At 62.3% G+C, this 112,081-nt stretch carries 113 protein-coding genes and 2 pseudogenes (1 of these 115 only partly in view); 50 read left to right on the top strand and 65 right to left on the bottom strand.

Going from position 1 to position 112,081, the window contains the following annotated elements:
• Positions 1–480: hypothetical protein (locus METAC_RS26800; protein WP_051335492.1), on the bottom strand; the 480-nt coding region annotated here is incomplete at its 3' end.
• 334 nt (positions 481–814) lie between these two features.
• On the opposite strand from METAC_RS26800, the gene METAC_RS0109540 reads away from it, so the two are divergent.
• Both METAC_RS0109540 and METAC_RS0109545 read left to right on the top strand, forming a co-directional pair.
• Entirely contained in the window at positions 815–1,450 is a 636-nt protein-coding gene (locus METAC_RS0109540) for a thiamine phosphate synthase (protein WP_342446946.1), read from the top strand.
• On the top strand, positions 1,447–2,436 hold the full coding sequence (locus METAC_RS0109545) for a tetratricopeptide repeat protein (RefSeq protein ID WP_051335493.1): 990 nt from the start codon (positions 1,447–1,449) through the stop codon (positions 2,434–2,436). Before METAC_RS0109540 ends, METAC_RS0109545 begins: the two co-directional genes overlap by 4 nt.
• On the opposite strand, the gene METAC_RS0109550 is transcribed toward METAC_RS0109545, so the two are convergent.
• From METAC_RS0109550 to leuC, 5 genes are all read right to left on the bottom strand, one after another.
• A complete protein-coding gene (locus METAC_RS0109550) occupies positions 2,433–3,167 on the bottom strand; it encodes an RluA family pseudouridine synthase (RefSeq protein ID WP_425338907.1) in 735 nt (244 codons plus the stop codon). The genes METAC_RS0109545 and METAC_RS0109550 overlap by 4 nt on opposite strands.
• Positions 3,164–4,153: a magnesium transporter CorA family protein gene (locus METAC_RS0109555; protein ID WP_026606845.1), complete on the bottom strand. Its 990-nt coding sequence runs from the start codon at positions 4,151–4,153 to the stop codon at positions 3,164–3,166. The genes METAC_RS0109550 and METAC_RS0109555 overlap by 4 nt, the downstream gene beginning before the upstream one ends.
• Positions 4,154–4,267: 114 nt before the next feature.
• Positions 4,268–4,897 (bottom strand): class I SAM-dependent methyltransferase, encoded by a 630-nt coding sequence (locus METAC_RS0109565; RefSeq protein ID WP_026606846.1) that lies wholly within the window; start codon positions 4,895–4,897, stop codon positions 4,268–4,270.
• Positions 4,898–4,938: 41 nt separating this feature from the next.
• Positions 4,939–6,516: an OpgD/OpgG family glucan biosynthesis protein gene (locus METAC_RS0109570; protein WP_026606847.1), complete on the bottom strand. Its 1,578-nt coding sequence runs from the start codon at positions 6,514–6,516 to the stop codon at positions 4,939–4,941.
• A 139-nt stretch (positions 6,517–6,655) separates the two neighbouring features.
• Complete coding sequence (leuC, locus tag METAC_RS0109580) at positions 6,656–8,062, bottom strand: 3-isopropylmalate dehydratase large subunit (RefSeq protein WP_026606848.1); 1,407 nt, start codon at positions 8,060–8,062, stop codon at positions 6,656–6,658.
• Positions 8,063–8,408: 346 nt separating this feature from the next.
• On the opposite strand from leuC, the gene METAC_RS0109585 reads away from it, so the two are divergent.
• The 3 genes from METAC_RS0109585 (at position 8,409) to METAC_RS0109600 (ending at position 10,587) form a co-directional block, all read left to right on the top strand.
• Positions 8,409–8,810 (top strand): VOC family protein, encoded by a 402-nt coding sequence (locus METAC_RS0109585; RefSeq protein WP_026606849.1) that lies wholly within the window; start codon positions 8,409–8,411, stop codon positions 8,808–8,810.
• A gap of 276 nt (positions 8,811–9,086) precedes the next feature.
• Complete coding sequence (locus METAC_RS0109595; protein ID WP_026606851.1) at positions 9,087–10,067, top strand: SGNH/GDSL hydrolase family protein; 981 nt, start codon at positions 9,087–9,089, stop codon at positions 10,065–10,067.
• 193 nt (positions 10,068–10,260) lie between these two features.
• Positions 10,261–10,587, top strand: a complete 327-nt coding sequence (locus METAC_RS0109600; protein WP_026606852.1) for an HdeA/HdeB family chaperone — start codon at positions 10,261–10,263, stop codon at positions 10,585–10,587.
• A 208-nt stretch (positions 10,588–10,795) separates the two neighbouring features.
• Here METAC_RS0109600 and METAC_RS0109610 read toward each other — a convergent pair whose 3' ends face one another.
• From METAC_RS0109610 to METAC_RS0109620, 3 genes are all read right to left on the bottom strand, one after another.
• On the bottom strand, positions 10,796–11,146 hold the full coding sequence (locus tag METAC_RS0109610) for a hypothetical protein (protein ID WP_026606853.1): 351 nt from the start codon (positions 11,144–11,146) through the stop codon (positions 10,796–10,798).
• A 41-nt stretch (positions 11,147–11,187) separates the two neighbouring features.
• Positions 11,188–11,637, bottom strand: coding sequence for a 50S ribosomal protein L19 (gene rplS, locus METAC_RS0109615; RefSeq protein ID WP_026606854.1), 450 nt, complete (start codon positions 11,635–11,637; stop codon positions 11,188–11,190).
• A gap of 190 nt (positions 11,638–11,827) precedes the next feature.
• Entirely contained in the window at positions 11,828–12,241 is a 414-nt protein-coding gene (locus tag METAC_RS0109620; RefSeq protein WP_026606855.1) for a hypothetical protein, read from the bottom strand.
• 392 nt (positions 12,242–12,633) lie between these two features.
• On the opposite strand from METAC_RS0109620, the gene METAC_RS0109630 reads away from it, so the two are divergent.
• Positions 12,634–13,848: a glycosyltransferase gene (locus tag METAC_RS0109630; RefSeq protein WP_026606857.1), complete on the top strand. Its 1,215-nt coding sequence runs from the start codon at positions 12,634–12,636 to the stop codon at positions 13,846–13,848.
• Between the two features lie 448 nt (positions 13,849–14,296).
• Positions 14,297–14,824, top strand: a complete 528-nt coding sequence (infC, locus tag METAC_RS0109645; RefSeq protein ID WP_026606859.1) for a translation initiation factor IF-3 — start codon at positions 14,297–14,299, stop codon at positions 14,822–14,824.
• A 36-nt stretch (positions 14,825–14,860) separates the two neighbouring features.
• Here infC and METAC_RS23115 read toward each other — a convergent pair.
• A pseudogene (locus tag METAC_RS23115) lies at positions 14,861–15,432 on the bottom strand (beta-class carbonic anhydrase).
• 174 nt (positions 15,433–15,606) lie between these two features.
• Here METAC_RS23115 and METAC_RS0109655 point away from each other — a divergent pair.
• From METAC_RS0109655 to METAC_RS23125, 3 genes are all read left to right on the top strand, one after another.
• Positions 15,607–16,470, top strand: a complete 864-nt coding sequence (locus METAC_RS0109655; protein ID WP_026606860.1) for a LysR family transcriptional regulator — start codon at positions 15,607–15,609, stop codon at positions 16,468–16,470.
• Positions 16,471–16,782: 312 nt separating this feature from the next.
• On the top strand, positions 16,783–17,595 hold the full coding sequence (locus METAC_RS23120; RefSeq protein ID WP_051335494.1) for an outer membrane beta-barrel protein: 813 nt from the start codon (positions 16,783–16,785) through the stop codon (positions 17,593–17,595).
• A 333-nt stretch (positions 17,596–17,928) separates the two neighbouring features.
• Positions 17,929–18,441, top strand: a complete 513-nt coding sequence (locus tag METAC_RS23125) for a molybdopterin-dependent oxidoreductase (RefSeq protein WP_156898163.1) — start codon at positions 17,929–17,931, stop codon at positions 18,439–18,441.
• Between the two features lie 150 nt (positions 18,442–18,591).
• Here the strand turns inward: METAC_RS23125 and METAC_RS0109680 are convergent, their stop codons facing one another.
• From METAC_RS0109680 to METAC_RS0109715, 6 genes are all read right to left on the bottom strand, one after another.
• Complete coding sequence (locus tag METAC_RS0109680; protein WP_026606862.1) at positions 18,592–19,116, bottom strand: RNA pyrophosphohydrolase; 525 nt, start codon at positions 19,114–19,116, stop codon at positions 18,592–18,594.
• A gap of 440 nt (positions 19,117–19,556) precedes the next feature.
• Complete coding sequence (locus METAC_RS0109695) at positions 19,557–20,900, bottom strand: S41 family peptidase (protein ID WP_051335495.1); 1,344 nt, start codon at positions 20,898–20,900, stop codon at positions 19,557–19,559.
• Positions 20,900–22,291 carry a murein hydrolase activator EnvC family protein gene (locus METAC_RS23130; RefSeq protein WP_245257457.1) on the bottom strand — a complete coding sequence of 464 codons (1,392 nt, stop codon included), beginning with the start codon at positions 22,289–22,291 and terminating at the stop codon, positions 20,900–20,902. Before METAC_RS23130 ends, METAC_RS0109695 begins: the two co-directional genes overlap by 1 nt.
• A gap of 167 nt (positions 22,292–22,458) precedes the next feature.
• Positions 22,459–22,941 carry a 23S rRNA (pseudouridine(1915)-N(3))-methyltransferase RlmH gene (gene rlmH, locus METAC_RS0109705; protein WP_026606864.1) on the bottom strand — a complete coding sequence of 161 codons (483 nt, stop codon included), beginning with the start codon at positions 22,939–22,941 and terminating at the stop codon, positions 22,459–22,461.
• 29 nt (positions 22,942–22,970) lie between these two features.
• Positions 22,971–23,300 (bottom strand): ribosome silencing factor, encoded by a 330-nt coding sequence (rsfS, locus tag METAC_RS0109710; RefSeq protein WP_245257458.1) that lies wholly within the window; start codon positions 23,298–23,300, stop codon positions 22,971–22,973.
• Between the two features lie 246 nt (positions 23,301–23,546).
• On the bottom strand, positions 23,547–24,374 hold the full coding sequence (locus METAC_RS0109715; protein ID WP_026606866.1) for a helix-turn-helix transcriptional regulator: 828 nt from the start codon (positions 24,372–24,374) through the stop codon (positions 23,547–23,549).
• Between the two features lie 92 nt (positions 24,375–24,466).
• Between METAC_RS0109715 and METAC_RS0109720 the strand changes: the two genes are divergently transcribed.
• A complete protein-coding gene (locus METAC_RS0109720; protein ID WP_026606867.1) occupies positions 24,467–25,351 on the top strand; it encodes an SDR family oxidoreductase in 885 nt (294 codons plus the stop codon).
• Between the two features lie 31 nt (positions 25,352–25,382).
• Here the strand turns inward: METAC_RS0109720 and METAC_RS0109725 are convergent, their stop codons facing one another.
• From METAC_RS0109725 to METAC_RS0109750, 6 genes are all read right to left on the bottom strand, one after another.
• Complete coding sequence (locus METAC_RS0109725) at positions 25,383–26,609, bottom strand: MFS transporter (protein ID WP_026606868.1); 1,227 nt, start codon at positions 26,607–26,609, stop codon at positions 25,383–25,385.
• On the bottom strand, positions 26,606–26,935 hold the full coding sequence (locus METAC_RS0109730) for a hypothetical protein (RefSeq protein ID WP_026606869.1): 330 nt from the start codon (positions 26,933–26,935) through the stop codon (positions 26,606–26,608). The genes METAC_RS0109725 and METAC_RS0109730 overlap by 4 nt, the downstream gene beginning before the upstream one ends.
• Before the next feature lies 1 nt (position 26,936).
• The gene (locus METAC_RS0109735) at positions 26,937–27,500 is read right to left on the bottom strand and encodes an isochorismatase family protein (RefSeq protein ID WP_026606870.1); all 564 of its coding nucleotides are present in this window, start codon (positions 27,498–27,500) and stop codon (positions 26,937–26,939) included.
• A 52-nt stretch (positions 27,501–27,552) separates the two neighbouring features.
• Positions 27,553–28,005: a MarR family winged helix-turn-helix transcriptional regulator gene (locus METAC_RS0109740; RefSeq protein WP_036255440.1), complete on the bottom strand. Its 453-nt coding sequence runs from the start codon at positions 28,003–28,005 to the stop codon at positions 27,553–27,555.
• 335 nt (positions 28,006–28,340) lie between these two features.
• Entirely contained in the window at positions 28,341–29,018 is a 678-nt protein-coding gene (locus METAC_RS0109745; protein ID WP_036256273.1) for a DUF1345 domain-containing protein, read from the bottom strand.
• A gap of 33 nt (positions 29,019–29,051) precedes the next feature.
• Entirely contained in the window at positions 29,052–29,984 is a 933-nt protein-coding gene (locus METAC_RS0109750; RefSeq protein ID WP_026606873.1) for a polyprenyl synthetase family protein, read from the bottom strand.
• Between the two features lie 157 nt (positions 29,985–30,141).
• Here METAC_RS0109750 and mtgA point away from each other — a divergent pair, with 157 nt between their 5' ends.
• Positions 30,142–30,837, top strand: coding sequence for a monofunctional biosynthetic peptidoglycan transglycosylase (gene mtgA, locus METAC_RS0109755; RefSeq protein ID WP_051335496.1), 696 nt, complete (start codon positions 30,142–30,144; stop codon positions 30,835–30,837).
• A 321-nt stretch (positions 30,838–31,158) separates the two neighbouring features.
• Positions 31,159–31,347: a 50S ribosomal protein L32 gene (gene rpmF, locus METAC_RS0109765; protein ID WP_026606875.1), complete on the top strand. Its 189-nt coding sequence runs from the start codon at positions 31,159–31,161 to the stop codon at positions 31,345–31,347.
• Positions 31,348–31,454: 107 nt separating this feature from the next.
• Here the strand turns inward: rpmF and METAC_RS0109770 are convergent, their stop codons facing one another.
• From METAC_RS0109770 to METAC_RS0109805, 8 genes are all read right to left on the bottom strand, one after another.
• Entirely contained in the window at positions 31,455–31,841 is a 387-nt protein-coding gene (locus tag METAC_RS0109770) for an MAPEG family protein (protein WP_026606876.1), read from the bottom strand.
• 72 nt (positions 31,842–31,913) lie between these two features.
• A complete protein-coding gene (gene tal / locus METAC_RS0109775) occupies positions 31,914–32,870 on the bottom strand; it encodes a transaldolase (protein ID WP_026606877.1) in 957 nt (318 codons plus the stop codon).
• A gap of 206 nt (positions 32,871–33,076) precedes the next feature.
• Positions 33,077–33,511 (bottom strand): lanmodulin LanM, encoded by a 435-nt coding sequence (gene lanM / locus METAC_RS0109780; RefSeq protein WP_084143555.1) that lies wholly within the window; start codon positions 33,509–33,511, stop codon positions 33,077–33,079.
• A gap of 132 nt (positions 33,512–33,643) precedes the next feature.
• A complete protein-coding gene (locus METAC_RS25180) occupies positions 33,644–34,405 on the bottom strand; it encodes a TonB family protein (RefSeq protein WP_051335497.1) in 762 nt (253 codons plus the stop codon).
• Positions 34,402–34,902 (bottom strand): TonB system transport protein ExbD, encoded by a 501-nt coding sequence (gene exbD, locus METAC_RS0109790; protein WP_026606879.1) that lies wholly within the window; start codon positions 34,900–34,902, stop codon positions 34,402–34,404. The genes METAC_RS25180 and exbD overlap by 4 nt, the downstream gene beginning before the upstream one ends.
• A 6-nt stretch (positions 34,903–34,908) precedes the next feature.
• Positions 34,909–35,928 (bottom strand): tonB-system energizer ExbB, encoded by a 1,020-nt coding sequence (exbB, locus tag METAC_RS0109795; protein ID WP_425338930.1) that lies wholly within the window; start codon positions 35,926–35,928, stop codon positions 34,909–34,911.
• A 308-nt stretch (positions 35,929–36,236) separates the two neighbouring features.
• On the bottom strand, positions 36,237–36,917 hold the full coding sequence (locus METAC_RS0109800; RefSeq protein WP_026606881.1) for a Fe2+-dependent dioxygenase: 681 nt from the start codon (positions 36,915–36,917) through the stop codon (positions 36,237–36,239).
• On the bottom strand, positions 36,914–38,149 hold the full coding sequence (locus tag METAC_RS0109805) for a PepSY-associated TM helix domain-containing protein (RefSeq protein WP_026606882.1): 1,236 nt from the start codon (positions 38,147–38,149) through the stop codon (positions 36,914–36,916). Before METAC_RS0109805 ends, METAC_RS0109800 begins: the two co-directional genes overlap by 4 nt.
• A 221-nt stretch (positions 38,150–38,370) precedes the next feature.
• Between METAC_RS0109805 and METAC_RS0109810 the strand changes: the two genes are divergently transcribed.
• On the top strand, positions 38,371–40,725 hold the full coding sequence (locus METAC_RS0109810; protein ID WP_026606883.1) for a TonB-dependent receptor: 2,355 nt from the start codon (positions 38,371–38,373) through the stop codon (positions 40,723–40,725).
• 41 nt (positions 40,726–40,766) lie between these two features.
• Here METAC_RS0109810 and METAC_RS0109815 read toward each other — a convergent pair whose 3' ends face one another.
• A complete protein-coding gene (locus tag METAC_RS0109815) occupies positions 40,767–41,600 on the bottom strand; it encodes a universal stress protein (RefSeq protein WP_026606884.1) in 834 nt (277 codons plus the stop codon).
• 144 nt (positions 41,601–41,744) lie between these two features.
• Here METAC_RS0109815 and METAC_RS25185 point away from each other — a divergent pair, with 144 nt between their 5' ends.
• Both METAC_RS25185 and METAC_RS23140 read left to right on the top strand, forming a co-directional pair.
• Positions 41,745–42,281: a PRC-barrel domain-containing protein gene (locus METAC_RS25185; protein WP_051335498.1), complete on the top strand. Its 537-nt coding sequence runs from the start codon at positions 41,745–41,747 to the stop codon at positions 42,279–42,281.
• A gap of 281 nt (positions 42,282–42,562) precedes the next feature.
• Positions 42,563–46,819, top strand: coding sequence for a DUF4011 domain-containing protein (locus tag METAC_RS23140; protein ID WP_051335499.1), 4,257 nt, complete (start codon positions 42,563–42,565; stop codon positions 46,817–46,819).
• Between the two features lie 83 nt (positions 46,820–46,902).
• On the opposite strand, the gene METAC_RS0109830 is transcribed toward METAC_RS23140, so the two are convergent.
• Positions 46,903–47,178 (bottom strand): hypothetical protein, encoded by a 276-nt coding sequence (locus METAC_RS0109830; protein WP_026606886.1) that lies wholly within the window; start codon positions 47,176–47,178, stop codon positions 46,903–46,905.
• Between the two features lie 168 nt (positions 47,179–47,346).
• Positions 47,347–47,640: a hypothetical protein gene (locus METAC_RS0109835; protein WP_026606887.1), complete on the bottom strand. Its 294-nt coding sequence runs from the start codon at positions 47,638–47,640 to the stop codon at positions 47,347–47,349.
• Positions 47,641–48,102: 462 nt separating this feature from the next.
• Here METAC_RS0109835 and METAC_RS0109845 point away from each other — a divergent pair, with 462 nt between their 5' ends.
• Entirely contained in the window at positions 48,103–48,318 is a 216-nt protein-coding gene (locus METAC_RS0109845; protein ID WP_026606888.1) for a hypothetical protein, read from the top strand.
• A 62-nt stretch (positions 48,319–48,380) separates the two neighbouring features.
• Here METAC_RS0109845 and METAC_RS0109850 read toward each other — a convergent pair whose 3' ends face one another.
• From METAC_RS0109850 to METAC_RS0109860, 3 genes are read right to left on the bottom strand one after another with little or no spacing between them, the layout of a single operon-like run.
• The gene (locus tag METAC_RS0109850; protein ID WP_036255443.1) at positions 48,381–49,361 is read right to left on the bottom strand and encodes an Hsp33 family molecular chaperone; all 981 of its coding nucleotides are present in this window, start codon (positions 49,359–49,361) and stop codon (positions 48,381–48,383) included.
• Entirely contained in the window at positions 49,358–50,314 is a 957-nt protein-coding gene (gene argF / locus METAC_RS0109855) for an ornithine carbamoyltransferase (RefSeq protein ID WP_026606890.1), read from the bottom strand. Before argF ends, METAC_RS0109850 begins: the two co-directional genes overlap by 4 nt.
• The gene (locus METAC_RS0109860) at positions 50,311–51,519 is read right to left on the bottom strand and encodes an aspartate aminotransferase family protein (protein WP_026606891.1); all 1,209 of its coding nucleotides are present in this window, start codon (positions 51,517–51,519) and stop codon (positions 50,311–50,313) included. Before METAC_RS0109860 ends, argF begins: the two co-directional genes overlap by 4 nt.
• Positions 51,520–51,906: 387 nt before the next feature.
• Between METAC_RS0109860 and METAC_RS0109870 the strand changes: the two genes are divergently transcribed.
• Complete coding sequence (locus METAC_RS0109870) at positions 51,907–52,128, top strand: hypothetical protein (protein WP_026606893.1); 222 nt, start codon at positions 51,907–51,909, stop codon at positions 52,126–52,128.
• Positions 52,129–52,143: 15 nt separating this feature from the next.
• Here METAC_RS0109870 and METAC_RS0109875 read toward each other — a convergent pair whose 3' ends face one another.
• A complete protein-coding gene (locus METAC_RS0109875; RefSeq protein WP_036255446.1) occupies positions 52,144–53,025 on the bottom strand; it encodes an SDR family NAD(P)-dependent oxidoreductase in 882 nt (293 codons plus the stop codon).
• Positions 53,026–53,209: 184 nt separating this feature from the next.
• Here METAC_RS0109875 and METAC_RS0109880 point away from each other — a divergent pair, with 184 nt between their 5' ends.
• The gene (locus tag METAC_RS0109880; protein WP_026606895.1) at positions 53,210–53,539 is read left to right on the top strand and encodes a c-type cytochrome; all 330 of its coding nucleotides are present in this window, start codon (positions 53,210–53,212) and stop codon (positions 53,537–53,539) included.
• A 16-nt stretch (positions 53,540–53,555) separates the two neighbouring features.
• Here the strand turns inward: METAC_RS0109880 and METAC_RS0109885 are convergent, their stop codons facing one another.
• Positions 53,556–54,599 (bottom strand): asparaginase, encoded by a 1,044-nt coding sequence (locus tag METAC_RS0109885; protein WP_084143556.1) that lies wholly within the window; start codon positions 54,597–54,599, stop codon positions 53,556–53,558.
• A gap of 91 nt (positions 54,600–54,690) precedes the next feature.
• Here METAC_RS0109885 and METAC_RS0109890 point away from each other — a divergent pair, with 91 nt between their 5' ends.
• The gene (locus METAC_RS0109890) at positions 54,691–57,243 is read left to right on the top strand and encodes a multicopper oxidase domain-containing protein (RefSeq protein ID WP_156898164.1); all 2,553 of its coding nucleotides are present in this window, start codon (positions 54,691–54,693) and stop codon (positions 57,241–57,243) included.
• Positions 57,244–57,331: 88 nt separating this feature from the next.
• Here the strand turns inward: METAC_RS0109890 and METAC_RS0109895 are convergent, their stop codons facing one another.
• Positions 57,332–58,231 carry an ROK family protein gene (locus tag METAC_RS0109895; protein ID WP_026606898.1) on the bottom strand — a complete coding sequence of 300 codons (900 nt, stop codon included), beginning with the start codon at positions 58,229–58,231 and terminating at the stop codon, positions 57,332–57,334.
• 188 nt (positions 58,232–58,419) lie between these two features.
• On the opposite strand from METAC_RS0109895, the gene minC reads away from it, so the two are divergent.
• The 4 genes and pseudogenes from minC to METAC_RS0109920 all read left to right on the top strand — a co-directional run bounded on the left by minC (position 58,420) and on the right by METAC_RS0109920 (position 61,376).
• Positions 58,420–59,133 (top strand): septum site-determining protein MinC, encoded by a 714-nt coding sequence (gene minC, locus METAC_RS0109900; protein WP_026606899.1) that lies wholly within the window; start codon positions 58,420–58,422, stop codon positions 59,131–59,133.
• 22 nt (positions 59,134–59,155) lie between these two features.
• The gene (minD, locus tag METAC_RS0109905) at positions 59,156–59,971 is read left to right on the top strand and encodes a septum site-determining protein MinD (protein ID WP_026606900.1); all 816 of its coding nucleotides are present in this window, start codon (positions 59,156–59,158) and stop codon (positions 59,969–59,971) included.
• Positions 59,968–60,258, top strand: a pseudogene (gene minE / locus METAC_RS27095) (cell division topological specificity factor MinE); the annotation flags it as partial. The gene minD and the pseudogene minE, both read left to right, overlap by 4 nt.
• A 524-nt stretch (positions 60,259–60,782) precedes the next feature.
• Positions 60,783–61,376: a hypothetical protein gene (locus METAC_RS0109920; protein ID WP_026606901.1), complete on the top strand. Its 594-nt coding sequence runs from the start codon at positions 60,783–60,785 to the stop codon at positions 61,374–61,376.
• A 48-nt stretch (positions 61,377–61,424) separates the two neighbouring features.
• On the opposite strand, the gene METAC_RS0109925 is transcribed toward METAC_RS0109920, so the two are convergent.
• Together METAC_RS0109925 and METAC_RS0109930 are read right to left on the bottom strand one after the other, a co-directional pair.
• Entirely contained in the window at positions 61,425–61,739 is a 315-nt protein-coding gene (locus METAC_RS0109925; protein WP_245257459.1) for a hypothetical protein, read from the bottom strand.
• Positions 61,740–61,813: 74 nt separating this feature from the next.
• Positions 61,814–62,677, bottom strand: coding sequence for a phytanoyl-CoA dioxygenase family protein (locus METAC_RS0109930; protein WP_026606903.1), 864 nt, complete (start codon positions 62,675–62,677; stop codon positions 61,814–61,816).
• A gap of 495 nt (positions 62,678–63,172) precedes the next feature.
• On the opposite strand from METAC_RS0109930, the gene METAC_RS26805 reads away from it, so the two are divergent.
• The 4 genes from METAC_RS26805 (at position 63,173) to METAC_RS0109955 (ending at position 66,102) form a co-directional block, all read left to right on the top strand.
• Entirely contained in the window at positions 63,173–63,490 is a 318-nt protein-coding gene (locus METAC_RS26805; protein ID WP_198017288.1) for a hypothetical protein, read from the top strand.
• Positions 63,491–63,511: 21 nt separating this feature from the next.
• Positions 63,512–64,300, top strand: a complete 789-nt coding sequence (locus tag METAC_RS0109945; RefSeq protein ID WP_245257460.1) for a YkgJ family cysteine cluster protein — start codon at positions 63,512–63,514, stop codon at positions 64,298–64,300.
• Positions 64,301–64,547: 247 nt separating this feature from the next.
• The gene (locus METAC_RS0109950; RefSeq protein WP_026606906.1) at positions 64,548–65,375 is read left to right on the top strand and encodes a universal stress protein; all 828 of its coding nucleotides are present in this window, start codon (positions 64,548–64,550) and stop codon (positions 65,373–65,375) included.
• 25 nt (positions 65,376–65,400) lie between these two features.
• Positions 65,401–66,102, top strand: a complete 702-nt coding sequence (locus tag METAC_RS0109955) for an SDR family NAD(P)-dependent oxidoreductase (RefSeq protein WP_026606907.1) — start codon at positions 65,401–65,403, stop codon at positions 66,100–66,102.
• A 127-nt stretch (positions 66,103–66,229) separates the two neighbouring features.
• Here METAC_RS0109955 and METAC_RS0109960 read toward each other — a convergent pair whose 3' ends face one another.
• From METAC_RS0109960 to METAC_RS0109970, 3 genes are read right to left on the bottom strand one after another with little or no spacing between them, the layout of a single operon-like run.
• Positions 66,230–67,354, bottom strand: coding sequence for an ABC-type transport auxiliary lipoprotein family protein (locus METAC_RS0109960; protein ID WP_026606908.1), 1,125 nt, complete (start codon positions 67,352–67,354; stop codon positions 66,230–66,232).
• A 7-nt stretch (positions 67,355–67,361) separates the two neighbouring features.
• Positions 67,362–68,150, bottom strand: a complete 789-nt coding sequence (locus METAC_RS0109965; RefSeq protein ID WP_026606909.1) for an ABC transporter ATP-binding protein — start codon at positions 68,148–68,150, stop codon at positions 67,362–67,364.
• A gap of 3 nt (positions 68,151–68,153) precedes the next feature.
• Positions 68,154–69,287: an ABC transporter permease gene (locus METAC_RS0109970; protein ID WP_051335501.1), complete on the bottom strand. Its 1,134-nt coding sequence runs from the start codon at positions 69,285–69,287 to the stop codon at positions 68,154–68,156.
• A gap of 265 nt (positions 69,288–69,552) precedes the next feature.
• Between METAC_RS0109970 and METAC_RS0109975 the strand changes: the two genes are divergently transcribed.
• From METAC_RS0109975 to METAC_RS0109995, 5 genes are all read left to right on the top strand, one after another.
• The gene (locus METAC_RS0109975) at positions 69,553–70,116 is read left to right on the top strand and encodes an invasion associated locus B family protein (RefSeq protein ID WP_026606911.1); all 564 of its coding nucleotides are present in this window, start codon (positions 69,553–69,555) and stop codon (positions 70,114–70,116) included.
• Between the two features lie 185 nt (positions 70,117–70,301).
• Positions 70,302–71,384, top strand: a complete 1,083-nt coding sequence (locus tag METAC_RS0109980) for an FIST signal transduction protein (protein ID WP_026606912.1) — start codon at positions 70,302–70,304, stop codon at positions 71,382–71,384.
• Between the two features lie 15 nt (positions 71,385–71,399).
• Complete coding sequence (locus METAC_RS0109985) at positions 71,400–72,524, top strand: alanine racemase (protein ID WP_026606913.1); 1,125 nt, start codon at positions 71,400–71,402, stop codon at positions 72,522–72,524.
• Positions 72,525–72,668: 144 nt separating this feature from the next.
• Complete coding sequence (locus METAC_RS0109990; RefSeq protein WP_026606914.1) at positions 72,669–73,142, top strand: RDD family protein; 474 nt, start codon at positions 72,669–72,671, stop codon at positions 73,140–73,142.
• A gap of 89 nt (positions 73,143–73,231) precedes the next feature.
• Positions 73,232–73,972 (top strand): arginyltransferase, encoded by a 741-nt coding sequence (locus METAC_RS0109995; protein WP_026606915.1) that lies wholly within the window; start codon positions 73,232–73,234, stop codon positions 73,970–73,972.
• 93 nt (positions 73,973–74,065) lie between these two features.
• Here the strand turns inward: METAC_RS0109995 and parC are convergent, their stop codons facing one another.
• Entirely contained in the window at positions 74,066–76,318 is a 2,253-nt protein-coding gene (gene parC / locus METAC_RS0110000) for a DNA topoisomerase IV subunit A (protein WP_026606916.1), read from the bottom strand.
• Positions 76,319–76,618: 300 nt separating this feature from the next.
• Here parC and METAC_RS0110005 point away from each other — a divergent pair, with 300 nt between their 5' ends.
• The gene (locus METAC_RS0110005) at positions 76,619–76,831 is read left to right on the top strand and encodes a hypothetical protein (RefSeq protein ID WP_026606917.1); all 213 of its coding nucleotides are present in this window, start codon (positions 76,619–76,621) and stop codon (positions 76,829–76,831) included.
• Positions 76,832–76,837: 6 nt separating this feature from the next.
• Here the strand turns inward: METAC_RS0110005 and METAC_RS0110010 are convergent, their stop codons facing one another.
• Positions 76,838–78,121, bottom strand: coding sequence for an adenosylmethionine--8-amino-7-oxononanoate transaminase (locus tag METAC_RS0110010; RefSeq protein WP_026606918.1), 1,284 nt, complete (start codon positions 78,119–78,121; stop codon positions 76,838–76,840).
• Positions 78,122–78,630: 509 nt separating this feature from the next.
• Here METAC_RS0110010 and bioF point away from each other — a divergent pair.
• From bioF to METAC_RS0110035, 3 genes are all read left to right on the top strand, one after another.
• Positions 78,631–79,824: an 8-amino-7-oxononanoate synthase gene (gene bioF / locus METAC_RS23155; RefSeq protein ID WP_051335503.1), complete on the top strand. Its 1,194-nt coding sequence runs from the start codon at positions 78,631–78,633 to the stop codon at positions 79,822–79,824.
• A 1-nt stretch (position 79,825) separates the two neighbouring features.
• The gene (gene bioD / locus METAC_RS0110025) at positions 79,826–80,500 is read left to right on the top strand and encodes a dethiobiotin synthase (RefSeq protein WP_026606920.1); all 675 of its coding nucleotides are present in this window, start codon (positions 79,826–79,828) and stop codon (positions 80,498–80,500) included.
• Between the two features lie 181 nt (positions 80,501–80,681).
• Positions 80,682–81,143 carry an SRPBCC family protein gene (locus METAC_RS0110035; protein ID WP_026606922.1) on the top strand — a complete coding sequence of 154 codons (462 nt, stop codon included), beginning with the start codon at positions 80,682–80,684 and terminating at the stop codon, positions 81,141–81,143.
• Between the two features lie 187 nt (positions 81,144–81,330).
• Here the strand turns inward: METAC_RS0110035 and METAC_RS0110040 are convergent, their stop codons facing one another.
• Both METAC_RS0110040 and METAC_RS0110045 read right to left on the bottom strand, forming a co-directional pair.
• Positions 81,331–82,506 (bottom strand): phosphoribosylamine--glycine ligase, encoded by a 1,176-nt coding sequence (locus METAC_RS0110040; protein ID WP_026606923.1) that lies wholly within the window; start codon positions 82,504–82,506, stop codon positions 81,331–81,333.
• Positions 82,507–82,769: 263 nt separating this feature from the next.
• On the bottom strand, positions 82,770–83,171 hold the full coding sequence (locus METAC_RS0110045) for a hypothetical protein (protein ID WP_026606924.1): 402 nt from the start codon (positions 83,169–83,171) through the stop codon (positions 82,770–82,772).
• Between the two features lie 222 nt (positions 83,172–83,393).
• On the opposite strand from METAC_RS0110045, the gene METAC_RS0110050 reads away from it, so the two are divergent.
• The gene (locus METAC_RS0110050; protein ID WP_084143962.1) at positions 83,394–85,367 is read left to right on the top strand and encodes a PHA/PHB synthase family protein; all 1,974 of its coding nucleotides are present in this window, start codon (positions 83,394–83,396) and stop codon (positions 85,365–85,367) included.
• A 203-nt stretch (positions 85,368–85,570) separates the two neighbouring features.
• Here the strand turns inward: METAC_RS0110050 and METAC_RS0110055 are convergent, their stop codons facing one another.
• The 4 genes from METAC_RS0110055 to rplM form a co-directional block, all read right to left on the bottom strand.
• The gene (locus METAC_RS0110055) at positions 85,571–85,870 is read right to left on the bottom strand and encodes a hypothetical protein (RefSeq protein ID WP_026606926.1); all 300 of its coding nucleotides are present in this window, start codon (positions 85,868–85,870) and stop codon (positions 85,571–85,573) included.
• 302 nt (positions 85,871–86,172) lie between these two features.
• Entirely contained in the window at positions 86,173–87,102 is a 930-nt protein-coding gene (gene argC / locus METAC_RS0110060; protein ID WP_026606927.1) for an N-acetyl-gamma-glutamyl-phosphate reductase, read from the bottom strand.
• 179 nt (positions 87,103–87,281) lie between these two features.
• Positions 87,282–87,758, bottom strand: a complete 477-nt coding sequence (gene rpsI, locus METAC_RS0110070) for a 30S ribosomal protein S9 (protein ID WP_036255451.1) — start codon at positions 87,756–87,758, stop codon at positions 87,282–87,284.
• A gap of 2 nt (positions 87,759–87,760) precedes the next feature.
• Complete coding sequence (rplM, locus tag METAC_RS0110075) at positions 87,761–88,231, bottom strand: 50S ribosomal protein L13 (protein ID WP_026606929.1); 471 nt, start codon at positions 88,229–88,231, stop codon at positions 87,761–87,763.
• Positions 88,232–88,505: 274 nt separating this feature from the next.
• Here rplM and METAC_RS0110080 point away from each other — a divergent pair, with 274 nt between their 5' ends.
• The 12 genes from METAC_RS0110080 to METAC_RS23165 all read left to right on the top strand — a co-directional run bounded on the left by METAC_RS0110080 (position 88,506) and on the right by METAC_RS23165 (position 102,449).
• Positions 88,506–88,958 carry a CoA-binding protein gene (locus tag METAC_RS0110080; protein ID WP_026606930.1) on the top strand — a complete coding sequence of 151 codons (453 nt, stop codon included), beginning with the start codon at positions 88,506–88,508 and terminating at the stop codon, positions 88,956–88,958.
• A gap of 96 nt (positions 88,959–89,054) precedes the next feature.
• On the top strand, positions 89,055–90,332 hold the full coding sequence (locus METAC_RS0110085) for a PLP-dependent transferase (protein ID WP_026606931.1): 1,278 nt from the start codon (positions 89,055–89,057) through the stop codon (positions 90,330–90,332).
• A 414-nt stretch (positions 90,333–90,746) separates the two neighbouring features.
• Complete coding sequence (locus METAC_RS0110090) at positions 90,747–91,562, top strand: outer membrane protein (RefSeq protein ID WP_026606932.1); 816 nt, start codon at positions 90,747–90,749, stop codon at positions 91,560–91,562.
• Positions 91,563–91,904: 342 nt separating this feature from the next.
• Positions 91,905–92,972, top strand: a complete 1,068-nt coding sequence (recA, locus tag METAC_RS0110095) for a recombinase RecA (RefSeq protein ID WP_036256298.1) — start codon at positions 91,905–91,907, stop codon at positions 92,970–92,972.
• A gap of 238 nt (positions 92,973–93,210) precedes the next feature.
• Entirely contained in the window at positions 93,211–95,895 is a 2,685-nt protein-coding gene (gene alaS / locus METAC_RS0110100) for an alanine--tRNA ligase (protein WP_026606934.1), read from the top strand.
• 137 nt (positions 95,896–96,032) lie between these two features.
• The gene (gene phaP / locus METAC_RS0110105; RefSeq protein ID WP_026606935.1) at positions 96,033–96,464 is read left to right on the top strand and encodes a phasin family protein; all 432 of its coding nucleotides are present in this window, start codon (positions 96,033–96,035) and stop codon (positions 96,462–96,464) included.
• A gap of 396 nt (positions 96,465–96,860) precedes the next feature.
• Positions 96,861–97,376, top strand: coding sequence for a SixA phosphatase family protein (locus METAC_RS0110120; RefSeq protein WP_026606936.1), 516 nt, complete (start codon positions 96,861–96,863; stop codon positions 97,374–97,376).
• Positions 97,377–97,472: 96 nt separating this feature from the next.
• Positions 97,473–98,639, top strand: coding sequence for a hypothetical protein (locus tag METAC_RS23160; RefSeq protein ID WP_156898165.1), 1,167 nt, complete (start codon positions 97,473–97,475; stop codon positions 98,637–98,639).
• 314 nt (positions 98,640–98,953) lie between these two features.
• Positions 98,954–100,456 (top strand): YcjX family GTP-binding protein, encoded by a 1,503-nt coding sequence (locus METAC_RS0110135; protein WP_026606938.1) that lies wholly within the window; start codon positions 98,954–98,956, stop codon positions 100,454–100,456.
• Between the two features lie 115 nt (positions 100,457–100,571).
• A complete protein-coding gene (locus tag METAC_RS0110140; RefSeq protein WP_026606939.1) occupies positions 100,572–101,639 on the top strand; it encodes a YcjF family protein in 1,068 nt (355 codons plus the stop codon).
• Between the two features lie 128 nt (positions 101,640–101,767).
• Positions 101,768–101,965, top strand: coding sequence for a hypothetical protein (locus METAC_RS0110145; protein ID WP_026606940.1), 198 nt, complete (start codon positions 101,768–101,770; stop codon positions 101,963–101,965).
• Positions 101,966–102,185: 220 nt separating this feature from the next.
• Positions 102,186–102,449, top strand: a complete 264-nt coding sequence (locus METAC_RS23165; RefSeq protein ID WP_036255454.1) for a hypothetical protein — start codon at positions 102,186–102,188, stop codon at positions 102,447–102,449.
• A 131-nt stretch (positions 102,450–102,580) separates the two neighbouring features.
• Here the strand turns inward: METAC_RS23165 and purN are convergent, their stop codons facing one another.
• The 13 genes from purN to METAC_RS0110220 all read right to left on the bottom strand — a co-directional run.
• Positions 102,581–103,246, bottom strand: a complete 666-nt coding sequence (gene purN / locus METAC_RS0110160; RefSeq protein WP_026606941.1) for a phosphoribosylglycinamide formyltransferase — start codon at positions 103,244–103,246, stop codon at positions 102,581–102,583.
• A gap of 2 nt (positions 103,247–103,248) precedes the next feature.
• Complete coding sequence (gene purM / locus METAC_RS0110165; RefSeq protein WP_026606942.1) at positions 103,249–104,313, bottom strand: phosphoribosylformylglycinamidine cyclo-ligase; 1,065 nt, start codon at positions 104,311–104,313, stop codon at positions 103,249–103,251.
• A gap of 76 nt (positions 104,314–104,389) precedes the next feature.
• Positions 104,390–104,683: a hypothetical protein gene (locus tag METAC_RS0110170; RefSeq protein ID WP_156898166.1), complete on the bottom strand. Its 294-nt coding sequence runs from the start codon at positions 104,681–104,683 to the stop codon at positions 104,390–104,392.
• Positions 104,684–104,949: 266 nt separating this feature from the next.
• On the bottom strand, positions 104,950–105,174 hold the full coding sequence (locus METAC_RS0110180) for a hypothetical protein (RefSeq protein WP_026606945.1): 225 nt from the start codon (positions 105,172–105,174) through the stop codon (positions 104,950–104,952).
• Between the two features lie 4 nt (positions 105,175–105,178).
• On the bottom strand, positions 105,179–105,496 hold the full coding sequence (locus tag METAC_RS0110185) for a hypothetical protein (RefSeq protein ID WP_026606946.1): 318 nt from the start codon (positions 105,494–105,496) through the stop codon (positions 105,179–105,181).
• On the bottom strand, positions 105,493–105,909 hold the full coding sequence (locus tag METAC_RS0110190; protein ID WP_026606947.1) for a hypothetical protein: 417 nt from the start codon (positions 105,907–105,909) through the stop codon (positions 105,493–105,495). The genes METAC_RS0110185 and METAC_RS0110190 overlap by 4 nt, the downstream gene beginning before the upstream one ends.
• A gap of 3 nt (positions 105,910–105,912) precedes the next feature.
• Entirely contained in the window at positions 105,913–106,317 is a 405-nt protein-coding gene (locus METAC_RS0110195; RefSeq protein WP_026606948.1) for a hypothetical protein, read from the bottom strand.
• A gap of 9 nt (positions 106,318–106,326) precedes the next feature.
• Positions 106,327–107,253, bottom strand: a complete 927-nt coding sequence (locus METAC_RS0110200; protein ID WP_026606949.1) for a phage tail tip lysozyme — start codon at positions 107,251–107,253, stop codon at positions 106,327–106,329.
• Between the two features lie 340 nt (positions 107,254–107,593).
• The gene (locus tag METAC_RS0110205) at positions 107,594–109,099 is read right to left on the bottom strand and encodes an SGNH/GDSL hydrolase family protein (protein ID WP_156898168.1); all 1,506 of its coding nucleotides are present in this window, start codon (positions 109,097–109,099) and stop codon (positions 107,594–107,596) included.
• Between the two features lie 16 nt (positions 109,100–109,115).
• Positions 109,116–110,042 carry a hypothetical protein gene (locus METAC_RS26425; RefSeq protein WP_210162540.1) on the bottom strand — a complete coding sequence of 309 codons (927 nt, stop codon included), beginning with the start codon at positions 110,040–110,042 and terminating at the stop codon, positions 109,116–109,118.
• Positions 110,043–110,102: 60 nt separating this feature from the next.
• Complete coding sequence (locus METAC_RS0110215; protein ID WP_026606952.1) at positions 110,103–110,447, bottom strand: hypothetical protein; 345 nt, start codon at positions 110,445–110,447, stop codon at positions 110,103–110,105.
• A 331-nt stretch (positions 110,448–110,778) separates the two neighbouring features.
• On the bottom strand, positions 110,779–111,330 hold the full coding sequence (locus METAC_RS26430; protein ID WP_156898170.1) for a hyaluronate lyase N-terminal domain-containing protein: 552 nt from the start codon (positions 111,328–111,330) through the stop codon (positions 110,779–110,781).
• Positions 111,327–112,081 carry the final stretch of a phage tail protein gene (locus METAC_RS0110220; RefSeq protein ID WP_036256302.1) on the bottom strand. The gene runs 1,402 nt beyond the window's last position, so 755 of the gene's 2,157 nt are visible here — the last part of the coding sequence; its start codon lies off the right edge, out of view; the stop codon is at positions 111,327–111,329. The genes METAC_RS26430 and METAC_RS0110220 overlap by 4 nt, the downstream gene beginning before the upstream one ends.

The following is a 112,081-nucleotide window of genomic DNA, read 5'->3' on the forward strand; positions in this document are numbered from 1 at the left end:
AACCGTCCCGCCGCCATAGACTGCGCCGCCTCCGCCATAGGCTCCAACCGCGGCGCCCCCGTAATAGGAGCCGGCCGTCGCGGCTGCGGCAGCCGCGGCTATCCCGTCGCCATGCCAGTCGCCGCCCGCAGCTCCGGCGACTCCGCCTCCTGCGCCGGCCCCGCCGACCGCGCCGCCATGCCAAGCGCCGCCCTCGGCTCCGGCCCCGCCGGCCACACCGCCATGCCATGCGCCGCCCTCAGCCCCGGCCCCGCCAACCGCACCGCCATGCCATGCGCCGCCTTCGGCTCCGGCCCCGCCGGCCGCGCCGCCCCCGCGCCCGAAATCCCCTCCTCCGCCGTGCTCGAATCCGCCCTCGCCTCCGCCGCCTCCCTCATGGCCGAAGCCGCCGCGGCCGCGAAACGCGTCTGCGGTCGACGACGCGCCGATCGCTAGCGCCAAGGCCAGGACGGCGGCGCCTGTGAGCAGTTTGCTTTTCATGGGGAATCCCTCGATCCTAAGCGATATGAAGCTAGGCTTGGATCTTTGCCCCAAGGGCCTGAAAGAGCGGCAAAATCTCAGCGTAAAATTCGACGCTTTGGATCGATTGGCGGCATGGACGAAGCGTCGCGGGCGTAATGTCGCCGGCTTTTCGCGCCAGTCTCGCTTCGTTTCGCGCTAAAATGCGCGCGCTCGGGATGATATCGGATCGCATCGATCTAAATCATCGGGACGGCGGCCGATTCGGAAAAAGTCCGAGCGCGCGCCGCTTTAGCGCGCCCCGGCGTGAGAAACTTATGCCTCAGGGGGCGAAAAGCTGGTTTATGCTATGTCGATGGAATTGCCCCGCCTCTACCTGATCACGCCGCCGATCGCCGATGGCGCGGACTTCGCGCCGGCGCTCGCCGCAACTCTGGCGGCCGGCGACGCCGCCTGCCTTCTTCTGCGAACGGCGGCGCGCGACGAGATCGACCGCAAAAAAATCATCCGCGCCTTGGCCCCGCTGACGCAAAAGCACGGCGTCGCGTGCCTTATCGCCGATGATCCCCAGCTGGCGCTCAAGACCGACGCCGACGGCGTTCACATCGAGTCGGACGGAGAGCCGCTCAAAGCGGCCTTGAAGAGCCTGAAGCCGAACCGGATCGTCGGCGCCGGCGGATTGATGACGCGCGACTCCGCCATGACGGCGGGCGAGGCGGGCGTCGATTATCTCATGTTCGGTGGTCCCGACGGCCCCGACGGCTCCTTGTCGCACGCCAATATCGTCGAGCGGGTCGCTTGGTGGGCCGAGATCTTCAATGTCCCCTGCATTGGCTATGCTCATGGCCTCGATTGCGTCGGTGATCTTGTTCGCGCGGGCGCCGATTTCATCGCACTGGGCGACGCCGTCTTCGCCGATCCGCGCGGCGCCCCGGCCGCCATGCGGGAGTTTGGCGAGATCCTCGCGCGCGTGAGCGAACCGGCCCAGTGAGCGACGCGAGCTTGTTCCTCCGACTTCGCCCGGTGGGACTCGCCGGCATGGCCCGCGCCTTGGCGAGCTGCTTGGCGGGTTGCGCCCCTCTTCCCGGCGCGGCGATGGCTGCGGCCGCAGAATCGCCGGCCGCGCTCGTGCGCTCTGGCGCCGTCCCGGACCTCGCCTTCGCCGCCTATCAACGCGGCCATTACGCCACCGCGATGCGCGAGGCGATCAAGCGCATTGATGCGGATCCGTCCGACGGCGCGGCCATGACCCTGATCGGCGAGCTCTATTCGCAAGGTCTCAGCGTGCCGCGGAACGCCACGGAGGCCGTGCGCTGGTACAGCTTGGGAAGCGATCGCGGCGATCGACAGGCGACCTTCGCGCTCGCGATCGCAAAGCTTAAGGGCGAAGGCGTCAAGCAGGACCGCGCGGCCGCCGCGGCCCTATTCGAAAAGGCGGCGGCCCAAGGCCATGCCAGCGCCTATTACAATCTCGGCGTTCTGGCGATGGAGAATAATGGCGTCGTTCCCGATTTCGCCAAGGCCGCGCAACTGTTCCAAAAGGGGGCCGAGCTCGGCGATTCCGACGCCGCCTACGCCTTGGGCCAGCTCTACAGAAGCGGCAGCGGCGTCGAAAAAAGCGACCAGCGCGCCGCGCAATGGATCGGCCTCGCCGCCAAAGAGGACAATGTCCCCGCCGAGGTCGAATATGCAATCATGATCTTCAACGGGATCGGCGTCGCGAAGGACGAGACGGCCGCCGCGAAGCTTTTTCTCAAGGCGGCGGCCCACGACAATCCGGTCGCGCAAAATCGCAGCGCGCGGATTCTCGCGGCGGGCCGCGGCCTAGCGCAGGATAAGGTCGAGGCGATGAAATGGCATCTCCTGGCTCGCGGCGCCGGCGTCAGCGACGCCTGGCTCGACGGCGAGCTCGCCAAGCTGTCGCCGCAGGAAAAATCCTCCGTGCAAGCCGCCGTGCGCCAATATGTCGGTCATTAGATCGGCGCGGCCGCCGCGCTGACCTCGCTCGCATCCTCAAGCCCGCATTCGGCGAGCGCCCGGCTCATCGCTTTCGGCGTCGGCGCTTCGACGAGGATCGGCGGCTTGTTCTTGTAGAGAGGAATTTTGATCGCACGGGCGTGAAGTTGCAGCCCACCGCCGCGTCCATAGATCGGGTCGCCGAGGATCGGCCAGCCGAGAGCGGCGCAATGCACGCGCAATTGATGCGTTCTGCCGGTCAAAGGCTCGAGCGCTAGAAATGCATGATTCTCCGAGCGCGCCAAAACCAGCCAGCGGGTTTGCGCCGGCTGGCCGCGCGGATCGACCTTCATCCACCAGCCGCGGCTCTCGTCGAGACGGCCGAGCGGGAGGTCGATCAGGCCCTCCTCTTCCACAGGCCCGCCCTCGACGATGGCCCAATAGGTCTTTTCGATCTTGCCCTGCTTGAACAGAAGGCCGAGCTTCTCCAGCGCCTTGTGGTGACGGCCGAGGACTAGGCAGCCGGAGGTGTCGCGATCGAGCCTATGGGCGAGCGCCGGCGCGCGCGGAAGGCCGAAGCGCAGCATGGGGAAATAGGACTCGAAATTCTCTCCGCCGTTTGGACCTCTGTGAACGGCAATCCCTGCGGGCTTGTCGACGACGAGCATCAGCGCGTCGCGGTAGAGGAGCCGCGCGAGAAGCTCCGCCTCCGACAGGAAAGACGTCGGCTCAGGAACTAATTCGAGGTTCACCACCAGCCGCGCCATTTGAACCAGATGATAGGAACAAGCGCGCTGAGCGCGATCAAAGCCAGCCCATAGGCGTAGCCATAAGTCCATTCCAGCTCGGGCATGTTCTTGAAGTTCATCCCATACATGCTTGCGACGAGAGTCGGCGGAATGCCGACCACGGAGACGACGGTCAGCACCCGGAAGATATTGTTCTGCTCGACATTGGTCAGGCCGAGGGTCGCGTCGAGAAGGAACTGGATCTTGTCGGTGAGGCGCGTCTCGTAATCATTAAGAGAATCGACGTCGCGGTGGAGGCTCTTCAGCTTCCCGCGCGAGTCGGAGCCGAGATAGTCCTCCCCGCTTGCCGCGACATAGGGGATCATGCGCGCCATGCCGAGCAGCACGTCGTTGATCTTGCCGGTAAGATCGGCGTGTCGCCCGAGCTTGCGCAAGACGCCGCGCATATGAGGCCCCTCCTCGATCGGCCGGACGGGCTGATCCGACAATTTCTCCGTGCCGAAAATGTCCTGTGACACGCGGTCGAGCTCGCCGCTAACGCACTCCAGTTCGTCGGCGGTATGATCAATGATCATCCCCAGAAGATTGACGAAGGCTCCAATCCCGCCCACCGCGCCGCGATGCTGCGAAAGGGCGTGGCCCTCGATGAGGTCGAAGCCTTTGAGGCGCTTGAACCGCACCGTCAAAAGAATGTCCTTGGATAGGACGAAGCCGAGCGGCGTCGTATGCGGCGCCCCGCCGTCGATCCGGTAAAATGCGGGAGAGCTCAGATAGAGATGATCCTTGTCCCGATAGAGCCGACTCGAGGTCTCGATTTCGGACAGCTGCGCCAGAGTCGGCACCTCAATGCCTAGGTTTCGCTCCAAAAAGTCGATTTCCCAAGGCTCGGGCCGAAAGGCGTCGATCCAGTTCACTTCGGCCGGAATCGCCGCCGCGTCGCGCTCGACTTTGATGAAGGGCTTGCCGGCAGTCGAATGGAAACAAAGCATGGCGCCTCGCGAAGCAGAATTACGGACCGGATTTTCGCGTCCAGCGGATATGAACCTGCGTTATGGGCGCAAAGCGACCGCCATGCGACAATGCGCCGAGCTTGTGCATGGCCGCTAGTGCTGCGCGCGGCCGATGACCGCCCACAAAGGATCATAGCCCCGCGCCGGCGGGATGAGCCTCTGCGCTTCGATCGAGGCGAACCCGGCCCTGGCGAGATAGAGCTCGACGAGCTTTGCATGCGCCTCGTCGTCGAGCGCCTGCCATATGGCGACGGCCTTGGTCGGAAAGCATCGGTTCGAAAAGCTGATCGCGACCGGCCCGCCGGGCTTCAAGATACGCGCCAGCTCGCGCAGCACGGCGATCGGATTTTGCAAATATTGAATGGAGACGCAAATCGCCGCCGCGTCCACGCTCGCATCAGCGAGCGGCAGCACCGGGTCGACGTTGAGATCCTGAACGAAAGAACGGGAAAGCTGCCGATTGGCCGCGAGCTCCGCCGCGTTCATGCCATGACCGATCACTTCGGCATAGACGACATCCCGCGGCAAATGGCTGATCCAGCTCGACATGAGGTCCAGAATGACGCCCCCGGTCGGAAAAAGGCCGCGATAGAGCGCGCTCACGGCGGCGATGGCGGCGCCGTCAATATGGGTGACGAAGCGCGGCGCCGCATAGAAAATCTCGTCGGGAGAGCTGTCCGCTTTGAGGAACGCGTCGGGTGGCAGCTCAGGGACGTCTTCCATGGTTCCTACCCTTCCCGCAACGGCCCTGCGTTCATCGCCTCTCAAAATGGGTGATATTGGAAGAGCCAGGTCTCGCTCAAGATTTTTTCGCCCGAGCGCAGGAAGAGCCGCATTTCAACCGGATCGTCGCCTGTCGTCGTGAAGTCGAACTGGGCGCGCCAATGGCCCGGAACGTCGTCGGGCACGGCCTCGGTGAACACATAAGAGAAGCTCCCGCGCGAGGCCCAGAGCACTGGCTCCGGCTTGACCCCGAAGGGCAGCGCCTCGAGCGGCGGGCCTTGAAACTCGACCATGAATTTCCGCACGCCCTTGGGACGCGGCTGACCCGGCACGCCGCCATTGCCCAATCGCGTCGCGACGCAGCGGGCGAGATCGGTCGGAAAAGGCTCGTCGGCGCGCCAATGGAGGCGATAGGCGAGCTTGACCTCGGAGCCCGCCGCAGCGGGCTTCTCCGAAACCCACATGGCGACGATATTGTCGTGGATCTCGTCGTCGGTCGGGATCTCGACCAGTTGCACCGAGCCTTTGCCCCATGAGCCCAAGGGCTCGACCCACAGGCTAGGACGACGGTCATAAAAGACGCCGTCCTCGTAATGATCGAAATTTCGATCGCGCTGCAAAAGCCCGAATCCGCGCGGGTTCTCGTCGAGAAAGGAGGAGGCCATGATGCGCGGGGGATTATTGAGCGGGCGCCAGAGTCTCTCGCCGCTCCCGGTCCAGATGGCGAGCCCGTCGGAATCGTGAACTTCGGGACGCCAGTCCACCCCCGTCGCCTTCTTGGTCTCGGAGAACCAATACATGGAGGTCAAAGGCGCAAGGCCGAAACGCTGGACGGCGCCGCGCAGAAAAAAGGTCTGCTCGATGTCCATCGTCACGCCCTCGCCGCGCGTCAATAGAAAGCGGCAAGCGCCGACGATGGAGGGCCCCTCCAACAAGGCGTAGACTATCAGGGAATGCTCGGGGCCGGCGCGCTCGATGTAGAATTTCGTGAAGTCTGGGAATTCCTCGCTGAAGCCGGCGACCGCGCAATCGAGCGCGACGGCGCGGGCCGAAAGGCCATATTGATGCAATTCGCCGATGGAGCGGAAATAGGCCGCCCCGAGAAAAGCGACCCAATCGTTTCTGCGCCAGTCGAGCGCGCCGCCGACCGGCTCCTGGATGCGAAGGCCGGCGAAGCCCGCCCCTTGCGGAAGCTGTCGCGCGATCGAATCCGCCGGCATGTGGAAATAGCTCGGATCATAGACGATCTCGCGCGCGCTTCCCGAGTCGACGACATTCATCTCGACGGATTTCGGAAAAAACATGCCGAGATGAAAGAAGCTTATCGGGAAGCGGCCGGGCTCCTGCGCGAAAAGGGCGTGATCCATGTCGAAGGCGATCTTGCCCCAGGCCTCGTAATCGATTTTGGCGACAATGTCGGGCGCCGGCCGCGCCGGCCCGACATAAGGCCCAGCGGCCATGCGCCTCGCCGTCCATTTCAGGATTTCATAGGAGAAGGGCCGGGTCGGGCCGAGCTTCAGCAAATCCGCCTCGGCATGGGTCGTCGCGGCGTCGACGCCGATCAGTCCGAGCGCGGCGGCGGCCTTCAAGATCCATCTGCGATCAACGCTGTCGCCCATTCTGTTCCTTATCCCATCTCGCGGCCGCGGTTTACCGGGCGCCCGGAAACGCCGTCGCCGCGCGGAGCCATGCGCAAAACGCATGCGAGGCAAAGCTGAATTGGGGCGGGCCGCCGCTCGCCCCGCCGCCTGTCGCTGATCAGCGCCATTCCCTAATGTCGACAAAACGGCCGGCGATCGCCGCAGCCGCGGCCATGGCCGGCGACACCAGATGGGTGCGCCCCTTATAACCCTGGCGGCCTTCGAAATTGCGGTTAGAAGTGGAGGCGCAGCGCTCCCCCGGCGCCAGCCGATCCGGGTTCATCGCGAGACACATCGAGCAGCCGGGCTCGCGCCATTCGAAACCGGCCGCCTTGAAGATGAGGTCGAGCCCCTCGGCCTCGGCCTGGCGCTTCACGAGGCCGGAGCCCGGCACCACCATCGCGCTGACGCTCGACGCGACATGCTTCCCGGCGGCGATCTTCGCCGCCGCGCGAAGATCCTCGATCCGGCCATTGGTGCAGGAGCCGATGAAGACACGGTCGATCGCAATGTCGGTGATCTTCTCGCCGCCGCGCAAGCCCATGTAGTCGAGCGCGCGGGCGATCGACGCCCGCTTGGCCTCGCTCGCCGCGGCGTCAGGATGCGGCACAACGCCGGTGATCGTCGCGACGTCTTCCGGGCTCGTGCCCCAGGTGACGATCGGCGGCAGGGCCGAGACGTCGAGCCGAACTTCCTTGTCGAACTCGGCGCCGGCGTCCGAATGGAGCCCCTCCCAATAGCGCATCGCCGCGTCCCAGGCCGCGCCCTTCGGCGCCTTCGGCCGGCCTTCGAGATAGGCGAAGGTCTTGGCGTCGGGCGCGATCATGCCGGCGCGAGCGCCGCCCTCAATGGTCATGTTGCAGACGGTCATGCGGCCCTCCATCGAGAGCGCGCGGATCGCTTCGCCGGCGAATTCGATGACATGGCCGGTGCCGCCCGCCGTGCCGATCTCGCCGATGATCGCCAGCACGATGTCCTTGGCGCTCACGCCCTCCGACAGGACGCCGTCGACGGTGACGCGCATATTCTTCGCCCTGGACTGGATCAGGGTCTGGGTCGCCAGCACATGCTCGACCTCGGAGGTGCCGACCCCATGCGCGAGCGCGCCGAAAGCCCCGTGGGTCGAGGTATGGCTGTCGCCGCAAACGATCGTGGTCCCGGGCAAGGTGAAGCCCTGCTCCGGCCCGATGATGTGAACGACGCCCTGGCGCTCGTCGAGCGCGTCGAAATATTCGATGCCGAACTCGCGCGCGTTCGTCGCGAGCTGCTCGACCTGGATGCGGCTTTCCGGATCGTCGATGCCTTTGGAGCGATCCGTGGTCGGCACATTGTGATCGACCACCGCAAGGGTCTTTTGCGGGGCGCGAACCTTGCGGCCCGCCATTCTGAGCCCTTCGAATGCCTGCGGGCTCGTGACCTCATGGACAAGATGGCGGTCGACATAGATGAGGCTCGCGCCGTCGGGGCCGCCCTCGACGAGATGGTCGTCCCAAATCTTGTCGTAAAGCGTGCGAGGCTTGACCATTTTGAAATCCTACCGGGTTTATGGACACGGCTGCAGTCTGCGTCATCCGAGCCGCGCGTGTTTCGTGTGAACCTGTTCCCCGCGCGACGCCGCCCGTGCTCGCTGGGGAATTGCTTTCGGGCAGTCACGATCACGATGGTTTTGGATCGAGACGGTCCAAAACCACGAATGCGATCGATTTTCATGAACGGGCGCGGGATGAGGGCGAAAAACCGCCTTTCGCCTGTCCCCGTCCCGCTCACACTCAAAGAAACGCATCCAAGGGCGCAGTTCTTACTCGCAAGATCCGCCGCGGGGAAGTACCTTCGGCGCGGATCCTTGATCATATCGAGTCGCGGAGGAGTTTATGCGCCCGCCGGTTGCGCCCTATCTGACCGTCTCCCCCGCCCTGGCGGCGATCGCCTATTACACCACGGTTTTCGGCGCGCAGCAGAAGGCGATCATGCCGGCCTTCGACGGCCTGCGGATTATGCATTGCGAGCTCACCATAAACGGCGGCTCGATCATGCTCGCCGACGCCTTTCCCGAATTTGGCAGCACGCGAATTCCCCTTCCTGGCGAGCTTTCGACGGTCTCGGTCAGCCTTGAATTCAAGACCGCCAAGGACGTCGACTCGATCTTCACCAAGGCGACAGGACTCGGCGCCAAGGGCGAGACCAATCCGATGAACTCCTTTTGGGGCACGCGGGTGGCGACCTTCCGCGATCCGTTCGGCCACCGCTGGATCTTGAACGCGCCCATCGTCTGATCCGTCGTAAAAGTCTCAGATCCAAGAGCCATAGTCGATGCGGCCAATGCGGCCGCGCGATCCATGCGCTATCCGCTTGCTTACGCTGAGAAATGGCGCGGTTGGTCACTTGTGTCATAAGTAAATATCCGAGCGAATATCATGAAACTACAATCGAGCGTCAACCAGCTCGTGAACCTCATGCTGAGCCTTATTACTATTCTAATCTTTATAATCGGACTTGAGATCGCTTTAAGATATTTCTCGCCCAACCCTAGTCGCTTGGATAGCCTGGCCATGGAAAAGCGGCTCCTCTTCTATTCAGAGGGCCGCGTCGTTCAAAACAAGGAATGGGGCGGATTTGTCTACGCGCCGGCGTCCAAGATGCAGGCTCAGGCCTATTACATCGTCGACCCCGACGCCCCATTTCCCGACAAGGAATATGAATATAGCGTCGCCACCAACGCCTCTGGCCTGATTCAACAGACAGACGTGGATCCCGCCCGTCCGGCCGTTCTGTTCCTCGGGGACAGCTTCACCGAGGGCGAAGGCGCGTCGCCCTGGTTTTATAAACTCGAAAGGGCATGGCCCCAAGAGGCCGCCGAGCAAATCATCGATGGCGGCGTCATGGGCACCGGAGTCGAGGCATGGGGGCGGCTTTACGACGACACCTCATCGCAGGTGAAAATCACAAAGGCCGTCGTCATCTTCATCTCGGACGATTGGCGCCGACCAGTCTGGCAGTTTAGGGACCAGGATCTCGCCTGCCTGAAGGATTCCCGCGCTTGCGATCCAGGGCGGCAATCCGTTTTCGGCCTCCCCTCGGACCCAGTCGAAGCCAGGCGGAGAATCGCCGCGATCGCCCAGGGTCGGATCGAACACCTATTTTCTCCGACAAACCTAAAAGGCCTGATCCGCGCCTCCGCGATCTACCAACAATTGCTCCAGCCGGCCTATCACGCTGTGGTGGATCAGGAACGGCCGCAATTCGAAAAAAGCGCCGAGACCATCGCCGCCCTCGTCGCAAAACTCGGGCGCGACAATGTTCTCCTCGTCCAATTGCCGCAAAGGGAAGAATTGGAGGGAGGTCCCGAGGCTTTGGGTAAAAGAGCCGTGGAATTCATTACGCGAAACGGGTTCCAATTCGTCAATGGCTTCGAGGCCTGCGGACTTGATCCTTCAGACTACCATATCGAAGGCCATCCGAACGCGAACGGCTATGGCAAAATCGCCAAATGCGTCGATCGCGCCGTCAAAGAAGCTTTTCATCTTTCGTGAATTTCGCTCGTTGGCCATGATGAAAACGACGGCGTTTAGTGTAGTCGCTTCCTTGCGCCCGCAACGCCGATTTTTGATCTGGAACCAGCCAAGGCTTTGGTTGTTTCCAATAGCCTGCATCGGAGGCGGCGCATCGAACCATGCTGCATCCGGCGGGCGAATTTTTTAGGCAAAATTTTCAGGGAGGATCAATATGATAGGAAAAACGTCCGCGGCTTTATCCCTCGCCGGCGCCTGCGCCTTCGCGGCTCTGTCGGCAAGTGCGCCGGCGCTCGCCAAAACGCCTCAGGATTGGACCTGCAGCGATTTCCTGAAAGTCCCCGCAAACTCCAAGGCGAATGTCGTCTATTGGCTCGACGGCTTCAACCGAAGCGCCAAATCGAACACGGCCGACGTCACCGCCGAAAGCTTCAAGCATCCGATCGGCAAGCTCGTCGTGGAGTGCCGCAAGAACCAGACGCAAAATCTCTGGGACGCGATCGTCAAGCATTTCTACACCGCGGCCGACCAAATCCCGTAAGCTCGGCGCGCCGGGACATCTTCCCGATAGAGCCAAAATACATGATGGAGCATGATCGCCCGCAGCGGTCTTGCTCCATTCTTTTCAAAGCTCGGCCAGAGCGCGCTTTTGTTAATTGGACGAGTCTGTCCGATAAAAACACGCTTCAGATCAATAAGTTGGAGAATGTTCCAATCGAAAAAGCCGATCGACTTTTTCGCAGCGCGTTCTAATGCAAGATCGGCGCGGTGATCGTCCAGAGACTCGTATAATCAGGGTCGCGGACGAGTTCGTTTGTGCCTTTAAGTCGATATTTGCCGGGGCCGGCTTTGACGAAAGCGCGCGTGTCCGGCGGAAGGGTCATCGTCTCGCCGGCGCGCTTGCCGCGCAGCGACAGGACGAAGCCTGATGGAGCGGCTGCCTCGACGATGACGCCATGGACCTGCACCCGCTCACGCACCGTCGCGCCATCCGGCTCAAGATAAATGAATCCGGCGATCACATATTTGCCGACGAGCTTTCGCGCCAGCGCAGGGTCCCAGCCGGGGCCTTCGGAGGGTTCGTCCTCATCGTCATTCATCGATGGGCGGACCTTCGCGAAACGACGCGCGCCGCAGGCGACTATTCGGCGGCCGGGGCTGCGGCCTTTTTCGCTTTGGCCGTCGCCTTGGCCTCTTTCTTCGCCGCTTCGCGGGCGGCCTTGGCGGCAGGCGATTCCGCCTTTTCGGCGATGCGCGCCGCCTTGCCGCGCCGATCGCGCAGATAATAGAGCTTCGCCCGACGGACCTTGCCGCGCCGCACGACCTTGATCGAATCGATATTCGGCGAGAACAGCGGGAAGACGCGCTCCACGCCCTCGCCATAGGAGATCTTGCGCACGGTGAAGCTCTCATTGAGGCCGCCGCCGTTGCGGGCGATGCAGACGCCTTCATAGGCTTGCACGCGGGTGCGCTCGCCTTCCTTCACCTTGACGTTCACGATCACCGTGTCACCCGGCTGGAACGCCGGGATCGTCTTTCCGGCAGAAAGTTTCGCGGCCTGCTCGGCCTCGAGTTCGGCGATGATGTTCATAGATAAAAATCCTGCCGTTTCGCTGGACTGATCCGGCGAGCGTTTCGGTACGCTTGTTTTCAGTTGAGAACCCTGCCTCTACACGACGCGGGACCTCTTGTCGAGAGCCGACGAAGCGCCGACGCACGTTCGAGACCCCGGGCCGCGCGGCCCGGAGCCCCGGCGCCAAACGGCTTGGGTCAGCGAAGCGTTAGGGCGCCCGCTCGAAGGTCGTCACGCCTTCCGAATAGACATCGATGAGGTCGAAGCGGTTGGGACTCTGCGCCTTCAGATCGGTCTTGAAGCCCTTGCCGTTCTCGAGCTTCAACGTCACACGGCCAGTCGCATCCGATTGGAAGGAGCCTGCGACGAGCTGGCTCGGCTCGGCCGACGTGTCGAAGGCCATGTCCAGGCTGCGGTCCTGACGAAAGACGATGCGCCAGGGCTTGTCCGTCGAAATCCATTCGCCGACGATCGGAACGTTCACCTTCGGGGCGGCATGGATCGTTTGCTTGGCGGCGAGGCCGTAGATCGCGATCACGGCGATGACGCCGAGAACGACGAAGATGATTTCGCGGCGCGTCGCGCCGAGGTTTTTTTTCGGTTGATTGGGTTGCGCGTTCATCGCTGCCTCATAGCATCTAATGGGCGATGGAGAACGCTTTCTTTTTCAGCTCAGAAGCTTGAAAGCGCTCCGACTTCCGACAAACTGCAGTGGCGCGCGCGCCGGCTGGCCGAGCCAACTCTCCCCTCCGCGCCGCGGACGCCGGAACGTTCGCCCCGCTCGAATTGCGCGGCAAATTAGCACGGTTCCAAGATCACCGACAAGACGAACGGCGAAACCCGCGCGCGCCGCCGGATAATCCCATTTGGAAAATCTGACGGGCGCGCAAGACGATCCCAATTTGCCCATCCGGACGTTTCGCTCTAAGCTTGTACATTCATTTACGAATCAGGCTTTAAGTTGCATTTTTCGGGCGGACTTGCAGCCTCGTGGATGGAGCGCGGGCCTCTGCCATGTCGATAGCTTCCGTCCTTCCTTTTAAAGACGGCGACGCGCAGGGTCTCGCCGGCGCGACGATCCTTCAAGTCGTTCCGGATTTGCAAGGAGGCCCTTTGGCGCGCGCGACGATCGACGTCGCCGCCGCCTTGAGCCGCGTCGGCGCAAACGCCCTGGTCGCGAGCCGCGGCGGCCGCCTCGTCAGCGAATTGCAGGCTAAAGGGGGCGTCTTCGTCCCTTTTCCAGCGGACGCGAAAAACCCGCTCTCCATGCTTTTGAACATTGGCCGCCTCGCGCGACTCATAAAATCTGAAGGCGCAGATCTCGTCCATGTCCGCTCGCGCGCCGCGGCCTGGGTCGCCTTCGGCGCGACGAGGCTGACGAAAACGCCGCTCGTGACGAGCTTTCCCGGCCGTTACGCCGGAGGCAATGCGCTCGAAGTCCGCTATAATTCCATCCTTGCGCGCGGCGACGTCGTCCTCGCCGATTCCGCCGAGGCGGCCAAGCTGATCGCCGAGCTCTATCCAGCGGCAGCGAATAAGATCGCAGTGGCGCGCCGCGGCGTCGATTGCAAGGTTTTCTCGCCGGCCGCCGTTTCCCCCGCCCGCGTTCAGGCGGTCCGACGGGAGTGGAAAGTGGAAGCCCATGAGCCGGTGGTGCTCATGGCCGCGACGATCTCGGCCGCCTGCGGGCAAAAGGCGTTAATCGAGGCCGCGCGCATTCTGCGCGCGCAGGGATTGGCCGGCCCCAAGTTCATCCTCGCCGGCGGCGAGGCCCGCCGAGGCCTCGGCGTTGAGATCGATCGCGCGATCGCCCAGGCCGAGTTGCAGGACGTCATGCGCCGAACCGGGCGCTGCGCCGATCTGCCGGCGGCCCTTCTCGCCGCTTCCGTGCTGGCGGCGCCGGTGAACCAGCCTGGCGGCGAAGCCGTCGCCATTGAGGCTCAGGCGATGGGCGCTCCCGCGATCGTCGGCAATTTCGGCGCGGTGGCGGAGACCATCCTCGCGCCACCCGAGGTCGAGGAGACGCAACGCACCGGCTGGGTCGTTTCGCCCGGCGATCCGGCGGCGCTCGCCGCCGCGTTGAAAGCCGCGTTGAGCCTCGGGGCGACGGCCAGAGATCGGCTCGCGCTACGCGCTCGTGAAAATGTGGAGCGCCGCTTTTCCCTAGAGCAGGTTTGCGCGGACACGCTCGCGGCCTATCGGAGCCTTCGCCTGAATGGCGAGCTCTGAACCGCGACCCACGCGCTTTTTCGCTTTTTGATCGCTTCATCCAAAAGCATCTTGCCCCGTACGCGCGCCGACAGCTTTGCGCACGGTTCTTGCTCGCCATACCAAGCGAGAAATTTGCGCGTCGCTTTTGCGCCGAATTTAACGCGCCCGGAGTTTTGCTGCTTGTCCAGCCAATGCCTGAAAGTCGATCGCCCTATTCGCATTCCGCGCTCTTGCCTCTGGACCGGACAAGCGTCGCGCGGCGACGCCTGCGACCGATCTGCAATGATGCGCAAGGCGTCTCAGAATAGACGCGCCAATCGGAACGTTTCGAGCCAAGTGTTTATTGACTTCGCAAGACAATGACACGATCTTCCCCATGGGTCCGACCGTCGCGATCGAATTGAGCGATTCGCGACAATGGTGGGTCCGATTCATTATCTAAGGAGAAAAAGCCATTCGCCGTCCGATGAAAGCCCCTCCGGTCCCCCAAAGGGACGGGCCACGCATCAATCGTGAGATCCGCGCTCGCGAAATCCAGTTGATCGACGCCGAAAGCCGCAACCAAGGGGTTGTCGATACTTTAGTCGCGCTGCAAAAGGCCGAGGAGGCCGGGCTTGATCTGGTGGAGATCGTCCCAACCGCCGAGCCGCCGGTTTGCAAGATCCTGGATTATGGGAAGTTTCGCTTCCTCGAGCAGAAGAAATCGGCGGAAGCCCGGAAAAAGCAGAAGATCGTCGAGATCAAGGAGATCAAGCTGCGGCCGGGCATCGACGATCATGATTACGATACGAAGATGAAGGCGGTTCGGCGCTTTTTCGAGGAAGGCGACAAGGTCAAGGTCACCTTGCGGTTTCGCGGGCGCGAAATGGCGCATCAGGACATCGGCTTTCGCCTGCTCGAGCGCGTCAAGTCCGAGACCGGAACCATCGCGAAGGTCGAGGCCGAGCCCTCCATGGAAGGTCGGCAAATGGTGATGGTGCTCGCGCCGAGATAGGCGCGAGCTTCGCTGGCGCTGTCGCGCCGGACAAGATTAGGCGGTCGGGCGGCCGATCGCCGTCGCCTCGGGGACCTCGACCAGGCGGCCGTTCTTCACGTCATAATAGAAGCCGTAAATCGGGATATTGCCCGGCACGAGCGGATGCGCTTGACGTCCTCGACGACGCTCGCCTCTAGATCCTTGAACGTGTGCCATTTGATGAAATGGCCATGGATGCTGCCGGGGCCATGGCCGTGGTCATGCCAACCCTTTTCATCGATCGTCGCGGTCTCGAGGCTCTTTTCGAGCAGATTGGACATGATCTCGTCGTCGAAAAGCTGCATCCCGCAGTCCGAGTGATGAATGACGAACCATTCCTTTGTCCCGAGCAGCTTATAGGAAATCACGAGGGACCGGATGGCGTCGTCGCTCGCCCGACCGCCCGCATTGCGGATCACATGGGCGTCGCCTTCCGCGAGACCGGCATATTTGGCCGGATCGAGACGCGCATCCATGCAAGTCAGGATCGCGAAGCGCCGCGCCGGCGGCAGGGCGAGCTTGCCCTTCTCGCCGAAACTTGCGGCGTAAGACTCGTTGGCCTTCAGAACCTCGGGCAACACGGACATGAACGATGACTCCCTGAATATTGTGACTTTTGCCCAAAGTCATCCAGCGAGCCCTCGTCGCAACAAAAAGCGCGACCAAGTCATAGGATGACGTCAGGCGACTTAACCGATAGCTCGCCTAAACTTGAAAACAAAATTCTTTGTTCCGATCGCCCGAATAGATATTGGTTATGGATGGAGCTCCATCAAATCAGGCACTTTGTCGCCATCGTCGAAACGGGCAGTTTCACGAAAGGCGCGCAACGCGCCTCGGTCTCTCAACCGGCTATCTCCGCGAGCATAGCGAAGCTCGAAGCTGAACTCGACGTCAATCTCTTCGATCGCCGACGTCCGCCGGTGGTCCTGACGCCCGCTGGCGAGCGACTGCTCGAAGCAGGCCTCACCATTCTTCATGAATGCAATTTGGTGAAGGCCGAGATCAAGACGCTCGGCGCGCCGAAACATCTGCGAATTGGAATTCTTCAATCGCTGTCGAGCCGCCATGTTTCCGAAATGCTGAGTTCCTTCCGCAGCGCCAATCCTCAGGTGGCGATCGAGGTGACGGACGGGGTCGCCGACCACCTCGTGCAATGTCTCGCCGAGCAGAAGCTCGATGCGACATTCACCATTCTCGAGGGCGCCGACGCGAGATTCGCGAGCCGCATTCTCTTCAAGGAGCCTTATGTCCTGGCCGTGTCGGAGGACCATCGCTTCGCGCAACGCGAAAGCGTGACGCTAGCGGAGCTTTCCGACGAGCCCTTCATCGTCCGCACCGGGCGCGATCGATTCCAGGACGCGAGCAACGCGCTGGTCTCCCGAGGCGTGAAAATCAAGATCGTCTATAAGACCGACCAGATCGACAGAGCGCTGGCGCTCGTCGCCTCGGGCATCGGCGTGGCCTTTATTCCGGCTCGATTCGAGATGCCCTCCGTGAGGCAGGTGCCGGTCTTGGATTTGGAGGCTTTCCGGACCTTCGGCCTCATGTGGACGCCGGAGCGAGAAGGCGAAAGCGTCACGAAATTCATCGAATTCGCCGCGAGCCACGGCTGGTCTCCCTAGGTCGAGGCGAGAAAAGCGGAAGCCTACCTTTCTCTCCTAAGCTCGGCCCAGCCCCCTCCCGCGCTGCTGCACGATCCGCGCTCGGATCCTTTTGTTGCACCTCTACATCAGTCGGCGAAAACCCGAAGCTCCACACGCTTTAATCGCAGCGAAGGCGTTGGGCGGCGAAATACGTCATGTTATTTCTTTATCTATCGATCGGGACAGGATCCTCCTCTTGACCCAAGTCCCGCGCCTCAGTTCCGCCTTTCGCTCCCGCCGAGCGCCAAGAATTTTCCGAAAGGGACAAGCCAATGTTGCGCAGAATTATCCTTGCGTCGGCCTACGCCGCCGCTCTGCTCGGCCCCGCCGCCGCGGCCGATCTGCCGTCTCGCGCCGCCGACCCCGATCTTCACCTGGACCGGCGTCTATCTCGGCGGTCAGGTCGGCTACGCCTGGACAAACGGCCATAGCGCGATCGACTCGGTCGCCTATGATAATCTCGGCAACGCCTATTATAATTCCTTTTACCCACAGTCCAACGCGGGCGGCGTGATCGGCGGCGCGCATGTCGGGTATAATTTGCAGATCAATCAATGGGTGCTCGGCCTCGAAGGCGACGTCGACGGGTCAAGCCTCAACAAGACAGCGAGCAGCCAGCCGTACAGTTCCTACTATCTGGATTTTGTTCCCACCACGGTCCACTCGAGCCTCAGCGTTCAGGGCTCGATCCGCGGCCGCGTCGGCTACGCCTTCGACCGCCTGCTGCTCTATTGGACTGGCGGCGTCGCCTTCGGAGGCTTCGATCAATCGATCCGAACCGATTATCCGGGCTGCTCTTCTAGAACGTGCCTGTTCGGCGTCAGATTCTCCGGCCAGGATAGCTTTTCCGAGACGCGCGTCGGCTGGACCGCCGGGGGCGGAGTCGAATACGCGATCGATGCGCATTGGTCGATCCGAGCCGAATATCGTTTCACCCAATATAGCGGACTCGGCGGCGCCTTGGTCAACGCCTATCCAGCCGCCTACGCCGGAGAGCAGGTCAACGCGCATTGGAATCGGACTCTGAACGAGAACCGCGCGCAAGTCGGATTTAGCTACAAATTCGATCCGATTCAGCCGGCGCCGGTCGTCGCGAAATACTGAAAAAGGGGAGCGCTCCGGCCGGGCGAACAAGATCGGCCGGACAGCCGCATTTGAAAATAGTCAATATCAAATACCCGACATTACGTCATATACGCACAATACGAGACGTATTGATCCAGGCGCAAGCTTGGTTTAAGCTTCTGCCGTCCAATGTGGCCGCCAATCCTTTGCTTTCGATCCGCTCCGGCGCGATGTCAGGTTTTTAATCCGAGGCCCCACGAAATTCCGTCGAGGCGCCGTTCCAGGACGGCGGCGTCACGCCGCCGTTATTGCGGGACGAGAGCAAGGTTTGACGCCGCAGCGACGTCTCAACCAAAACAACCGAGGTCTTAAATGAAGATACGTGCCTTTGGCGCGGCGCTTATGCTGCTCGCGGCGCTCAGCCTGTCCACGATCGTCCAAGCGGCTACGCTCCCCTCTACGACCTTCCAAATCATCGGAAACGTGACGACCCCGACCACTTTTGACATCAGGAAGCTTCAGACCTTCGCGCCGGTCAACCAGAACGTGACCTATTTCACAGGCGGCGGCGTCGTTAGCCAAACTTTCACGGGATCTCTGCTTTGGGACCTGCTGCAATATGTCGGCATTAAGCTGGATTCGACCATCAAGAACGACATTCTGCACCAGATCGTCATCGTCACCGGCAGCGATGGCTATGTTTCCGTTTTCGGCGGCGGCGAGATCGCGCCGAATTTTGGCGGCGATCAGATCATCGTGGCCTATGGCGTGAACGGGCAAACGCTGGGAAGCGATGGCTTTGCCCGCATCGTCGCGCCAGGAGACAAGCAAGGCGGCCGTTTCGTCTCGAATATCGTCAAGATCGAAGTCAGAAACATTCCGTAGACGGCAAGCGTCGCAACGCGCGATCCTGCTTTCTCAAAGCAGCGACGGCGACGCCCAATCGCCTGCTTAAAGGCCTCGGACGACTCGATCGCCGGGGCTTTCATCATCAATCGCCGCGCGTCCTAGTGAAAGGCGCAGGCTCGGCCAGCTTCAGCGCTTCTGTTCTTCCAAAGATTGCGAGCCGAACAAATGGCCGAACGTCTCGACCACTTTTTCATAGACTGGCCTCTTAAAGGGAATGATAAGCTCCACGAGGCGGCTCGCTTGCTCCCATCGCCAAGCGTCGAATTCCGGCTTCTGCCCTCCGGCAGGCGTTTCGATGTCGATCTCGCTTTCCTCCCCCTCGAAGCGTAGGGCGAACCATTTTTGGCGCTGTCCCTGAAACCGGCCTTTCCAGGACTTCCGCAAATATTCCTGCGGGAGATCGTAAGTGTACCATTCGGGCGACTCGGCGAGCAGCGTCGCGGAAAGAACATTCGTTTCTTCCCGTAGTTCGCGCAAAGCCGCATGATACGGTTCCTCGCCAAAGTCGATCCCACCTTGCGGCATCTGCCATTCATGGCCCTGGCGCAGATGATGCGGCGTCCGCTTGCTGCGCCGCCGGCCGACGAAGACCAAGCCGTCGCGATTGAGCAGCATGATACCGACGCAGGGACGATAATTCTCGAATTGCATCGTCAGATGACCTCGCGCCTCGTCCTCAAAGTGAACCGGCCCTCCATTGACATAGAGATGATTCAGGCGTGGAGCCCGCAATCACCGTGCGACAAATCGCGCCGCGCCGGAACAACCCTTCAGCGCAGCATCTTCGCATATGACGCGCTCGCGTCGATCTCGCCAGTCCACCAACTAAGACGGCGCTGCAACTGCAGGACGAAAAGCGCCTCCAAAATCTACTCTCATGACGATCATTGATCCGAATCGCCGATTCCCGCAAGGCTTTGGATCGATTTCGCGTCTGCTGGCGGAAAGGAGAAATGGCCGCCCACGAAACCCAGCCGCAGACAGCAAAGGCGCGACGAACCGAAGCGGAAAAAATTAAAAGGACGTCGGATCAACGATCCGACGTCCAAAGCAGCAAGCGCGTCCGCAGAGCGCGCGAAAGAGCTCGAGCCTCAGTTCTGAGCCTTCACAGGCTCATTGACAGGGGCAGCGGTGACTTTATTCGACGCCTTGGGGCCGTTGCGCAAAATGTCGAGCGCGGCGGCCAATTGCTTATCGTCTTTGGCGTTCGGCGGCACATAGGCTTGCGATCCGCCCTTCTCATCTTCGCCGTTCTTCAGATGGCCCTTGAGCGACGCTTCGCCCTTTGTGTCATCCTTGCCCTTGAACTCGTCCGGCACGTCCTGCAGGACGATCACGTCCGGATCGATGCCCTTGGCCTGGATCGAACGGCCCGAAGGCGTGTAATAGCGCGCCGTCGTCAACCGCACCGCGCCATTGTTCTGGCCAAGCGGGATGATCGTCTGCACAGACCCCTTGCCGAAGGAACGCGTGCCGAGAACGGTCGCACGCTTATGGTCCTGCAAAGCGCCGGCGACGATCTCCGAGGCCGAGGCCGAACCGCCATTGATCAGGATCACCAGAGGCTTGCCTTTGGAGAGATCGCCCGGACGGGCGTTATAGCGCATCGATTCCTCGGCGTTGCGCCCGCGCGTCGAGACGATCTCGCCGCGGTCGAGGAAGCAATTGGCCACGGCGATCGACTGATCGAGCAAGCCGCCCGGATTGTTGCGCAGATCGAGTATATAGCCCTTGAACTTGTCGGCCGGGATTTCCGACTGGAACTTCAGCATGGCGTTGCGGACGCCTTCGAAGGTCTGCTCATTAAACTGGGTGATGCGGATATAGCCGACGTCGTCGCCTTCCTGATGCTCGCGAACAGATTTGATCTGGATCACGGCGCGCGTGAGCTTGACGTCCTGCGGGTCCTTGTTCGCGCCGCGAAGTATCTTCAAGGTCACGGCGGTGTTCGGCGCGCCGCGCATCTTGTCGACGGCCTGGTTCAGGCTCAGGCCCTGCACGTTTTCCTCGTCGATGGCGGTGATGATGTCGCCAGACTGGATTCCGGCGCGCGAGGCCGGCGTGTCGTCGATCGGCGTCACGACCTTGATCAAGCCGTCTTCCTGCGTCACCTCGATGCCGAGCCCGCCGAACTCGCCGCGGGTCTGCACTTGCATGTCGCGGAAGCTCTTGGCGTCCATATAGCTCGAATGCGGATCGAGCGAGCCCAGCATGCCGTTGATCGCCGCCTCGACAAGCTTCTGCTCATCGGGCTTCTCGACATAATCCGAGCGGATTTTCTCGAACACGTCGCCGAAGAGATTGAGATTGCGATAAGTGTCGGAGGCGGCCGCCTTGGCCGATCCCTCCGGAAAGAGCCAGGCCGTCTTTGTCTCGAACGCAACGAGGGACGCGCCCAATGCCGCGCCGAGAACTACGAGAGAGACTTTCCGCATTATCCGCGAACCTTCTGTAATTCCGGCTTCGCCCACCATGGGCCCGGATCAATCGCCGCCCCGTCTTTACGAAATTCGATATAGAGGATGGGTTGGGCGGCTCCAAGAGCGACGGCCGCCGCTGTTCTGGCCGATCCATCGCCCATGACCGCAACGGGCTCGCCGGCGAGGATGAACTGCCCTACGTTTACGTTGATCCGGTCCATCCCCGCAAGAACTATATAGTAGCCCTGCCCCGCGTTGACGATCAAAAGTTGGCCATAAGTTCGATAGGGCCCGGCGAAAGCAACCCATCCGTCGCAAGGCGAGGCGACAATGGCCTCGGCCCTCGTCGCGACGAGCATCCCCTTCTCGGCCGCGCCGAACCCGTCTGGGGCGCCGAAACCCCGCTGCAGCGTTCCCGAGACCGGCATCGGCAGCAGGCCTTTCGTTTCGACGAAAGATGTCGCCGGCGCAAGCCTCGCGGGGTCCTTGAAGGGCGCCAGCGCCAATTTCCGCCGCGCCTCGGGCGATTTCGCGCTCTCGGCGGCTAGCCGCGCTTCATCAGCGCGCCGGGCCGCCTCCGCGCCCCGCGCCGCGGCCGCGACCTCGCTCTCCATCCGCGCGATGAGATCCTTCAGCGTGGCCGCCTGCTTGGCGAGTTCCATGGCGCGGTCGCGCTCGGCGCCGAGGGCCTTCTCGGCGGCCGTGAGCGCGGACTGACGCGCCCCGATCAGCGCCGCGAGGCGTTGACGATCGGCGCGAAGCTTCTCCGCATCGACGGCGAGCCCATCCTTCTCGATTGCAATGGATTGCCGCAGCTGCAGCAGGTCCGATAGATCGGCGGAAAGCGCCTCGGTTTCGGCGCGCATCTCAGGCAAGACAGCGCCGAGCAGCATAGAGGTCCGCACCGCCTGCAGCATATCGTCCGGAGCCACGAGAAGCGCCGGCGGCGGCTTGCGGCCCATGCGCTGCAAAGCCGCCAGAACCTCGGCGATCACCGATCGGCGGCTCGCGAGAGAGCGTTTGATCGCCTCTTCGCCGCCCACGAGCGCATCGAGCCGCGCCTCGGCCTCGCCGATCTTGGCCTCGGTCCCCGCGACGCTTCGGGTGGTCTCGACCAGCGCCGCCTCGAGCTTTCCACGATCGGTGCGGATCGCCGCGATCTCGGCCTCGATCTCGCGCCGCTGCGCCTCAGAGGCTTCGAGCGAATCCTGCATGCCGCGAAGCTCGACCTTATGGCTGCTGAGCTCAGAGGCTTTGTCGACGGCGTTTTGCGGCGCCGGCGGCGCGGCGAATGAGGCGGCCGCGAGCGGCGCCAGAGCCCAAGGCGCCCAGGAGGCCGCGCGAGCGAGCCGTCGGCTCGGCGCTGTCGTCGCTCGGCTGGAGTCGACCTCAAATCCTGTCGGCACGTGACTCGTTTCGGTTCGCCATCGAATCGACAATGAATCCGGAAAATGGCCGCAACGGGGCGCCGCGGCCGATTCCTCCAATTTGGCGGCGTGCAGCTATGCCCTAATTGATCCTGTTTAATGTGCGGAAGGTTAGGCAGCGCTGCATTCGGGCGCACAGCGCCCGATCAATCGCGATGATAGGGGTGATTGGAAAGGATGGTCGCCGCGCGATAGATCTGCTCGGCGGCGAGAATGCGGGCGATCTGATGCGGAAAGCTCATCCGTCCGAAAGAGAGAACCAGCGCGGCCGAGGCGCGAAAGCTCTCCGCCAGCCCATCCGGCCCGCCGATGACGAACCCCAGGCCGGCGACGCCCTCGTCGCGCCGCCTGCCGAGATCGGCGGCGAAATCGCGGCTCGAGGCGAGCTTGCCGCCCTCGTCGAAGGCGATCACCGCGGCGCAAGGCGCGAGCAAGGCGCGCAAGGCCTTGGCCTCTTCCTCCTTGCGATCGTCGGCGCGGCGGGCGCGACTTTCCTCGATCTCGCGGACTTCGAGCGCGGTGAAGCCGATCGCGCGACCCGCCGCCGCCGCCCGCTCCACATAACGCAGGGCGAGCTCACGCTCAGGGCCCGCCTTGGCCCGGCCGACGCAGGCCAGCATGAGACGCATCGGCCAAACCACTTATCAAATGTGGAAGCTCACCCGGCGCGGCGCTCGCCCGGCCGGTCCATGCCCCACATTTTTTCGAGATTGTAGAATTGCCGGACCTCGGGCTTGAAGATATGGACGATGACGTCGCCGCCATCGACCAAAACCCAGTCGCAATTCTGCAGGCCTTCGACGCGGGGCGCAGTCGCGCTGTTTTCCTTGAACGCCTTGATGACGCGGTCGGCGATCGCCCCGACATGAATGTTGGAGCGGCCGGTCGCGACGATCATCGTGTCGGCCAAGCTTGTCTTGCCGTGCAGGTCGATGGAGACGATGTCTTCGGCTTTGGAATCGTCGAGACAGGTCAAGATGGTCCGCACGAGTGAGTCGGCCTCGAGCTCCGCCTGAGCTTGGACCGCGCGGCGCGGCTTGGGCGCCGCCCCTCTAAGAATCGTGGGTATCAGCGTTTCGATCCTCTATGGGCGCCGATCGCAGGACCGGACGCCCGCTCAACATGACGCAGAATCGCGGAGATTTCAATTGGCGCGAAGGCAGGCGGCTTCTTAGCACAATCTTTAGCGGCATTGGCGGCAGTCCCACACGTCCGGCTCGGCTGCAATGGCGGTTTAGGCAAGCAATGACTTGATCCGCTCAGCGTCCTCCGGCGTCGCCGGATTATAGACCACCATGCTGAGATCCGTCCGGCCGTCGACCGCAAAGGCCGAGTATTCAAAGGCGAGCGGGCCGAGAACCGGGTGGCGTATGTGCTTGACGGCTCCGCCATGGGCGCCGCGGACGTCGTTGTCGCGCCACATCGCCCTGAACTCGGGACTGAGCTGGCGGAGTTCATCAACGAGAGGCTCAATCTCCGCCGAGGCGCCTGCACGAGCCGCCTCCGCCCGGAACGCGCCCACCACATGGCGCGCCACGCTCTCCCAGTCGTGTTGCATAGCTCGGGCGCGCGGGTCGAGGAAGATGATGCGCAGGACATTGCGCTGATGCGGCGGCAACGAGCCATAGTCGCCCAGCATAACGGCAGCCGCCCGATTCCAGGCGACCACGTTCCAGATCGCCGTCCGAATGAGCGCGGGGCTCGGGTCCAACGCGTCGAGGACGCGCTGCAGTCGCGGCGTGACGCCTTCGTTCTCCCGGTAGCGGGCCTCGGGCGGGCGCCCGAGGCCGAGCAGGAAGAGGTGTTCGCGCTCGACCTCTGTCAGCATCAGCGCGCGGGCGATGCGGTCGAGCACGTCGGCCGAGGGCGCGCCGCCGCGGCCTTGTTCGAGCCATGTGTACCAGGTTGGGCTGATGTTGGCGCGCTGCGCCACTTCCTCGCGGCGCAGGCCGAGGGTGCGGCGACGCTCCGACGGAAAGCCGAGAGCGGCCGGATCGAGCTTGGCGCGGCGGTCCCGCAAATAGGTCCCGAACAGGTTCTCGGTAGCCTGATTCTCGCTCATCCTGTTAGCCATTTTACTATGATAAGCTCACTACTTTACCAGAATACGACGCGAGCCGATATTTGCCTCGAACGAACCCTGGAGATCTGCTCATGCGTGTTTTCGTCACCGGCGCAACCGGATTCATAGGCATTCCCACCGTCAAGGAACTGATCGCCGCCGGACATATGGTTCTCGGCATGGCCCGTTCGGAGGAAGGGGAAAAATCCCTGGCGGCTCTCGGCGCGGATGTTCTTCGCGGTTCGCTTGAAGACCTTGACAGCTTGCGTCAGGGGGCAAGCGCTTCTGATGCCGTCATTCATCTGGCCTTCATCCACGACTGGTCGAAATTCGCGGAGAATTGCGAGATCGACCACCGCACCATTGAAGCCTTGGGTTCCGTTCTGGCAGGTTCCGACAGGCCCCTCATTGTTACAGGGGGGTTGGCGGGATTAGCTGGGCCCGGTCAGGTTGCGACCGAAGATGACGTGATATCGCCGGATTTCCCATTCCCCCGTGTTTCGGAACAGACGGCCCTATCGCTGAAGGGCGTCCGCGCCTCGGTCATGCGCCTTCCCCAAGTCCACGACCCGGTCAAGCAGGGTCTCATCATCCCTGCGATCGAGATGTACCGCGAAAAGGGCGTGTGCGCCTATATCGGCGATGGACGCAATCGCTGGCCGGCGGCGCATGTTCTCGACGTCGCGCGTCTCTACAGGCTGGCGATCGAAAAGGCTGAGCCGAACGCAAAATACCACGCCGTCGCGGAAGAGGGCGTCTCGATGCGCGATATTGCGGAAGCCATTGGTCGGCGCCTGAAGCTGCCGGTCAAATCTATCCCTGCGGAAGAGGCCAAGGCCTTTTTTGGCTGGCTCAGCATGTTTACCGCATTCGATATGCCCGCCTCCAGCGCGCAGACGCGGACACAGCTCGGATGGGAACCGACTGGACCTGGGCTGATCGCAGATCTTGAACAACTGCGCGTATCCGATAGTTGACGTTCGCAAGGAGGATCCGAGGCAAGGGCAATCAGACCGAAGGTCGTGGTCCCGGGCGAGCCAAGGCGTAAATGGCCACGATCGCCGCAGCGAAACCTGAAGCCGCGCCGACGCCGAGGGCCCAGCGGGGGCCAAAATCGTCGGCGACCCAACCAACGAGCGGCGCGCCGATTGGCGTGCCCCCGAGCGCAATGCCGACGCGCAGCGCCATCACCCTTCCGCGCATGACGGGCTCGGTCGAGAGCTGCATCAGGCTGTTCGTGGTGTTCGTGAAGGTCAAGGCGGACGCGCCAATGATGGCGAGCGCGCCGGCGAAGAACCAATAGCCGGATGCAAGAGCGGCCAGTGTGCAGCCGAGCCCGAAGACCCCGGCGCCGATCAGCAATAGGCCGAACCGCGGTCTATCGCGGCCGGCGCCCAACAACGCGCCCGCCACCGTGCCGATAGCCATGATCGACGACAAAAGGCCGTATCCTCGTGCGTCGGCGTGGAACACGCTGACCGCCATCGTCGAGACGAAGATCGGAAAGTTCAGGCCGAAGGTCCCGATCAGGAATAGCATGACCAGGATCGCCTTGAGGTCTGGGCGCCCCCACACATAGCGGAACCCTTCGGTGAAGCTTCCCTTGGCGCGGGGCGCCCTTGCGTTCGGATGAAGCTCGGCCACGCGCAGGAACGCGAGGGAGATCAGCACGGCGGCGAAGGAGACGCCATTGATGAGGAAGGCCCAGCCGGTCCCGATCCCGGCGATGACCACCCCAGCGACGGCCGGCCCGATCATCTGCGCGGCGTTGAACGAGGTCGAGTTGAGCGCCACCGCATTGTGCAAGTCCTCGTCCCCAACTAACTCCGCGACGAAAGTTTGGCGCACGGGCGCATCGAAGGCCGCGGCGCTGCCGAACAAGAAAGCGAAGATATACACGTGCCAGAGTTGGACGACGTTGGCGATGGTAAGCGCCCCCAGCGCCAGGGCGAGACCGCCCATCGCCGCCTGTGTTGCGACCAGAAGCTTACGCTGGTTGAAATGGTCGGCGGCGAAGCCCGTCCAAGGCAGGAGAAGAAGCTGCGGCCCGAACTGCAGCGCCATGACCAAGCCGACGGCCGAAGCGTCGTGATGCGTGAGCTGGGTGAACACTAGCCAGTTCTGGGCCGTCCGCTGCATCCAGGTGCCGACGTTGGAGATAAAGGCGCCGGCCGCCCAGATTCGAAAGTTGAAACCTCGGAGGGACCGCAAGACGCCCGAAAATGGGGCCTTCATAGACGCTCCGGCAGGTTGCCGCCGTAGAAGCGGCCAAAGTGTCGGGCGGAAAAAAGCGCGATCAGGAGGGCGCCAGCGCCGCAGGCAAGGACGTCGCCTGTGTTCTTCAATCCAAAATCGCCGACGCGACAGACGAGCAGATAGCCGATGACAATATTGAAAAAGCCCCAAAGAACGTTGACGGTCGACGAGGAGAGCCCCTGTCCCGGCGGCTTGGCGAACGGACTCTGGAACGACCTTCCCATCATGCCGCTGACGAAATGCGGGACCGCGTTCGCAAAGAACGCGCCGCCAAAGAAATAGGACAGGAGAGAAAGCCACGGCATCTTATGCGCTCCTTGTGGGTAGGAGGTCGATGATCTTCTGCGTCACGCCGGTTTCACCGAGTCGCGGAAAGACGTTCCTGATGCTGTAGACGTGAGCCTCGGGACGCATGTCGGTCATGGCGTCGACGGCGAGGGTGACATTGAAACCCGCCTCATAGGCTTGGCGCGCCGTCGACTCGACGCCGGTCCCCGTCGCAACGCCCGCGATCACCACTTGGGTGACGTCCCGCGCTTTCAACAATGCTTCGAGATCCGTGCTGGCGAAGGCGCCCCACGTCCGCTTGGTCACCGCGATGTCCTGGGGTTGTTGATTTAGCTCCGGAATGAGGTCGGTCCACCCATCCGGACGGGGACCCGTTTGACGCGGCTGCTCCGTTCGCCCCGGCGCACCGCCGGCGACGTTAACGAGCACCACCGGCAGGTCGCGCTCGCGGAAAGCGTCGGCCAACGCCCGAGCCCGCTCGATGATGTCGCCAATCAGGGGAATAGCCGAAAGACCGACGACGCCCTTCTGCAGGTCAACGATGATCAGGGCGGTGTTCGAATCAAGCGTGGTCAGCGCCATTGGGATTTTCCATTAAAATTTCGATGCCCTGGTCGGCCGACAAGCCGAATCGTCAGTCATCGACGAGCCGCTTGAGCAGCTCGACGGCCTTTGCGAGTTCAGCTTGTTCCTGCAGGGAAAGGCGGGCCTGGATGGTGCGGGACAGCCAATCCTGCCGCGCCGCTCGCCCGTCCCGAACCCATTTGCGGCAGGCGTCCGTAAGCGAGAGAAGGCTTTGCCGGCCGTCGTTCGGGTCGGGCGCCCCGCTGACCAGTCCAGCGCCTTCCAGCGCAGCGATGACTGCAGCCATGGACTGCGGTCGCATGCCCTCCGCTCGGGCAAGGCCCGATGCTGTCGCCGAGCCTTCCTTTTCCAGGCGCAAGAGCACGGACACCTGGGACGGCGTCAGATCTCCTACGTGCGCCTGCTCGCGCAGCCGGCGCTTCAGCTTGCCGAGCAAGGCGCGGAGGTCCTGCGCCAAGGCTGAGGCGCTTATGATCTGTTGAGTGTTCGGTGCGACGTCCATGTCGGACCGTTTAATATTTAGACAGGTAACCTGTCAAGTTAATCTAATCAGGTTTCCTGAATATTTGGAGTTGGCGGGGACATGACGACCGGCTGATCGCGCAATGTGTCGACGGAACGGGGGGAGCGAGTCGGCAGATGCGTTCAATGGCCCGCTATCTCTAGGCGTGCGATCGAAAGCTGCCGGATTGCATACGGCCAACGGGCTATGCGCCGAATGTCTGCTGTCGCCTTGCCTGCTCCCGGGGAAGCAGAACGTCTAGGAACCGCTCTTCAGAGACATGCAGGTCAGCAAGGGTCAGTATCCGCTTCGTTTCACAAGCGGATCTCACCCTCTCAAATCAGCCCCGCCGCGATATTGATCGTCAGGGCCAGGATCGCGCTGTTGAAGAAAAACGCCAGAATGGAATGCACCAGCGAAACTCTACGCATTTCCTTGGCGGTAATTTCCACGTCGGCGGTCTGCGAGGCGACCCCGATAATGTAGGAAAAATAGAGAAAGTCGAAATAATCCGGCGTGGGCGTCCCAGGAAACTTCAAGCCGCCGGCATATCTGGACGCTTCGGCCGAATCGGGCTTTGGCTCATCAAAATATTCATGCGCATAGTGAAAGGCGTAGGTCAGATGGATAAAGGTCCAGGCGCTGACGATCGTCGTTCCCGCAAGCGCGATATGGAGGCCCTTCAGGAGCCCGGACATCTCCTTGACCGAGGCGAGCTGGGCGACGATGGCGCCGATGGAAGCGAATCCGGCGAGGCTGGTCAGCACCAGAATGAAGAACCGTCCCTCATCGCTCGCCTTCGCGCGGCGGCGCATCGTCGCCTCGTTGGCGTGAGCCATAAGCCAAAAGGACGTGATGAAATAGAGCCAGGAGCCGACATTCCAGGCGATCAAAAGACGCGTGCTGAGGTGAACGGCGTGGGGCAGGACGAACCCGGTGACGGCGGCGGCCGCGACGCCCAGAAAAAGGCGCGGATGGCCTCGCACGATGCGCAAGTGGCGGAGGAAACGCATGCGCAGCTCCTTTGGCGTCACAGAGACACGACCTCAGTTTTTGCGGGCGGCGACGAAACGCGCCGTCTCCTTCAAAATGGATGCGCCGGCCCCCTGCGGAAAACCGTCAAGGGCGGCGATCGCGGCCGCCGCGAGCCTGTCGCGCCTCTCCCGCGCGGCCTCAAGGCCTAAGGCCGCGACCAGGGTCGCCTTATTGCGCTCGGCGTCCTTGCCGGCCCGCTTGCCGAGCGCCGCCTCATCGGCCTCGACGTCGAGAATGTCGTCGGCGACCTGGAAAGCGGCGCCGAGCGCAAGGCCATATTCAGAAAGCGCAGCCTTGGCCTCGGCGCTTGCCCCGGCGATGATCGCGCCGGCCATGACGGCGTAATGCAACAAGGCCCCGGTCTTCATGGCTTGAAGCTCGATCACCGCCTCCGGCCGATGTGGCTCCCGCGCGTGTTCCGCCTCGAGATCGAGCACCTGGCCGCCGATCATGCCACCGAGGCCGGCCGCCCGCGCCAGCGACAGCACAAGATCCGCGCGGATCGTGGGATCGGCATGCGTGGCGGGGTCCGCCGTCACGTCAAAGGCGTAAGTCAAGAGGCCGTCGCCGACAAGAATGGCGGTCGCTTCGTCGAAGGCCTTATGCGTAGTCGGCCGGCCGCGGCGCAGATCGTCATTGTCGAGCGCCGGCAGATCGTCATGCACGAGCGAATAGCAATGGATCATCTCGAGCGCCGCGGCGGCGCGCAACACCCCCTCGCCTTCCACGCCAAAGAGCCGCGCGGTCTCGACCAGCAGGAAGGGCCGGAGCCTCTTGCCTCCGCCGAGGCTCGAATAACGCATGGCCTCGAGGAAGCGCGCCGGCCGCGTGGTCTCGCCCGGAAGCGGCGATGCGCCGAGGAGCCGATCGAGCAGGCTTTCGATCGCGGCGGCGACTGCGTTCAATCGCGCCTCGAATTCGGCCGTCGCTCCGCCATGCGTCATTTTTTGCGATCCTTCCGATTAATCCCGCGACTGGCGTGGCGTCGACGCGGAAGCGCCCAGATCGGCCTGACGCCGCCCGCCAATAAAGTCGCGGCTGGGCTTGCCCGATCGGACGAGATCGGTCAAGGCTCGCCCATGTCCTCGATTAGGCTCGCCTATGTCCTCGAGATCCGGCCGAACCGGCGTCGTCGGAACGCTCGCCAAAATCGTCTTGAGCCTCATAGTGGCGCTCGGCCTCTGCGTCATAGCCCTGATCGCCGCATATCGTTTCGTACCCCCGATCTCCACGCTGATGCTCGGGCGCTGGGCCGAGGGCGAGCCGGCGGAGCGCATCTATGTTCCCCTCGAGCGGATCTCGCCCGCCCTGCGCACCGCCGTCATCGTCTCGGAGGACGCCCAGTTTTGCCGCAACGACGGCGTTGATTGGGGAGCGCTTCGGGAAGTCGTCGATGCGGCCGACGAAGAGGGGCCTTCGCGCGGCGCCTCGACCATCACCATGCAGACCGCCAAGAATCTTTTCCTGTGGCCGTCCCGATCCTTTATCCGCAAGGGAATCGAAATTCCGACGGCGCTGCTTCTGAACATGGCTTGGCCCAAGAGACGCGTGCTCGAAGTCTATTTGAACATCGCCGAATGGGGCGACGGCGTTTTCGGCGCCGAAGCCGCTGCGCGGCGCTATTTCCACAAGAGCGCGGACAGGCTCGACGCCGCCGAAGCGGCCCTGCTCGCAACCGCATTGCCGAACCCGCGCCGACGCGATCCGGCGAAGCCGACGCGCCGGCACGCGGGGCTCGCCGCCCGGATCATGGCGCGGGCGAAAACGGCCGAAACGCTCGTCGAATGCGTGCGATGAAACGCTTTTCGAGATAGCCAGCGCCCGCGTTTCGTTGTAAGAGGCCCGACTGAACTCGATTTTTCGAGAGTGGGCTCGAGCGCCTTTCAACCGCCCGGCGTCGATCAGTCGGAGAGAAAAAGCTCAAGCTTCAAATGCTTGAACCTTTTCCCCATCGATGCGATCGAGACGGCTTCTTCGGGAAAGGTGTTGGGGTCCGCGCAAGCAAAACCCGATCGCCCAGGCGCTTAGGGTATTTGTCTGTTTGTTTTATTGGATGAGACGCGCGCGAGGCCGACGGCCTTTTTCCGAATTCATCCACGAGGGATCAAAGAGAGCAAAATGGCTGTTCCGAAACGCAAAACGTCTCCTATGAAGCGGGGCTTCCGCCGTTCCGCGGATGCGCTCGCGGCGCCGACCTATGTCGAGGACAAGGATTCCGGCGAGCTTCGCCGTCCGCATCACATTGATCTCAAGACCGGCATGTATCGCGGCCGTCAGGTGATCACGCAAAAGACGAAAGAGGCCTGAAGCGCCTTGGTCCTTCGGCCGCGCCGAAGGACGATCTCGCTAAACTTAAAAAAAAGCCGGCCAGAAGCGATCTGGTCGGCTTTTTTCTGTTGGCCGCCTGCCCCTCGTCAAACAATCTGGCCGAAAATCAAGATCAAGCCGACGATCGATATGGTCCAGACCAGAGTGCGCAGATAAGGCACGCCCGCCGTAAAGACCAAGGCATAGGCCAGTCGCGCGAAAAAGAAGATCTCCGCGCCTAGCGCCGTCGTGTCATTGGTGCGGCCAGCGATTTGCGCGACAAGGATCAAAGGCGCGAACAGCGCGAGGTTCTCAAGCGCGTTCAGATGAGCCTTTCGCGCCCTTTCCGCCCATCCGGTCAGCTTCGGCATGAATTCACGGTTGCCGACGAGCTCGTCCAGGCCGACTTCCTTCGTCGCGCCCGCGACGGCTAACAGCATCTGCGCGAATGTGAGCGCCACCGTCCAAGCCAGAAGCTTAAGTTCAATCGTCATCTGCTTCCCCTCCGCAAAAATACGAAAATCCTATCTCGGCGAGGCTGACGATCGCCCGCCGGGCTCGCCGCCTCACGCCGCGGCAAGCAGCCTTTTCGACACCAATTCTCGCAGCCCCTGGAGGTCGCGGGCGAAAATCCGGATGCCCTCGGACAGCTTCTCGGTCGCCATCGCGTCCTCGTTGAGGATAAAGCGGAAGGTCTTTTCGTCGAGCGACAGACGCGCCGGCGGATGCGCGGCTGCAGTCTGCGGATCAAGCCGGCGCGGCAGATCGCCGGTGCTTTTAGCGAGTTCGTCGAGCAATTGCGGCGAGATGGTCAAGCGATCGCAGCCCGCGAGCGCCTCGATTTCGCCAATGTTGCGGAAGGACGCGCCCATGACCACGGTCTGCATGCCATAGGCTTTGTAATAATTGTAGATTTGCCGCACCGAGAGCACGCCCGGATCGGTTTCCGCCGTATAGGTCTTGCCTTCATTCTTGACGTGCCAATCGAGAATTCGTCCGACAAAGGGCGAGACCAGATAGGCCCCGGCGTCCGCGCAGGCCACGGCTTGGACCAGCGAGAAGATCAAGGTCATATTGCAGTCGATTCCCTCGGCCTGCAGGATCTTCGCGGCCTTGGCGCCCTCCCAAGTGGCCGCGATCTTGATGAGGATGCGGTCACGCCAGACGCCGCGCTTTTCATAGGCCGCGATAATGGCGCGGGCCTTAGCGATCGTGCCCTCAACGTCGAAGGAGAGATCGGCGTCGACCTCGGTCGAGACCCGTCCGGGCACGATCCTGGTCAATTCCTCGCCGAAATTGATCACCAGCCGGTCGGCGATCTCGCTCGCCATGCGGTTATGGCTCTGCCCCCAGAGGATCGCCTCTTCCACCAGGCTCGCATAGGCCGGCAATTGGGCGGCCTTGAGGATCAGGCTGGGGTTTGTGGTCGCATCGACCGGCGAGAAAGCGCGAATCGATTCGATGTCGCCGGTATCGGCGACGATCGTCGTCATGGTTTTCAATTGGTCAAGCTTGGAGAGCATGGCGGGATCCGCTTGAAATAAAGACGGGCTCTGGGAGGACGAAGATCTCTCCGCACCCCCACCATAGAAAGCAAACGCCTAGAGCCACGTTCGATTTGGCTTTGCAATTCAACGCATAGGCCGGGACATTGTTTCCGCGATCGAGAGTCGGCGGCCAATCGCCCCGTCAGGAGCGAGGCAATCGGCCTTCTCGGGCAAACCGCGCGCTACCGGATCAAGCGAAGCAGAGCCAGCCCGGCTTTGGTGCGCAGCTCCTTTGCGTCAAGCGTGCCGTCATTGTCGACATCTGCCGATTTGAAGAGCTTTTCGACGATCGCGAGATATTCATCCTTGGACAAGGTTCCATCATTGTCCGGATCGCCCGCCTTGAAGGCGCCTTTGCTCAACCGCCCGCCGACTTCCTTCGGATCGAGCGTATCGTCGCTGTCCTTGTTCAGCTTGTCGAAATAATCGGCCGCTGCAACCTTGACCTCAGCAAGATCGAGCGTGCCGTCATGATCCTTGTCCAACGCGGCGATCGCGCTCGAGGCCAAGGCAGCGCTTGCGCCGGACGAGAAAGCTACTGTCGCGGCCAGGACTCCGCAGAAACCGATTTTGCTGACTAAGAAACGGCGATCGATCACGATATTTTGCTCCCGCATCACGGGCAAAGCCCTGCCGGCTCGCGCATCATGTGCAACGAGCAGACGACATGCTCGCGCATTTAGCCCCAAAAGTCACGTCTTCCACACTGGCCGCTGCGCATTCCGATGCTTCCGAGCAGCGGCCATGTTCTAGGGGTGGAAATTAATCGCGATGGTCACGCCGTTTGGACCCTGCGGCGGCGGAGGCGGAAAAGAGCCGGCGCTTCGAACCATGCCCAGAGCCGCCTGATCGAGCGACGCCGAGCCGGAACTCCTGGAGATCCGCGCCCCGTAAGGTGCGCCCGACGGGCTAACTGAAAACGACAGTCCGACGACCCCGCTTACGCCCATTCCGCCCGGCTTGTGCCGAACCAATATGGCGCGAACTTGGCTGCCCCATTGCGAGCTCGACATGCTCGAGCCGGCGTTGCCTTGCCGCGCCGCGGACGCCGCCTGCGTGGCGCCGGAACGAACCGGCGCAGTCGTGCGGGGCGCGGGCGGCTCATGCGTCTGCTTCACGACAGGCTTTGGCGTGACGGTCTCGACTTTTTTAGGCTTCGGCTTCGGCTTGGGTTTCGGAGCCGCCACCAGAACGGCCTCAGGCTTAGGCGCGGGAGCGAGATCGGGAACCGTGATCGTCTCGGGCGGCTCGACCTCTTCCGGCGTCGCTTCGGTCATTTGCGGACCCGGAGCGACGTCCATGGTGGTCTCAGCCGGCGCGGTCGCCTCCAGCGGAGCGAGCTCGATCATCACGGCCGGAGCCGTCGACGCGGAATCGTCGGCGGCCGGCCGACGCGTCAGCCAAAAGACGAAACTCGCGTGCAGGACGAGGATGAGAAAAGCCGCGCCGATCCACGCCAGCACGGAGCGGTCTTCGCCATGATGAAGAACCGCGGCTGCGTGGCCCCTCAAGGCTTTGCTTCCGGCGTTGGAGCGCTCTGGGTCTGCGGCTGCCCAGATCCCTGACTTGGCGAGCCCGACGGCGCGGTCCCTCCGGCCCCCTCCAGACCGACCAGGCCGATCTTCAAATAGCCGGCGGCGCGCAAGAGATTCATCGTGTCCATGATGTCCCCGTAGGAGACGACCTTGTCGGCGCGAACGAAAACGCGCTGCTCCCGGTCGAACCCGGTCGCGGCGTCGAGCGCGGCGGCGAGACCGTCGCGCGCGACCGGGTCTTCGCCGAGGGCGAGGGCAAGGTCTGATTTCACGGTGAGGAAAAGGGGCTTGTCCGGCCGCGGCGCCGGCTGCGCCGTGGAAGCCGGAAGATCGACATTGACGTCGACGGTCGACAAAGGCGCGGCGACCATGAAAATGATGAGCAGGACGAGGATGACGTCGATAAAGGGCGTGACATTGATCTCGTGAGTCTCCTCGAGATCATCGTCACCTGAGACGAGGCGAACGGCCATGCGCTGTCACTCCGCGGGTTGGCGTATCGGAACCACCGGCGAATCCTCCTTGCGCCGGGGCTGAGACTCACGGTCAATGTCGCGCGACAGATGGCGAAGGACTTCCGCCGACGCGTCGGCGAGCTGGGCCCGATAGCCGGTGATCGCACGGGCGAAGACATTGTAGATCACGACCGCCGGGATCGCGGCGAACAATCCCATCGCCGTGGCCAAGAGCGCCTCGGCGATGCCCGGCGCGACGACGGCGAGATTGGTCGTGTTCGTCTTCGAGATGCCGATGAAGCTGTCCATAATGCCCCAGACCGTGCCGAAGAGGCCGACGAAGGGAGCGGTCGCGCCGATCGTCGCGAGCACGCCTGTCCCGCGCGTGATGCTTCGGCCGGCGCGCGCCTCGATGCGCGAGAGCAGCGCGACCGCGCGCTCCTTGACGCCATCCGGCGGAAGTCCCTTGGAGCGGTCAAGCTCGCCCACGGCGGCGGAAACCAAGCGCGCGACAGGGCCGCGCGTCTCGGCGAATTCCTTTTCGGCTTCCTTGAGGGTCGCCGCATGCGCCAATGTCTCAAGGCCGCTACGCGCCTTTCGCTTCGCGGCCCAGAGCTCGATGGTTTTAGCGAGCCACACCGTCCATGTCGCCAGCGACGCAAGGGCGAGACCGATCATGACGGCTTTCACGGCCGGAACCGCGCCGCGGAACATGCCCCAGGGCGTCAAATCGCGCGGGAGCGAAGACGGCAGCGACGCCTCCGCCTTGAGCGCGGGCTTGACCGCCCCCGACGCCGCCTCGGGCGCAGCCGCTTCGGGCGCAGCCGCTCGAGTCGGAGCCGCTTCTGCATCGGGATGCGGCTCGGAGACGGCCGCAGGCTCGGCGCTAGTCGAGGCCGGAGATTGCGCCTGAGCCGAGGCGCTGAAGACCGTGAGGGTCACACATAAAAGGGCGAGCGCCGCGGCGACGCTCTGCGCCCCCGAAATCCAAGCCGCGCAAGGACTGCTCCGCCGAGTTTCCTTGTCCATGAACACGCTCTCCAACCGACTCATACGGGAATCCTCTCTACGCGCAATTCGAACAATGCTCCCGGCGCAAATGCGGCGGTCCTTCCTCGGCCAAAGCAATGCCGAGGATGAAATCATAAAAACAGACCCGAACCAAGCGCGAGGATATGCGCCCAAGACGCCATCCAGCTCGTTCATCGCCCAAGTCTTCTCCGGCCGCGTTTTCGTTTGGTTCCCTGGCCGGCGCCCGAGCTTTTCGATTGCGACATTCGCCAACTCTTCGCGTCTCCACGACGCTTTTGCGCGGCTTCCATGCGATTGCCGGACGCCGGCGGCTACGAAATTTAGGCTTCGACCCATTGCCTCAGAAGATTGTGATAGATGGACGTTAGCGAAACCAACGTCGGATGGCCGGGACCATCGCGGGTCAGCCGAATGATCGCCGCGTCGAGGTCGAAGAGCAGCGCGCGGCGCGCGCGATCGCGGACGAGGCTCTGCACCCAGAAGAAAGAGGCGAGCCGCGCGCCGCGCGTGACCGGCGCCACATAATGCAGGCTATCGGACGGATAAACCACGAGATCCCCCGCCGGAAGCTTGACGCTATGGCTGCCGTAAGTGTCCTCGACCGTCAGTTCGCCGCCGTCATACTCCTCGGGACCGCTCAAGAAAAGCGTAGCCGACACGTCGGTGCGAATGCGGATCGAGCCGTCCATGGTTTGACGCACCGCGTTGTCGACATGCGCGCCGAACGCCATCCCTTCATCATATCGATTGAACAAAGGCGGAAAAATCGTATGCGGCAGAACCGCGGAGATGAACAACGGGCTGCGTTGCAGCGCCCGGATCACCATGTTCCCGAGGTCGCGATGCTCGGCGCCGCCCTCGGGCAATTGCAAATTGTTTTTGACCTGCGCCGACTGATGGCCCGCCGTGGCGCGCCCGTCGACCCACGCGGCCGCCTGCATGGCGGCCCGGCATAGCGCGAGCTGATCTTGGTCGAGAACTTCTGGAATATGCACCATCATTGGGATTTCAACGTATGAGCGCGTGACCGCACGACATCGGAAACGCAAAAAAAGGAAAATTCTGCTCGCTTCCGGCGCGACGCCGGCGCGGCCGGGAATGGACGTCCGCTCGCGCGGAGCCTGCCCGCCGACCTTCTCGCAGAGCGGCGGCGCAGCCACATCATGACGCCGGTGACGAGAAAAATCGCTGGAGCCAACCCGCAAAGGACCCCTATTGCGCGCCAGATCGGCCCATGATGGCTCGCCTCATGGATCTGGCGCAGCCAGACGGCGACTCCGTCTCCTCGCGTCGGCGGCGGCTCGACCTTCACGGCCGAAGTCGCGTCGTCGACCGTCACGACGCGCAACGCATCCTCCGCGTCGCTCAGTTGAACCCGCCAAAGCCCATCCTGCTCCGTAGGCGAAACCAAAGCCGTCGGGCGCAAGCTGGACCCTGTTTGCAACGCCAAGGCGACGACCCGGTCCGGGTCCAAAATCGGTCGCCGCAGCAACGCAGCCGCCGGGCCTTGGCGCATCGGACGCGGAGATAGTTCAGAGAAAGCCGCGATCAAAGCCCGCCCCTGCTGCGGAAATCCGAGATAAGCGCCGGTCAAGGCCATCAAGCCCAAGGGTAAAGCGATCCAACCGCCCAGCACATAATGGAGATTGACGCTCACTTTTGCGCCGCGCCGCCACCATAGCGCCTGGAGGAATCGCCGGCTTGCCGGCCACCACAGCTTGAGACCCGTCACAGCCAGCGTCAGAAGCCCAACGCCGATGAAGCCTACGATCTGCCGACCCGAAAGATTTGGCAGCATCAGATCCCCATGGAGCGAATGCGCGCGGCCGATGAAAGAGGCGCGCGCGTCGACGACGCCGAGCGCGCGCCCGGTCGGCGGATCGAGATAAGCCATGCGCAAGGACGCCCCCGACGCGGTCCGCTTTTCGCCCTCGCCGCTCCGCAGGAAAACAATGATTGGCGCCCCGCTCGTCGCCGGCCAGCGCAGCGTGGCGGCGCGCCCGCCGGGCGCCGCCAATTCCGCATTGGCGAGATAGACGTCGATCCCCTGCCCGATGGCCGGCCCGCTCACCGCGTAGCGCGCCGGGTCGAGCAGGCGATCAATATCCTCGCCGAACACGAGCAACACGCCTGAAAAACAAATCGGAACGATCAACGCGCCGGCGCCAAGCCCAATCCAGAGATGAATTCGGCGCCAGAGCGACCGGCGGTTGGGGGATGCGAGAGGGTCCATATCTGCCCAATACACGACTGCCAAAAAATCAACGACTACATGCGCCGTCGACGTTCCATATATACGGAGCACAAAAAAAGCAATATAATTTAGTTTAGAACTATTACAATTTTAATAGATACACAGTATATTGTGACTAGTACGAGATATATGCTACAGCATATTACGATATTATACTTTAGAATGCGTCTAAAGTATAAATTATTACGGGGGATTACGTTATGTCGCAGGACTTGACCCGAGACATATTTGGATACCATCGCGATAATTCGAACAATTCGAGTTCGAATTTCATTCGCGCAACGGCGCGGACTCCGCTGACGCGGGCTGCAATCGGCCTCGCTTCCGTCATGCTCGGCGGCGCCGCATTGGCGCAGGAAAGCGGCGAGGTCGCGCTCGAGCAAATCGACGTCGCCGGTTCCGACGGGGGCCAGCAAGGCAGCGATTTCAATCCGCGCAAGCTCGGACTCACGCGATTGCCGACGCCTATTCTCGACACGCCGCAAAGCATCACTGTCGTCCCGCAGAAGCTGATCCAGGACCAGAACGATTCAACGGTCGTCGAAGCGCTTCACAACGTGCCAGGCATCACATTTTTCGGCGGTGAAGGAGGCACCCAGGGCGACAATATCGCCATCCATGGCTATTCGGCCCGCAATGACTTTTATCGCGACGGCGTGCGCGATCCCGGCTGGTACACGCGAGACACGTTCAGCGTGCAGCAGATCGAAGTGCTCAAGGGCCCGTCGTCCTTCCTGTTCGGACGGGGCTCGACCGGCGGCGTCGTCAACATGACCAGCAAATTGCCGGTCTTCGCCGATTTCACCACGTTGGAAATGTCCGGCTACACGGCCCCCGGGGGCCGCGTTGTCGCCGACGTCAATCGAACCTTCGGAGACACCGCGGCCCGCATCATTCTTCTCGGCAACGACACCAATGTCGCCGACCGCGACAACATCGTCACCAAGCGCGTCGGCGTCGCGCCGTCGATCTCGATACACATGACGCCCGATACGCGGGGCACGCTCAGCTATATTTTTCAAAAGGACGACAATATCCCCGACTATGGCATCCCTCTCCTGCCCGGGTCCTATTTCGGCACGTCCTACGGCCAGCCGGCGCCGGTTTCGAAAAATACCTATTACGGACGGCTTACGAGTGGCTTCTCGGACACCGAGCAGGTCAACGCGCATATCGTCACCGCGCGAATCGAGCATGATTTCAACGCGCAATGGCAAGCCACGAATGTGACGCGCTATTCCAATATCGATCGCTTCGTCAGAATTCGCGGCGTTCAGATCGGCAACCAGTCGGTCGGCTCCACGCCGAACATCTATAACGCCCCGGTCGGCGGCGCCTTGCTCAATCCGGTTCCATATCAATATCCAGTCGCCGACTTATGGGTCGCCAATAAGAATGATTTCCAAAATCACACGCAGAATTCTCTTCTGACCAACCAATCTGATCTAGTTGGTCATTTCGACACTGGACTGCTGCAGCATACGCTCCTCGCAGGTCTCGAGCTGTCGCAAGAGACCCGCGACCAATACAGGACGACTTTGGTCCCTGGCGACCGCGTCAACGTAGGCGATCCCGATCCCTATCCCGCCAACCCAGGCTCGCTGCCGGCGTTGAGCACCGACCAATATGATCTCGGGCGCACCATCGGCGTCTACGCAAGCGACCAGGTCAAGATCACCAAATATTTCGAGGTTCTCGGCGGTCTGCGCTATGACCTTTTCAAGATCTGGCAAAACTACGGCAACGTGTACACCGGAACAAAAATTTACGCGTCCCAGATCAATTCCTCGACGCCCTATAACATGAGCTCCAACACCGAATTCCTGAGCTGGCGCTCCGGCGGCGTGTTTCACCCGATCGAAAACGCCAGCATCTATTTCGTGTATGGCACATCGTTCGATCCTTCGAGCGAGTTCCTGACGCTCGCCGGAGGCCAGCAGAATTTCGAGCCGACGACGAACCAGAATTACGAATTCGGCGCCAAGATCGACCTGCTCGACAGCAAGCTGAGCTTGACCGGCGCGCTGTTCGAAGTCATCCAGAACAATGCGATCGAGACAATCAATTCGGCGGCGGGCCTCTATGCGCAGATCGGCAAGACGCGCGTCGAGGGCGGCGAAATCGGCATCGCCGGCAAGGTGACGGACGCTTGGAGCATTTTCGGCGGCTACACCTATATGGACGGCCGCGTGCTCGCGAGCGCCGTGAACAATTCAACCGGCGCCTTCATCAGCCAGCCGGGCAACCAGCTCGCGAACGTCCCCCACAACACTTTCGCGCTGACCAACACCTATGCGATCACGCCGGCCTTGACCGTCGGGGCCAGCGCATATTATGTCGGCGCGCGCTACACCACCGCCGCCGACATAGGCCGCGTTCCTGGTTATTGGCGCTTCGATCTCCTTGGAACCTATAAGATCGACGCCAATTTCTCCCTGCAAGCGAATATCTATAATATCGCCGACACGAAGAATTTCGAGACGATCTCTGGCTACGGCTCCGCGACCCCAGGGCCTGGTCGATCCGCTGTCTTGACCGCGAAAATGAGCTTTTGACCGAGGTTGAGCACAGGAGCGCCGCCCTAAGCGGCGCTCCTTCAGTGAGCCATGAAGACCGGCACGTCCGCATGCGCGAGAATCTCGCTGGTCACATTGCCGAAGATGAATTGGCGCAGCCGGCTTCTGGTATAGCCTCCCTTGACGAGGAGATCCGCCCCAAGCATGGCCGCGGTCTCCAAAAGGGCTGCGCCCGCCGATTTTGCGGCCTCCCCGATCATCACAACCCGCGCCGGAACATCGTGGCGGCGCAAGCTCTTCGCGAGTTGCTCTTCCGTCGGCCCCGGCATGCGCGGTCCGGGAACGTTCAAGACGACAACATCCTTCGCGAGGGCCAGAAGCGGCATAGCAAAAGCGATCGTGCGGGCCGTGTCGGTGCTGCCGTTCCAAACGATGACGATCGTTTCTCCGAGCGTCTCCAGCGACCGCGGCGGAGCGATGAGAACAGGCCTGCCGCTTTCGAACAAGGCCGCCTCGAAAGTGGATTTGCGCGGCTGGCGCGGTCCCGGCCCCGGCCGTCCGACGACGATCAGGTCGAAGATCCTTCCATATTCGCCGACGCCATTGTCGGACAGCAAGCCATCGCCGATCCAGCCGAAGGTCGGAGCTGCGGCGACAGCGCTTTGACGCCCGACATTGTTCGCCTGCATGAAGGACTCGAAGAAATTACGGCCATGATCGAGAAAATCGCGACGGGTCCGCTCGTCGATGACGACGCCGCTCAAGGAAAAATCGGCCGCCGCCAATTCGGCGATGTCCGGGCCGAGCGCGACGCCTTCGACATAGCTCCCGAACTTGCGCGCGAACAGCAATGCGGTTTCGAGGACGGCGCCAATGAAGGCATGCTCCTCGACCGGAACCAGAACGGATTTCATTAAGGGCCTCCGCTGCAGAAGCGCGAACCGCGGATGCGAACAAGCGGCGCGCCAACCGACTTCATGCGCGATCCGATGCGATAGAGGCAAGCCCGGGCCAAGCCCGCAAATCGTAATGCCGATTAAGTCAGGCGCGGACGCATTATGAAGGACCCGCATGAAGGATCCGCGAAGCTGGTCGACGGCGTCGCGCATCGGCAATCCGATCGTCGTCGGCGACGCGAAGCCGCAGCGGAACTGGAAGCCGAGGCGGAACCCACGCTGGATCGCGGCGTTTTACGCCAGATAGAAATCGGAGCATCGATCATGGCGACAACGGCTCAATCCGCGCCGCAAGAAATTCCCGAAGCCCTCCCGATCGGCAAGATCGTGGGGTCCGAGGTCTACCTTCCAGACGCCGAGAAGATCGGCGCAATCGAGGGGCTGCTGGTCGACAAGCGCAGCGGCCAGGTCGCCTTCGCCGTTATGAGCTTTGGTGGTTTCTTTGGAATCGGCGAGGAGCATTTTCCGATCCCTTGGCGGAAGCTTCACTATAAATCAGAGATCGACGCTTATGAAATCGAAATAGATGAAGAAAAGCTCGCCAGCGCGCCACGTTTTTCCCATGAGGCCGCTTATGATTGGTCTCAAGCGGACGGCCGCCAGATCAATGAATATTACGGAGTTCCAGATATTTTCTAATTAATACGTCGGATTTAACACATTCTGAGAGGCCCGCCCGATAGGACGGGCCTTTTTATTTCTAACTTTTAGAGCCGATAAAAGAACAATGCGCTGCAGCCGCCGACAACTTGGTTAACAGATTTAAACGATTTCATCGATGATCGCGTAACACTAGGTTCAGCATAATATAAGTGATAAATGATATTTATCTTTACCTAGCACACTGCACAGCTTACGAAGCGTAAATAAGGCGATTTTATGGCTGAAGTAAGGCAAATTCTGGTACGGAAGGACGGACGATGGGCGAAGTCACCTTCATCAAGGCGGCTCGGAAGAAAAGCATAAAGCGCGCCGTCGAGCTCCGAGTCGAACAGCTTCTCGATGACGCCAGGCTCAAGCTGGTCGAGACCGGAACGCGCAATCGCCTGATCCACACGCCCCGCGGCCTCAAGCGCACCCGTTCCTTGTCGCTCTCCGCGAACTCGGATTTGGTCTTTCAAAGCCTTGTTCGCGAAGGACGGCTGCTCCGGTTTCTTGCCGCAGAAGAGGCTGGTGAAGGGCATAAAGACACGCCCCCATCAAAGTCAACGCGCGTCGTCGCGGCGAGGTCCTTCGAGAGCCGCGGCGGCCTATCGACCGGACTTTCGCCGGAGCTTCTCCTGAAGCGCCTGCATGCGATTCAACGCGACGCTCGGACCGCCGAGGAGGAGCGCGGCGCCAATATTCTCTTTCTCGCGCTCGGATTCCTGCGCTGGTACGAGGACGAAAAGTCCGACGTCCTCCGGCAGGCCCCCCTCCTCCTGCTTCCTGTGGCGCTCGTTCGCGACGACGAGCGCTCGAGTTTCGATTTGAAATTTCGCCAGGAAGATATTGTGACGAACCAGGCCTTACAGGAGCGTCTGCGCGGCGAATTCGGCGTCACGCTTCCCGATGTGCCAGAGACGGACGATTGGCGCCCCAGCGCCTATTTCGCCAAAGTGGCGAGCGCAATAGCTCCGAAACGTCGCTGGTCGATCGATGCAGACGGACTCGAGCTCGGATTTTATTCTTTCTCCAAGCTTTTGATGATGCGGGATCTCGACCCTGCGAACTGGCCCGATGACGCGCTCGCCTCGCATCCGCTTGTGCGCGGCTTGCTGGCGGAGGGCTTCGGCGCTGAACCACCGATCTTTCCGCCGGACGCCAAGCTGGACGAAATCTTCGATCCAGTCGACCTCATCCAAGTCCTAGACGCCGACGCGTCGCAAACGCGCGTGCTCGAGACGGTCCGCGCCGGCCGGAATCTCGTCGTGCAAGGGCCGCCCGGCACAGGCAAATCGCAGACAATCGCCAATATGATCGCTGCCGCCGTCCACGACGGCAAGACCGTGCTCTTTGTCGCAGAGAAAATGGCGGCGCTCGACGTGGTCCACGAGCGCTTGCGACAGGCGGGCCTCGAGGACATCTGCCTCGAGCTGCATAGCCGCGGCGCGAATAAGCGTCTCGTCGCCAGTGCGCTCGATCAGACGCTGCAGGCCCCCGGCGCCGGCGAAACCGACGACCCCTTAGCGGAGCTGACCGCCGCGCGAGACGGCCTGAACCATGTTGCGCGCATGTTGCATGCGCCGGTCGGCGCGGGCGTTTTGACGCCCTACGAAGCTCTTTCAGTTCAGATTGCCGCCGCGGCGCCCGAGTCCGCGCCCGACGCGCGCCTCGTCGCGGCGGCGGGATCTTGGACCCACGAGGATTTAACCCGCAAACTCACGCGCGTCGAGTCGCTCGCCGACTTGACCTCGCGCGCCGGACCGCTGGAGCGCCATGTCTATTTCGGCATGCGTCGCGACGACCTTCAGCCCACCGATTTTCTCCGGCTCACGACGGAGCTGCGGGAACTCGCTGAACAAGCTTCGGCGCTTGTTGCTCACGCCGCCGAAATCGGCGCTCACTTCGGCCTTCGGCAAGCGCCGACCCTGGCGGGAATCAAGGCTTTGATCAATGTCTTCCGGTTGATCGCCGGCCTTCCGCGAGGCAGCGACGCGATCGCCGCCGCAATCGCCGCAGCTCCGTCGCTGCGTCGAGTTGCGGAGCTGGCGGCGCTCGGGGCAAAATGGCGCGACCAGCGCGCGCCTTATCGTCATGCCTTCCATCCCGCGGCCTGGAAAGCGCCCGCAGCGGCGCTCCGGGCTCCCTTGGCGAAGAGAGCGACGTCCCTTTCCGCCCGCTTCGGCCGGGCCTATCGCGAGGCTGCGCACGCGCTCGAAAGCCTCGCTTGCGGCCCCCTGCCGAAACGACCGGCCGATCGGCTCGCTCTGCTCGACGCCCTTCTCGCCGGTCAAGATTTGCGCGCCAAATTCGCAGCCGAAGCGAATTTTCTCGCCGACGCGCTCGGCGACGCCTGGCGTGGCGAGGACACGGATTTCGCATTGGTTCAGTCGATCGCGCAAACAACCGAAAAGCTCGCGGCCTATGATCCCCATCTGAACCTCGCGCGCATCATCGACATGGGCCGCAACGGCGTCGCTCTCGCCCATGCGGAAAGTCTCGAAAAGGGCCTCGGCGCGACGCTCGCCGCGTTCAGCCGGGTGATGGAGCGGCTCGACCTCGACGTGGGATCCGCCTTTCGGGTGAATTCAGCGGGCGCGATCAATCTGGACGCGCTCGCCGAGCGCGCCGCAAAATGGACGACGAACCACGCGCGCTTCGACGAATGGATGCGGCTCGCCAAGGCCGATCGGGACGTTCGGGCGGAGGGTCTCGATCTCATCGCCGACGGGCTTACTTCCGGAAGGCTGGAGCCCGACCTTGCGCGGACGGAGCTTGAAAAAGCCTATGCCGAGGCCTGCTGGAAAAAGGCGATCGCGGCGGCGCCCGATCTCGCGGCCTTCGACGGGGCGCGGCATTCGGATCTGGCGAAGCGCTTCGCCACTCTCGAAACGAGGCGACGGCGCGCCGTCGCGCAGATCATCCGCGCTCGGCACCAGTCGGGCCTGCCTCGGGGCGCGCTCGGCGCCATGGGCGTCGTCCGCGGCGAGATCGGGCGTAAGCGCAATCATTTGCCTTTGCGCAAGCTGATGCAAACAGCGGGCGAGGCGATTCAGAAAATCAAGCCCATATTTCTCATGAGCCCCATTTCCGTGGCCCAGTTCCTCCCTCCGGGAGCATTGCAGTTCGATCTGCTCGTGATCGACGAAGCGAGCCAAGTGCGTCCCGAGGAGGCCTTGGGGCTCGTCGCCCGGTGCCGGCAAATGGTGGTCGTCGGCGACAAGAAGCAGCTCCCGCCCACGGCCTTCTTCGATCGCGTGACGAGCGACGATCTCGACTCGGCGGAAGAAGATAGATCGCGCGGCGCTGAGGGCGCCGCTCCGATCGCCGATCTCGAAAGCATCCTCGCCCTCTGCGAAGCGCGCGGCGTCGAGACCCAGATGCTCCGTTGGCATTATCGATCCCGCCATCCATCTCTGATCGAGGTCTCTAACGCGGAATTCTACAAGCAGCTCATCATGCCGCCCGCGCCGACGACCGAGCGCAAGGATATGGGACTCGTCTGTCGCCGCATTCACGGGGCCTATGACCGCGGCGGGGCGCGCACGAATCCGGCCGAGGCCAAGGCCATCGCGGAGGCCGTCGCGGCGCACGCGCGAGGCGCGCGCCGGCTATCGCTGGGGATCGTTACTTTTTCCACGGCGCAGCGAGATCTCGTGTGCGACCAGCTTGAGACCAAGCGGCGCGACGACCCGATCCTCGACGCCTTTCTGCGCGAAGGCGCCGAAGAGAACGTCTTTGTGAAGAATCTCGAAAACGTGCAGGGGGACGAGCGCGACGTCATCATGATCTCCGTCGGCTACGGGCCTCGCGAAGCCGGCAAGCCGCTCGAGAGCATGGCGTTCGGCCCCGTCTCGACGGAAGGCGGCGAACGTCGCCTGAACGTCCTCTTCACCCGCGCGCGCTTGCGCTGCGAGATTTTCGTTTCCTTCGGCTCCGGCGAGATCAATCTCGAACGCGCGACCGGAGAGGGCCCTCGGGTTCTCAAGCGCTTCCTGCAATATGCCGAAACCGGCGTGCTCGACGAGAGGCTGCCCACGGGCGCAGGTTTTGACTCTCCCTTCGAGGCGGCCGTGGCGGCGGCCATCGAGGAATTGGGGTATAAGGTCGATGCGCAAGTCGGATCGGCCGGCTTTCGGATCGACCTTGCGGTGCGCGACCCCGCCAAGGCCGGCCGCTATATGTTCGCCGTCGAATGCGACGGCGCGACCTATCATTCGGCCGCCTGGGCGCGAGAACGCGACCGCTTGCGGCAGGAGGTGCTCGAAGGGCTCGGCTGGCGCTTCCATCGCATTTGGAGCACCGACTGGTTTTACCGGCGCGAGGACCAACTCGAAAAATTGAGAACGGCACTGGCCGCGGCGCAAAGCGCCACGACGACCGAAACGGCGCCGCCGGCGACGCCGAGCCTTGCCCAACGCAGACGGCCTTCTGCGGCTCGCCGGCCGGCGAGCGCGCCAAAGACGAAAACACGGCGCGCGGCGAAGCCGGATGCGCAGATGCTGCAGCCTCCGCCGCCTTCGGCCATAGCCTGACGCCTGCGCCATTCGCGACGGCCCGCGTCATTTTTCACCCTAAGGACTCGCGGGGCGTCCAAACATTCGCGGCCGCGCGGCGATCAAATACGGATTTCGTCCTGTCCCCAAGAGTAAACGCCGTCCGCGGTCGCAGCGAAATCGCCTAAATAGATATACTCTTCGAGCGCCATCACGACATGGTCGCATTCCTGGCCGGTTGGACTCGTCCAGATCGCGAGCGCTGGGCGGCGCTCGCTCGCGACGGCGTTGATCGCCGCGAGCACGGCGGGATGCGTCTCGAGAGACCCCGCTTCCGTCAACGCGATGCAAAAATCGAGAATGTCGTTTGGTTCGCGATAATTCCGCTTCTTGCTCATGGATTCTTTTCTTAGCGCCGGCTGCCATGCGCCCGGCCATCGGTTGCTCGATCCCTTCAGAGAGGCCGGGCCGCCGCCTTGTCTCGTTTGGGGACGTTTTGGCTATCTTACGACAAAGCGGACACAGATATCGAACCGGCAGCCGAGCGCGTCTTTGCGGACCTCGGCCTATCGCAAGGGAATCTGCGACATGACGTGGATCGTCGCGAAGCAATGATGGGAGACGTCGATCGCGAGCTTGATCGTTTCTTCGTTTTGGGTCTTGCCAGCGATGAAATCGAGATGATCGACGGCTTTTTCCTCGATGATCCCGGCGCTCAGGATTTGGCGGAAAACCTTGGAATCCGGGTGATCCTCGCCAAGCGCTGCGATCAACGCCTCGGCTCGTTCGCGAAACCATTCTGGAATGCCGAGTTCGGGCCAGTCGGGCCCTTTCATGCATGATTTGAGCAGGGTCGCCATGGCTCTCTCCTCTTCGCCATAACCTTCCCGTCCAACATCGGGCCATCGAGCGCTTTCGCTTCGGAAATCGCCCAGATTCCAAAAGTTTGAGTATAATCCCCTCAGGTCGGTTCCCGTCTGATCGGGATATGCTCAATTCGGAAAGAAGAGCCACAAGCTTCGTCGCCGAAATTCGGCCCTCGCCCGGTCGAACCGGCTTACCTCATTGCAAGCATGATCCTTGCCAAGCTTATCGCCTTATTCACGAGGCGAAATACTTGCCCTGTTGGCAGAAGATTCGCTTGATCGATTGAGGTTTGCGGTCCTGCGATGACCATGACCCTTTGATGACTGCGGGCGCTGGCCAATGTCCCGAGATCCTATGGGATTTGGATCGGCGCATCGTGCAATAGCGGGCCGAGGCGCAACCGCGCCGATCGCCGCGACTCGACTCCATCGATATGCAAGTCTGGAGAAATAGCCATGCCGGTTCCCGTCGAGAAAATAACGCCAGGCCAATGCTTCCGCGCGAGCGACAATGCGCTCCGCAAGGTGCTGCTGATGCAGGACAAGCGCGTGACATATATTTTGCGCGATACGTTATCCTGGACAGTCTATCGCTATCAGGCGAACGTCGAAAGCTTCGCCCAGGAGTGCGAGGCGGAGATCGATTGCACGACATTGGAAGATCGCGCCTGAGCTGATGATTCAGCTGAAGGAACGCAGAGCGCGCCGACAATCGGCCGGCGCCGCAGGCATCGCTATTCGTCGAAATCCTTCGGATCAAACGCGCGATAGGCCGAGCAGAATTCGCAGGTGACGCCGATCAAACCATTGTCGCCGACCATATCGGCGCGTTCCGCGCGCGTGAAGCGACGCAGCATCGCCTCGATCCGCTCCTGCGAGCAGCGGCAGGCGTCGCGCACCGGGCGCGGCTCGAAAACCCTGACCCCCGGCTGGTGAAACAGCCGATAAAGCAACCGCTCACTCGATAAAGTGGGATCGACCAGCTCATGGTCCTCGATCGTCGCGGCCAGCGCCTTCGCCTCGGCCCAGGCGTCATCCTCGTCGGGCGGCGCGAAATCGACTCCATTCGGCGCGTCGCCCGGATCGAGATCGATGTGCCGCAGCCGCTCCGGCGCGCTCGGCAGGAATTGCACCATCAAGCCGCCGGCGCGCCAACTGGCCCCTGCGCCGGTCACGCTTTGCGCGACGGCGAGGCGCACCTTGGTCGGGATCTGCTCGGATTGGCGGAAATATTGATGCGCGGCCTCTTCAAGGCCCTGGCCCTCAAGGGCCACGATGCCTTGATAGCGGGACGAATCATTGCCCTGGTCGATCGTGAAAGCGAGATGCCCTTTGCCGAGCAGCTCGCCGCTCGGGGCCGCGTCTTCAACCTTGCCGGCGTCGAAGCGGGCGAACGCCCGCAGCCGGTCCGGAGCGTCGAAATCGACGACGACCATGTCGATCGCGCCGTCGCTCCTCGTCTGAAGCTGAAACCGGCCTTCGATCTTCAAGGACGAGCCGAGAAGAACAGTCAACGCCATGGCCTCGCCGACGAGCCGCGCAACCGGCGGCGGATAATTATGCTGGACGAGAATATGATCGACGCTGGCGCCGAGCCGAACCACGCGGCCGCGAAGATCAAGCGGCTCGACGGCGAAAGGCAGCACCATGTCGTCGAGGCCCTGGTCCGATACGAGGCGCGAGGCCGGCCCCGCCGGCGGCGTCCCGTCGCTCATGCCTCTGCGGCTCCAAGGCACCATGCGAGAATGCCCTTTTGCGCATGCAACCGGTTTTCGGCTTCGTCGAAGACGACCGATTGCGGGCCGTCGATCACTTCGTCGGTGACCTCCTCCCCGCGATGGGCCGGGAGGCAATGCATGAAAATCGCGTCCTTCGCGGCGGCGGCCATCAGCTTCGCATTCACCTGATATGGCGCGAGCAGATTATGGCGAAAGGCTTCGTCCTCGTCGCCCATCGAGACCCAGCAGTCCGAGACTACCGCGTCGGCCCCGCGCACGGCCTCGAAAGGGTCGCGCGTGAGGGTCAAGGCGGTCTGCGTGCGGCGCGCCCAATCGACGATCTCCGGCGGAAGCTCGAGCTCGCGAGGGGCCGCCACATTGAGCGCGAAATCGAATCTTTGCGCCGCATGAACCCAGCTTGCGAGCACATTGTTGCAATCGCCCGTCCAGGCGACCGTGCGGCCCTTGATCGGCCCCCTATGCTCCTCGAAAGTCAGAACGTCGGCCATGACCTGGCAAGGATGCGAGCGCTTGGTCAGGCCGTTGATCACCGGCACGTCGGCGTGGCGCGCGAGCTCGATCATCTCCTTGTGGTCGAGAATGCGAATGACGATGGCGTCGACGAAGCGCGAGAGGACGCGGGCGGTGTCGGCGATCGTCTCGCCTCTTCCAAGCTGCATTTCCTGACCGGTCAGCATGATCGTCTCACCGCCGAGCTCGCGCATGGCGAGATCGAAAGAGACCCGCGTGCGCGTCGACGGCTTGTCGAAGATCATGGCGAGGACCTTGCCGGCGAGCGGCTTTTCGGCCGCGGGCTGACCCTTGCGCCGGCCGGCCTTGATCGCGGCCGCCTGATCGAGGATGCGGCGAAGATCGCCAGCGGGAATTTCCGAGAGATCGAGGAAATGCCGCGCCCCCGGAGGTCCGGCTTGCACAAGAGCCGCGCTCATGCCGGCGCGCCGCTCAAACGCCCGTGCTCTTTCTCCCGCTCGACACGCGCGCAGGCAGCCTCGAGCCGAGCGATCGCCTCGGAGATCTCCGCCTCCCCCACGATCAAGGGCGGAAGAAGGCGCGCGACATTGTCGCCGGCAGGAATGACGAGGAGCTTTTCCGCCCGCGCGGCCGCGGCGAACTCATTGACCGGAACTTTCAGGGCGATGCCGCGCATAAGGCCCTCACCACGGATCTCCGCGATCACCGCAGGGTAGCGATCCTTCAGTTCCGCCAGACTCTGCTTGAGCTTTAACCCCATCAACGCGACATGGTCCATAAATCCGGGCGCGAGCACCACGTCGAGCACGGCGCCGCCAATGCTCGTCGCCAGCGGATTGCCGCCGTATGTCGTGCCATGCGAGCCAACGGTCATGCCTTTTCCGGCCTCGCGCGTGGCCAGGAAGGCGCCGAGCGGAAATCCACCCCCTATGCCCTTGGCGATGGCCATGACGTCGGGCGCGACGCCATAGAGTTCATAAGCAAAGAGCTTGCCCGTGCGCCCGACGCCGCTCTGGACCTCGTCGAAGACCAACAGAAGGTCGTGGCGGTCGCAAAGCTGGCGCAGGCCGCGCAAAAATTCTGGCGAGGCGACGCGGATTCCGCCCTCGCCCTGGATCGGCTCCACGAGGATCATGCCTGTCTGCGGCCCGATCGCGGCCTCGACAGCCGCGAGATCGCCGAAGGGGACCGGATCGAAACCCTCGACCTTGGGTCCGAACCCGTCGATATATTTCGGGTTGCCGCCGGCGGCGATCGTCGCCAGCGTGCGTCCGTGGAAGGCTCCCTCGAAGGTGACGGCGTGAAATTTCTCAGGCCGCCCGCAGACCGATTGATATTTGCGCGCCGTCTTGATCGCGCCCTCGACGGCCTCGGCGCCCGAATTGGTGAAAAAAACGTAGTCGGCGAAGCTCGCCTCGACGAGACGGGCGGCGAGTCGCTCGGCCTGCGGGATCTGGAACAGATTCGACGTGTGCCAGAGCTTGCCGCCCTGCTCGTTCAACGCGGCGACCAGATGCGGATGATTGTAGCCGAGCGAGGCCACAGCGATGCCGCCGCCGAAATCGAGAAATCGTTCGCCCGTCGTCGAGGTCAACCAGGCTCCATCGCCCCGCTCGAAAGCAAGATCCGCGCGGGCATAAGTCGGAAGCAACGACGAAGTCACCATTTCACTCCAGTTTGGCCGTGGAGGCGGGTCGGCGAGGCATAGAAAATCAAATTGCCGCCCAAGGGGCGGCAATTTCGGAAGCGACAAGTCTAGGCATTCGCGCCGTCGAGGTCAAATGGCAAGCCGAAACCAGATCTCGGCTCGCCGCGGCGCAATGGATGGGCGCAGCGACAACGATTCTAATCTACACAACCGAAGATCGATCATCTACGCGCCCGGCGCTTGACAAAAGATGTCGGGAAGGGCCGTGATCCCGCCTAGACCTCAAAGCGTCGAAGGGCGAACCGAGCCGCGCCTCGCGACGTCAAGGCGCGACATGGGATGAACCGGCCAGCAAAGGCGCATTCGCCCAGATAGACGATCGAACCCACGGGAGCCTCTACGATGGACAAGCTGGACCGCCCACGCGAAATTATCGAATTCTGCCTGAAGCCGCTCAACCTCTCCAAAACCACCGAAGAATACAAGGAAGCCTATCGCCGCCTGGAGCATGTGATCAAGACCTATCAGGTCATGGCCATCCGGCAAAAAGCGCCCGTCGCGATCGATTTTTCCAATATGCGGACGATCACGATCAACGAGGCCGCGCATGGCGACGACAGCTAAGGCGGGCTACGCCCCTCAATCCCTTTTCTTCGCGGCCCGGTAGACCTCCTTGCAGCGCAGCCCTTCGTGCGAGTGGCGCAGCGGCAGGGCGCCGACCGGCGGCGCCCTCAGCGCCTCCGGAACGCAATCCCCGACATTGCCCTTGGCAGGCGTGACGCCGCCGTCGACGAGCCAGAGCGCGCCGGTGACATAGCTCGCCTCGTCCGAGGCGAGGAAGGCGAAGACATTGGCGATTTCTTCCGGCGAGCCCCGCCGGCCGAGCGGAACGCCTGCGTCGATCCCCTCTTGCGCCTCCAGCGGAATGGGTCCCTCGGGACCGCGGGTCCAGGCCGTGTCGATCGCGCCGGGACAAACGCAATTGGCCCTCACGCCATAACGCGCCTGCTCCAGAGCGACGCCCTTCGCGAAAGCATGGAGAAAGCCTTTCGAGCCGCCATAAGGCGCAAAGGACGCCGATCCATTGATTCCAGCCTCAGAGCCGGTGAAGAGGACGTTGCCGCGGCTCTTTTGCAAATGCGGCACGGCGAATTTGGTCATCAGGAAGGCTGTGCGGAGATTGGCTCGGATCGTTCGTTCAAAATCCTCGAGCCGATAATCCTCGGCGTCGGCGAAGGCGATGAAGATGCCTGCATTATTCACCAGCACGTCGAGCCGGCCGAAGGCGCCAACGGCGCGCTCGACGCAGGCGCGCGCCTCGGCCTCCTCCGCCAAATCGCCGAGATGGGCTTCGGCACGTCCGCCGAGCGCGACGATCGCCTCGGCGACTTGAGCGACCGGATCGCCCGGAAGCCCCGCCAGAACGAGCGCGGCGCCCTCTTGCGCGAATTTCAGGGCGATGGCCTCGCCTATTCCCGTCCCGGCCCCGGTGACGATCGCGACCTTGTCCTTCAGGCGCATTAGAGCCAGCTCCCTCGACGCAATCCGAAATCGAATTGCGCTCCGGGCGGATCCATGCCCGCCCAAAGGCCAGGGCTCATTGATCTGGCGCAATGTCTGCCGGCTCGGAGCCTGCTCTGCTCGAATGTGGGCAGTTCCCTCGCCAAAGGGCGGGACCGCCCGCCGAACATGAAAGCGAGGTCCTATGCGTCTTGTCCTCTCCGCCGCGCTCGTCCTCAGCTCATCCATCGCGGCCGTCGCGCCTTCCTCCGCCCAGGAGACGCCGGGCGACGCCGCCGCCGGCCGCCGAATCGCCGAGGCCTGGTGCGCCGCGTGCCATAGGATCGACGCCAAGGACGATCGGCCTCTGACCGAGGCTCCGAGCTTCGCGGAGGTCGCGCAACTGCCTTCGACGACCGGCTTGGCGCTGAACGTGTTCCTTCATTCGAGCCATGAGAACATGCCGAACTTTCAGCTCACGCAACGCGAGTCCGAAGACGTCATCGCCTATATTTTGAGCCTCAAAGCGCGATAGAGCACGCTCCCGCGGCTCAGAAGCGCGTGAACAGCGCGCTGATCTCATCGCGGCCGGCGCGATTGGACAACGCCAACTGGAGCGCGATCCGCGCCTTGCGGGCGTCGAGCCCATTGGCCGGGATCAACCCCCGGCGGATGAGATCAATCTCGCCGCCCGGATAGGCATAGGAGGCGCGGAGCGTCTCCCCGGCGCCCGTGCGGCTCGCAAAGACGACCGGCATGCGCGCAGAGAGCTTTTCGAGCGCAGGCGCGGCTTCGGCTGCGACATGGCCCGCGCCCGGTAGACTCAAGACGAGGCCGTCAATCGCGCCGGGCGCCAGCATTTCAATCGTCTGCGGCTCGAGCCCTGGCCCGGCTTCGAGGATCGGAACGACCGGAGCGCCTTCGCCATAGGCGAGGGGCGGCGGACGGCGCGCCGGCGCGAGCGCGAAGCGAACCCGGTCCTCGGCCACATAGCCGAGGGGGCCGAAGGGAAGCGAGGAAAAGGCGTGCGGCCTGAAACTATGCGCCTTGCGGATCAAAGGCGCGGCGTGAATTTCATCGTCGATCACGATGAGCACGCCCTTGCCGCGCGATTCCGGCGAGACCGCGACCCGACAAGCGGCTAAGAGATTGGCGGACCCATCGGCGCCCGGTTGGTCGGCCCGCCGCATGGCGGCGGTCAGGACGATCGGCGTCTCGACCTGGGCGAGCAGGGACAGCGCGAAGCCGGTTTCTTCGAGCGTGTCCGTGCCATGGGTGATCACGACGCCGTCGACCGTCGCTGCGGCCTCCATCGCCGCGCGCGCAATCGCGGCTATGTCAGCGAGCAAGAGGCTGGCGCTCGGCTTCGCCAGCAGATCGCGCGCGTCGATCTCAGCGATGTCCGCGATCTGAGGGACGGCGGCGACAAGGCTCGCGGCGCCGAGCTTCAGCCCCGCGGCCTCGCCGACGGCCTCCGCGGCCATGGCGATCGTCCCGCCGGCCGAAAGAATGATCAGACGCGCGCGTTTCGCAAGCGCGCCCGCGTGGGCGTGAGGCAAGGCGAACTCCTCGAATTCGAGCGCGAGGGGAAACATGCGCCCGGGTCGGCGGTCAAGAGCCAGAAATTCCGGCGACCGCCTTCGTGATCCCCCGCCCAATATGACGCGCCGACTCAAGACAAGTCAGTTGGTTGACGCAACAGCCATTCGTCTCGACAATTCGGAGCATATTTCGAGCTTGCGGCAGGGGCCGCGCGAAGGGGGGATCATGTTCGGCAATTTCGCCCATTTGAGAGTTCTTGCGCGCGCGGCGATGATGGCCTCGACGCTTTGTCCCTTGGGCGCGGCCGCCGCGGAATTCATCGACCCTCCGGTGACGCCGCCCCCTCGCGGCGGAGGCGACCTCATCGTCACGGCGCGGCGCGGCGACGCCGATCTGCCGGGTTTCGGCTTCGTCAAAGACGCCGCAATCTACGACATCGGATCGAGACGCGCGCCGCACATACACGCGCGCCTGTTGCCGCCGATCATCGCCGTCGAGCGCGATTCGACTCTCAGAATTCTTTTGCGCAACGAACTGACTGCGGCGAGCGCGACGGCGCCGAGAATTCGCTTCGGCGCCGAGACCAATCTCCATACCCACGGACTGACCGTCGCTCCAACTGGAGTCGGTTTCGCAGGCGGGACGCCGATCTATGGCGATTGCGTATTTGTGCTTGCAACAAGCGCCGATCAAGACGGGCCGAGCGGACACGCTCACGGAAATACAACGCGCCAAGATCCCTGCGCGCCCGGCGCTCCCTCCATCGCCAGCGAGAAAGGCTCGGTCCGCTATTCCTATCCAATCGCGCCCGACCATCCGAGCGGCCTTTATTGGTTTCATCCGCATCCGCATGGACAATCCGAGCCGCAACTCGCCAATGGCGCATCAGGCATGCTGACGATCGGCCGCCTGTGGGATTACGCCTATATCAATTGCCGCATCACGGCCGCGCCCGACGAGACATTTCCAAGGCCCTGCGCGACGCAGGAAGAACAAAGGGTTGAAAAAGAACTCGAGGCGGAAGCCGACAAGGGCGCAGTGCGCATGCGCTATCTCGGCTTGAAAGACATTCAGGCGGCTCGAGCGCCCGGCGACAAGTTCTTTCATTTGATAGAATTTCCTGCGCGGCCCGAGATCGTGCGCCCTTATCGGCCTCTCGATCCAAAGACTGACGCGCAAACAATCAAGGCGCTCCAAGCCTTCGGCGACGCGGCCGACGCGCGCAAGAATCTCTGTGGCGATCTCACGATCGATGAGGCGACAGGCGAAGTCTCGGCGAAACAATCGCAGACCACGCTCGGACAATGCGGGTTGAACATCGCCGATCCCAAAGCTAAGTTGAAAAACCCCGACGCACGCTGGCTCTTCACCGTGTCCGGCCAAGTCTATCCGCATATCAGCTTCGCGGCGGGGAAATCCGAGATCTGGCGCATCGCCAATTTGAGCGCCGACGTGACTTACCGGCTTCGGCTCGAGACCGAAGGATCTAGCCGCGGCAGCATCAAAATGACCGTGCTCGCCCGCGACGGCGTCGCGCTGCCGTCGGAGGCGACTGGAACCACGGAACCAGGCGCCGACGGAGCGCCTGCCCCGAAGCCTGGGCCAGGCGACGAAGACATCGTGCTGATGCCGAGCGCGCGCATCGAGATTCTCGTGCGGCGCTGCGATCCAACCGAAAAATCCGCCGGCTCGCTCCATTGCCTCGCGCCTGAAACGCCCATTGTCGGGCGCCTACGCACGATCGGCATGGCCACTGGCGCGGACGCATCCGCCGGCGATCAATGGCCGGCGATTGACCTAGCGTCGATCACCTTTGAGGGCGCCTCTGGCTCGGCGCGAAAGGGGGGCATGCGGATCAAGACCATCGGATATCGCGCGCCGCGACAAACTACAGCATCCCCGGCGGGCCCAACGGAAAAAGCCGCCGCGAAGGAGTCCCCGGCGGCGCAAAAAAAGAGCGCCGCAAAGGCGCTTGAATGCAATTTCGGAAAATATCGGGCTGGCCCCATAGATTCGACTCTCGAAGGGAATGTCGTGCGGCTCGTGCGCTTCAACAATATCGACTTCGGCGCGAACGACCCGAACAACCCTGACCTGCCGAATGAGCATTTCGGCCTCCATGTCGAGAATTTCGCCATGGTCGATGAAGCGGCGGGAAGCCCGATCAGCGTGAAATCCCTGATCGCTGAAGCCAAGACGCCGCAAAAGCCGGCCCCGGCGCGAACTCTCATCGGCCGCGTCGGCCTCGCGGACCCCTGCCAGTCGGCGGCGATCGATATGTCAGCCGAATCCAATTTGTTCGGCGAGGATTTCGACCAATATTACGCGCCCTTCGACATGGCGAAAATCAACGCCACGGCGAAATATGGCGCGGAGGAATATTGGCTTCTCGTCAATGATTCAGATGAGTGCCACAACTTCCATATTCATCAGACGAAATTCGCTGTCGTCGACGCGGATTTCGTTTCGCACGATGGAGGGAGTAGCTCGCAGGACCGGTGCCTCGGCGACCGCAGAGTCATCCGCCCCATCGACGGCCCGCCCGCGTTGCAAGATAATTATCCCCTGCCGCCCTACGCCCGCGTTCTCTTGCGCCTGCGTTTCGACGGACCGAAGCTCGGCCGCTTCGTCTTTCACTGCCACATTCTCGAGCATGAAGACAAAGGGATGATGGCGGCAATCGAAGTCGTCCAATGAGCGGGAAGACGCGAGCGGCGGCGGCTTCGTCTTGGCATCGCCGCATCTCGAATTTTCTGGTCAAGACGAATCCGCCGACCGCCCCTCGTCACACGCTCGGCCAGAGCCAGGCCGCGCCGCGCACGCCGCTCGAATCGCCATGCAGCGCAGGCAGAATCGGCGTCTCGACGCCATCCGAAAAGGCGTAGCGCGAGACAAGCTCGGGAAGGCCGGCGTAGAGCCGCGCGATATTGGACAGGCCCCCGCCGAGCACGATCGCGTCGGGATCGACGACATTGATCACCGAGGCGAGGCCGCGCGCCAATCGGTCCTGATAGATCGCGAGACTGACCTCGGCGTCGGCGTCGCCCAATGCGGCGGCCTCGGCGATCTCCTCCGCTGATTTCCGTCGCCCCGTGCGGGAGAGGCAATCCCGCGCGAGCCCTGCCCCAGACAAGAAAGTCTCGATGCAGCCGGATTTGCCGCAATAGCATGGCGCGCCCGGCCGCTCGTCGTCGCGCGCCCAGGGCAGCGGATTATGGCCCCATTCGCCGGCGATCCGATTGCGTCCAGCGACGACCTCCCGATCGACGACGAGGCCGCCGCCGACGCCCGTGCCGAGGATCACGCCGAATACAACGCGCCGCCCCGCGGCCGCCCCGTCGACAGCCTCCGAGAGCGCGAAGCAATTGGCGTCATTCGCGAGCCGGATGGGCCGCCCGAGAAGCTCGGCAAGATCGCGCTCGAGCGGCTTGCCGTTCAGCGCCGTGCTGTTTGAATTCTTGACGAGACCGCTCCGCGTCGAGACCGCGCCCGGCGCGCCGACGCCGATCGAGCCTTGCCGCCCGAGCCCCTTCTCGACAAAGGCGATGAGCGCCGCCACGGCGCGCAGCGTACCTTCGTAATCGCCCGAAGGGGTCGGCGCGCGATGGCGCATCAGGAGCGCGCCTGCGTCGTCGAGCGCGATCGCCTCTATTTTGGTGCCGCCCCAATCGACGCCGATGCGCATATTTCCACCGCTCTCCGGCGCCCCGCTTAACTTATTCTTAACGCTGGCAAGGCCCAATCGATACTTGAAAAATCTCCTAAAGCAAGGTGACGGCGGCGTGAAAAACGGCGCGCTTTTCAACGGTTAGCTTAACCGGTCGTTAACCATACGCTGCGTAAATGAACCCAGCAGACTCTTGAGGCCTCCTCGTGACCGTTGCAGCCCGCCCCCGCCAGTCGATCCGTTTTCACAGCCGCTCGTTCCACGCGATGACTCTCGCGCCGGAGACGCCCCTGTCCGATTGGCTCGCCGAGCTCGACGGGTGGCTCGAACGCTCGCCTGATTTCTTCATCGGCCGGCCCATCGCGCTCGACATTTCCGCCTGCGAAGCGACCATGGCCGAGACGATCCAATTGACGAAGGATCTGCGCGAGCGAAAGATCGAGGTGCTGGGCTTGGAGGGCGCCGATCGCGCGTGGCGCGACGCGGAGCTCCCGCCGCTCTTGAATAGCGGCGGACGCAACGACAATGCGCAAGATTCCGTGATGGCGGCGCTCGACGTCGATCAGCCCGCGCCGCAGGCTCCGCCCCCTCGCCCGCATTCGCTCCTGGTCGATAGTCCGGTTCGCTCGGGCCAATATATCGAGCATCTCGCAGGCGACGTGATCGTCGTCGGTTCAGTCGCCTCCGGCGCAGAGATCGTGGCCGGCGGCTCGATCCACATTTATGGCGCGCTCCGGGGCCGCGCGATCGCCGGCGCGGACGATCCGCGCGCCCGGATATTCTGCCGCAAGCTCGAAGCCGAGCTCCTCGCGATCGACGGACTCTACATGACCGCAGACGATATGGAGCCGCATTTGCGCGGCCGCTCGGTCCAAGTCTGGCTCGACGGCGAAACGGTGATGGTGACAGCTCAAGACTGAAGTCGAACAGGGAGATCATGCAATGGCCAAGGTTTTGGTCGTCACATCCGGCAAAGGCGGCGTCGGCAAGACGACATCCACGGCCGCGCTCGGCGCGGCCCTCGCCCAGGAGGGCAAGAACGTCGTCCTCATCGATTTCGACGTCGGCTTGCGTAATCTCGACCTCGTGATGGGGGCCGAACGACGCGTCGTCTATGACCTCATCAATGTCGTCAACGGCGACGCCAAGCTGGTTCAGGCACTTATTCGCGACAAGCGCGTCCCGACCCTGTCGCTGTTGCCCGCCTCGCAGACGCGCGACAAGGACGCGTTGACGGACGAAGGCGTGGCCGCGGTCATCGAAGAGCTGAAGGAAAAGTTCGACTGGATCGTCTGCGACAGCCCCGCCGGCATCGAGCGCGGCGCGACTCTCGCCATGCGTTACGCCGACGTCGCGATCGTCGTGACCAATCCCGAAGTCTCTTCGGTCCGCGACTCCGACCGCATCATCGGCCTGCTCGATTCCAAGACGGAAAAGGCCGAGAAAGGCGAGCGCGTCGAAAAGCATCTGCTGCTCACCCGCTACGACGCAGGGCGCGCAGAGCGCGGCGAAATGCTGAATATCGAGGACGTGCTGGAAATTCTCTCGATCCCGCTTCTGGGGATCGTGCCCGAGAGCGAGGAAGTTCTTAGGGCTTCCAATATCGGCTCGCCTGTCACGCTCGCCAATCCCATGAGCGCGCCGGCGCGCGCCTATTTCGACGCGGCCAAAAGGCTGAACGGCGAAACGCTCAGCATGACGATCCCAAGCGATCGGAAAAGCCTCTTTGGCAAACTATTCGGACGGAGGGCCGCATGAATCTGATCAGCTTCTTCAGACGGCCGAGCAACACGGCCCCCGTCGCCCGAGAGCGATTGCAAATCCTGCTTGCGCATGAGCGCGCCGTCGTCGGCAAGTCGGATTTGATCGCAATTCTCCAGGACGAGATCGTCGCGGTGGTCGCGAAACATTTTCCGGTCGAGCGGGAAAGCATCAAGGTCAAGATGGAGCGCGGCGACGCTGTTTCGACGCTCGAAGTCGAGGTGGAGATTCCGACGCCTATGTGCGTCAATTTGAGATTGAACGCGGAAAAGCCGAAAGCGGCGAAGGTCGGCGCAAGACCGGATTCCCCGCCGAAGCTAGTCGCGGCCGCGATCGAGCAGCCGACGGTCGAAGCGCCGGCAGTCGAGACTGCGGCCTTGGCGGCGTCAAAGCTGGAAACTCTGCATACCGTCGAAGCGCCGGCCGAGGTGGAGGGCTGAAGACAACCACGCCTGCTTCTTCGCCGAAGAGTCGAACGCCGCGCGACAGCGTCGGCGACGGCGAAGAAGCCTCGCCGACGCCCATATGGGCGGGCGCAACACAATTTATTGATGTCGCTCTGGCGTGTGTTTATGCTTTCTGAGCCATCGAAAACGCTATAGACGATCCTTCGGGAGGAAAAATCGACGCGAGGCCGAACTACGGCGATCGCGGCGTCCATTGCACAGGCCCTCCGGCCAATCGCCGAGAAAGAATCTCGAAATCGAACGCGAGCAGCGTCGACCCCGTCATTAGGGCGTCGCGCGAATTGGCGTTGTCGCGAGTCTCGGCGGCCTCACCCGACCAAAATCAAAAAAGGATCGCATCAATGGCCCCAAGACTGCACGTCTCGTCGCTTCTCTTCGTCACGGCGTCATGCTTCGCCCTGTCTGGATGCTACATTCCGGGCGTCACCCCCGTCGGCACCGCCGATATCGCCTATCAACAGGTCGGCGCATGCAATGGAACTGGCGGGACGTCGAACAGGCCCAACGAAGCCTATGTCATCTTCAAGATCGAAACCGTGGACAACGCCAAGGGCAATGTTGATTTCTTGTTCCTGCCGACGCGCCTTTTCGTGGACCAGTCGTCAGAGAAGGAAAAGGCGACCTGGATCGGCGGATGGAAACGCCAGTTTGTTTCCGAGGAAACAAAATTCTTGAAAGATCTCGGAGCGCCGGTCGTTTCGACCAAGTCGATCCCAGCTAATGGCAAGGCCTCTCCAAACGGCTTCGTCTTCGTAGCGGTGGGCACCAAAGACCCTAACGGAGCGGCCGAGGCCAATCAAACGGCCTACAAGCTCTCCTATGATACTGAACCGGTCGAAGGCCAAACGGATCCGAAGGTCGTTCTGACGAAGACCAACGCGTCGCAGACAAGCTGGCCGGCGACGGAGAATTGCAAGGACGTCAAGCTCCAATAAACGTGCTCGCGCGGCTTTGGTCCGCGCGCAACGCGCGGACCGCTTCGATCACGCGACGAGGTCGCGCACCATGAAGATCGAAGCGCGTCCATATCGCGCGACCGGATGCACCTTATCGGCGTCGGTCGCCGGCGAAATCCGCCATCGCGCGCCCTGGGCCTCGATGACGGCCTCGCCACTGTCTTGAACCTCCAGCACCCTCCCCTCGAAGCGCGTCCGACGCGAGACGACCTCGAAGCTCAGCACGTCGAATGCGCTAAGGCGCGGCGGCTCGTCATTCGATTCCGGGTTCTCGAACAAATCGAGCTCGAGCCCTTTAGAAATTTTCGTGGCGGTGAAAAACACGTCCCATTTTCGCATCATCGGCCCCGTAGGAGGAAGAGCCTGCGACGGCTCGAGCTCGTTGCGGCAAGAACCACGCCAGCGTCCAGCGGCGCTCAGCGCGTCTCTGAACGCGCAGCGAGAATCGGCCGGATGTCGATGAGATTATCCTTCCTCGCCGGCGACAGGCGCGCGCGAGCGGCCCGTGCGGCCAGGGGCGCGAAATACTCAGCTCCCGCCGGGTGCTTGACCGTCCATTCGCCAAGCATCATCTTGCGCGTGAGCCTGGGATCGGCGCTTGCAAATGCGCCATGAGCGATTGCGGGATTGAAAAAGACGACGTCGCCTTTCTTCAGCTGCGGCGCGAATCTCTCATGCGGCTTGACCCGCGATTCGACCTTTGCGCTTACAAATGGCCATGCCTGATTATGAAGGCGGCGCCATAATTCCGGCTCTTCTCCAAGACGATCGAAGAGCGCAGCGAGATCGGGACGCTCGCTCAGCAGTTCTCCGCAAAGGCGCGGCGCGAGGGCGCGATGCGCGCCTGGAACGAGATAGAATAGCCCGCTATCGGGATGAATGTCTTCGAGGGCGCACCAGGTTCGACAGACCGAATAGGGCGGATCGGGCGAGCGGAAAATCGTGTCGACATGGGCGCGCACGCGTTCCGGCTGCCAAAACGCGCTGCGGGCGAAGCCGAGAGAGGGCTCTCCGCCGAAAAGCTGACGCAGGATCGAGCGGATGATTGGGCCGTGAAGGAGGTTGCCGGCGCTGTCGCCGCGACGATGCAGATAGAGCATCGCCGTCATAAGCCTATCATCGGCCTGCGGCGCGAGCGATGCGAATGTCGCGGCGTCCGTGGCGCCGTATTCGCGCAGCAGCGCCTCGACCTCGGCTAGGTGGCCGTCTATAAGATCATGAGAAAGGGCGCCCTCGACCACGATGAACCCCAAGCTGCTATATTCTTCTCGCCAATTCATCGCCGTTTCCCGGTTCCCACTCGTGATCGCGCCTTACGGAGCTTCGCCAAAGCCGCGCGCCGAAGCGCCTAGCTCCGCTAGCGAGACTATTGGAGCCGCCCAGAAGGCGGCTCCTTCCCGCTCGTCCGAACGGACCAACAAATAGCGTGACACGCCACTCATTATGTAATTATAGTACATGACGATGCGCAAGCGTTTTCGCATCGCGAGAGGCCGGCGGCGAACCGCCAGCGGAGCGTCACCCGAATGGTGGCTCGGCCGCTCGCGTCTCGGCGACGGGCGCGCGGGCGGGATTTCGGTCCTCTTGGCCGTCCGCGCGCCCGTCTTATCGAGCTGCTGACTGAAGCCCGATTCTCATGCGCTCTTGCTCGAGGCGCGGCAGCGACCGATCGTCGCTGCCGAAAATTTGTCGTTGACTTGTCGTAAACGCGACAGCCATACCCATGGCGCGCCGCTCTAGCGGCGCGTTTTACCTGCAGAAAGGGAGAGTTCTGGATGGCGGACAATATTGAAGCGACGGCGGTTTTGGACATTAAAACAAAGACTTCTTCTGACGCCCAAAGCAAGTCGTCGGCGCCGGTCGGCCGCGACGCCGGAACCCACGGCGAAGTGATCGTTCATGTCCGCTTCCATCCCAATGGCAGGGTCAATATGGTGAACCATCGGCCGGCGAACGTCGATCCGCAGGATTGGTTCGACATGCTTGCCCGCCGCACAGCGGCCTCCTGCTATCAGGCCTTTTCTGGCGGCCGTGGCGTTTTCCGCATCCAAGTCGACGCTTTCGAAACGATCTGGCGCGAAGCGGAAGCTTGATCGCTGTGGAAGCGGGCGGCTTTGGCCGCCCGTCTCGCCCCTGCACAGGACGGCGAGGCCACAACCGACGCGAAGGATAGTTTTCTGCTCGATCAATCCAATCCCTTGGGCTTCTTCAAGGCGCTGCATCGCGGATTCGGCGCACGTCTCGCCGCGCCCGTGCAATGGGAGCAGGTCCAGGCCTTGCTCCAGCAGGCTTTCGACGCCTTCGAGCGCAATGTCGCGGAGCCCGCTGATTGCGGCGGCGCCGTGGCGTGCCACGGCGGATGCGCCGCCTGCTGCGCGATCCGGGTGGCGGCGACCGCGCCGGAAATCCTTTTGATCGCGCGCACGATCAACGACTTGCCGAAGCGCCTCGAGATCGAGGGCAAAATCATCGACGCCGATCGCATGACGAGGCGGCTCGATCCGCAACAGCGCATGCTGGCAGGGCTCGTTTGCCCTTTTATCGAGCAGGATTTATGCGTCATCTATCCCGTGCGGCCCATGGCCTGTCGCGGGCATGCTTCGTTCGATCAGCGCGCTTGCGCCGAAGCCATGGCGGGGCGCGCGGGCGACGTCCCGATCTCGGCCTTGCATCTGACGGTGCGCAGCCTGGTGCAGAACTCCATGCAGTCGGCGTTGCGCGACGCGGGATTGAGCTGGGCCAATTATGAGCTGAACCAAGGCCTGCAAATCGCTCTCGCCGACAATAGCTGCGAAGCGCGCTGGCTTGCGGGCGAGGACGTGTTCGCCTCGGCCCTCATCGCCGATGTGAGCCTCGCGGAAATGGCCGAGACGTTCGACGCGATCAAGGCTGTCGATCTCTGATAGGCTTCGCCTCTGTTCTAAAAATTCGATCGGCCTGCGCGATATATTGAGTACAGCGCGCCTTCCTCTCATGAAGCGGCCGCGGCGCGGAACCTCCTTTTGCCCGGAATGCAAATTTGCTAGCTTCGACTTGAGGAAGGTCAAGGCGACGGCTCCTATGCGCCATAAACCGTCATGAGCATTCGCGAAAGCGTCGTTAGAGCTTGTGCGCGATTTTGCGCTCGCCGATCTCAGTGGAGGCCAGCCCTTGTCCTATGCAACCTTTCTGGTTCATCTCGATCTCGATCAAACGAATGAGGCGCGGCTGAAAATCGTCGCCGACCTCGCCCAGCGTTTCGACGCGAGCGTCATCGGCGTCGCGGCTTGCGCGCAAACAATGCCCCTCTATTTCACCGATGGAATGGTCGCCGAGGAACTCGTCGTGCAAGATCGCTCTGATCTCGAGCAGCGTCTGCGCGAGACGGAGCAGCAATTCCGCGCCGGCCTCGCTGGACGCGTGAATCAGATCGAGTGGCGATCGGCGCTCACCCAGCCGACCTCCTTCGTCGCCGAGCAAAGCCGCGCCGCCGATCTCGTCGTCATCGGCGGGCGCGCGTCCGGCGATCCGATCGACTCTTTGCGGCAACTCATCCCGAGCGACGTCGTCACATTCGTCGGCAGACCCGTTCTCGTCGTTCCGCAGAATGTCGAGACGCTCGCTGCAAAGCGGGTCCTGATCGCCTGGAAGGATGCGCGAGAGGCGCGCCGCGCGGTCTTCGACGCCCTGCCCCTTCTTTTGAAATGCGAGAAGGCGATCGTCGCGGAAATCGATGAAAGCGGCGAGCCGGACGCGGCGCGCGCGCGCGTCGAGGACGTCGCCGCCTGGCTCGGCCGGCACGGCGTGACGGCGTCGTGCCTCGTTCAGAATGCGATCGCCAAAACCTCCGACGAGTTGAATGCGCTCGCGCGCCAGGAGGAAGCGGATCTCATCGTCGCCGGCGCCTACGGCCATAGCCGGGTCCGCGAATGGATTCTCGGAGGCGTCACCCGCGACCTTCTAACCCGGACGCCCCGCTGCGCCCTGCTCTCCCATTGAGCAGAAGTTGCGAAGAAAGACGGCGATGGAAGATCAGGGATTCAAGACGGCATTGATCGTCGGGGCCGGCAGTGGACTGAGCGCGGCTCTGGCGCGCTTGTTCACGCGACACGGCCTTGCTGTCGGGCTCGCGGCCCGCGACATCGGCAAGCTCGCACCGCTCGCAGCCGAAATCCGCGCGCGGACCTATCAGGCCGACGCCTCCGATCCGGCAAAGGTCGCAGATCTTTTTTCGACAGTCGAGAAAGAGATCGGCCCGCCGGAGGTCGTCGTCTATAACGCCGCCGCGCGGGTGCGAGGTCCTCTGCTCGATCTCGATCCGAGAGACGTCGCGCGTTGCCTGAGCATTGGCGCGTTCGGAGGATTTCTGGTGGCGCAACAGGCGGCGCGGCGGATGATCCCCCGGCGGCGGGGCGCGATTTTCTTCACCGGCGCCTCGGCGAGCGTCAAAGGCTATCCGCAATCGGCGCCTTTCGCGATGGGGAAGTTCGCGCTGCGCGGCCTCGCCCAAAGCCTCGCGCGGGAGCTTGCGCCGCAGGGGATTCATGTCGCGCATTTCGTGATAGACGGCGCGATCAGGCACCCAGCCTATCCCAATCCACCCGGCCGACCGGACAGTCAGCTCGATCCCGAAGCCATCGCCCAAACCTATTTCGACATTCTGATGCAGCCGCGCAGCGCCTGGACTTGGGAGATTGAGCTTCGGCCATGGGTCGAGAAATTCTAGAGCGGGAGAAAGAAAAGCGGAAACCGGTTTTCCGCCCGCATTCCGCTCAAAAATATTGGAAGCGATCACGTGCCGATCTGACGAATTTATCCAATCGACACGAACTCGCTTCAGATCGACATGCGCCTCAGATCTTCTGCGCGACCCATCGCACGAGATCCGTCGCCGCCTGCGAAAAAGCCTGATTGAGAGCCTCCGTCGCCGCAGGTGGGTCCATCGCCTTGACCGGAGCCTCGCCGCGAAACAAGCGGCTATCGATGATCCGCCCCTTCTGATCGACGATTTTCGCCATAAATTCGATGCTCGCCACAGGCGGCGCCGTCTCGGCGATCTGGAACGCATGCAGATCAATCAATAGCTGATAATCCGCCGTGAGATTATCGGACGGGCGCCCGACTCCGGCGAGGAAATTCGCGTTTTCCAGGCTTTGAATGATTTTGGCCTGGATGAGCTTCGGCGCGCTATCCGCCCATTGGGCGTTCTCCAGGAAGGAGCTTTGCCCATCGCTCGCCACAAGTATGATTCTCTGCGTGTCGTTGCGGACCACGGTCGTCGGATCCGCCACAACGAGCTCCTTTGGCGGCTTTTTCGCCGCCGAAACAGTAACGCGAGCAGCGGTCAAGTCGAAAGTCGGCGGCGGGCCCTTGGCGGCGCCCCCGCCGAATGTCTTTTCGAGGCCGGAGAGAATGCCGTCGACGCTCTTGGAATTGCGCGCGAGCGCGCCGGAGAACGTGTCTAAATTGGCGATCGTCTCGTGAAGAGGATCTGAATTCTCGGCAAGAATCTTGTCGATCCGCGCAAGCGTCTCGCGCGCCGCCTGAGCGAGATCCTGCCCAGCGTTGGGCGCAGCCACTAGCAAAGGCGGCGCGCCCGGCGCCGCCGTCATCGGCGGCAGATTCGGCGAGCCTCCGCTCAGCGCGATCGAGGGGCTGCCCATGAGGCCCTGCACCTCGATCCGAGCCTCGGTGTCGGCGCGAATCGGCGTGCCGAGCGCCACGGCGATCGTGACGATCACCTGGGACGGGTTGTCGGCGCGCAGGTGAAGATCGGTGACTTCGCCGACCCTGATGCCATTGAAGGACACCCCCGCGCCGGGCCGCAATCCCGAGACCGTATTCTCGAAGCGTACGCGATAGATCGCGCGCTCGCCAAGGCCGCCGGTCGCATGCAGCCAATATACGAATCCGAAGCCGGCGAGGCTCGCGACGAAGACGAAAAGACCAATTAGGATATATCGCGCGCGCGTTTCCATCTCAGCCTCATTGCGCGACAGTCGGCGTCCCGGCGACGCCGCGGGAGCGCTTTCCGCGAAAATAGTCTTTGACCCAGGGATGCTCGCTTTCGAGCATCTCGGCGATCGAGCCCTCCGCGACCACTTTGTGGTCGGCGAGCGCGACGATGCGATTGCAGTCCGAATGCAAGCTGTCGAGATCATGCGTGACCATGAAGACCGTCAGCCCGAGCGTCTGCTGCAAGGTGACGATCAACGAATCGAAATCGCCAGCCGCGATCGGATCGAGGCCCGACGTCGGCTCGTCGAGAAAGACGATCTCTGGGTCGAGCGCGAGGGCCCGGGCGAGGGCGACGCGCTTGACCATGCCGCCCGAAAGCTCCGACGGCATTTTCCGGCCGTCCTCGGGGCTCATGCCGACCATTTCGAGTTTCGCCGTCGCGACCTCCTCCAGCAATGTTTCCGACAGGCGGAGATGCTCTCGCATGGGAAACTGCACGTTCTCCTGCACGGTCAGGGAGGAAAAAAGCGCCCCCTGCTGGAATAGAATGCCCCAGCGCCGCTCGATGGCCTGCATCTCCTCCGATGAGATTCGGTCGAGGTCCTCTTCGAATACCGAAATGACGCCTCGCCTCTTACGAATCAATCCGATGATCGTCCGCAACAGGACCGATTTGCCGCCGCCCGAGGCCCCTACGACGCCGAGAATCTCGCCACGCCGAACGTCGAGCGAGACGCCGTCGAGCACGGTCTGTTCGCCGAAGCCGACGACGAGATCACGCACGCGGATGATCGGCTGACCAGACAACGGCGCCATCGATCACATCCCGATCGCGGCGAAGAAGATGGCGAAGAAGCCGTCGATGACGATCACGAGAAAGATCGACTTCACGACGGAGGCGGTGGTCTTGAGGCCAAGCGATTCGGCGCTGCCTGCGACTTGCAGCCCCTCCGAGCAGGCGACGAGGCCGATGACCAGCGCCATGAAGGGCGCCTTGATCATGCCGACCTGAAAATGCGTGACGGTGATCACCTCCTTGAGGCGGGCGATATAGATCGGCGGGCTCATGCCGCCATAAAACCATGCGACCAGGCCGCCGCCGTAAAGCGCGCACATCGAGCCAAAAAAGGTGAGGATGGGCATGGCGATGACCAGCGCGACGATGCGCGGCAGCATCAGCGCCTCGACCGGATCGAGGCCCATGGTGCGTAGCGCGTCGATCTCCTCGCGCATCTTCATGGAGCCGAGTTCGGCGGTGTAGGAACTGCCCGAGCGGCCGGCCACCATAATTGCGACAAGCAACACGCCGATCTCGCGCAGGACCAGGACGCCGACCAGATCGACCGCGTAATCGCCGGCGCCGAACTTTCGGAAATGAAAAATGCCTTGCTGCGAAATGATCGCGCCAATGAGCAACGTCATCAGAAAAATGATCGGCAAGGCCTGCCACCCGACGCGATCGAGATGATGCACAGTCGAAGCGAGCCGAAACCGGCGCGGGCGCCGGAGAATGAGCGCGATGGAGGAGCCGAGGCGTCCCGCCAGGTCGATCAACCGGACGAGATCTTGAAGGAATTCCGTCGTCGCGACGCCGAGATCTTCGAGCTTGGTGAGAATGGCGTTTCGCCTGACCGGGACGACCTTAATTTTGTTGCACGCTCTGATCTCGTCGAGCAGGTCGGAAAACCGCTCCGGGACATTGGCGAGCTGCGTCTCGAGCCCTTGCGCCGAAAAAGAGCGCGCCAGGCGCTCGAGCAGCCAGGCGCCGAACGTGTCGAGCTCGACGACGCCGGCCGCGTCGATCTCGAGCCGGCGCGCATCCGAAACGTCCAATCCGACCGCACCAAGCTTCTCTTCGATCGAGGCGGCATGCGCCGCAGTCCATGCGCCGGAAGCGAAAACGCGCGTAGGCTCTCCGGCCTCGCCGCTTTGGACGATCAATTCGGGCGCCAATATCTCGCTCCGATCTCTCGGCGCGCCCCGGCGCCATCGCGACGCGATATCTTAATGCGTTTCCTGCACCCGATCCAACACGCACCAAGGCTTATTTGGAGTTTTCCCAAGTCTCGGCTGTTAGCGCGACGCGCAGATCCTTCCTGCGCATCCAATGGTTGCGCCGCCCGCGCAAAAGCGGTGCGCAAGACGCGAACGCCCTTGACCAAAAGCTTTACACATAGATAGCTAGCAAGCGACGAGGCTAAATTTAGAACGTGGGCACATGCGACAAATATTCATGGCGGCCATCGGTTTTTCGCTTATTTCCAATGCAGCCGTGCAGGCGCAAACGCGCCCGGCCGAGCCGAAGCCCACGGAAGCGCCAAAGGCCCAGCCGGGCGCTCCCGACACGACGACCGACACGTTCGGCGATTGGGCGGTGGTGTGCGGCTCCCATCCGAGCGGCACCGGCGAGAAAATTTGCGAAGTCGACGCGACCCTTACCGTGCGAGGCCAGCCCTCGCCGATCGCGAAAATCGCCTTCGCGCGGCAGGCGAAGGACAAGCCCCTCCGAATCATTGCGCTGGTGCCGGTGAACGTCTCTTTCCATAAGGGCGTCCGCATCGACCTCGAGCCCGGCAAGTCCGGCGTCGATCTCGCCTATAAGTCCTGCGTGCCTGCCGCCTGCATTGGCGAGGCGGAGCTTTCCGCCGCGCAACTCCAGGCGTTTCGCTCGCCGCCGGCGTCCGGCCAGCTCACCTTCGAGGATGCGACGGGCAAGCCGATGCAGGTGCAATTTTCCTATAAGGGCCTGGATCAGGCGCTCGAGTCGTTCCTGAAGCGGTGAGACGCAAATAAGGAGCGAAATCGCGTGAGGTCGAGCGCGCCGTTCAGCGCGCTCGCGGAGCCTCACGACAAGCCGGCGGCATTTCTTGCATGCAACGGATGCGCGCGATAGGCTTCGCGCGGCGTCCGCGTAAGACCGCGCTGACGCCCTCGCCTTCCGAAGGCCCGATGGAAAGCGCTCCGCACATGGCAACCGATCGCTTTCGCGCCGCGCTCGCCGTTGACGACGATCCTGCCCGGGCCGCCGCTCGCCTTGCCGAGGATCTCGCCGCTCAGGGCGAGGGCGGTTCGATCGGTTTTGTTTACGCAACCGACCGGCTGGAGGGCGGGTTGGCGCCCGTCATTGCGACTCTTGCGCAGCGAACCGGCGTCGCCCGCTGGGTCGGGACGATCGGCTTCGGCGTCATCGGCGGCGAAAAGGCCGTTTTCGATCGACCCGCCGTCGCGGCGATGATCGCGACATGGCCGGAAGATCAATTCAAGCTGTTCGACCGAGAGGATGCGCAAGGCTTCGCCGGCGGCCTGGCGACCGCAATCGTCCATGTCGATCCCCGACAGCCGTACGAGGACTCCCTGCTCCGGCTCGCCGAGAGCAGCGGCGCCTATCTTCTCGGCGGCGTGACGGCCTCGCGCACGCGCTCTTTCGACCGGGTCGCCGGCGGCGTGGCCGAAGGCGGGCTCTCGGGTCTCTTGCTCGGCCCCGGCATCGAGGCGGCGGTCGGCGTCTCGCAAGGATGCAGCGCGCTCGGGCCTGTGCGCACGATCGAATCCGTGGAGAACGGTTTGATCGCCAAGCTCGACGGGGAAACGCCGCTGCACGCCCTGCTCGAGGACCTCTCCCATTCACAAGAGACCGACGCCCGCAAGCTGCTTTTGTCGCTGCATGTCGGCCTGCCCGCCTCAAATTCCGACACCGGCGACTATGTCGTGCGCAATATTCTCGGGATCGACGCCGAAAGCGGCCGCATCGGAATCGCCGAACACGTCGAGCCCGGGCAAAAACTATTCTTCTGCCGGCGCGACCGGACAGCCGCCGCGAAGGATCTCTCAGCGATGGCGCATAGGCTCCGCAAGCGAAAGCCTGCGGCTCGTGGCGCGCTTTATGTATCGTGCTGCGCGCGCGGCCCCAATCTGTTCGACTCCGCCGATGAGGAAGTCGATCTGATCCGGTCCGCTCTCGGCGAGGTTCCGCTCGTCGGCTTCTACGCCAATGGTGAGATCGCCGGAGACCGCATCTACGGCTATACCGGCGTGCTCGCCCTATTTTGATCGGCCCGCCCGACAATGCCGTCTGTTGAGATTTCCCCGCTCGAGGCAGGCTGCGTCCTGACCGTCGACCTTTCCGCTCTCGTCGCCAATTGGCGCACGCTCCAAACCGTGTGCGGCGAGGCGGAATGCGGCGCGGCGGTGAAAGCCGACGCCTATGGGCTCGGCCTCGAGCCCGTCGCCAAGGCGCTGCATGATGCCGGCTGCCGGACCTTCTTCGTCGCCCATGTGTTCGAAGGCCGAACCCTGCGCGCGCTTGCGCCGGACGCCGATATTTACGTGCTCGACGGGCTTCGGCCAGGCGCCGCCGCCGCCTATGCGGATCACGCGCTTCGTCCTGTCCTCGGCTCCGTTCCGGAAATGGAGGATTTTGGCCAGTTTTGCGCCACTTCCGGCCGGCGCTGGCCCGACGGCTCGAGCCTCAAGGCGGCCTTGCGCCTCGACGCCGGCCGGCGCCAACTGGGCCTCAGCGCCTATGATCTCGACCGCGCCGACCATCTCGCGCCTCTGTTCGACGTGACTCTCCTCCTTGGCGAGATCGCCCGGCGCGACGGGGAAGATCCGGCGGAGGCCCAGATCGACGCCTTCGACGCGATGCGCGCGCGATTTCCGGGGCGGCGCGCCTCGCTTGCGAATTCCTCCGCGATTTTCCTCGACGCCATCCCACTCTATGATCTCGTTCGGCCGGGTTATGCGCTTTACGGCGGCAACCCGACGCCCGGACGGCCGAACCCCATGCGGCCCGTCGTCACGCTCGAGGCGAAAATCATCCAGATGCGCATCCTGGAGCCGGGAATGCGCATCGGCGAGGATTTGGCCTGGAAGGCGAAAGGGCCGCGCCGAATCGCCCTCGTCGCCGCTGGCTTCGCCGACGGGCTTCCAATCGCCATGACCGACAATAAAGCGCGGTCCGGCGGCGTCGCGCTCGCGCAAGGACGCCGTTGCGCCTTCGTCGGCCCGATCGCCATGGATCATGCGGCGCTCGACGTGAGCGACGCCGGCTATCTCGAACGCGGCGAGACGGTCGAGTTAATCGGCAAGACGATCACGATCGACGATTTCGCGGCGCAGGCGGGGATGCGCGGCGCGGAGGCCCTGGTTCATCTCGGCCGGCGCTGCCATCGCCGCTATCGACAAGCTTGAGCGAGCCGCTCCATGCGGAAAGACAACGCATCTTGCGCCGCCGCGGACGTGCAACCATATACGCCGCGCCGATCGGACGCGGTTGGGAACCGGCTCTATCCCGTCTGGATTTGAATGAAAGAGATTTGGGATCTGGGGTGACGCATGAGCGATTGGAGCAGCTACGACAGACGGCCCGCGCCGCCAATGTTTTTGCCGGCCTATCTGCCGCCGGAGGCTCTCGCCGGCGTGCGCACGCGACGCGTTCTCGCGCTTTTCCTGGATCTCATCCTCGTCTCGTTCCTATCCTTGGCGCTTTGGCTCGGCCTCGCGGTCTTGACCTTTGGCCTCACGACGCTGCTTCTGCCGCCGCTTTTTCCGCTGGTCGCCTTTTTCTATAACGGCCTAACCATCTCCGGCCAGCGGATGGCGACGCTCGGCATGCAGGCGATGGACCTAGAAATGCGCCTCGTCGACGGCCAAAGGACGCCCTTCCTGAACGCGGCGGCGCATGCTGTGCTGTTTTACGTCAGCACCATGTTCATGCCGATTTTTCTCGTCTCGCTATTCGCCGAAGGCAAAAGATGCCTGCATGACATGCTCGCCGGCGTGATCGTCACGCGGCGGCCATATTCGTAAATCCGGCGGTCATCGTGCTTTGCAGCGCGTGCGGAACGCGCTAGCCTGCGTCCAATGCCGCCGAAATTTGCACATAGGGACGCACCAGCTTGACGCGAGAACCGCGCGACGCGCCGCAGTTCTATCTGACGGCGCCCTCCGTCTGCCCCTATCTCCCGGATCGGCAGGAGCGCAAGGTCTTCACCCATTTGATCGGCGGCCGCGCCGTGGCCCTGAACGATCAGCTCACGCTCTCCGGCTTCCGCCGCTCCCAAACGATCGCCTATCGCCCGGCCTGCGAGAATTGCCGCGCCTGCGTCTCGGTTCGGGTCAAGGTCGATGAATTCCGCCCCTCGCGCAATTTCCGCCGGGTGATCGAGCAAAACCGCGACCTCGCCGGGACCGTAGGCCGCGCGGAGCCGACTTCGGAGCAATATTCGCTTTTTCGCCGCTATCTCGACGCCAGACACGGCGAGGGCGGCATGGCCGACATGACTGTGCTCGACTATTCCATGATGATCGAGGACAGCCATGTCGAGACAAGGCTGATCGAATATCGCCCTCTGTCCGGCGGCTCGCGCGCCCGAGCCGGCCAGCCGCTGATCGCCGCCTGCCTCACCGACCTCCTCGCCGACGGGCTCTCGATGGTCTATTCCTTCTACGCGCCGGACCAACCCCAGCGCTCCCTCGGCACTTACATGATCCTCGATCATATCGAGCGCGCCCGCCGCCTCGGGCTGCCGCATGTCTATCTCGGCTATTGGGTCGAGGGGTCGCAGAAAATGGCCTATAAGTCGCGCTTCCTCCCGCAGGAGCGACTCGGCATGAACGGCTGGGAGCGGGCGGAGTAAATTTTCGAAGCCGCCTTCACGATGCCCGGCGGCGCGCACAATTACCGATCGAAAAGCTGCAATAGGCATGACCGGTAACGCGCCAACCTCGCGTCAACCGAACCGATTATTCTTCGGAAATCCCCTCGGCGGCAGGCGTCCGGCCTCGGCGCGATTGCCGATCCAATCGTTAAGCTCATTCGCGGCGACCGTGAAGGTCCGCCCCGCCGGGTCCTTCCAAGTCAAGCCCTGAGCGAGGGCGAACACCTTGGCGTCGGCCATGCCGCCATCCTTGTATTTCTGCAGGCGGACGCCCTTGCCGCGCGCCATTTCCGGGACCTGCTCCAGCGGAAGGACGAGCAGCTTGCGGTTCTCGCCAATGACGGCGACATGGTCGCCCTCGGCCGAGACTATGAGAGACGCTTTGGCCGGCGCATCGATATTGAGGACGAGCTTGCCCTTGCGCGTGCCGCCGACCATCTCGTCCTGCGCGACAACGAAGCCGCGCCCGTCGCTCGCCGCAACCAGCATTTTCGCGCCCGGCGCATAGGGGAAGACCGCCGTGATGGCCTCGCCCTCGCCGAGATCGGCCATCAGCCGGATCGGCTCACCCTGGCCGCGCCCGCCCGGCAGCTTGCCAGCGTCGAGCGTGAAGACTTTCCCGTCGCTCGCGAGCACGAGAATTTTCGACGTCGTCTCGGCGAAGAATGAGACGAAGAGCTGGTCGTCGCCTTTGAACTGAAGGTTCGACAGATCCGCCACATGGCCCTTGAGCGCGCGGATCCAGCCTTTTTCCGAAACGACGACCGTGACCGGCTCGCGCTCGACCATGGCTTCGGCGAATTCGGCGGAGGCGATGTCGGGCGCGTCGCCAAAGCTGGTGCGGCGCTTCCCGATCTTGGTCTCGGGACCATATTTCTTCTTCAGCTCGCGAATCTGCGACGCGATCGTCTTCCACTGCTTCGCTTCGTCGCCAAGCAGGCGCTCGATCTCGCGCTTCTCCTTCTCGAGATCGTCATGCTCGCGGCGAAGCTGCATCTCCTCGAGCCGGCGCAGGCTGCGCAAGCGTGTGTCGAGAATGTAATTGGCCTGCAGATCCGAGAGCGCGAAGGCGTCTTTCAGCGCTTCCTTTGGCTCGTCCTCCTCGCGGATGATTTTGATCACCGCATCGAGATTGAGGAAGACGATGAGCATTCCGGCGACCATTTCGAGCCGGCGCTCGATCTCCGCCTGCCGGTGCCGCGAGCGCCGCAGAAGAACCTCGCGGCGGTGGTCGAGCCATTGTTGCAAGGCCTCCTTGAACGACACGACGCGGGGCACGACCCCGTCGACGAGCACGTTCATGTTCATCGGAAATCTTGTTTCGAGCTCGCTGAGCTTAAAGAGCTGCTCCATCAGAAGGGCCGGATCGATCGTGCGGGAGCGCGGCTCAATCACCACGCGCACGTCCTCCGCCGATTCGTCGCGAATGTCGGCGACGAGCGGCAGTTTCTTGTCGTTCAAAAGCTCGGCGATCTTCTCGATCAGCCGAGACTTCTGCACCATGTAGGGAATTTCGGTGACGACCACGACCCACGCGCCGCGCGCGCCTTCCTCCTTCGACCAGCGCGCGCGCAGGCGGAACGAGCCGCGCCCGGTCCGATAGGTCTCGACGATCGACTCTTTCGATTCGACGATAATCCCGCCGGTCGGAAAATCCGGCCCCGGCGCGAAATTCAGCAATTGCTCCACGGACGCGTCGGCATGCGCGATCAGATAGAGCGCGGCGTCGCAAAGCTCGGCGAGATTATGCGGCGGGATCGAGGTCGCCATGCCGACCGCGATGCCCTGCGCGCCATTGGCGAGAAGATTGGGCAGAGCGGCGGGAAGGACCACCGGCTCTTGCTGATCGCCCGAATAATTCTCGCGAAAATCGATCGCGTCCTCGTCTATGCCTTCAAGCAAGAGGCGCGCGACATCGGTCATGCGCGCCTCGGTGTAGCGATAGGCCGCGGCGCTGTCGCCGTCGATATTGCCGAAATTGCCTTGCCCGTCGACGAGCGGATAGCGCGAGGAGAAATCCTGCGCGAGCCGCACGAGCGCGTCATAGATCGCCTGATCGCCATGGGGATGGAAAGAGCCCATCACGTCGCCGACGATTTTCGCGCATTTCTTGAAGGCGGTTCCCGGATCGAGCCTTAGGATCTGCATGCCGTAGAGGATGCGCCGATGCACCGGCTTCAACCCGTCGCGGGCGTCGGGCAAGGCCCGCCCCATGATGGTCGAGAGCGCATAGGCGAGATAGCGCTCCTCCAGCGCGTCGCGCAGATTGACGGGTTCGGCGCCGCCGGTCGCGGGCGGCGCGGGAGGCTGAACGTTCTTTCCCATGACGCATGGCCTAACCGAGGCGCCGCCACAGCGCAAGTTCGCTTTTCGTTCGTACACCGCCGCTGGCGAAAAAACTCCCCGAGCCACAAATCCGCCGCCGTTCGACCGGGTTCCCGCCGCCGCGGGAAACGCCCGCTGTGGCCTTGCCGCACTAGTTCGCCTTCGGGCGCCCGGCTACATGGAGACCCATTGAAGCCGCCGCGACGTGTAGCGACGCACGGATGGAACTTCGAGAATAGCTGAGCATTATCGCGGCGGAGTTCGAGCCCTTTAGGGCGCGGCTTTTGGTAGGGAGCGGATATGAACAGAACAGCGTCGATTCTGGGTTTGGCGATAAGCTTTGCAGTGATTTTCTCGGCCTATTCGGGCACGCCCGAAGCCTCCAGCGCCGAAACGAAGACGGCCGAGGCCGCGAGCGCCGCCGGCAAGAATTGCGTGAACCGCGAATTCGCGCTCGACGAAGGCTATGGCGTGACCCGCACCGAAACCCGCCTGGTCTGCGCCGAGGACTGACCCGCCCTATCGCGCCTCGCGCGAAAACGCCCACAAGACAGAGACGATCGCATCGGTGAGGCGTTTCAAATCCGCCTCGTCGATGGTGAAGGCCGGCGTCAAATAGACGATATTGCGGAAGGGCCGCACCCAAACGCCGGCCTCGACGAAGTGGCGCTTCAAATCCCTCAGATCCTCTATTCGATCAAGCTCGACGACCCCGATCGCGCCCTTGACGCGAATGTCGCGCACGCCCGGAGTTTCCCGCGCGGGCGCGAGATCGCGGGCGAGCGCCGTCGAAATTCTTGCGACCTGCTCCAGGCGCGGCTCGGACTCGAACAGGTCGAGCGAGGCGTTGGCTGCGGCGCAAGCGAGCGCATTGGCCATGAAGGTCGGACCATGCATCAAGGCGCGCTGCGGATCGTCCGATAGAAAGCCCTCGAACACCCGGCTCGTGGCGATTGTCGCGGCGAGGGCCATGGTCCCGCCGGTTAGCGCCTTCGAAAGCGTGATTATGTCCGGCGCGACGCCAGCCGCCTCGCAGGCGAAGAGGGTCCCAGCGCGCCCGAAGCCAGTGAAGATCTCATCGAAAATCAGAAGCAGACCATGCCGATCGGCGGCGACGCGCAGCGCGCGCAGCGTTTCGGCGTCGTGAAACAGCATGCCGCCCGCGCCCTGGACGAGCGGCTCGACGATGATTCCGGCGAGTTCTGCCGAATGGCGATCGAGCAACGAATCGAGCGCCTCCCCTCGCCCGGCGTCGACCGGCAGCTCCGCGACGATTTGCTTTTGCAGCACGTCGGCGAAGAGGCTGTGCATCCCCTCCTCGGGATCGCAGACCGCCATGGTCGCGAATGTGTCGCCATGATAAGCGCCCTTGAAGGCGACGAATTTACTCCGGCCGCTAACGCCCCGATTGAGCCAGAACTGGACCGCCATTTTCATAGCGACCTCGACGGCGACCGAGCCGCTGTCGGAGAAGAAGACCCGATCGAGGCCTTCGGGCAGAAGCGCCGCGAGCCGCCGCGCCAGGGTCAGGGCCGGCTCATGGGCGAGGCCGCCGAACATGACATGCGGCATCTCGTCGAGCTGCCTCGCGACGGCCGCGCGAATATGCGGATGGTTATAGCCATGGCAGGCGGTCCACCAGCTTGCGATCCCGTCGATGAGCTCCCGCCCATCGGCGAGAATGATGCGCGAGCCATGGGTTCTCACGACAGGAAGCGGCGGCGCCTCGGTTTTCATCTGGGCGTAAGGCCGCCAGATATGGGGGAGGCCGCGCGTGAACCAATCCGGCGGATCGCTGCTCATAGCGGCGTTTTGGAGACCCACAAGCGCCAAGTCAACATAACTGCTGGAAAGGCTCGGCCCCCGGCCGCCTTTCCGAACCCCGATCCTCTCGGCAAGGCTCGTGACCGAACATCTATGCGCCCGGCATTCAGCCTATTGACTCGGCGGGCGCGCGGAATTCGCTTCGAGCGCGTTCAACCGATCAAGAATGGAAAGGAATGTCAGGAGGAAGAAGATCGCCGATATGAACAAACCAATGAACGGGATCAAGGTCCCGATCGTCCAACCCCAAGGGTTGATCCTACGCTTTCGCGCCACGATGAAAACAATCACAGCATAAATGATGCTGATAAGTGTAAAAGGCACGACTTGGACAAACATGTCGCTCGACGATGGGTGCATGTCCATACACTCCGACATCGTGAAGGAAGCGCCACCATAGGCGGCTCTCCCTTGAGGGTCAAACCTGGTGCGGCCCGCGACTAATTTCTCGTGGGCGAAATTCAAGCAGGGAAGCATAGGACCGGCCGATGCGATCGCTCGATGATTTCTCCGCCCAAAAGCTTGCCGAACTCGAGGCGGCGCATTTGCGCCGGACCTTGGTCGAGAGCTATCGGGAAGACGGCCTTTACGTCACCCGCGCAGGCCGCAGGCTCTTGTCCTTCTCCTGCAACGACTATCTCAATCTCACCCATCATCCGGCCGTGAAGGCGGCCGCCTGCCGCGCGATCGAGCTTTATGGCGCGGGGGCGGGCGCGTCGCGCCTCGTGACCGGCAATCATCCCCTGCTCGCGGAGCTGGAGCAAAGGCTCGCAAGGCTCAAGGGCGCGGAGGCGGCTTGCGTATTCGGCTCCGGCTATCTCGCCAATGCCGGCATCATCCCGACGCTCGCTGGCGCGCGGGACCTGATCTTGATCGATGAACTGGCCCATGCCTGCCTTTGGGCCGGCGCGCAATTGTCATCGGCGAAGATCTTGCTCTTTCGGCACAATGATCTCGTCCACGCCGAGGAGTTGCTCGCGCGCGAGCGCGGCCATTTTCGTCACGCGCTTCTCGTCACCGACGGCGTGTTCTCTATGGATGGCGATCTCGCGCCCCTGCCGGCGCTCTCCGTCCTTTGCGGCGCTTACGACACATGGCTGATGAGCGACGACGCGCATGGGCTCGGCGTCCTCGGCGATGGGCGCGGCTCGGCTTTCGCCGCCGGCGAAAAGGCGGACATCCCCTTGCAAATGGGCACATTATCCAAGGCGATCGGCGGTTATGGCGGCTATTTATGCGCGTCGCAGCCGGCAATCGACCTGATCAAGACAAGGGCGCGCACCCTCATCTACTCGACCGGCCTGCCGCCGGCCATGGCCGCGGCGGCGATCGCGGCGCTCGACGTGATCGAGTCCGAGCCTGAACTAACCGGAAAGCCACTCAAAAAGGCGCGCCTCTTTACCGCGAACCTCGGCCTGCCCGAGGCGCAGAGCCCGATCGTTCCGGTACTCCTGGGTGAGCCGGAACAGGCGCTCGACGCTTCGCGCACATTGGCGGAGGCGGGCTTCCTCGTCGCGGCGATCCGCCCGCCGACCGTTCCGGCGGGGACCGCGCGCCTGCGTTTCGCATTCACCGCCGGCCATCCAGACGAAGAGATCGCGCGGCTCGCTGAGACCGTGCGTCCGCTCCTTCCCGCTGGTTTGGCCCAAGACGGGCGAACGCTCCGTCGATCGGCCTCATGAGATGCCGGCCTATTTCGTCACCGGCGCGGGCACGGATGTCGGCAAAACCTTCGTGACCGCCGGCCTCATCCGCCATCTTCGCCGGCAAGGCCGCGTGGTCGACGCGTTGAAGCCCATCGTCAGCGGCTTCGACCCGGCCGCGCCCGCCCGAAGCGATCCCGCGATCCTCCTCGAAGCCCTCGGCCTCGAGGCCAACGACGCCGAGATCGCGCGGATCTCGCCCTGGCGCTTTCGCGCGCCGCTTTCGCCCGACATGGCCGCGCGCGCCGAGGCCCGCGCGATCGATTTTGAAGAGCTGCTCGCGTGCTGCCGCGCGGCGAGCGCGGCGTGCGACGGCGTCCTGCTAATCGAAGGCGTCGGCGGCGTCATGGTTCCCCTCGACGATCGCAATACGGCGCTCGACCTGATGGCGGGGCTCGGGCTTCCGCTGATTTTCGTCGGCGGAACCTATCTCGGCGCCATCAACCATATTTTGTGTGGGATCGACGCCCTGCTTCATCGCGGACTCGAGCTGCGCGCCGTCGTCGTCAGCGAGACGGAGCGCTCATCCGTCCCACTTGACGCAACAATGACGACCCTCGCCCATTTCGTCTCCTGCCCTCTGCTCGCCTTGTCGCACGACGGCGATGCGAACGCGCATGACGCAGTCTTCGCGCGCATCGCCGCCCAGCTGTGAACCTGCGGACGACCTCCGCCGCTCGACTTGGATGGCACAATTCCTGCCTGAATTGCGCTCAGAAACCCGGCGCGCCCGTCTTTGTCGGGCTCGAGACTCCCCTCTCGCCGGCCGCCAATTCGCGTCGCGGTTCAGCGCCCGGATCGGGCGTTGCAATGACGATTTTTAAGGAGATGGACGCGTGACGGAAACAGCAGAAAAACGCTCCGTTGTCGTGGAAGCGGACATGCCCTATCCGGTCGAAAAAGTTTGGCGGGCGCTCACCGATTCCGAATGTATCGCGCTTTGGTTCATGAAGAACGATCTCGTTCCCGAGTTCGGCCATAAGTTCACTTTGCGCAGCCGACCGATCGAACGCTGGGACGGCGAATTCCAATGCCAGGTCCTCGAGGTCGAGGAAAACCAGAAAATCTCTTTCGCCTGGAAAGGCGGGCATCCGGAGCTGAAGGCCTTCGGGCGCTACATCGACACAATGGCGACCTGGACGATCGCTCCCAACGCCGACGGCGGCACGCATGTCCGCTTCGATCATGACGGCTTCGACACCAGCGAAGAATCGAACGGCTGCTACGAGGCGATGACCAAAGGCGCGCAGAGCATCATGCGGACGCTGAACAAGATGATCCCCGATTTCGACGAATAGCGCTTCGGGCTGAACTCATGCGGGCTTTGGCCCGCATGAGGCGTCGGAAGAACACGGCGCGTGGATTTGAAGGTTTTGCCCCGCTCAATCGCGGCGATTGTGGTTTAAGCCGACATGCCTTTGGGCGAAGAGGGATAGCTGGCCCGAAACCGGGGCCACGCGCGGCATCGTCACATTGAAGCAGTAATCACTGCGCTCGCAAAACCCGCTCGACAGTCTCGGCGGCCGCGGTCAGGCGCTTGCGCATATCTTCGAGATCCTTGCCGCCCGCCGTCACCCCGAGGTCGCGATCCTGATAGGATTGAAACACGACGATGTCGCCATCGGCGATTTCCGCCGCGTCGACAGCAGCCGCGACTCTTTCAGAATCGAGCGTCCCATCGGTCGTGACGATAACCGCCGCAGCGGATTCGTCGCGCCAGCGGAACGGATCGAAGCGCACCAACATCTCGTCGTAAGACGAGATCAGAGCGGGCATGAGATCGCCGTCCATCCGCAAAACGATCGTCTGAAACTCAGGGTCGGACAACCTGACCTTGTAATCCAGAACCTTCGGCCCCTCGGCCGTCAACATGATCCGGGCGGAGAGCAGGCCCTTGCACATACGCCGCTCCGCCTTCATGCCTTCGATAGCCGGACTAAAAATACGCGCGACGATCTCACGCTCGATTTCGGGCGTCACCGCGGGCGCCGGCGAAAGGCATCCGCGACGCGAGGGCGTCTCCGCGCCGTCCCAACGCGGCGTCGTCGAGGTCAACGGCAAAGCGATATTGCCGTCGGTGATCACCGAATAGCCGATTTCCTCCCCAGACAGGAGTTCCTCGACAATAATCTGGCCTCCATCGGAGCCGGACAGGCGCGCTCGGATCGCCGCTTCGGCCTCCTCCTTCGTGTGGCAGGCGGCTGCGTCGGGCCCGTCGACCGCGCGGTCGGATCGCACCACGACCGGCGCGCCGACCTTATCTAGATAGCGCAGGGCCTCATCCACATCCGCGAAACAAGCGAATTGCGGCGTCGGGATATTCTGGCGGCGGCAGAATTCCCTCGCAAAGACATTCGAAATTTCCAGCTTGATGCCGCCCATGTCGGGACCGAAAGCCGGATAGCCGTTGCGATTCAGCATATCGACAAGGCCGCTCTCAATGGCTGGGAGAGCGTCGACGACGACGAATTCGATGTCGTTCTCATCGCAATAGCTGAGAAAGGTCTGCAGCGCGGAAACCGAGATCGGCACGCATTCCGCGACCACGGCGACGCCATCGCTGCCCGGCGCGCAATAAAGCTCATCGACCAGAGGAGATTCGATCAGCTTCCAGCACAAGGCGTGCTCACGCGCGCCGTCGCCAATCACCAGAACTCGCATTGCGATTCCTTATATTTTTCACTGAATGGGACGATCGTTCCGCACGAGCGGGACTTGCTGGCGGGGGCCTCGCTCGAGTTCCAAACCAGGCGGCCCGAGCGGCTCCGCGCGGCGAGGAGTTCGGTTCAGCTTGCAAGACGGATGCGCTGCGGCCGTGTGGACGCAGCTCGCCGCCGAGCTAGCCGACGCCGTCGCAAGACGCAAGGGCGATGCCAAATTTCGGCCTCAGGCCGGGCGGCCGGGCGCGCTCGTGGACCGCGCCTTCAATCGGCCAGCGTCTTATCGGCCTTGGTCCCTTGCGCATGAGCGGAAGGCGCCGCTTTCGCCGCGCTGCGCCGGCCCGCGCTCGCTTGATTATGGGCCGCGCCCCTTTCAAGCTCTGCTTCCAGCGCCTTAAGCTCCGCCTCGGTTCTGGGCGCCGGGCGCTCCGGATCGGTTCTAGCCGTCGGCAGATAGCCCAGCGCTTCGCTCGGAGGCCGCGACGCGCGGACAAATTCCTTGGCTTCAGGCCTGTCCGCAAAGATTTTCGTCTTCGCAATCGTGTCGAAGGGCGAACCGGTCGCCTTCTTGTCCTCTGCGTGGAGAGGCCCAGCCAAAAGCGCGCCGCCAAACGTCGCCAGGACGAACGCCGCGCGCCGGAGGCGCCAAATCCGATTTCGTTTCATTTGCCTGTCGTCCGTTCGAGCGCCGTCGCGGGACCCTCCACCTTCAGATTATCCGTGCTTTGTGACGGAACGGGGACCATGCGCCCCTTTGAGACCGGGACCTTTTACACTGTGAGAATAGGCTATATATCATGCGGTTAACAAACATCTTCCCAAGAGTTCCCCCTGCGCCGCCGCAGGGGCGAGGTGTTCGTTTCTCACCCGCCGACGATGGAAGACGCAATGACAAAAAAAAAGAACCTGCGGCCCGGCGAAACGAGCGAGGAGCGGCGGGAGCGGAGCCGAACCGCTGGCGGCGTCAATAAAAAGAAGCAGTCTCGAGCCAAGGCGGCGGACAAGAAGGCGCAGGCGCGCGCGGAAGCCAACGAGACGCGGGGGCCGGCGCCCGTCGCGACAGCAGCGCCGCCGTACGGAGCAGAAGCCCCGCCAAAGGTGGATTATCAGCGTCTGACCTACAATGTGGCGCGGCTCGTCGAACAAGGCGGCAGGGCCTTGGCCTCCATGCTGAGGCCCGCCGATCCGGGCGAGGTCAAAATAGATCTCTCAGCCGAGCTCGGCGACGCCGTTCGCTCGCTCGGCCGCGTCGCGGAACATTGGTACAGCGATCCGGCGCGCGCCGTCGAGGCGCAATCGGCGCTAGCCGCCAATTTTATCGCGCTCTGGGCGCATACGATGCGCCGCATGTCCGGAGAAACCGAAAATCCGATCGTCCCGATCGACCCGGCGGACAAACGATTCATCGCCCCGGAATGGCGGGAAAGCCCGCTGTTCGACTTCTTGCGGCAAGCCCACACCATGGTGTCGCGCTGGGCCAATGATCTCGTCGATCGCTCCGACGAGCTCGATCCGCAGGTCCGGCAGAAGGCCAAATTCTATTTGCGGCAGCTTTCGAGCGCGCTCGCGCCGTCGAATTTCCTCGCCACCAATCCGGAGCTTCTCAAGGAGACCTGGGCCACGAGCGGCGACAACCTCGTTCGCGGCGCGGCCTATCTCGCCGAGGACATCGAGGCCGGCAAGGGCACGCTGAAGATCCGTCGCTACGACGCCTCCAAATTCGAGGTCGGCGCGAATTTGGCGACCACGCCGGGCAAGGTCGTCTACCGCAACGACATTATCGAGCTCATCCAATATGCGCCGACGACGGAATCCGTCTACAAGCGGCCTCTCCTGATCATCCCGCCCTGGATCAATAAATTCTATATTCTCGACCTGACGCCGGAGAAGAGCTTTATTCGCTTCGCCGTGTCGCAAGGCCTGACCGTTTTCGTGATCTCCTGGGTCAATCCGGACTCGCGCCACCGCGACAAGGGCTTTGAAGACTATATGCGGGAGGGCATATTCGCCGCGCTCGACGCGATCGAGAAAGCGACCGGCGAGAAAAACGTCACCGCCATCGGCTATTGCATCGGCGGCACCCTGCTCGCCATGACGCTCGCCTATATGGCCGAGATGGGCGACGAGCGGATCGAGAGCGCCTCATTTTTCACGACCCAGACGGATTTCAGCCAGGCCGGCGACCTCAAGGTCTTCGTCGATGAGGATCAGCTCCGCGCCCTGGAAGAAAAAATGGCGACGACCGGCTATCTCGACGCGGCGGGCATGGCCAACGCCTTCAACATGCTGCGGCCCGACGACCTCATCTGGTCCTTCGTCATCAATAATTATATGAAGGGCAAGGCCCCGCTCGCCTTCGATCTTTTGGCGTGGAATTCCGACTCTACGCGAATGACAGCGGCCAATCATCTCGCCTATCTGCGCGATTGCTATCTCGAGAACCGTCTCGCCAAAGGACAAGCCCAATTCGGCGGCAAGACCCTCGACCTCGGCAAGGTCTCGGCGCCGATCTATCATCTGGCGACGCGGGAAGATCATATCGCGCCGGCCAAATCCGTCTTCATCGGCGCGAAACTCTTCGGCGGCGAGGTTCGCTTCGTACTCGCCGGGTCCGGCCATATCGCCGGCGTCATCAATCCGGTGAGCAAGCCGAAATATCCCTATTGGCTCGGCGCGCCGCCGACCGGCGAGTTCGAGAATTGGCTCGAGAACGCGACAGAATATAAGGGGAGCTGGTGGCTCGATTGGATCGCTTGGGTGACGCAGCAATCGCCTGAGAAAGTTCCGGCTCGCCAGCCAGGGGAAGGCGCGCTCGCGCCCATCTGCGACGCTCCCGGCGAATATGTGCTCGTGCGCTATTGACGCTCGGTTCGGGTCGTTGGGACCGTGATCGCCGACGTCCGACAAAATGCGGCCCCATGTGGCGAGGCTTGGCCAATGGCGTCAATCGGCGAATTATTGCTTGCTTTAGCGCCAAAGGCAGCCCGATTTGGGCCGCCCATCGCTGAGCGCGCCGTCCGATCGGATCGAACCGGTCTGATCGGACGGCATATGCTTACTTTTTCTTACTTTTTCTTCTCGCACTCGACCTTGCAGCCCTTCAACTCATAGGCGCAGAGCTCCGGGGAGCTTTGATCGTTGATGCACTTCTCGTGGTCCTGAGTGCATTTGGCGACGCAGGCGTCGGGCGAAGCCGCACTCGTCGATTGCGCATAGGCGCCATTCGCCAAACCCAATCCGCCGAACATCATTAAAGCCGCCGCAGCCGCGCCAATCTGGCGGCTAGACAGCAGCCCGGCGAACCGCGCGCGCGGCTCGATGCGTAGAGCGGAAATCTTCGCTCCGCACGAGCTGACTTGTACCATGGCGCAACCTCCTATGCTTTGATCTCGTGGTGACTGAGAAAGAAGCCTGACCTGATTGCGCGGTCTTTGGAGCTTTCAGCGGCGCAGCCAAGCCAAGCGGCCCCTTGGCTTGACGCAAAGTGAGCTTGCGGCGTCGAATTCCACATCGGAGAAAATTTCGCAACCCATTTGTTCACTGAAACGTCGCACGGATTGCCGCATCCGCATCCGACGAAATAAAACTCTCCCGCCTTTCGGCGGGGCGAGCCAAATCGCAATATTTCTAGCCAGAAGTCTGTCGTGAGGCCCCGCGCCAATTCGTTTTATTTATCTTCGGCCCCGCCTTCGAGCATCAACTTCAGATTTTGGAGTGCCGCGCCCGACGCGCCCTTGCCCAAATTGTCGAGCTTCGCGACGAGAACAACCTGCCGGTAGGCTTCATTGGCGAAGACCCGAAGCTCCAAATCATTGGTTCCATTCAGGGCCTCAGGCTCGATCCGACCGGATGGCTCGGCCTCGACCAGCCGGACATATTGGCGCGCCGCATAATGCGCAGCGATCGCGGCTTTGAGATCGGCGGCCTTTGGCCAGCCGGGCAGTTCGTCGAGAAAGAGCGGCGCGCAGACCAGCATGCCTTGCGCGAAATTCCCGACCGACGGGGTAAAGACAGGGCGGCGATCAAGACGCGCATAGCGCTGAATCTCAGGCACATGCTTATGTTCGAGCCCGAGCGCATAGGCCTCGAAGGCCGGCGCATGGCCGCTCTCGTAATCCGCGATCATCGCCTTGCCGCCGCCGGAATATCCAGAGACGGCATGGATCGCGATCGAAAAATCGGGCGAGATCAGGCCGGCGTCGACCAAAGGCCGCAAGAGAGCGATCGCGCCGGTCGCATAGCAACCCGGATTGGAAACGCGCCTCGCCGTCCGGATCGCATCGGATTGCCCTTTCGCGAGTTCCGGGAAGCCATAGGTCCAACCTTCGGCGACCCGATGGGCGGTCGAGGCGTCGAGGATGCGCGGCCCTTGGTCGCCGAGGGAATCGACGAGGGCGACGGTCTCGCGGGCGGCGTCGTCCGGCAAGCAGAGAACGACGACGTCGACGCCGGCAAGAAGAGCCTTCTTGGCCTCGGGATCCTTGCGCAGCTCCGGCGCGAGGCTCACGCGCTCGACGCCGGGCTCGCCTGCAAGGCGAGCCGCGATCCCGAGGCCTGTCGTTCCGGCTTCGCCGTCAATGAAAATTTTCGCGGGCATGGCTTATCGGCCTCTCGGCTGAAGCTCGATGATGGTGCGAGGCGAGGCGGCGTTTCCGCAAAGCCAGGCTTAGATTGCGAGACCCGCGACTTTTGATCGCCGCGGCGACGATGAGATGACGCGCAAGAAAAAGGCGGCCCAAGGCCGCCTCCCTTCCCGCATCTTCGCGAATACGCCGATTAGCGTTTCGAGAATTGGAAGCTCCGGCGGGCTTTTTTCTTGCCGTATTTCTTGCGCTCGACGACGCGCGAATCGCGGGTCAGGAAGCCCTCTTTCTTGAGGGCGCCCCTGAGCTCCGGCTCGAAATTGACCAGCGCCTTGGCGAGGCCATGGCGGACCGCGCCCGCCTGGCCCGACAGGCCGCCGCCCGCGACGCTGACGGTCATATCATATTGATCGACGCGCTTGGCGACGCCGAGAGGCTGTTGCAGGATCATCCGCAACACGGGACGCGCGAAATAGACCTCGAGCGCCCGGCCGTTCACGGTGACCTTGCCCGATCCAGGCTTGATCCAGACCCGGGCGACGGCGTCCTTGCGCTTGCCGGTGGCGTAGGCGCGGCCCTGCGGGTCCAGCTTCTGGACGTAGAAAGGCGCTTCCTGAGCCGGAGTCGCCGCGGCCTTGAGGTCCTGAAGGGAGGATAATGTCTCGACCATGTTCAACCAAGCCTCACATTCTTGCGGTTCAGGCTCGCGACATCGAGCGTCGCCGGCTGCTGCGCCGCATGCGGATGCTCTGAGCCCTTATAGACGCGCAGATTGCCGAGCTGCTGGCGGCCGAGGGGGCCGCGCGGAAGCATGCGTTCGACCGCCTTCTCGACGACGCGCTCGGGAAAGCGCCCCTCGAGAATGAATTTGGCGGAGCGTTCCTTGATGCCGCCCGGATAGCCGGTGTGGTAATGGTAGACTTTCTGGTCCCGCTTGCGTCCGGTCAGCACAACCTTCTCGGCATTGATGACGACGACATTGTCGCCATCGTCCATATGCGGGGTGAAGGTCGGCTTGTGCTTGCCGCGAAGCCGCAGGGCGATCAGCGACGCGAGACGGCCGACGACCAGCCCGCTGGCGTCGATCACCACCCATTTCTTCGCGATATCCGCGGCCTTCGCGGAATAGGTCTTGCCAAACATAAAACGGCTCCATGCCGATCGAGCGCCCGCGGCGGAGGAGCCGCATCGGCGTCGATCTTTGTCTAGCCAGCGTATATTTGCAGCAATCGAAGGCGTCAAGCCACTTTGCTCGTTGAGAACCAATAGTTTACAAAATACGGTATGATAGTACCATATTTCCGTGAAAACGCCGCGAGGCTCCTTTTCCGCCGCCGCATCGGCGCCCTGCGTCCTCTGGCCTTATCCAGGAATCACGTTTAGACTTGCTCGAAGATCGCCCCAAGGCGACGACCCGATGAGCGACGAACCCAGCGTCTTGACCTATTCCGACGCCTTCCTGCGCGATCTCCTCGCCAGCGTAAAGACGATTGCCGTCGTCGGCGCATCCGACAATCCGATGCGTCCGTCCTTCGGCGTTTTCGCGTTTCTGCTCTCCCGCGGCTGTCACGTGATCGGCGTCAACCCCGGACTCGACGGCAAGCTCGTGCAGGGCGCGCCCTTCGTCGGCCGCCTCGCCGACATTTCGGAACCCGTCGATATGATTGATATTTTCCGAAATTCCGAGGCGGCCGGGCAAGTCGTCGATGAAGCGCTCGCCCTCTCTCCATCGCCGCGAGCGATCTGGATGCAGCTCGGCGTCCGAAACGACGCGGCCGCCCGACGGGCGCAAGCGCGCGGCGTCGAGGTCGTCATGAACCGCTGTCCCAAAATCGAATATGAACGGCTCGCGCTCGCATCGCGATCCTAACGAGCGAAGCCTTCGCTCCATGCCGTGAAGTCCCTGAATACGCAGAAGTCCCGAGAAGAAGCCGCATCCCGAACGGCTCGAAAGGATCAACGCCACATGACGGACGACGCCGCGCCGCGCTTCGCGACCAAAGCGCTTCATGCCGGCGCCGAGCGGGACCATTCGCTCTGCGGAGGCGCGCCGGCTCATAGCGACATTTGGTCGATGGTTTTCGATAGCGACGCGAACGCGTCGCCCTCGTTGAGACCGAGCCGCTTATGCGGCGTGCAGATGCAAGCCGAGAGCCGCGCCGTGGCCCTCCTCGAGGAGCGAATCGCCGCGCTCGAGGAAGGCGTCGCGGCGGTGGCCTTCGCCTCGGGACGCGGGGCCTTGCTCGCCACCTTTCATCTTCTCATGAAGCCGGGCGAGGACATTATCGCCGCGCGCGCGGCTCGTGGCGGCGCGATGGATCAACTCGCTCACGGCTTCGGCGATTTCGGCATGCGGATCAAATGGGCGGATCCGATGGATCTCTCGACCTTCACGGCCGCGATCGGTCCGCGCACCAAGGCGATTTTCGTCGAATCGACGTGGGGTCCCGGCGGCGCGATCGTCGATCTGGAGGCCATCGGGTCGGTCGCGAAATCGGTCGGCATTCCCCTGATCGTCGACAACACGGCCGCCACGCCTTATCTGGTTCGGCCCTTCGAGCATGGCGCGGATATTGTCGTCCATTCGGCCGCCGCGCTTCTGAGCGGGCGCGGCGACCAGCGCGGCGGGCTGATCATCGACGGCGGCGGCTTCAACTGGCTCCAGGACGAGCGCTACCCCATGCTGAGCGCGCCGCGGCCCGAATTCGACGGAACAATCCTCGCCAATACATTTGGGAATTTCAGCTTCGCAGTCGCGGCCCGCGCGCTCGGCCTTGGCCATTTCGGCTGTGAACTCGCGCCTCTCGACGCCTTGCTGATTCTAGCCGGGGTCGAGACCTTGGCCCTGCGCATGCAGCGCCACTGCGAGAACGCGCGCACGATCGCCGAGCATCTGGCCCGCCATCCGGCTGTGCGATGGGTGAGCTATCCGGGGCTTTCGGGCGACCGCTCGAATGCGCTCGCGCAGAAATATTGCCCGAATGGCGCCGGCGCCGCGCTGACGCTGGGCTTGACCGGAGGCTACCCCGCCGCCGCCGCGGTCGTCTCCAGGTTGAAGCTATTTTCCGCTCTTTCAAATTTCGGGGATGCGCGCTCGCGGGCTTTGCATCCGGCCTCGAGCGCTGAGCGCCGGCCGAGCTATGACGGCGAATCGGACGAGCCGCCTGACTTGGTGCGGCTTTCGATCGGGATCGAAGATACAAACGACATCATCGCCGATCTTGACCAAGCGCTAGCGGGTTAGAGTCAGTCCAAAATACCTGGCCGCATTCTCAGATGCGAGAGCGGATCCTACATCGAAACGTGATTTGTCCGTCGCTCGATGTTTCGAGGCGTCGCCGCGCGCCTGAACTCTGCAGGGTTGCGGAGACAGGATCCAGTTCCGTAGAAGAAAAAAAGATCATTAGATCTTACGCCGACCACAAGTATTGCAGGCGCCCCGACAAGCTTCGGCAAAGGGTGGAGCGCCAGGATCATTTCCTAATCGCCTCGCCCTATTGCGTCGCAACATTGCAGGCGCTCCGCATTTACGTTGCATTCCAGCCACACTCGCCAGCAATACGCCCGATCGAGGCGCATTTCGTGGGTTAGGCGGTTGTTGAGCCGCGAAATCAAGGTAATTTGCCTCAGCTTCAACTTCCTCAAAAGGAGAGCGCTGATGTTACGTCAATTCCTTATGGCCACGGTTGGCGCCGTCGCGCTCGCCGGATCGGCCGTCGCGGCCGACCTTCCCTCCCGCGTCCCGGCGCCAGCGCCGGTTTTTGTCGCCGCGCCCTACAGCTGGTCCGGCCTCTATATCGGCGGCCAGATCGGCTACGCCTGGGGCGATCTGAACAGCTCCACCATTGGCTATGCCGCTCCTACCATCACCTCGGGAGCATTCTTTCTGGATGCGCCGTCCAACTCTAATCCGCAAGGCGTGATCGGCGGCGTCCATCTCGGCTACAATCTGCAGATCGGTCAATGGCTGCTGGGCCTCGAGGGCGACGTTGACGGAACGAGCGTCAGCAAGACGGTCAATGCGGCGACCTTCTTCACGCCGCCGATCGACGCCGCGTTCGTCACGCCAGGCTTCGGCGCGACGGTCCATACAACCTCCCCGATCCAGGGATCGATCCGGCTGCGCGCTGGCTTCGCCTGGGATCGCGCCCTGCTCTACGCAACGGGCGGCGCCGCTTTCGCCAGCGTCAAGACGACCTATTCGGATTACTACGGGTTCGACAGCATTTCGAGAACCCGCGCCGGTTGGACCGTCGGCGGCGGCATCGATTACGCCGTCACCGACAATTGGTCGGTGCGCGCGGAATATCGCTATGCCGACTTCGGCCATTTCGACAATTACCTGATCAATTCAGCCTATAATCCGAGCGGCTCGTGGGAGGGCGTGCACACCCATTTCACCGAAAACCGGGTGCAGGTCGGGTTCAGCTACAAGTTCGGCTCGACGCCGGCGCCGGTCGTCGCCAAATATTGAGGGCGGCCTCCGCGCACCTGTTTGACAACTCCGAAGACTGAAGAGCCCGGCCGCTGCGCCGGGCTTTTTCGTTTGCGTCCGCTCATCGCCGGAGGGTCGGAGGGCGCGCAGGAGCAACCACGCCACAGCGCGAGACCCTCGCGCATCGACGGCGAATCACCGATCTCGCCATGGCGCGGCCCGTCTCAATCAAAGCGTGCGCCAGGGTGTTTTCCAGAGCCTACAATTAACCCTAAATGAGAACAAAAAGAGCTTGCGGGTGAGAACAAACAGAGTACTTTTAAGTCTATCGCAGCTTTCGTTGCGCTCCGCGCCCAGCCCGTGCCAGAAGGAATGACTACAGTGAGCCAAGCCAATCTCCGCCTCGTGGAAGGATCGTCCGTGGACAAGACCAAGGCGCTCGACGCCGCCCTTTCGCAAATCGAGCGCTCATTCGGCAAGGGCTCGATCATGCGGCTCGGCAAGAATCAAAAGGCCATCGAGATCGAAACCGTGCCGACCGGCTCTCTCGGGCTGGACATCGCGCTGGGGGTCGGCGGCCTGCCGCGAGGACGGGTGGTCGAGATCTATGGCCCGGAATCCTCCGGTAAAACCACGCTGACCCTGCATGTCATCGCCGAGGCCCAGAAAAAGGGCGGAGTTTGCGCCTTCATCGACGCTGAGCACGCCCTTGATCCAATTTACGCCAGGAAACTCGGCGTCCATCTCGACGATCTCTTGATCTCGCAGCCGGACACGGGCGAACAGGCCCTGGAGATTACCGACACGCTGGTGCGCTCCGGCGCCGTCGACGTGCTCGTCATCGACTCAGTCGCCGCCTTGACGCCCCGCGCCGAGATCGAAGGCGAAATGGGCGACGCCCAGCCGGGACTTCAGGCGCGGCTCATGAGCCAGGCGCTGCGCAAGCTCACCGCCTCGATCTCGCGATCCCAAACCATGGTCATCTTCATCAATCAAATCCGGATGAAGATCGGCGTCATGTACGGCAGCCCGGAAACGACCACGGGCGGCAACGCGCTGAAATTCTACGCCTCGGTCAGGCTCGACATTCGCCGCATCGGCTCGATCAAGGACCATGAGGAGGTCGTCGGCAACCAAACCCGAGTCAAGGTCGTGAAGAACAAGGTCGCGCCGCCCTTTAAGCAAGTCGAGTTCGACATCATGTATGGCGAAGGCGTCTCGAAAATGGGCGAGCTTGTGGATCTCGGCGTGAAAGCGGGCGTGGTCGAGAAGTCCGGCGCGTGGTTTTCCTATGACAGCCAAAGGCTGGGCCAAGGCCGGGAGAACGCCAAGAATTTCTTGAAGGCGAATCCGCAAGTGGCGGATCGGATCGAACAGGCGATCCGGGAAAACTCCGGCCTGATCGCCGATCGCATTCTCGGCCAGGCCGAGGCCGACGACGACGCGTGAAGCTTCGGAAAGCGGCTCGATCGTTTCGGCGCTGGCTCGGCGGTCCTTGAGCGTTTCGCCAATGCTCTGATGAAAGCGCTTTCCGGCGCCTCGCAAGAGGCCTATTTTCCGGCGCTTCGGAAATGCTCTAAAGTAACGAAAGCTTTCCGGTCGGAGCCCCCTGATCCCGGTCCGGCCGGCGCAATCGCGCCGGCTTGGAACTGGGTCGAGCCAAGAAGAGCAGGCAGGTCTAAAAGAAATGAATGGCGTCAACGAGATCAGATCGGCCTTTCTCGACTTTTTCAAAAAGAACGGGCACGAGATTGCGCCGTCTTCCCCACTCGTGCCGCGCAACGACCCGACGCTCATGTTCACCAACGCGGGGATGGTGCAATTCAAAAATCTATTCACCGGCGTCGAGAAGCGCCCATATACGCGGGCCGCGAGCGCGCAAAAATGCGTGCGCGCCGGCGGCAAGCACAATGACCTCGACAATGTCGGCTATACCGCGCGCCATCACACATTCTTCGAGATGCTCGGCAATTTCTCATTCGGCGATTATTTCAAGGCGCAGGCGATCGAATTCGCCTGGACCTTGATCACGCGGGTATTCGACCTGCCGAAGGACCGGCTTCTCGTCACCGTCTATCATGACGACGACGAGGCCTATGATTTATGGCGAAAGATCGCCGGCTTTCCGGACTCTAAGATCATTCGCATCGCGAGCTCGGACAATTTCTGGTCGATGGGCGACTCCGGCCCCTGCGGTCCATGCTCCGAGATTTTCTACGATCAAGGCGATAAGCTTTTCGGCGGCCCACCCGGCAGCATCGATGAGGACGGCGACCGCTATCTCGAATTCTGGAATCTCGTCTTCATGCAATTCGAGCAGGTCGCGCCCGACGAGCGGCTGCCTCTGCCGCGGCCGTCAATCGACACCGGCATGGGGCTCGAGCGCATAGCGGCCCTCCTGCAAGGCGTCTCGTCGAATTACGACATCGATTTGATGCGGAGCTTGATCCTCGCCGTCGCCGCCGCAACGGGCGTCGACCCCGATGGACCGCATATGGCGAGCCACCGCGTCATCGCCGACCATTTGCGCGCCTCGGCTTTTCTGGTGGCGGACGGCGTCCTGCCCTCGAACGAAGGCCGCGGCTATGTGCTGCGCCGAATCATGCGCCGCGCCATGCGTCACGCCCAATTGCTCGGCGCCCAGGAGCCGCTGATGTGGCGGCTCGTTCCGGCCCTTTCGCGCGAGATGGGGCAAGCCTATCCTGAGCTTTTGCGCGCCAAGGCGCTCATCGTCGAAACGCTTCGTCTCGAAGAGACGCGCTTTCGCATCACCCTCAAGAAAGGGCTCGAAATCCTCGACGAGGCGCGGGCGTCGCTCAAGCCCGGGGACGAGCTCGACGGCAAGATCGCCTTCAAGCTCTACGACACTTATGGCTTTCCGCTCGATCTCACGCAGGACGCGCTGAGAGCGACGTCGAACACGGTCAACACCGAAGTCTATAGCCAGGAGATGGAGCGCCAGCGCGCCGAGGCGCGCAAGGCCTGGGCCGGATCAGGCGAAGCGGCGACCGAAGCCATCTGGTTCGCCCTCAAGGAGAAGATCGGCGCGACCGATTTCCTTGGTTACGATACAGAGCGCGCGGAAGGGATCGTCGCCGCCCTTCTCAAGGACGGCAAGGAGGTCTCGAGCCTGCGCGCCGGCGAAGCCGGCTCGGTCATTCTCAACCAAACGCCGTTTTACGGCGAATCCGGCGGCCAGGTCGGAGATACCGGCATTGCGCTCGCGAGCGGCGCGCGCTTTCGCATCGCAAACACGCAAAAAAAGGCGGGCGACCTCTTTGTTCACGAGGGCGTCGTAGAAGAAGGCGTTCTCGAACGGGGTTTAGCCGTCGAACTCTTCGTCGATCATGAGCGCCGTGCGGCCGTGCGGGCGAATCATTCCGCGACTCATATCCTTCACGAAGCGCTGCGGCTCGTCCTCGGGGACCATGTAGCGCAAAAAGGATCTCTGGTGGCTCCGGATCGCCTGCGGTTCGACTTCGCGCATCCGAAGCCGATCAGCGCGGAAGAACTTGCGCGCATCGAGGACATCGCCAATCGCGCCATATTGGACAATGCGCCGGTGCTCACCCGCCTCATGGGGGTCGAGGAGGCGATCGGCGCCGGCGCCCGCGCGCTGTTCGGCGAGAAATACGGCGACGAAGTCCGAGTGGTCTCGATGGGCTACGCCCATTTGGACGAAGCGGGCCTCGACGCTTCTGAACGCGCCTTTTCGACGGAGCTTTGCGGCGGCACCCATGTCACTCGCACCGGCGACATCGGCCTCGTCACAATTTTGTCCGAAGGGGCGGTCGCCGCCGGCGTACGCCGCATCGAAGCGAAGACCGCCGCCGAGGCGCGCCGCCATCTCAATACGCAGGCCCGACGTCTGCACGAGATCTCGGCGCTGTTGAAAACGCCGGAAGACGAGTCCGTCGTGCGCTTGGCGAGCCTTATCGACGATCGCCGCAAGCTCGACCGCGAACTGGCCGAGGCCCGCAAAAAGCTGGCGATGGGCGGCGGCGAAGGAACTGCGCCGCCCATCGAAGACATCGACGGGATCAAATTCTTCAGACGCGCCGTTTCCGGGGTCGAGATGAAGGATTTGAAATCGCTCGCCGACGAAGCCAAGCAGACCGTCGGCTCGGGGATTGTCGCAATCGCTGGAGTGGGACCCGACGGCAAGGCTGGCGTCGTCGTCGGGGTCACCGCCGATTTGACCGCTCGCTTCGACGCCGTCCAATTGGCGCGCGCGGCCGCCGCGAAGCTCGGCGGCAAGGGCGGCGGCGGAAGAAGAGACATGGCCCAAGCCGGCGGCCCCGAGGGCGGCTCGGTCGACTCCGCCTTGGCGGCGATCGGCGCCGCGCTGCGGGAAATCACGCGCGCAGCATAGAAGACGATCGGCGCGCGGAAGGAAGAGGCTCTGACCGGAACTAGTTTAGCTTGGCCATGCAACTCAAACGCGCCAGGACCGTTTTAAATATATCCCCGCCCAAGCGCCTGGGGATTTCTATTGCTGAGGAGAGTGACATGGCCCAACAGGACCCGCAGGCGAACCCCGCTGCGAGCGGCATCGACGCCGCTGTCGGCGGCATGGCGGATGCGTCCAAGAGACTGCAGGCTTTCGCGGGCGAAATCGCGCAAATGTCGAAAGAAACCTTCGACCATGCTTCGGCGACGGTCGAAAAGCTGCGCGGCGCCCATAATCTCGAGGACATCCTCGCGATCCAGACGAGCTTCGTCAAAGAAGCATTTGAGCACGCCGCGCAACATACGCGCAAATTCAGCGAGCTGTTCTCGGCTTTTCCGCTCGAGCTTACGAAAACCTACCAAGACGCCTGGGCCAAATCCGTCGACGCCGCGATGAAATCCACCGAAGCGGCGCGAAAGGCTGTAGCATCAAATGTGGAGCGCTTCTCTGAAGCCATTCACAAGGAAGCTGGACCCGGCCGCGACTCTTGAGGTCTCCCTCCAAAGCCCAAACGAGAGATGACGCAGAAGCGCGGTTTCGCCGCGCTTCTCTTGTTAGGGCGGCACGAACTTGATCGCCCGCGCTTCGGTCGTTGTCCGCGGGCGGACTGACTGCTGCGCTGCGACAAAATTTCTCAATCGCGTCTTGGTCCTCGCGCATATCGAATCATGCGATAGAGCGCAATTTTTCCGCTGGCGGGGCGGCCACAAATGAGCGATCTCCGTCCGCGCGAAACCGCCGCCTGCGGATTCAATCCGCGAGTATTCATTTTTGCGCGCATTTGCCGGTTGTCGGCTCTTTCCTATTGCCCAGAAACATGAAAAAGCTTCGGTCTCTCGCCTCGATGAGGCGCACGTTTTCTGCAAAATGAAGCTCTGGCTCGAGTCATGCTGCGGCTCCTTCTCCTTCGTCACGCCGAGGCCGTCGTCCATGCGGCAGCTGGGGACATGGAAAGGCGTCTTACAACCGCAGGACGCACCGGAGCCGCGCGGATCGGGGCTTATATCCGCAAATCCGGTCTCGCCCCAGATCTGGTTTTTGTCTCGCCCGCGCGACGGACGCTTGAGACTCTTGAGATCGTCGAAAGCGAAATGGGGCAAAAGCTTTCGAGCGCCATCGAGCCGTCGCTCTTTAGCGCCAGCCTGAGCGCTGTCCAAGGCATGCTTATGAGAACGCCCGCCGCCATCAGGACCTTGCTAATTGTCGGGCATAATCCAAGCCTAGCCGAACTGGCCAACGTGCTTGCCTCCGAGGGAGAAAGCGCAAGCTTGACGACGATGCGCAGCCAATTCCCGGCGCCCTGTCTCGCGGTCATCGATTTCCGCGTAGACGACTGGAGCGAGGCCTATGCTGGCCGGGGCGCGCTCGATCGTTTCGTCACGCTCCCAACCCTATCTGGTTGATCGCCGTCCAGCCGAACCTCATTGGAATCGGCTGATTTTCGGCGAAAGGGTCGCTCTGGAAATTTGTTGCAACAGCGTAGGACCAGGACGCTGCGCATGCGTTTAGCATTAGTTCTGCCGAACACCGGAACTAGGATCGAAACTCCGGGCCAGGGGCGTTCGGCGCGATGGGCGTGGACCCATCAACCTCGGGGCCATCGCATGTTTCCTGAAGCTTTCGCGTTTTTGGCCCTGATCGCCGGCGGCGCCATCGAGACGACTCCCGTGGAAGCAAAGCTCAACGCGCTTCCAGAGGCGGTGGCTCTGATCGCCAACGCGCCTTTTTTCGCTGACGTACTCTCCGGGGCAAAATTCCGGCCGGCTGACCGCGCGGTTACGAATTGGCGCTTCGAAGCGACGACAAATCTTGATCTTTCTCCGGCCTCAGCTACGAAATTGATCGCCGATCGGACGCCAGCTTCGATCGCCCGTTGCGTCAAGCTTAACAATTATTGGTGCGTCAAGCGGGCGGGATGGGCGGGCGAGATCGCGGCGGATTCCGAAGGGCATGTCGCCTTCGCCTCGGCGATCGAGGGCGCGACGGTGGCTGCGGTGCTGTTGCGCCGCTACTATCTCGATTATCATCGACATTCAGCATTGGCGATCCTGTCGCGCTGGGCGCCGGCCCAATGCGGGACCGCCACGAGCGCTTTGCACAAGAGCGCACCTCGCGCGCGGCCGGCCCAGATCAGCGCGGGGACCCTCGCGATCCGCGGACTCGGCAATACGCTCCGCGCACGCTGGCTCGCCGCGCATCGGCCCGGCCAAGCGGGCGCCGGCAAAGCCGTCGCGCTCCGTCGATCCGTCGTCGCCGATCGACCGGTTCCCCTCATGCGCGCACCGCAAATAGCCGTCGGCATGGGAGAAGCGAATGTCGAGCGCGCTCCAGTGCGTCTGGCGGCGCTCGACCTCGTGTCGAGCGCCGCGCTACAGCCCGAAGCGCCGCCGGGGCCGGTCAGCGGCGCTTCTTGTCCCGGCGAGACGCTTAGGATTCGCAATTACGCTCTGCGCGCGATCCAGGGCATAGGCTCCAACCCCGACGAAGACTTGAAGCTCTTTTCGCCTGACGGAACGCCAGGAGAAAATTTGGCTGGCCTGATGCGCAACATGGCCCGGGTCGAGATCGGCCCCCTGGCTGCGCGCGACGACTTGATCGCCGCGGCGATCGAGATCGCGGCGCAAAGGGGTCGGGTCGCGGGAAAGGTCGCCGGAGACGCGCATTGAACGCAAATGCGTTTGCGCCTAAATGAGATGCAGTCGGACAGCCGAGGCAATCCGATTCGGTCCTCGATTCCAGATCAAATTCCGAAAATCCTCGTGATTTCAGGGTCCGCCGCTTCTAAAAAGAAGCCGCAGATCGTGTTTCTGTTAACCATTTTCGGCCAAGTGTCGGTAACGCTGGAGCGGGACGCGAAAAAATGGAGCCCGTTTTTCCGCCCGCTTCCCGCTCGCCGGTGGGAATGGATCGTGGCGATTTTGGATCGAAACGATTGAAAATCGCCGTGGTTTAGCTTGAAAGATCGGCCGGAATTGCTGCTTTGCCCTTGATCTCGGATCTCTTGTTCGAGGCTCGCGCCGTCGCGCAGAGCCTCGCCGAATACGCCAGCGGTCCGCATATTCGCCTGGGCGTGACCGGACTTTCGCGCGCCGGCAAGACAGTCTTCATAACCTCGCTCATCGAGCATCTGACCAAGGCCGCCGACCCCTCTTTGCGCGGCCGTCGGAGCACCTTGCCCGTCTTTCGGGTCCACGCCGAGGGAAGGCTCATCGGCGGAAGGCTCGAGCCTCAGCCCGACGACGCCGTGCCGCGATTCGCCTACGAGGATCACATCGCAGCTCTGACTGGTCCCCAGCGCCAGGTCGAAGCCCGGCATTGGCCGCAGTCAACTCGGCGCGTGTCCGAATTGCGCATTCGCCTCGATTTCGAGCAAAAGGCCGGCCTTCGCCCTGGCCGTCAGTCCCTCGCGATCGACATTGTGGACTATCCCGGCGAATGGCTTTTGGATCTGCCCCTGCTCTCAAAGTCTTTCGCCCAATGGTCGCGCGAAACCTTCATCGCCTCCGCGAGCGCGGGCCGAGCGGCGCTTGCGGCGCATTGGCGCGGCTTCGCCATCAACGCCGATCCACGCGCCAAAGCCAATGAAGACGACGCCCGCCGCGCGGCCGAACTCTTCACCGCTTATCTGCGGGCCTGCCGCGCCGACGAATATAGCTTTTCAAGCCTGCCGCCTGGGCGCTTTCTGATGCCCGGCGACCTCGAAGGGTCGCCAGCGCTGACCTTCGTGCCGCTCGCGATCGAAGAGGGCGAGGTCTATCCGCCCGATTCGCTCGCCGCGATGATGGAGCGCCGCTACGAGGCCTATAAGGCCCATGTGGTCAAACCCTTCTTCCGGGACCACTTTTCGCGCCTCGACCGGCAGATCGTTCTCGTTGACGCGCTGGCGGCGCTCAATGCGGGCCCCGCCGCGATGCGCGACCTCGAGATCGCCCTGACCGACGTCCTCACCGCATTCAGAGCCGGGCGCGGCAATGTCCTGACGAACCTGTTCCGACCAAAAATCGACAAGATCCTTTTCGCCGCGACCAAGGCCGATCATCTCCACCACACGAGCCATGATCGGCTCGAGGCGATCCTGCGGCACTTGACCACGCGCGCGATCGAGCGGGTCGAAAACGTCGGCGCGGAGGTCGACGTCATCGCGCTCGCCGCAGTCCGCGCCACGCGCGAGGCGAAGGTCAATGGCCATGGCGGTCCGGCCCTCGAAGCGGTGATCGGCACGCCTTTAGACGGCGAGCGCATCGGCGACGAAATCTTCGACGGGAAAACGGAGGCGGCGATCTTTCCGGGCGAATTACCCAAGGACCCGCAAGCGGTCTTTCTCGGCGAGCCTCTGGCCATGCTGTCTGACGAGATCGATTACCGCTTCGTTCGGTTTCGCCCGCCGACGCCCGTCCGCGGCAAGGATGGAAAGCCGTTCCCTCCTCCCCATATTCGGCTCGACCGCGCGCTTCAGTTTCTCCTCGGAGACAAGCTGATATGAGTCCGTCGAGACAGATGAATGTCACCAAAGGAGCCGCCCGGCGTGCGCCTCGGACGAGTTCAATTTCCCGACAGCAAGGGGACTCCCGCGACGGGCGCCCTGAGAGGTTTGTGCCGTGACGCTTGAGAAAAGACGCCCTCCGCGCGCCTTTCGCCTCGATGAGCTGAACCTGAACGGCGCCGGAGCCGGCGACAGCATTCCGCGCGGCGCGACAGTGATCGAGCCCGCGATCGACCCGTTCGAAGCCGAACTCGAGTCCACAGCCTCCGCCGCGAGCATTGACGAAGCCGCTGTCGAGGTTGCGCAAAAGCAAGGCGTCGTCGCCCGCACCCTACTCTCTTGGACTGGCGTCTTCTGGTCGTCGTTCGGAGGCTTGGTCTCGCTCGGCTTCAGCCTCGAGATCGCCCAGCTGATCGAAGCGCTGTTCGCGCAGGCGCCGGCGCTAGGCGCGATCGCCATCGTATTGGCGTGCCTCGCCGGAGTCGCTCTGTTCGTTCTCGCGGCGCGAGAAATCTCGAGCGTCGTCCGACAGCGCCATATCGCGGAGCTTCATATCGGGCTCGCAAGGGCGAGAGAGGCGGATGATTTCAAGGAGGCTCGGAAGCTCGTCGGCGAGCTATCCGCGCTTTACGTCGGGCGCCCGGAAACCGCTCAAGCGCGCACACAACTGCGCCAACTCTCCCGCGACATTGTCGATGGAAGCGACCTCATCGATATTGCGGAACGAACCTTGGTCTCGCCGCTGGACAGCGAAGTCAGGCGGGAAATCGCCGCCGCCGCAAAACGCGTATCCGTGGTGACCGCTCTCGCGCCGCGGGCGATCATCGATGTCGTCTTCGTTTTGGCGCAAGCGATCCGCTTGATCCGGCGCATCGCGACGATTTACGGAGGCCGGCCTGGCTTGCTCGGCTTTTTCAGATTGTTGCGTTCGATCGCAGCGCATATCGCGATTACCGGAGGCATGGCCGCAGGGGATAGCCTCATTCAACAACTGGTTGGCCACGGGATCGCCGCGAAATTATCGGCGCGGCTCGGCGAAGGCGTTTTGAACGGGCTTTTGACGGCCCGCGTCGGGCTGTCCGCCATGGCGGTCTGCCGACCGATGCCCTTCTCGACGGGACGCGCCCCAGGCGTCAGCGAAGTGGCGCCATTCTTGTTCAGCAAATCGGATGCGAAGAGCTGACGGCCAAGGCGCGATCGAAATACCTGGCTCAAGCCGGCATTTCTACTTGACCCAAGCGCCTTAGCTCGGCTTCGACGCACGGCGACGGGCCGGCGCGTGAAGCTTTGCCTCATGCATGGAGACATCCAATGGCCTTGATCCAAGCCCCGATTACTTTCGTCGTTGGCACCAAGATCGTTCGCGCGGAAGGCGCCGTCGATAAAAAGACTGCGGAAAACCTGATCGTCGTCGAAACGATCGACACGAAAGAGGGAGGGCGCGCCTTTTCTATATTTCGGACCCGCAAAGAATATGATGCCTATGCGGAGAAGATCATCAATCCTTGAGCTGATCCGCTCGTCCGACGATCGTGATCGTCTCAAACGCGCGAGGTGGCCGCGACGCACCCCGCCGGCGCCGATACTGCATAAGAACTGACGTTGAAATCACCGGTTCCGACGCGCGCCCCGATGGCTAGCGTTTGGCTTTGGGGCGCATCGCGCGGGCTGAAGCCGACGATCAGATCAGGGTAAAGCGACAAGTCTCACAGATCTTAGGAGAATCACGATGGCCGCGCCCCACAGCGCTGAAGATAGCGCGCACTATGTCTTGACAATTTTCAAGCGGCATAAATGCAGAACCGGTTCGACCCTATTGGCGCATAATCTCCAACTCCCGTTCAGCCAGGATGGTTGGCAAGCCAGCGATCTCGCCGCCGGGCAGCAATATGCAGTCGAGAAAGGTTGGATCGAGATCGGCAAAGAGGAAAAGTTCATCAAGCTCCTCGAGGCCGGCTACGTCGAGTCTGAATCGGAGAGGACCTACGCCTAAAAGCGTGTTCCGAAAAAATTGATCGAGTTTTTCGAAATTTAGGCATCGGGTCTATCCAATGCCTCATGAGAACATGCTTCGACTTTGGTCTGGAGCGTGTTCTTGGCGACTGGACGATTGGTCACTGATTGTCAGCCGCTATCCCCTTCAGCGGAAGGAACCCGTAGAGGCGCCGAGGGGAATGCGTCGTCGCCGCAAAATACGCGATTGCCCTCCACCCGCAATTTCTCGCCGGCGACGCGCTCCAGGGCTGCCGGATAGATGATATGCTCTTGCTCGAGAACGCGGGCCGCGAGCGTTTCCGTCGTGTCGCTGTCGAGAACAGGCACAGCCGCCTGCGCGATGATCGGTCCCTCGTCCATGGCCGGTACGACGAAATGCACCGTGCAGCCATGGATTTTCACGCCGTCGGCGAGCGCACGCGCATGGGTGTCGAGGCCACGATAGGCCGGTAGAAGCGCAGGATGAATATTCAAGAGCCTGCCGCGCCAATGGCCGACGAACCAGGGCGTCAAAATGCGCAAAAAGCCTGCAAGGCAAATATATTCGATGCGATGCAGCTCCAGGAGGAGTTGCATCGAGCGCTCGAACTCTTCGCGTCCCGCGTAAATCTTATGATCGACAGCGGCGGTCGCAATGCCGTTTTCCTTAGCGAAGGCCAATCCAGGCGCGTCGGGGCGATTCGACAAAACGAGGGCGATTTCGGCCGGATAGGAGGGACTTCGTGCTCTCTGGACCAGGGCCCGCATGTTTGATCCGCGCCCGGAGATCAAAATAGCCGTGCGCTTACGCCGGATCGTCACAGGCCGAGCCGTCCAGAATAGACCACGCGCTCGCCGTCGCCTGCTTCTACGACCTCGCCAAGGGCGATAGGCGCCTCGCCTTGGTTGCGCAACGCGCGCTCGAGAACGGCGGCGCTTTCGCGACTGGCGATTATGATCATGCCGACTCCGCAATTAAAGGTTCGCAGCATTTCGGCTTCACCGACGCCGCCTGATGCGGCGAGCCATGCGAAAACACGCGGAACCTGAATTGCCGAGAGATCGAGCCGGGCTCCAAGGCCGCCCGGCAGCACGCGCGGAAGATTGTCTGGAAAACCGCCCCCGGTTATATGGGCGAGCGCCTTGACGCCATCGCATTCCGCCAGCGCCGCCAGCGCCGCCTTGACGTAAATGCGGGTTGGTGTGAGCAAGGCCTCCCCAAGCGTCTTTTCAACGTCAAATGGCGCCGGCGCGTCCCAGCCGAGCCCCAAGTTCGCCACGATCTTCCGGACAAGCGAAAAACCATTCGAATGGACTCCGGACGACTTCAAGCCGAAGAGGACGTCTCCCGGCGCAATGTCGGTCCTGGGCAAGAGCTTGGCGCGCTCGACGGCGCCGACCGCAAATCCTGCGAGGTCAAAATCCCCGCCTGCGTAGAGGCCTGGCATTTCAGCGGTCTCGCCGCCGATCAAGGCCGCTCCAGCCTCGACGCAGCCCCGCGCTATGCCCGCGACGACATCGGCCGCGATCTTCGGATCGAGCCTGCCAGACGCATAATAGTCGAGGAAAAACAACGGCTCCGCGCCTTGCACGACAAGATCGTTCACGCACATGGCGACGAGATCGATCCCGATCGTGTCGTGGACGCCAGTCTCGATCGCAATCTTGACCTTCGTGCCGACGCCGTCATTGGCCGCGACGAGGATAGGGTCGACAAAGCCGGCGGCCTTGAGATCGAAAAGGCCGCCGAAGCCACCGATTTCCGCGTCTGCTCCGCGCCTCCGCGTCGACCGCACGAGCGGCTTGATCCGTTCGACCAAGGCGTTTCCAGCGTCAATATCGACGCCGGCGTCGGCATAAGTGAGGCTGCTTTTTTCAGTCATGGACGTTCCGGACCAACGCCCCACGGCTAGAGCAGTTTCCGGGAAATGTCGACCGCCGATTAACGGCCAAAGTTGCTCAGGGTTTGAAATGAAAATCCACGCCGACCGCATGCAGCAAATAGCCGATGGCGGACAAAATCCCCAAAAATATGGTCGCCAGAACACGCCTTTCGGTTTTGCGCTCGGCCTCCGCCGCCGCATGGGACAGCTCGAGATTGCTCACGCGCTTCCCGATTCCGGGCGCCGAATCGGTTCCTAGCAGTTCATTGAGAATTGTCCGGGTCAGGGTCCGGGTGGCTGCGGCGTCCTCCTTCACGCCAATCATCAAATCCTCGAGCCTGACGAGCCGCGTATTTGCGTCATCCGCCATCGAGCTCCGCCTTTCTTGCTCCGGCTCCGCATAGGTCAGCGACATTTTTGGTCCTTTGAATTTTAGCGCCTATGGCTTTCACGTCAGAAAGACAGCTGCCGATGCGACGAATGCTCCGGTGGCGATTGAACCGAAGGCGCCGGCCCACGCCTCGACCTCATGCATTCGTGGGATGACTCTCGGCGTCCTGATTGAGCCGAGCCAGCCTCCGGCGAGAACGGCGCAAAGCGATATAATCGCCGTCAAGAGAAAAAGCGGGTCATCCATCATGAAGCGCGTCCGTCCTCTTCTAGGTCGAATAGATGGAGTTTGATCGTAATCTCGACGCCCTCATGCTTGAGGCCCTTGAGCTTCCTCGCCGAAACGAGGAATGGCGCGTCGAGCCCCGCCTCAATCGACGGCCTGAGCGCAGCGATCTCGGCGTCGGCGAGGCGCAGTCCAGAAATGGAATCGCGCAACCGGTCTAGGAGCTTGACGGGGATCGTCGCCATCTGGCTAAGCGGAAGCGGCCGGCACGGAGGACACAGACCCAATGGCGTTCGTCACCTCGCTTTCGAGCGCGCCGATCGCACCTACGACACTGTCGAGATCTGCGGCATTGCTCGATGCAGCGGCGGCTTGCTCTTTGGAAAGCGCCGTCTTGAGCTCCGCGAGCGCGGACTCGACGGAGGTCTTGAGGCTGTCGAGAGCGGTTTGAACCTCAGCGATCGTGGCCATTTGTTTCTCCTGGTTGACGAGGATCACGGCCTGGTCGGCCGACAGCGATTGCAGCGTCGAAATCATGCTGGTGATCAGTGGCAGCGCATTGCTCATTGGCGATGCACCCATGAGGCGAAGGCCGAGGCAATTGGCATGGTCGGCGCAAGAATGAAAAAGCTCAGCGCTATAGTCTGCTCGGCGCTTGCGTAGGCAGCGGGAAGCGCTGGTACGACCCAGCCGAATTGCGGGATCGTCGAGACGAAGAACACCGCGCCCCAATGGAGCGCGGCGGGAAGCCCAAAGGCGAACACCATGAAGCGCGCCCCGCCCCACGTGTTTGTCGAAGCCTTGAGTTGATTTACCTGAGCCTGGGCGGTGAGATAGGCTTGGTAGCCTTGTAGATCGAAGCCCCGCTCCGATGTGAATGCAGCGAGATCCGCGTCGGCCTTTTTATTCAGCCAGCCGAAAAGCGGCCCCGCGACACCCTCAACCAATGAAGTCAACAGCGCGCCGATCGACGCAAGCATCCGCTACGCCAAGGGCGGCGTCTTAGCCGCCTGATTGACGCCGTAGACATGTGCGACCCACGCGAGAATCGTCGCAGCGGAGGCGATCTTATTCGCCGTCGCTGCGTCGAAGAACTCCGCCCAGGGCAGCGTCTTCAACTCGACGAGGGCGTCCCCGTCAAGACTCTCCAGGATTTGCTCGCCGCCCTTGAAGATCGCCGCGATGGCGAGCAAAATCGGCGTTTTCCAACCGTCAATTTTGAGCCAACACTTCCGCCAAAACGAAAGGGACGGATCGGCGAGCTTACCGGGCTTGCCAAGCACCAGCGCCGTCTCCTGCAATTTAGGTCGCAGATAGACGACGTAGACGACCAAAGTCGCGAGCATAAAGACGAGCGGCCATCCGGCCGCGTCCCAAAAAGACGCCATGAAGATCTCCTATTTGCGCTCAACTGGCGCAAGTAATTTTGTGACGATCTTTTCAGCCAGAGCATCCATGTCCGCAGGAGCGATCAATGCCGGATCGGTGGAAGCCTGTACAACAGGTGGAGGCGGCGGCGCATGCGCGCCACGGACCCAAATCGCAAGGCTCTCGATCCAAAGCCATTCTGCCTCCCCAGTCGGGACGGCGCACTGCATCGCAGGCGCCTCCCGCTCCATACGCGCCGCCGTCTGCGATAGATCAACAACAGTCGCCGCCGCCACGGTCTTCGCTTTCTCCGATTGAAAAATGGAGTAGAGGACCGCGAACCCTATAACGCAGCCAATCGCGGATAGCATCGGCGCCGGAATTTCCAGGGTCCCACGGAAGACCCCGAGCAATCCGCCGGCAATCACGCCCAATCCCGCATGCGCGTCATGCGTCTCGCCGGCTTTCTTTGCCAAAATGATCTTCGCTTGCGCTTCCGCTGCTGGCGAATGCGCTGGATTCGCACCGATATAATCGCGAAAAACGTTATGCGCCTGCCTGATGCGATTGGATAGATTGGCCGATGCCTTCGCTGGCCGTTCATATTCCCAACATACGCGCGCCGTCAGCTTGTCGAGATCCCCACCTGCGCGCAGCGCTTTATCCAGCTCCGGATAAGCCTTCCCGAGTTCGAAGACGGCAAATTTGATCTGCGCCGCCAGTGTCCCCGAATGGAGCCTTCGACCTGAGCAAAACTCTTCCAACGCATCGAGTCGGGCCAACCTCCATTGCGCAATTCCCTGGCTTCCGTGGTCCGATCGAGACGTCGGGATATAACCGGAATGAAGATCGCCCCCCGACTCTTGACTGAAATTCCCGACAACCGCCGCCGCACCGGTTGGATCATAACCCTCCGCAATAAAAAGACCTGCCGCGATCTGTTGCCGGATGGTCATTGTGGCGACCTAACGCCGCCATAAATCGAAATAGCCTGCCCATACACAGACGCGAAACTTCTGTTGAAGAAGTACGAATTCGCCTTTGACGAAATCAAACGCCTTGCAGATGACACCCTCCTTTGTGATCCCACCGTGGAAAAATGACGTATGACGCGCAAATCGACGCGCATCCTTTCACACAAGCCGACCGAAAAACCGAAAAACAAAATATCAATCAATCCGTCGCTCGCGCATTTCACATTTGGTCCGGCGGCAAAAGCATCCGGCTCAAATCGCCCCCCCCAACGCCAAGCGCCTACCCGAGAACCCTAATAATTCCGTCCGGCCTTTCCCGACCTCACGGCATCGCGCTCCAGATTGCTCCAAGCGCGCGGGCTTGGCGAAGCGCGGTCGCACAATGACCTGCAACTGTCCGATGAAGACCGCCGCTATCAATGTCGAAATCAGCGCCACCGTTGCCAGTTACAGTGCCGACCCGCCCAGTACCCGTAATGTCCGGACCAAGCGGATCGCTGGCGAGTGTTATGCCAAAAGTATTCAAATCGCCTCGCGCTTGCTGCTGCGTTACAGCAGCCAAAACCGCACTCTCGTTGCCCAGCTGAGCCGCTTGTTGCGCTGATGCATTCGAACCGCCTGTCAATGCTCCAAGGGAAATAATCGGCACCCCGGGAAAGGCCCCGCGCAAAGTCTGAAGCAAGGTCGACATCGCCGAATTAATTCCACTATTGCTGGCATAGCTCGTGTCGTTCGACGAAGGCTGAATTAAAATTCCAGCGATAGGTCTATGCCCATTATGGACTGCCAGATTCTTCAATGCGCGCGTTTGATAGTTCGCCGCCGTATTTGATGCAGTCGCGACAATGCCAGTCCCCGCTATCGAGTCGTTTACGATCTCAACGCCGAGCAAATTCTGCAATTGCAACGCATAGGCGTTCCACGATGCGGCGAGGTCATAGCCCTCACTTTGGCTGTCGCCTAGGAGATAGAGTCTCCGATTGTCCGCGACCGAAGGATAGGAGAGATTCGACGTAGGCTTGCATGACGCACTAACGACCCAAATCGGAGACGCAGTGTTTTGATTCATGCCAAAGGTGATTTCGATCTGATAAATCGACCGGCCGATGGTCGTCCCAAAAGCCTGCGCCGACGTACAATTCGTGAAATCCAATGTGACGTAGCGAAATCCACCAGCGACAGGTGTAAAAGCGTAGTCGAGCGGGACCCCATTGACGCGGATCAAGATCGGCCCTGCGCCAAAAAAAATGCCCTTAAATTCCAGTATGTCCCCTTCAAAATCCACTTGATAGCACGACTGCCAGGAACAATAGCCGCTCTCCCCCGCGCCCTTCCCACCCAAGTTTCCAGTGGACAACATCAAGTCCGTTTGGAAACCCGGAATGCCCGCCTGGTTTCCGTTCGAGAAAGGCGTGCCGCCAACGACCCGAAACACACTGGAGCGATCCGAAGGGAAATCCGGGTTGGAACCCGGCGGAGTAAAAGTTAGGCTCAACGCTGCATTGTGCGATGCAGATTGGGACACCACCGGCGCGGTCTGAACTCCCCAAAACGTCCAGTTAATCCCACCGTCGCTCACAGTGCCTGTGATATGCGTCGGCGGCGTGGTCCCTGCCGTCCCGCCAGACGCGGCGTAATAGACAAATCCACCGTTTGACACAACCTGACCGCCAGAAAATAAACCGCCTGCGATCCATGGTACGGAACCAACCAACCTTGTCGTCGAGAACAGCGGATTGCTCCTTTGCGCAGCGACATATGAACGCCGCAGCCAGCCGCCGGTCGTCTCCTTCGACGCACCATAACCTGAGGGTAAAATGCGAGACATTCAATGACCCTCCGCTTTAGCCTTCCCAAGCTGTAAATTGCTGAAATGCAGTCCCGCCGATCAGCGCAATCGCATTGCTCGGAATCCGCCCCCCCGCCTCGCTCCAACCGTCGCCGTTAGGTCCAAAGGTCGTCGTGCCGACCGCGCCGAAAGCTGCAGTCGCCCCAATAGACGCCCCGAGGTTTTGTGAGCTGCTCTCGTTTCGAAACATAAAATATTGACGACCCGAATTGCTGGAAAACACCGGAGTCGACAGCGGAGAAAAGGACATCAGGTTGACAGCGACGCCCGAACCCGATCCAGACGTCGACACCGGAACGATCGGATTTGTTTGCGGAGCGCCGTAAATCCCTGGCGCGCTTACAGTCAAAGTCGCCGCACCCATAATCAAATTCAGCTGCGCGCCCGCCAAGCTTCCGCCGCTAACCGGTTCTGCGGCCGGCGTGGTTGGATTGACTGTATATGATCCTGCGGCGGCTATGGACAGCACTGCTGTAATAGCCCCCCCGGCCACAGTGACTGACGCTTGAAATTTTATTCCCGTCCCGGTCGTACCGATGACCGTTTGCGTACCATTTGCGCCGCCGGTCCCGCCAGCCGCAACTGTCGCAGCAACGACTTGCGTCGTAGCAACGGTTAAAGCCGCTGGAGCAACGACGCCCGCACCAGTCGGCAGAATCAAAGTGTCCCCAGGGGAATAAATATGCCCCGCGGCGCCACCTGCTGTCTGAACCGTAGCGCCGATAACGCCGCCACGAATATATCCGGAACGATCAATTAAAGAAATGGCTCCGCCGGTAACTACTATCGCATTTGTCACACCCGGCGTAGTTTGATCGATGCCGCACTTTCCAACGACCTGCACGGGCGCTTGATCAGTGGCTAACGCGACCGACACGCTATTTGCAGTCACTGCGGGCGCATTTGGAAGCGTGTTTACCACAGCGCCAGATCCTGGCGTCACATTTAAAGTCGGCAATGCCATAGATATTACCCCTCGAGCCTAAGCAGCAACAGCGGCAAGCAAAGCCGAATTCGTCGCCTTGCCGAAATCTGCGACGCCCCCTCCAACTTCGCTTCCCTTTACCGATGACAACAAAGCTCCGTCAATTGGAGCGAAAATAATCGCCGCAGATCTAACAGGGGTCGATGCATAGACCGACGTCGTAGTCCATATCTCATCTTGCTCGCCTGCTGCGAACAGAATCCCAATTTGGTCTTGTCTCGGCGCCTCGCCGCCCCAATGCAGGACAATTGGATTCGCTCTGCCCTCAATTCGGAGCGAACCAATCCCTAGTAGGCTCCAAACACCCTGCGTTAAGAAAAGCACATTCGTTTCGATCGCCATCGGACTCTCATCTATGATCTAACTCAGCGGATAGAACACTACAACGCTATCCTCCGTCCCCGACGTCGACGCCCAAATCTGACTTGCGGTCCAAAGCTTCACTCGCTCATCTGGTCGAAGGCTAAACCCGACCGCTCCATCGGCAGGCGGAAGATCAGAAATTACATACCAGACCGGGGAGGACCGCGCTTGAAGCATAACCGGCCCAACTCCAATCAAGCTCCACACACCTTGCGCGAGCGATAAAAACGTCGTTGCAGCCATACGATATCCTAAGCAAAAGTGCGTACGGCTGAAATGCCGTGCGAGGACGCTAAAGACCTCGAAAACATTACGATGCCGGCGGATCGAATGTCGCGTAATGAATCGCGATTCTCACCACGCCCGCCGTGAACGCGCCGCCAATCGCGATGATACTGATTGCCGAGGGGAAGTACCACACTGTTGGGCCGATTAGCCCTGAGTTGGTCACTCCAGTCGAAGTCCCAATAGCGGAGCCAAATCGACCGTTCACAGACCCGAGTTCTCCTCCGGGCCCCGTCGTCGCATCGACATTAAATGAATTGGCGCCGGAAATGGACGTCAATACTCGTACTGAAACCGAAAAAACAAGGGATCGGCTTGGGATCTCCATGACTGACGAGCTCAACGCGCCTGAGCAGGTGACGGCTTCTTCGACGACCCAAAACTGAATGCCAGCCCCGTGAGGCGTGCGGCTGCATGGCACCTCACTCAACTTAGCGGCTGCAAAGCCGCCTGCTGTCACGCCATCTTGAACTAAAACCCGATTATTTGTTGTATCGACAAGAAGCTCTCCCGCCGCTCCGACATAGCCCGCAAGGAAGCCTGCGGCCTCCCGCCTACGTTTGACTTGAATGCTCATGCAGACGCTAACCCCAAATCGATTACGATGCTATATGGATCGGACGCCCGCCCCCAATCGTCAACAGAGTTGTCTGCGAGGCTTGCGAGCCCAAAATCCAGACTAGATCCTGAAATAAGGGCCGCGGTGACTTCGCCAATCATTCCCGCGCCCGTCGGCGTGTAACTATAGGTTGCACAATCGGCTAGATCCTGAATGCCTTGCCCAAATATGTTGACGCTTTGAAATTTGAAATAGAGCTTAATCCCGATATAGTTATTCATCAAATTATACTTAAAAATTGCGTTATCCAATCTAGCGAATGGCGCGCCACCGAGATGCTCCGACGGCGACGATCCAAAAAGCCCACGCTGAAGACCGGTAAGGCTGTATGTGTTGGCGCTAGTCAACACTGCATTTGCATACGCAATGAACTCAGTGTCTATAATGGATAGAGTCGCGCCATTGCGTGCGTCTAGGTCTGTCGACGGCGCCAACATTCCTCCGCTCTCGAGAAGTGAAACCGAAAGCACATCAGCGTTGTCTAGACCGCCGATGGCGGGCAATCTATTGATAAGATTGCCTTGGCGTGCAGGCCCATGGGTCGTTGCACCAATTAAACTATAGCTTGTATCATCCAATGAAACATAGATGTTCGCGCCACCCCAATTTGGGTCAACGCGCCCATTCGTTCCTCCCGAAAGCGCAACCCAAATCTGAGCGATGCCCCCCGTCAATGCTGCGGGCGGTTCGAGGATCAATGGAATGTTTA

The organism is Methylocapsa acidiphila B2 (genome assembly GCF_000427445.1).
GTDB classification, from domain to species: Bacteria; Pseudomonadota; Alphaproteobacteria; order Rhizobiales; family Beijerinckiaceae; genus Methylocapsa; species Methylocapsa acidiphila.

Bases quoted from the DNA above. Each gene is read 5' to 3' on its own strand.
- METAC_RS0109540 (WP_342446946.1), top strand. From the start codon at position 815: ATGGAATTGCCCCGCCTCTACCTGATCACGCCGCCGATCGCCGATGGC.
- METAC_RS0109555 (WP_026606845.1), bottom strand. From the start codon at position 4,153: ATGCTTTGTTTCCATTCGACTGCCGGCAAGCCCTTCATCAAAGTCGAG.
- METAC_RS0109565 (WP_026606846.1), bottom strand. From the start codon at position 4,897: ATGGAAGACGTCCCTGAGCTGCCACCCGACGCGTTCCTCAAAGCGGAC.
- METAC_RS0109570 (WP_026606847.1), bottom strand. From the start codon at position 6,516: ATGGGCGACAGCGTTGATCGCAGATGGATCTTGAAGGCCGCCGCCGCG.
- leuC (WP_026606848.1), bottom strand. From the start codon at position 8,062: ATGGTCAAGCCTCGCACGCTTTACGACAAGATTTGGGACGACCATCTC.
- METAC_RS0109585 (WP_026606849.1), top strand. From the start codon at position 8,409: ATGCGCCCGCCGGTTGCGCCCTATCTGACCGTCTCCCCCGCCCTGGCG.
- METAC_RS0109595 (WP_026606851.1), top strand. From the start codon at position 9,087: ATGGAAAAGCGGCTCCTCTTCTATTCAGAGGGCCGCGTCGTTCAAAAC.
- METAC_RS0109600 (WP_026606852.1), top strand. From the start codon at position 10,261: ATGATAGGAAAAACGTCCGCGGCTTTATCCCTCGCCGGCGCCTGCGCC.
- METAC_RS0109610 (WP_026606853.1), bottom strand. From the start codon at position 11,146: ATGAATGACGATGAGGACGAACCCTCCGAAGGCCCCGGCTGGGACCCT.
- rplS (WP_026606854.1), bottom strand. From the start codon at position 11,637: ATGAACATCATCGCCGAACTCGAGGCCGAGCAGGCCGCGAAACTTTCT.
- METAC_RS0109620 (WP_026606855.1), bottom strand. From the start codon at position 12,241: ATGAACGCGCAACCCAATCAACCGAAAAAAAACCTCGGCGCGACGCGC.
- METAC_RS0109630 (WP_026606857.1), top strand. From the start codon at position 12,634: ATGTCGATAGCTTCCGTCCTTCCTTTTAAAGACGGCGACGCGCAGGGT.
- infC (WP_026606859.1), top strand. From the start codon at position 14,297: ATGAAAGCCCCTCCGGTCCCCCAAAGGGACGGGCCACGCATCAATCGT.
- METAC_RS0109655 (WP_026606860.1), top strand. From the start codon at position 15,607: ATGGAGCTCCATCAAATCAGGCACTTTGTCGCCATCGTCGAAACGGGC.
- METAC_RS23125 (WP_156898163.1), top strand. From the start codon at position 17,929: ATGAAGATACGTGCCTTTGGCGCGGCGCTTATGCTGCTCGCGGCGCTC.
- METAC_RS0109680 (WP_026606862.1), bottom strand. From the start codon at position 19,116: ATGCAATTCGAGAATTATCGTCCCTGCGTCGGTATCATGCTGCTCAAT.
- METAC_RS0109695 (WP_051335495.1), bottom strand. From the start codon at position 20,900: ATGCGGAAAGTCTCTCTCGTAGTTCTCGGCGCGGCATTGGGCGCGTCC.
- rlmH (WP_026606864.1), bottom strand. From the start codon at position 22,941: ATGCGTCTCATGCTGGCCTGCGTCGGCCGGGCCAAGGCGGGCCCTGAG.
- METAC_RS0109715 (WP_026606866.1), bottom strand. From the start codon at position 24,374: ATGAGCGAGAATCAGGCTACCGAGAACCTGTTCGGGACCTATTTGCGG.
- METAC_RS0109720 (WP_026606867.1), top strand. From the start codon at position 24,467: ATGCGTGTTTTCGTCACCGGCGCAACCGGATTCATAGGCATTCCCACC.
- METAC_RS0109725 (WP_026606868.1), bottom strand. From the start codon at position 26,609: ATGAAGGCCCCATTTTCGGGCGTCTTGCGGTCCCTCCGAGGTTTCAAC.
- METAC_RS0109730 (WP_026606869.1), bottom strand. From the start codon at position 26,935: ATGCCGTGGCTTTCTCTCCTGTCCTATTTCTTTGGCGGCGCGTTCTTT.
- METAC_RS0109735 (WP_026606870.1), bottom strand. From the start codon at position 27,500: ATGGCGCTGACCACGCTTGATTCGAACACCGCCCTGATCATCGTTGAC.
- METAC_RS0109740 (WP_036255440.1), bottom strand. From the start codon at position 28,005: ATGGACGTCGCACCGAACACTCAACAGATCATAAGCGCCTCAGCCTTG.
- METAC_RS0109745 (WP_036256273.1), bottom strand. From the start codon at position 29,018: ATGCGTTTCCTCCGCCACTTGCGCATCGTGCGAGGCCATCCGCGCCTT.
- METAC_RS0109750 (WP_026606873.1), bottom strand. From the start codon at position 29,984: ATGACGCATGGCGGAGCGACGGCCGAATTCGAGGCGCGATTGAACGCA.
- mtgA (WP_051335496.1), top strand. From the start codon at position 30,142: ATGTCCTCGAGATCCGGCCGAACCGGCGTCGTCGGAACGCTCGCCAAA.
- rpmF (WP_026606875.1), top strand. From the start codon at position 31,159: ATGGCTGTTCCGAAACGCAAAACGTCTCCTATGAAGCGGGGCTTCCGC.
- METAC_RS0109770 (WP_026606876.1), bottom strand. From the start codon at position 31,841: ATGACGATTGAACTTAAGCTTCTGGCTTGGACGGTGGCGCTCACATTC.
- tal (WP_026606877.1), bottom strand. From the start codon at position 32,870: ATGCTCTCCAAGCTTGACCAATTGAAAACCATGACGACGATCGTCGCC.
- lanM (WP_084143555.1), bottom strand. From the start codon at position 33,511: ATGCGGGAGCAAAATATCGTGATCGATCGCCGTTTCTTAGTCAGCAAA.
- exbD (WP_026606879.1), bottom strand. From the start codon at position 34,902: ATGGCCGTTCGCCTCGTCTCAGGTGACGATGATCTCGAGGAGACTCAC.
- METAC_RS0109800 (WP_026606881.1), bottom strand. From the start codon at position 36,917: ATGATGGTGCATATTCCAGAAGTTCTCGACCAAGATCAGCTCGCGCTA.
- METAC_RS0109805 (WP_026606882.1), bottom strand. From the start codon at position 38,149: ATGGACCCTCTCGCATCCCCCAACCGCCGGTCGCTCTGGCGCCGAATT.
- METAC_RS0109810 (WP_026606883.1), top strand. From the start codon at position 38,371: ATGTCGCAGGACTTGACCCGAGACATATTTGGATACCATCGCGATAAT.
- METAC_RS0109815 (WP_026606884.1), bottom strand. From the start codon at position 41,600: ATGAAATCCGTTCTGGTTCCGGTCGAGGAGCATGCCTTCATTGGCGCC.
- METAC_RS25185 (WP_051335498.1), top strand. From the start codon at position 41,745: ATGAAGGACCCGCATGAAGGATCCGCGAAGCTGGTCGACGGCGTCGCG.
- METAC_RS23140 (WP_051335499.1), top strand. From the start codon at position 42,563: ATGGGCGAAGTCACCTTCATCAAGGCGGCTCGGAAGAAAAGCATAAAG.
- METAC_RS0109830 (WP_026606886.1), bottom strand. From the start codon at position 47,178: ATGAGCAAGAAGCGGAATTATCGCGAACCAAACGACATTCTCGATTTT.
- METAC_RS0109835 (WP_026606887.1), bottom strand. From the start codon at position 47,640: ATGGCGACCCTGCTCAAATCATGCATGAAAGGGCCCGACTGGCCCGAA.
- METAC_RS0109845 (WP_026606888.1), top strand. From the start codon at position 48,103: ATGCCGGTTCCCGTCGAGAAAATAACGCCAGGCCAATGCTTCCGCGCG.
- METAC_RS0109850 (WP_036255443.1), bottom strand. From the start codon at position 49,361: ATGAGCGACGGGACGCCGCCGGCGGGGCCGGCCTCGCGCCTCGTATCG.
- argF (WP_026606890.1), bottom strand. From the start codon at position 50,314: ATGAGCGCGGCTCTTGTGCAAGCCGGACCTCCGGGGGCGCGGCATTTC.
- METAC_RS0109870 (WP_026606893.1), top strand. From the start codon at position 51,907: ATGGACAAGCTGGACCGCCCACGCGAAATTATCGAATTCTGCCTGAAG.
- METAC_RS0109875 (WP_036255446.1), bottom strand. From the start codon at position 53,025: ATGCGCCTGAAGGACAAGGTCGCGATCGTCACCGGGGCCGGGACGGGA.
- METAC_RS0109880 (WP_026606895.1), top strand. From the start codon at position 53,210: ATGCGTCTTGTCCTCTCCGCCGCGCTCGTCCTCAGCTCATCCATCGCG.
- METAC_RS0109885 (WP_084143556.1), bottom strand. From the start codon at position 54,599: ATGTTTCCCCTCGCGCTCGAATTCGAGGAGTTCGCCTTGCCTCACGCC.
- METAC_RS0109895 (WP_026606898.1), bottom strand. From the start codon at position 58,231: ATGCGCATCGGCGTCGATTGGGGCGGCACCAAAATAGAGGCGATCGCG.
- minD (WP_026606900.1), top strand. From the start codon at position 59,156: ATGGCCAAGGTTTTGGTCGTCACATCCGGCAAAGGCGGCGTCGGCAAG.
- METAC_RS0109920 (WP_026606901.1), top strand. From the start codon at position 60,783: ATGGCCCCAAGACTGCACGTCTCGTCGCTTCTCTTCGTCACGGCGTCA.
- METAC_RS0109925 (WP_245257459.1), bottom strand. From the start codon at position 61,739: ATGATGCGAAAATGGGACGTGTTTTTCACCGCCACGAAAATTTCTAAA.
- METAC_RS0109930 (WP_026606903.1), bottom strand. From the start codon at position 62,677: ATGAATTGGCGAGAAGAATATAGCAGCTTGGGGTTCATCGTGGTCGAG.
- METAC_RS26805 (WP_198017288.1), top strand. From the start codon at position 63,173: ATGGCGGACAATATTGAAGCGACGGCGGTTTTGGACATTAAAACAAAG.
- METAC_RS0109955 (WP_026606907.1), top strand. From the start codon at position 65,401: ATGGAAGATCAGGGATTCAAGACGGCATTGATCGTCGGGGCCGGCAGT.
- METAC_RS0109960 (WP_026606908.1), bottom strand. From the start codon at position 67,354: ATGGAAACGCGCGCGCGATATATCCTAATTGGTCTTTTCGTCTTCGTC.
- METAC_RS0109965 (WP_026606909.1), bottom strand. From the start codon at position 68,150: ATGGCGCCGTTGTCTGGTCAGCCGATCATCCGCGTGCGTGATCTCGTC.
- METAC_RS0109975 (WP_026606911.1), top strand. From the start codon at position 69,553: ATGCGACAAATATTCATGGCGGCCATCGGTTTTTCGCTTATTTCCAAT.
- METAC_RS0109980 (WP_026606912.1), top strand. From the start codon at position 70,302: ATGGCAACCGATCGCTTTCGCGCCGCGCTCGCCGTTGACGACGATCCT.
- METAC_RS0109985 (WP_026606913.1), top strand. From the start codon at position 71,400: ATGCCGTCTGTTGAGATTTCCCCGCTCGAGGCAGGCTGCGTCCTGACC.
- METAC_RS0109990 (WP_026606914.1), top strand. From the start codon at position 72,669: ATGAGCGATTGGAGCAGCTACGACAGACGGCCCGCGCCGCCAATGTTT.
- parC (WP_026606916.1), bottom strand. From the start codon at position 76,318: ATGGGAAAGAACGTTCAGCCTCCCGCGCCGCCCGCGACCGGCGGCGCC.
- METAC_RS0110005 (WP_026606917.1), top strand. From the start codon at position 76,619: ATGAACAGAACAGCGTCGATTCTGGGTTTGGCGATAAGCTTTGCAGTG.
- METAC_RS0110010 (WP_026606918.1), bottom strand. From the start codon at position 78,121: ATGAGCAGCGATCCGCCGGATTGGTTCACGCGCGGCCTCCCCCATATC.
- bioF (WP_051335503.1), top strand. From the start codon at position 78,631: ATGCGATCGCTCGATGATTTCTCCGCCCAAAAGCTTGCCGAACTCGAG.
- bioD (WP_026606920.1), top strand. From the start codon at position 79,826: ATGCCGGCCTATTTCGTCACCGGCGCGGGCACGGATGTCGGCAAAACC.
- METAC_RS0110040 (WP_026606923.1), bottom strand. From the start codon at position 82,506: ATGCGAGTTCTGGTGATTGGCGACGGCGCGCGTGAGCACGCCTTGTGC.
- METAC_RS0110045 (WP_026606924.1), bottom strand. From the start codon at position 83,171: ATGAAACGAAATCGGATTTGGCGCCTCCGGCGCGCGGCGTTCGTCCTG.
- METAC_RS0110050 (WP_084143962.1), top strand. From the start codon at position 83,394: ATGACAAAAAAAAAGAACCTGCGGCCCGGCGAAACGAGCGAGGAGCGG.
- METAC_RS0110055 (WP_026606926.1), bottom strand. From the start codon at position 85,870: ATGGTACAAGTCAGCTCGTGCGGAGCGAAGATTTCCGCTCTACGCATC.
- argC (WP_026606927.1), bottom strand. From the start codon at position 87,102: ATGCCCGCGAAAATTTTCATTGACGGCGAAGCCGGAACGACAGGCCTC.
- rpsI (WP_036255451.1), bottom strand. From the start codon at position 87,758: ATGGTCGAGACATTATCCTCCCTTCAGGACCTCAAGGCCGCGGCGACT.
- rplM (WP_026606929.1), bottom strand. From the start codon at position 88,231: ATGTTTGGCAAGACCTATTCCGCGAAGGCCGCGGATATCGCGAAGAAA.
- METAC_RS0110080 (WP_026606930.1), top strand. From the start codon at position 88,506: ATGAGCGACGAACCCAGCGTCTTGACCTATTCCGACGCCTTCCTGCGC.
- METAC_RS0110085 (WP_026606931.1), top strand. From the start codon at position 89,055: ATGACGGACGACGCCGCGCCGCGCTTCGCGACCAAAGCGCTTCATGCC.
- METAC_RS0110090 (WP_026606932.1), top strand. From the start codon at position 90,747: ATGTTACGTCAATTCCTTATGGCCACGGTTGGCGCCGTCGCGCTCGCC.
- alaS (WP_026606934.1), top strand. From the start codon at position 93,211: ATGAATGGCGTCAACGAGATCAGATCGGCCTTTCTCGACTTTTTCAAA.
- phaP (WP_026606935.1), top strand. From the start codon at position 96,033: ATGGCCCAACAGGACCCGCAGGCGAACCCCGCTGCGAGCGGCATCGAC.
- METAC_RS0110120 (WP_026606936.1), top strand. From the start codon at position 96,861: ATGCTGCGGCTCCTTCTCCTTCGTCACGCCGAGGCCGTCGTCCATGCG.
- METAC_RS23160 (WP_156898165.1), top strand. From the start codon at position 97,473: ATGCGTTTAGCATTAGTTCTGCCGAACACCGGAACTAGGATCGAAACT.
- METAC_RS0110145 (WP_026606940.1), top strand. From the start codon at position 101,768: ATGGCCTTGATCCAAGCCCCGATTACTTTCGTCGTTGGCACCAAGATC.
- METAC_RS23165 (WP_036255454.1), top strand. From the start codon at position 102,186: ATGGCCGCGCCCCACAGCGCTGAAGATAGCGCGCACTATGTCTTGACA.
- purM (WP_026606942.1), bottom strand. From the start codon at position 104,313: ATGACTGAAAAAAGCAGCCTCACTTATGCCGACGCCGGCGTCGATATT.
- METAC_RS0110170 (WP_156898166.1), bottom strand. From the start codon at position 104,683: ATGGCGGATGACGCAAATACGCGGCTCGTCAGGCTCGAGGATTTGATG.
- METAC_RS0110180 (WP_026606945.1), bottom strand. From the start codon at position 105,174: ATGGCGACGATCCCCGTCAAGCTCCTAGACCGGTTGCGCGATTCCATT.
- METAC_RS0110185 (WP_026606946.1), bottom strand. From the start codon at position 105,496: ATGAGCAATGCGCTGCCACTGATCACCAGCATGATTTCGACGCTGCAA.
- METAC_RS0110190 (WP_026606947.1), bottom strand. From the start codon at position 105,909: ATGCTTGCGTCGATCGGCGCGCTGTTGACTTCATTGGTTGAGGGTGTC.
- METAC_RS0110195 (WP_026606948.1), bottom strand. From the start codon at position 106,317: ATGGCGTCTTTTTGGGACGCGGCCGGATGGCCGCTCGTCTTTATGCTC.
- METAC_RS0110200 (WP_026606949.1), bottom strand. From the start codon at position 107,253: ATGACCATCCGGCAACAGATCGCGGCAGGTCTTTTTATTGCGGAGGGT.
- METAC_RS0110205 (WP_156898168.1), bottom strand. From the start codon at position 109,099: ATGTCTCGCATTTTACCCTCAGGTTATGGTGCGTCGAAGGAGACGACC.
- METAC_RS0110215 (WP_026606952.1), bottom strand. From the start codon at position 110,447: ATGGCGATCGAAACGAATGTGCTTTTCTTAACGCAGGGTGTTTGGAGC.
- METAC_RS26430 (WP_156898170.1), bottom strand. From the start codon at position 111,330: ATGAGCATTCAAGTCAAACGTAGGCGGGAGGCCGCAGGCTTCCTTGCG.